At 59.2% G+C, this 115,343-nt stretch carries 86 protein-coding genes and 3 tRNA genes (1 of these 89 running past the window's edge); 23 read left to right on the top strand and 66 right to left on the bottom strand.

The genetic code is table 11. The annotated features are described in order from the left end of the window. The 3 genes in view from E7002_RS07370 to dnaE are tightly spaced (at most 19 nt apart) and all read right to left on the bottom strand, a layout consistent with a single transcriptional unit that may run on beyond the window. A protein-coding gene (locus E7002_RS07370) for a hypothetical protein (RefSeq protein WP_303728219.1) crosses the window boundary here: on the bottom strand, positions 1-2,199 show its 5' portion. It extends 1,032 nt beyond the left edge of the window; 2,199 of the gene's 3,231 nt are visible here — the first part of the coding sequence; the start codon lies at positions 2,197-2,199; its stop codon lies off the left edge, out of view. A 19-nt stretch (positions 2,200-2,218) separates the two neighbouring features. Continuing rightward, positions 2,219-3,022 (bottom strand): tRNA pseudouridine(38-40) synthase TruA, encoded by an 804-nt coding sequence (gene truA, locus E7002_RS07365; protein WP_303728217.1) that lies wholly within the window; start codon positions 3,020-3,022, stop codon positions 2,219-2,221. After that, positions 3,022-6,519: a DNA polymerase III subunit alpha gene (gene dnaE / locus E7002_RS07360; protein WP_303728216.1), complete on the bottom strand. Its 3,498-nt coding sequence runs from the start codon at positions 6,517-6,519 to the stop codon at positions 3,022-3,024. The genes truA and dnaE overlap by 1 nt, the downstream gene beginning before the upstream one ends. Before the next feature lie 1,277 nt (positions 6,520-7,796). On the opposite strand from dnaE, the gene E7002_RS07355 reads away from it, so the two are divergent. Further along, positions 7,797-8,270, top strand: a complete 474-nt coding sequence (locus tag E7002_RS07355) for a very short patch repair endonuclease (protein WP_303728215.1) — start codon at positions 7,797-7,799, stop codon at positions 8,268-8,270. Between the two features lie 212 nt (positions 8,271-8,482). On the opposite strand, the gene E7002_RS07350 is transcribed toward E7002_RS07355, so the two are convergent. From E7002_RS07350 to E7002_RS07340, 3 genes are all read right to left on the bottom strand, one after another. Next, positions 8,483-8,911, bottom strand: a complete 429-nt coding sequence (locus tag E7002_RS07350; RefSeq protein WP_303728214.1) for an ACT domain-containing protein — start codon at positions 8,909-8,911, stop codon at positions 8,483-8,485. Beyond that, positions 8,911-10,218, bottom strand: a complete 1,308-nt coding sequence (locus tag E7002_RS07345) for a phenylacetate--CoA ligase family protein (RefSeq protein WP_303728213.1) — start codon at positions 10,216-10,218, stop codon at positions 8,911-8,913. Before E7002_RS07345 ends, E7002_RS07350 begins: the two co-directional genes overlap by 1 nt. A 120-nt stretch (positions 10,219-10,338) precedes the next feature. After that, complete coding sequence (locus tag E7002_RS07340) at positions 10,339-11,265, bottom strand: putative ABC transporter permease (RefSeq protein WP_303728212.1); 927 nt, start codon at positions 11,263-11,265, stop codon at positions 10,339-10,341. Between the two features lie 52 nt (positions 11,266-11,317). On the opposite strand from E7002_RS07340, the gene E7002_RS07335 reads away from it, so the two are divergent. Next, the gene (locus E7002_RS07335; protein ID WP_303728211.1) at positions 11,318-12,121 is read left to right on the top strand and encodes an MBL fold metallo-hydrolase; all 804 of its coding nucleotides are present in this window, start codon (positions 11,318-11,320) and stop codon (positions 12,119-12,121) included. Here the strand turns inward: E7002_RS07335 and E7002_RS07330 are convergent. From E7002_RS07330 to E7002_RS07245, 18 genes are all read right to left on the bottom strand, one after another. Next, a complete protein-coding gene (locus E7002_RS07330) occupies positions 12,118-13,011 on the bottom strand; it encodes a LysR family transcriptional regulator (protein WP_303728210.1) in 894 nt (297 codons plus the stop codon). The two genes, E7002_RS07335 and E7002_RS07330, sit on opposite strands and share 4 nt — an antisense overlap. Positions 13,012-13,122: 111 nt before the next feature. Next, positions 13,123-14,718 carry an FAD-dependent oxidoreductase gene (locus E7002_RS07325; RefSeq protein ID WP_303728209.1) on the bottom strand — a complete coding sequence of 532 codons (1,596 nt, stop codon included), beginning with the start codon at positions 14,716-14,718 and terminating at the stop codon, positions 13,123-13,125. 197 nt (positions 14,719-14,915) lie between these two features. Continuing rightward, positions 14,916-15,227 carry a YbjQ family protein gene (locus E7002_RS07320; protein ID WP_303728208.1) on the bottom strand — a complete coding sequence of 104 codons (312 nt, stop codon included), beginning with the start codon at positions 15,225-15,227 and terminating at the stop codon, positions 14,916-14,918. A gap of 92 nt (positions 15,228-15,319) precedes the next feature. After that, positions 15,320-17,047, bottom strand: coding sequence for an amino acid ABC transporter ATP-binding/permease protein (locus tag E7002_RS07315; RefSeq protein WP_303728207.1), 1,728 nt, complete (start codon positions 17,045-17,047; stop codon positions 15,320-15,322). Continuing rightward, entirely contained in the window at positions 17,044-18,813 is a 1,770-nt protein-coding gene (locus E7002_RS07310; RefSeq protein WP_303728206.1) for an ABC transporter ATP-binding protein/permease, read from the bottom strand. The genes E7002_RS07315 and E7002_RS07310 overlap by 4 nt, the downstream gene beginning before the upstream one ends. A gap of 42 nt (positions 18,814-18,855) precedes the next feature. Next, the gene (locus tag E7002_RS07305; RefSeq protein ID WP_303728205.1) at positions 18,856-19,653 is read right to left on the bottom strand and encodes an ABC transporter ATP-binding protein; all 798 of its coding nucleotides are present in this window, start codon (positions 19,651-19,653) and stop codon (positions 18,856-18,858) included. Continuing rightward, positions 19,643-20,677 (bottom strand): iron ABC transporter permease, encoded by a 1,035-nt coding sequence (locus E7002_RS07300; protein WP_303728204.1) that lies wholly within the window; start codon positions 20,675-20,677, stop codon positions 19,643-19,645. The genes E7002_RS07305 and E7002_RS07300 overlap by 11 nt, the downstream gene beginning before the upstream one ends. Positions 20,678-20,698: 21 nt before the next feature. After that, entirely contained in the window at positions 20,699-21,595 is an 897-nt protein-coding gene (gene isdE, locus E7002_RS07295; protein WP_303728203.1) for a heme ABC transporter substrate-binding protein IsdE, read from the bottom strand. 2 nt (positions 21,596-21,597) lie between these two features. Beyond that, a complete protein-coding gene (locus E7002_RS07290) occupies positions 21,598-22,473 on the bottom strand; it encodes a heme-binding Shp domain-containing protein (protein ID WP_303728202.1) in 876 nt (291 codons plus the stop codon). A 42-nt stretch (positions 22,474-22,515) separates the two neighbouring features. Next, positions 22,516-23,925, bottom strand: coding sequence for an NEAT domain-containing protein (locus E7002_RS07285; protein ID WP_303728201.1), 1,410 nt, complete (start codon positions 23,923-23,925; stop codon positions 22,516-22,518). Between the two features lie 206 nt (positions 23,926-24,131). After that, positions 24,132-30,356: a leucine-rich repeat protein gene (locus tag E7002_RS07280; protein WP_303728200.1), complete on the bottom strand. Its 6,225-nt coding sequence runs from the start codon at positions 30,354-30,356 to the stop codon at positions 24,132-24,134. Positions 30,357-30,453: 97 nt separating this feature from the next. Further along, entirely contained in the window at positions 30,454-34,467 is a 4,014-nt protein-coding gene (locus tag E7002_RS07275; RefSeq protein ID WP_303728199.1) for a hypothetical protein, read from the bottom strand. A 415-nt stretch (positions 34,468-34,882) separates the two neighbouring features. After that, positions 34,883-36,388, bottom strand: coding sequence for a cell wall metabolism sensor histidine kinase WalK (locus E7002_RS07270; protein ID WP_303728198.1), 1,506 nt, complete (start codon positions 36,386-36,388; stop codon positions 34,883-34,885). Continuing rightward, entirely contained in the window at positions 36,372-37,058 is a 687-nt protein-coding gene (locus tag E7002_RS07265) for a response regulator transcription factor (RefSeq protein ID WP_303728197.1), read from the bottom strand. Before E7002_RS07265 ends, E7002_RS07270 begins: the two co-directional genes overlap by 17 nt. Before the next feature lie 120 nt (positions 37,059-37,178). Next, positions 37,179-38,117, bottom strand: coding sequence for an aldolase (locus E7002_RS07260; protein ID WP_066663673.1), 939 nt, complete (start codon positions 38,115-38,117; stop codon positions 37,179-37,181). 177 nt (positions 38,118-38,294) lie between these two features. Continuing rightward, positions 38,295-40,511 (bottom strand): carbohydrate-binding domain-containing protein, encoded by a 2,217-nt coding sequence (locus E7002_RS07255; RefSeq protein WP_303728196.1) that lies wholly within the window; start codon positions 40,509-40,511, stop codon positions 38,295-38,297. 2 nt (positions 40,512-40,513) lie between these two features. Then, positions 40,514-41,218: a DUF4956 domain-containing protein gene (locus E7002_RS07250; RefSeq protein ID WP_066663679.1), complete on the bottom strand. Its 705-nt coding sequence runs from the start codon at positions 41,216-41,218 to the stop codon at positions 40,514-40,516. Next, positions 41,211-42,110, bottom strand: a complete 900-nt coding sequence (locus E7002_RS07245; RefSeq protein ID WP_303728194.1) for a polyphosphate polymerase domain-containing protein — start codon at positions 42,108-42,110, stop codon at positions 41,211-41,213. The genes E7002_RS07250 and E7002_RS07245 overlap by 8 nt, the downstream gene beginning before the upstream one ends. A gap of 160 nt (positions 42,111-42,270) precedes the next feature. Here E7002_RS07245 and E7002_RS07240 point away from each other — a divergent pair, with 160 nt between their 5' ends. Continuing rightward, positions 42,271-46,119 (top strand): hypothetical protein, encoded by a 3,849-nt coding sequence (locus E7002_RS07240; RefSeq protein ID WP_303728193.1) that lies wholly within the window; start codon positions 42,271-42,273, stop codon positions 46,117-46,119. A 790-nt stretch (positions 46,120-46,909) separates the two neighbouring features. Here E7002_RS07240 and E7002_RS07235 read toward each other — a convergent pair. From E7002_RS07235 to E7002_RS07210, 6 genes are all read right to left on the bottom strand, one after another. After that, complete coding sequence (locus tag E7002_RS07235) at positions 46,910-48,223, bottom strand: NCS2 family permease (protein WP_303728192.1); 1,314 nt, start codon at positions 48,221-48,223, stop codon at positions 46,910-46,912. A 123-nt stretch (positions 48,224-48,346) separates the two neighbouring features. Beyond that, positions 48,347-48,622 carry a TM2 domain-containing protein gene (locus tag E7002_RS07230; RefSeq protein WP_303728190.1) on the bottom strand — a complete coding sequence of 92 codons (276 nt, stop codon included), beginning with the start codon at positions 48,620-48,622 and terminating at the stop codon, positions 48,347-48,349. Next, on the bottom strand, positions 48,615-49,394 hold the full coding sequence (locus E7002_RS07225; RefSeq protein WP_303728189.1) for a TVP38/TMEM64 family protein: 780 nt from the start codon (positions 49,392-49,394) through the stop codon (positions 48,615-48,617). Before E7002_RS07225 ends, E7002_RS07230 begins: the two co-directional genes overlap by 8 nt. Positions 49,395-49,409: 15 nt before the next feature. Then, complete coding sequence (locus tag E7002_RS07220) at positions 49,410-50,246, bottom strand: PRC-barrel domain protein (RefSeq protein ID WP_303728188.1); 837 nt, start codon at positions 50,244-50,246, stop codon at positions 49,410-49,412. Positions 50,247-50,313: 67 nt separating this feature from the next. Then, on the bottom strand, positions 50,314-50,835 hold the full coding sequence (locus tag E7002_RS07215; RefSeq protein ID WP_303728187.1) for a YtxH domain-containing protein: 522 nt from the start codon (positions 50,833-50,835) through the stop codon (positions 50,314-50,316). 166 nt (positions 50,836-51,001) lie between these two features. Beyond that, complete coding sequence (locus tag E7002_RS07210) at positions 51,002-51,538, bottom strand: hypothetical protein (protein WP_303728186.1); 537 nt, start codon at positions 51,536-51,538, stop codon at positions 51,002-51,004. 37 nt (positions 51,539-51,575) lie between these two features. On the opposite strand from E7002_RS07210, the gene E7002_RS07205 reads away from it, so the two are divergent. After that, positions 51,576-54,635, top strand: coding sequence for an amino acid permease (locus E7002_RS07205; protein WP_369692499.1), 3,060 nt, complete (start codon positions 51,576-51,578; stop codon positions 54,633-54,635). Between the two features lie 220 nt (positions 54,636-54,855). Here E7002_RS07205 and E7002_RS07200 read toward each other — a convergent pair whose 3' ends face one another. Further along, entirely contained in the window at positions 54,856-55,821 is a 966-nt protein-coding gene (locus E7002_RS07200; protein WP_303728184.1) for a helix-turn-helix transcriptional regulator, read from the bottom strand. Positions 55,822-56,182: 361 nt separating this feature from the next. On the opposite strand from E7002_RS07200, the gene E7002_RS07195 reads away from it, so the two are divergent. Beyond that, positions 56,183-56,641 (top strand): zinc-ribbon domain-containing protein, encoded by a 459-nt coding sequence (locus tag E7002_RS07195; RefSeq protein ID WP_303728183.1) that lies wholly within the window; start codon positions 56,183-56,185, stop codon positions 56,639-56,641. A gap of 76 nt (positions 56,642-56,717) precedes the next feature. Here E7002_RS07195 and E7002_RS07190 read toward each other — a convergent pair whose 3' ends face one another. From E7002_RS07190 to serS, 3 genes are read right to left on the bottom strand one after another with little or no spacing between them, the layout of a single operon-like run. Continuing rightward, entirely contained in the window at positions 56,718-57,206 is a 489-nt protein-coding gene (locus tag E7002_RS07190) for a hypothetical protein (RefSeq protein ID WP_303728182.1), read from the bottom strand. 11 nt (positions 57,207-57,217) lie between these two features. Then, the gene (locus tag E7002_RS07185; RefSeq protein ID WP_303728181.1) at positions 57,218-57,937 is read right to left on the bottom strand and encodes a hypothetical protein; all 720 of its coding nucleotides are present in this window, start codon (positions 57,935-57,937) and stop codon (positions 57,218-57,220) included. Next, on the bottom strand, positions 57,924-59,207 hold the full coding sequence (serS, locus tag E7002_RS07180; RefSeq protein ID WP_303728179.1) for a serine--tRNA ligase: 1,284 nt from the start codon (positions 59,205-59,207) through the stop codon (positions 57,924-57,926). Before serS ends, E7002_RS07185 begins: the two co-directional genes overlap by 14 nt. A 147-nt stretch (positions 59,208-59,354) precedes the next feature. Here serS and E7002_RS07175 point away from each other — a divergent pair, with 147 nt between their 5' ends. After that, positions 59,355-59,549 carry a DUF6724 family protein gene (locus E7002_RS07175; RefSeq protein WP_066663711.1) on the top strand — a complete coding sequence of 65 codons (195 nt, stop codon included), beginning with the start codon at positions 59,355-59,357 and terminating at the stop codon, positions 59,547-59,549. 224 nt (positions 59,550-59,773) lie between these two features. Continuing rightward, positions 59,774-60,670 (top strand): pyridoxamine kinase, encoded by an 897-nt coding sequence (locus tag E7002_RS07170; RefSeq protein ID WP_303728178.1) that lies wholly within the window; start codon positions 59,774-59,776, stop codon positions 60,668-60,670. 274 nt (positions 60,671-60,944) lie between these two features. Here the strand turns inward: E7002_RS07170 and E7002_RS07165 are convergent. Then, positions 60,945-61,031, bottom strand: a tRNA-Leu gene (locus E7002_RS07165). A 223-nt stretch (positions 61,032-61,254) separates the two neighbouring features. Here E7002_RS07165 and E7002_RS07160 point away from each other — a divergent pair. From E7002_RS07160 to pknB, 7 genes are all read left to right on the top strand, one after another. Next, positions 61,255-63,060 (top strand): serine/threonine-protein kinase, encoded by a 1,806-nt coding sequence (locus E7002_RS07160; protein ID WP_303728177.1) that lies wholly within the window; start codon positions 61,255-61,257, stop codon positions 63,058-63,060. A gap of 82 nt (positions 63,061-63,142) precedes the next feature. Further along, positions 63,143-65,614 (top strand): carbohydrate-binding domain-containing protein, encoded by a 2,472-nt coding sequence (locus E7002_RS07155; RefSeq protein WP_303728176.1) that lies wholly within the window; start codon positions 63,143-63,145, stop codon positions 65,612-65,614. A 153-nt stretch (positions 65,615-65,767) separates the two neighbouring features. Beyond that, on the top strand, positions 65,768-66,952 hold the full coding sequence (locus E7002_RS07150; RefSeq protein WP_303728175.1) for a DUF3662 and FHA domain-containing protein: 1,185 nt from the start codon (positions 65,768-65,770) through the stop codon (positions 66,950-66,952). Between the two features lie 15 nt (positions 66,953-66,967). After that, a complete protein-coding gene (locus E7002_RS07145) occupies positions 66,968-67,381 on the top strand; it encodes an FHA domain-containing protein (protein ID WP_066663719.1) in 414 nt (137 codons plus the stop codon). Continuing rightward, positions 67,381-68,613, top strand: coding sequence for a Stp1/IreP family PP2C-type Ser/Thr phosphatase (locus E7002_RS07140; RefSeq protein ID WP_303728174.1), 1,233 nt, complete (start codon positions 67,381-67,383; stop codon positions 68,611-68,613). The genes E7002_RS07145 and E7002_RS07140 overlap by 1 nt, the downstream gene beginning before the upstream one ends. Beyond that, complete coding sequence (locus E7002_RS07135) at positions 68,613-71,378, top strand: FtsW/RodA/SpoVE family cell cycle protein (protein ID WP_303728173.1); 2,766 nt, start codon at positions 68,613-68,615, stop codon at positions 71,376-71,378. Before E7002_RS07140 ends, E7002_RS07135 begins: the two co-directional genes overlap by 1 nt. A 60-nt stretch (positions 71,379-71,438) precedes the next feature. Continuing rightward, complete coding sequence (gene pknB, locus E7002_RS07130; RefSeq protein WP_369692498.1) at positions 71,439-73,397, top strand: Stk1 family PASTA domain-containing Ser/Thr kinase; 1,959 nt, start codon at positions 71,439-71,441, stop codon at positions 73,395-73,397. A 920-nt stretch (positions 73,398-74,317) separates the two neighbouring features. Here pknB and E7002_RS07125 read toward each other — a convergent pair. Beyond that, positions 74,318-75,226 (bottom strand): DMT family transporter, encoded by a 909-nt coding sequence (locus tag E7002_RS07125; RefSeq protein ID WP_303728172.1) that lies wholly within the window; start codon positions 75,224-75,226, stop codon positions 74,318-74,320. 217 nt (positions 75,227-75,443) lie between these two features. On the opposite strand from E7002_RS07125, the gene E7002_RS07120 reads away from it, so the two are divergent. From E7002_RS07120 to E7002_RS07100, 5 genes are all read left to right on the top strand, one after another. Next, positions 75,444-76,325, top strand: a complete 882-nt coding sequence (locus E7002_RS07120) for a LysR family transcriptional regulator (protein WP_303728171.1) — start codon at positions 75,444-75,446, stop codon at positions 76,323-76,325. Between the two features lie 156 nt (positions 76,326-76,481). Beyond that, on the top strand, positions 76,482-77,333 hold the full coding sequence (modA, locus tag E7002_RS07115) for a molybdate ABC transporter substrate-binding protein (protein WP_303728170.1): 852 nt from the start codon (positions 76,482-76,484) through the stop codon (positions 77,331-77,333). Between the two features lie 50 nt (positions 77,334-77,383). After that, entirely contained in the window at positions 77,384-78,241 is an 858-nt protein-coding gene (locus E7002_RS07110; protein ID WP_303728169.1) for an ABC transporter permease, read from the top strand. Next, entirely contained in the window at positions 78,242-78,955 is a 714-nt protein-coding gene (locus E7002_RS07105; RefSeq protein WP_303728168.1) for an ABC transporter ATP-binding protein, read from the top strand. Between the two features lie 66 nt (positions 78,956-79,021). Next, positions 79,022-80,038 (top strand): GIY-YIG nuclease family protein, encoded by a 1,017-nt coding sequence (locus E7002_RS07100; RefSeq protein ID WP_303728167.1) that lies wholly within the window; start codon positions 79,022-79,024, stop codon positions 80,036-80,038. Positions 80,039-80,131: 93 nt separating this feature from the next. Here E7002_RS07100 and aldA read toward each other — a convergent pair whose 3' ends face one another. The 4 genes from aldA to E7002_RS07080 form a co-directional block, all read right to left on the bottom strand. Continuing rightward, on the bottom strand, positions 80,132-81,565 hold the full coding sequence (gene aldA / locus E7002_RS07095) for an aldehyde dehydrogenase (RefSeq protein ID WP_066663753.1): 1,434 nt from the start codon (positions 81,563-81,565) through the stop codon (positions 80,132-80,134). A gap of 285 nt (positions 81,566-81,850) precedes the next feature. Then, positions 81,851-81,926, bottom strand: a tRNA-Arg gene (locus E7002_RS07090). 50 nt (positions 81,927-81,976) lie between these two features. Continuing rightward, positions 81,977-82,498 (bottom strand): shikimate kinase, encoded by a 522-nt coding sequence (locus tag E7002_RS07085; protein WP_303728166.1) that lies wholly within the window; start codon positions 82,496-82,498, stop codon positions 81,977-81,979. A 201-nt stretch (positions 82,499-82,699) separates the two neighbouring features. Further along, the gene (locus E7002_RS07080) at positions 82,700-84,577 is read right to left on the bottom strand and encodes a DUF2207 domain-containing protein (RefSeq protein ID WP_303728165.1); all 1,878 of its coding nucleotides are present in this window, start codon (positions 84,575-84,577) and stop codon (positions 82,700-82,702) included. A gap of 277 nt (positions 84,578-84,854) precedes the next feature. On the opposite strand from E7002_RS07080, the gene E7002_RS07075 reads away from it, so the two are divergent. Next, a tRNA-Ser gene (locus E7002_RS07075) sits at positions 84,855-84,945 on the top strand. Positions 84,946-86,338: 1,393 nt separating this feature from the next. On the opposite strand, the gene E7002_RS07070 is transcribed toward E7002_RS07075, so the two are convergent. The 13 genes from E7002_RS07070 to rpiB all read right to left on the bottom strand — a co-directional run bounded on the left by E7002_RS07070 (position 86,339) and on the right by rpiB (position 98,102). Next, on the bottom strand, positions 86,339-88,168 hold the full coding sequence (locus tag E7002_RS07070; RefSeq protein WP_303728164.1) for a hypothetical protein: 1,830 nt from the start codon (positions 88,166-88,168) through the stop codon (positions 86,339-86,341). Positions 88,169-88,404: 236 nt separating this feature from the next. Further along, positions 88,405-88,821 carry an ATP synthase F1 subunit epsilon gene (gene atpC, locus E7002_RS07065; RefSeq protein WP_303728163.1) on the bottom strand — a complete coding sequence of 139 codons (417 nt, stop codon included), beginning with the start codon at positions 88,819-88,821 and terminating at the stop codon, positions 88,405-88,407. Next, the gene (atpD, locus tag E7002_RS07060; protein ID WP_066663760.1) at positions 88,821-90,254 is read right to left on the bottom strand and encodes a F0F1 ATP synthase subunit beta; all 1,434 of its coding nucleotides are present in this window, start codon (positions 90,252-90,254) and stop codon (positions 88,821-88,823) included. The genes atpC and atpD overlap by 1 nt, the downstream gene beginning before the upstream one ends. After that, positions 90,255-91,178: an ATP synthase F1 subunit gamma gene (gene atpG / locus E7002_RS07055; RefSeq protein ID WP_303728162.1), complete on the bottom strand. Its 924-nt coding sequence runs from the start codon at positions 91,176-91,178 to the stop codon at positions 90,255-90,257. A gap of 13 nt (positions 91,179-91,191) precedes the next feature. Next, positions 91,192-92,769: a F0F1 ATP synthase subunit alpha gene (gene atpA / locus E7002_RS07050; protein ID WP_303728161.1), complete on the bottom strand. Its 1,578-nt coding sequence runs from the start codon at positions 92,767-92,769 to the stop codon at positions 91,192-91,194. Beyond that, on the bottom strand, positions 92,763-93,338 hold the full coding sequence (locus E7002_RS07045; protein WP_303728160.1) for a FoF1 ATP synthase subunit delta: 576 nt from the start codon (positions 93,336-93,338) through the stop codon (positions 92,763-92,765). Before E7002_RS07045 ends, atpA begins: the two co-directional genes overlap by 7 nt. Further along, complete coding sequence (gene atpF, locus E7002_RS07040; protein WP_240480641.1) at positions 93,328-93,885, bottom strand: F0F1 ATP synthase subunit B; 558 nt, start codon at positions 93,883-93,885, stop codon at positions 93,328-93,330. The genes E7002_RS07045 and atpF overlap by 11 nt, the downstream gene beginning before the upstream one ends. A gap of 102 nt (positions 93,886-93,987) precedes the next feature. Beyond that, positions 93,988-94,206, bottom strand: a complete 219-nt coding sequence (gene atpE / locus E7002_RS07035; protein ID WP_066663772.1) for an ATP synthase F0 subunit C — start codon at positions 94,204-94,206, stop codon at positions 93,988-93,990. A 125-nt stretch (positions 94,207-94,331) separates the two neighbouring features. Further along, positions 94,332-95,105 (bottom strand): F0F1 ATP synthase subunit A, encoded by a 774-nt coding sequence (atpB, locus tag E7002_RS07030; protein WP_303728159.1) that lies wholly within the window; start codon positions 95,103-95,105, stop codon positions 94,332-94,334. Between the two features lie 13 nt (positions 95,106-95,118). Then, positions 95,119-95,406, bottom strand: coding sequence for a hypothetical protein (locus tag E7002_RS07025; RefSeq protein WP_066663778.1), 288 nt, complete (start codon positions 95,404-95,406; stop codon positions 95,119-95,121). A gap of 249 nt (positions 95,407-95,655) precedes the next feature. Then, a complete protein-coding gene (locus E7002_RS07020) occupies positions 95,656-96,123 on the bottom strand; it encodes a cytidine/deoxycytidylate deaminase family protein (protein WP_303728158.1) in 468 nt (155 codons plus the stop codon). A 154-nt stretch (positions 96,124-96,277) separates the two neighbouring features. Next, positions 96,278-97,537 (bottom strand): serine hydroxymethyltransferase, encoded by a 1,260-nt coding sequence (gene glyA, locus E7002_RS07015; RefSeq protein WP_303728156.1) that lies wholly within the window; start codon positions 97,535-97,537, stop codon positions 96,278-96,280. A gap of 130 nt (positions 97,538-97,667) precedes the next feature. Continuing rightward, positions 97,668-98,102 (bottom strand): ribose 5-phosphate isomerase B, encoded by a 435-nt coding sequence (rpiB, locus tag E7002_RS07010; protein ID WP_303728154.1) that lies wholly within the window; start codon positions 98,100-98,102, stop codon positions 97,668-97,670. 118 nt (positions 98,103-98,220) lie between these two features. Here rpiB and upp point away from each other — a divergent pair, with 118 nt between their 5' ends. Both upp and E7002_RS07000 read left to right on the top strand, forming a co-directional pair. Beyond that, positions 98,221-98,874: a uracil phosphoribosyltransferase gene (gene upp, locus E7002_RS07005; RefSeq protein ID WP_303728153.1), complete on the top strand. Its 654-nt coding sequence runs from the start codon at positions 98,221-98,223 to the stop codon at positions 98,872-98,874. Between the two features lie 111 nt (positions 98,875-98,985). Further along, a complete protein-coding gene (locus E7002_RS07000; protein ID WP_303728152.1) occupies positions 98,986-99,939 on the top strand; it encodes a DMT family transporter in 954 nt (317 codons plus the stop codon). A 9-nt stretch (positions 99,940-99,948) separates the two neighbouring features. Here E7002_RS07000 and E7002_RS06995 read toward each other — a convergent pair whose 3' ends face one another. The 10 genes from E7002_RS06995 to E7002_RS06950 form a co-directional block, all read right to left on the bottom strand. Continuing rightward, on the bottom strand, positions 99,949-101,481 hold the full coding sequence (locus E7002_RS06995) for a putative ABC transporter permease (protein WP_303728151.1): 1,533 nt from the start codon (positions 101,479-101,481) through the stop codon (positions 99,949-99,951). A gap of 84 nt (positions 101,482-101,565) precedes the next feature. Next, positions 101,566-103,110 (bottom strand): glycerol kinase GlpK, encoded by a 1,545-nt coding sequence (gene glpK, locus E7002_RS06990; protein ID WP_303728150.1) that lies wholly within the window; start codon positions 103,108-103,110, stop codon positions 101,566-101,568. Next, positions 103,107-104,069 carry an alpha/beta hydrolase gene (locus tag E7002_RS06985; RefSeq protein ID WP_303728149.1) on the bottom strand — a complete coding sequence of 321 codons (963 nt, stop codon included), beginning with the start codon at positions 104,067-104,069 and terminating at the stop codon, positions 103,107-103,109. The genes glpK and E7002_RS06985 overlap by 4 nt, the downstream gene beginning before the upstream one ends. A 27-nt stretch (positions 104,070-104,096) precedes the next feature. Continuing rightward, positions 104,097-106,445 carry an L-threonylcarbamoyladenylate synthase gene (locus E7002_RS06980; RefSeq protein WP_303728148.1) on the bottom strand — a complete coding sequence of 783 codons (2,349 nt, stop codon included), beginning with the start codon at positions 106,443-106,445 and terminating at the stop codon, positions 104,097-104,099. Beyond that, the gene (locus tag E7002_RS06975; protein WP_303728147.1) at positions 106,442-107,698 is read right to left on the bottom strand and encodes an aminoacetone oxidase family FAD-binding enzyme; all 1,257 of its coding nucleotides are present in this window, start codon (positions 107,696-107,698) and stop codon (positions 106,442-106,444) included. The genes E7002_RS06980 and E7002_RS06975 overlap by 4 nt, the downstream gene beginning before the upstream one ends. A gap of 114 nt (positions 107,699-107,812) precedes the next feature. Continuing rightward, on the bottom strand, positions 107,813-108,193 hold the full coding sequence (locus E7002_RS06970; RefSeq protein WP_303728145.1) for a desulfoferrodoxin family protein: 381 nt from the start codon (positions 108,191-108,193) through the stop codon (positions 107,813-107,815). Positions 108,194-108,312: 119 nt separating this feature from the next. Continuing rightward, positions 108,313-109,176: a prolipoprotein diacylglyceryl transferase gene (lgt, locus tag E7002_RS06965; protein WP_303728144.1), complete on the bottom strand. Its 864-nt coding sequence runs from the start codon at positions 109,174-109,176 to the stop codon at positions 108,313-108,315. Positions 109,177-109,215: 39 nt separating this feature from the next. Next, positions 109,216-109,437, bottom strand: a complete 222-nt coding sequence (locus tag E7002_RS06960; protein WP_303728143.1) for a UDP-N-acetylmuramoylalanyl-D-glutamate--2,6-diaminopimelate ligase — start codon at positions 109,435-109,437, stop codon at positions 109,216-109,218. Positions 109,438-109,564: 127 nt separating this feature from the next. Next, complete coding sequence (locus tag E7002_RS06955; protein WP_303728142.1) at positions 109,565-110,506, bottom strand: DUF1848 domain-containing protein; 942 nt, start codon at positions 110,504-110,506, stop codon at positions 109,565-109,567. A gap of 39 nt (positions 110,507-110,545) precedes the next feature. Next, a complete protein-coding gene (locus tag E7002_RS06950; protein ID WP_303728140.1) occupies positions 110,546-110,746 on the bottom strand; it encodes a hypothetical protein in 201 nt (66 codons plus the stop codon). Positions 110,747-110,785: 39 nt separating this feature from the next. Between E7002_RS06950 and E7002_RS06945 the strand changes: the two genes are divergently transcribed. Beyond that, on the top strand, positions 110,786-111,508 hold the full coding sequence (locus E7002_RS06945; RefSeq protein WP_303728139.1) for a hypothetical protein: 723 nt from the start codon (positions 110,786-110,788) through the stop codon (positions 111,506-111,508). 548 nt (positions 111,509-112,056) lie between these two features. Here the strand turns inward: E7002_RS06945 and E7002_RS06940 are convergent. The 3 genes from E7002_RS06940 to murA form a co-directional block, all read right to left on the bottom strand. Then, positions 112,057-112,287: a NifU family protein gene (locus tag E7002_RS06940; RefSeq protein WP_066663823.1), complete on the bottom strand. Its 231-nt coding sequence runs from the start codon at positions 112,285-112,287 to the stop codon at positions 112,057-112,059. A 104-nt stretch (positions 112,288-112,391) separates the two neighbouring features. Beyond that, the gene (locus tag E7002_RS06935; protein ID WP_303728138.1) at positions 112,392-113,846 is read right to left on the bottom strand and encodes an LCP family protein; all 1,455 of its coding nucleotides are present in this window, start codon (positions 113,844-113,846) and stop codon (positions 112,392-112,394) included. 6 nt (positions 113,847-113,852) lie between these two features. Next, entirely contained in the window at positions 113,853-115,130 is a 1,278-nt protein-coding gene (murA, locus tag E7002_RS06930) for a UDP-N-acetylglucosamine 1-carboxyvinyltransferase (protein WP_303728137.1), read from the bottom strand. Positions 115,131-115,343 lie beyond the last annotated feature (213 nt).

Here is a 115,343-nt window from a genome sequence, read left to right as displayed (position 1 = left end):
AGTCGATGCAGAATCTGCAGCGAGCGACGAGGGCATAACGCGAGGCTCGGGCTCTGCGGGAGCCGGCTTTGCCGGCTGCTCCGTCGATACGGCAACTTGCTCCGCTTGAGCGGGCTCAGACGGAGCCTGTTCACCTGCACTACGTCCCAGCGCCTCGGCAACGGACTCCAATTGCAAACCCGACACCGATTCGAGCGCGATTGTCTTTTCGGCATGGGGAGCAACGGGCTCTTCCTGGGGTTCATCCGCAGGAGCGACGTTCAGCTGCTTCTTCAAGGCTTCGCCAAGCGATTCAAGCTCGACCATCTCGGACACCGAAAGGCCAATGGACTTTTCGGCCTCCAGGAAGGAAATCTCCGGCTCGGGCGTTTCCTGTTCGGCAGGCGCAGGAGCGGACGCCCCCAGCACTTCCTGAACCACCTGGTCGGGAATGGGCACCTCGGCCACCGGAACGTCCTGAATGGCCTCTTCAGCAGGAGCAGGCTCTACAGGCTTTTCGGAAAGCACCGAAGACAGCGAAGCCACTTCGGCAGAGCCCAACGACTCGAACTTAATCACGCGACCCGACGGAGCATGAGACTCGGCAGCGGGCGCGGGTTCGCTTGCCGCAGGCTGCTCGACAGCGGTCGCGACCGACTCGACTTCTGCAGGCACCTTGGCAGCAGGCTCGCTCGCCGCGGGGGCTTCGACCATGGGGCTCAACGCCTCAGCGGCCTTCGGAGCAGCATCAGGTGCTTCGGCCGCAGGGGCCTGGGGCGCCGCAAAGGGCTGCTCGGACTCCGCCGTAGGAACAAGGGTTTCCTGAACGGGAGCGCTCGGCTGGACGGCAGGCGCTTGTTCGCCGGAGGCCGCATCGGCCATGGCGCCGCGGAACACGAGAGGTTCCTGCGTCTGCACATGCTGGCCACGCGGAATGACAAACGGGCTCGTAGCATCGTCGTCGACGGGCGCATTGAAGAAACTATCGACCAATTCCTGGGCCTTGTCGTCGGAAGGAGCCCAATCGGGAAGCACGCCCTCGGAGTGCGCGGCAGACTGCGCCTCTTGCGGCGCAGATTGCTGCGCAGGCGCACTACCCTCGGAGGGCTGCTGCGCCACCGGCTCGGCCTCCGCAGGCTTTACGGCTTCCCCGGACTGATTCGCCACCGCGGCTTGCTGCGCAGGAACCTCTGCCTCTGCACCCTGCTGGGCAGACGCAACAGCCTGAACGGGAGACGCGGATTCCGCAGCGGCTTGAGCAGCCGCGGGCTGTTGCTCGGAAGCATCTGCGCTTGCGTCTTGTTTCTGCGGTTCAGCAGCCTCTTCAGCGGCAAGCGAAGGCTGCGGCGCGGGCTCTTCTGCCGCGGCTACAGGCTTGATTACCTCGGTCTGCCCCGCCACGGGCTCTTCCTGCGGATCGTCCGCATGGGCCACCTGAGCTCGATACGTAGAGCCAAGCGACTTGGCGGTTGCGGCCTGCGCCGCATACGTGGTGTCATGACCTTGCGCACGGCTCGACTGGGCCGCGTAGGTGCTTTCCGAAGGAACATTACGCGCAACGATGTGCTCGAGCTCGACGGCAAGATCAGCCAACTCGGCATTCGATGCCGGAGCGTGCTCAAGCTTCTGCGCAATGGAAGCCACGCGTTCCCACGAGGCCGCATCTACGGGTGCATCGCCCTGGGGAGCTGTGGACTGAGGCTGTTCCGGCTCCGCGGAAGCTTCGGCGGCAAGCGCCGAAGCAATACTGCCCACCACAGTTTCGCCAGGCGAAGCAAGGGGAATCACCTTCTCTCCCATGGGAACCACAACAGGCGACGTGGGTTGTACGGCATTGGCGGCTGCGGGCTGCGACGCTTGAGGAGCATCCACCGCAACGGGTTGACCACCCTGCGAGGCCGCGACCGCGGGTTGGGCCGCCTGTGCGGAAGCGGACGCAGGCACGGCTTCGACCGCTGCAGGCTGAGCCACCTGAGCGGGCTGATCCGCAACAGGCTGCGCCTGCGGCGCAGCAGCGGAAACCGGCGCCTGGGACACAGACGCAGCCGTTTCTGGCGCACTGGAATCTACGGTTTGTTGCGCGGTGGCTTGTTCCCCCGCCGACGCAGAGTTGCCATCCCCCCCATATACAACCACTGAACTGTTCGCGGAAACGACGGCACTTTCCACGACTTCGGACGCCTCTTTCGCGTCCTTCTTCTTACGCTTACGGAATAGCATAGGCGTTCCTTTGATATCTCTACCCTAGGTGCCTATTGTACCCCTCATATCCCACCTGCCAAAAGACCAAACCTTGAGCAGGAGCTTTTTCTCCGGCGGCATCGCGCGAGCGCGCTTCCAACACCTGGCCCACCCACGCGGGTTCGCGCAAACCGCGCCCCACGGCAACAAGCGTGCCAGCAATGGTGCGCACCATGGAATGCAAGAATGAACTGCCCACCACGCGAATGCAAACCAGATCCTGACCGGCAATCTGAACGGGAGCAACACTCAAGTCGAGCACGTTACGACACGTGGGCTTCCCCACCGCACTGGCAGCCAGGCAGAAGCTCTTGAAATCATGCTCGCCGATAAGGTACTGCGCAGCTTCGTTCATAGCCTGAATGTCGAGCGGCTCGCACCGCAAATGCCAGCAGAAATCGGCCATGACGAGCGGGGGCAGGGGCCCCACGGAAAGGTAGTAGCGATACTCGCGCCACTGCGCATCGAAGCGCGCCGAAAAGCCATCGGCCGCCTGCCACACATCGCGCACGCCCATATCTTCCGGCGTAAGCGCGTTCAGCGAACGCAGAAGAACGCGCGGGGTGCGCGTTTCAAGCTCTTCTTCCGAGACATCGTAGCTAATGACCTGGCCCAACGCATGCACGCCTGCATCGGTGCGGCCCGCGCACGTGGTGTCGACCGGACGACGATACAACACCTCGAGTGCGCGGTTGAGCTCACCCTGCACCGTGGCAAGGTCGCGGCCATTATGCGGCTTCTGCGTGGCGAATCCGTGGTAGCCCGCGCCGTTGTACTGCAGCAGCAGCGCCATGGTAGCCATTACGATGCAGCGCTCCAGACTTCGCGGCCGAACAGCGAATACAGCTCGCGGTACAAACCGCTATTGCGCGCGTCGACCGTGAGCGGCAATTCCGCGCGAAACTTCTGGCCGTTGTTCTGGCGCACAAACAGCACAGCGCCATCGCGACCGGGGTACTTCTTCAAAATCTGCGTGAGGAACTGCATGTTCTGCTGCGAGAAGTCGCTTTGCTGAATGGTGATGCCCAGCGTTTTCGGCGGTGCGTCCTCTTCGCTTTCGCCCAGGTCGAGCAAGGAGACCTCGAACGCCATAAGCTGGTTGCGGTCGCCGGCTTCGTACTTGCCCTTGATCTTCACGATGGCATCTTCGCGGATGGCGTCAGCATAGTCTTCGTACTTGAAGCAAACGCATTCCACGTGGCCCGTGGTGTCTTCCAGCGTGAACGTGGCCATGCGCGTGCCCTTCTTGGTGAGCTTCGTGGACGCGGCGGAAATCATGCCCACAAACGTGGAATTCTTGATGTCGCGCTCACGTTCAGCCAGATCGCCAATACGGAACTTGGAAAGCTTACGCAGCTTGCTCTCGTACGGACGCAGCGGATGGTCGCTTACGTAGATCTTCAGAATGTCCTTTTCGAACTTCAGCTTCGTGCGCTTGTCCCATTCGATGCCATCGGGCTCGGGTACTTCCTCGTGGAAACCCGAATCCTCGTCATCGGCAAACATGTCGAACATGGAAATCTGACCGGCATTGCGGTCCTTCTGACGACGCGCAGCGTTTTCCAGCAGCGGCGTATCGTCCAAAAAGTGCATGCACTGCTTGCGCGTGTAGCCCGTGCTATCGAACGCACCTGCCTTGATCAGGGCTTCGAGCGTCTTGCGGTTGTAGCTGCGCACATCCATGCGGCGCACAAAATCGTGCAGACTGGTGTACGCGCCACCCTTCTCGCGCTCGGCGATGATGTCCTCTACAACCTTTTCGCCTACGCCACGCACGCCAGCAAGGCCGAAGCGCACACCCTCGTCGACAGGGGTGAATTCCAGGTTCGACTCGTTGATGTCGGGCGGCAGCACCTTGATGCCACTGCCGTTGCAGCTGGCGATGTAATGAATGAGCTTGTCGTTGTTGCCCAGGTAACTGGAAAGCACGGCGGCCATGAATTCATTCGGGTAATGCGCCTTCAGGTATGCGGTACGCATAACCAGCACGGCGTAGCAAGCCGAGTGCGACTTGTTGAAGGCGTACTGTGCGAACTTCTCGGCGTCGGACCAGATCTTCTTCGAGACCTCCAACGAGTAGCCGTTTTCCACGGCGCCGTTGTTCCAGTCCTCTTCCAAGGCCTTCATGACCTCGAGCTTTTTCTTACCCATTGCCTTACGCAGCTTGTCGGCCTTACCCGCCGAGAAGCCACTCATAGCCATGGAGATCTGCATCAACTGTTCCTGGTACACGATGGTGCCGTACGTTTCCTCCAGAATGGGGCGCAGGCGATCGTCGTAGTACTTTACGGGCTTCTTGCCGCTTACGCGGTCGACGTAGTCGTCGACGAAGCCGTTCTGCAGAGGACCCGGGCGGTTCAGTGCAATCGATGCAACGATGTCGGAGAAGCGGCGCGGCTTCATGCGCGCGAACAGCGTAACGTACAGGTTGCCTTCCACCTGGAACAGGCCGTCCATGTTGCCGCCGCACATGAGCTTGAAGCTCTCGGGGTCATCCAGCGGAATCTTGCCGGGGTCGATTTCAATGCCATGGCGCTTCTTCACGTTGGCGCATGCACGACTGATCACGCCCAAAGTACGCAGGCCCAGGAAGTCCATCTTCAGTAGGCCCAGCTCGGGCGTGTAATGACCGTCGTACTGAGTGATGATGCCGCCACCCTTGGTGTCGCGCTTTACAGGCACGTGGTCGGAGAGCGGGTCGCGGCAAATGATGGTTGCACACGCATGCACGCCCTCGCCGCGTACCTGGCCCTCGATGGACTGGGCGGCTTCAATTACTGCCTGGCAATCAGGGTCGTGCTCGTACACATCCTTCAAGTCGGGGTTCGTATCGAGCGCCTGCTGAATGGTGATACCGATTTCGCCGCCGATGAGTTTGCAAATCTTGTCGCCCACGGCATACGGGTAGTCGAGTACGCGTGCGGCGTCACGCACGGCGTTTTTCGCCTGCAACTTACCGAACGTGATAACGCCTGAGATGTGGTCTTCGCCGTAGAACTCGCGCACGTGCTCGATAACGTCCTGGCGATGCTGATCGTCGAAGTCGACGTCGATATCGGGCATCTCGACACGTTCCACGGAAAGGAAACGTTCGAAGAGCAGGCCATACGGCAACGGGTCGAGGTCGGTAATGCCCATGGCATACGTAACAATGGAGCCCGCAGCGGAACCACGGCCCGGACCTACGCCGATGCCGTTGTTCTTGGCCCACATAATGTATTCCTGCACGATAAGGAAGTACGCGGGGAAGCCCTGCTGGATAATAACGCCGGCTTCATGCTCGTAACGCTCGATAACGTCGGGGCGCATCTTGCCGAGCTCTTCCATGTTGGTGGCCTTGCCTTCGCCGTAGCGATTGATCAGGCCCTTCTCGCATTCCTTGCGGAACCACGAGACTTCGGTTTCGCCTTCGGGCACGGGGAAGCGCGGCAGAATGGAGTCGCGCTCCAGCACGACGTTGCACTTTTCCGCCAGCTCGACGGTGTTATCGCATGCTTCGGGGAACTCGGCCATGGCGGCGCGCATTTCCTCTTCCGTCTTCATGTAGAACTGGTCGTTCGAGAAGCGCATGCGATCGACGTCGTCGACCTTGCTGCCTGTGCCGATGCAGAGCATGATGTCCTGCGCTTCGGCATCTTCGCGCGTAAGGTAGTGGAAGTCGTTCGTGGCAATGGTCTTCAGGCCCAGGTCACGCGCAATGCCGGCAAGCTGATGGTTCAATTCCGTCTGCGTTTTGCCGTGGTCGGTGGTAATGCCCTGGTTCTGCAGTTCGATGTAGAAGTCACCCGGTTCGAAGCACGCAGACAGCTTGCGAACCCATTCCACGGCGTCTTGGTACTGGTTCACATCGAGCAGACGCGGAACGATGCCTGCAATGCAGGCCGTAGTACCGATGATGCCCTTGCCGTACTTCTGCAGCATGGCATAGGTGGTACGCGGCTTGTAGTAGAAGTTGTCGACGTGCGATTCGCTGACCAGGTTCACCAGATTGTGGTAGCCCTCGTTGTTCTTGGCAAGCAACACCATGTGGTACAGCTTGGGCTTGCCTTCCTTCTTCAGTTCGTCGTCGGTGGTGAAATAGACTTCGCAGCCAAAGATGGGCTTAACCTTCTGGCCCGTTTCCTTTTCCAGGGCCATGCACGCGTCTTCGAGTTCAGGCACGCCACTCATAACGCCGTGGTCGGTAATGGCAACGGCTGGCATGCCCAGATCGGCCGCACGCTTGACCATGGCTTTTACCTTCGTGGCGCCGTCGAGCAGGGAATATTCCGTGTGATTGTGCAGGTGAACAAACGCCATAACCAAACCTCTTCGTTGCGTGCGTAGCTTCGTTTCTTGTTTCTCGTACGCCATTCTAGCAGCCGCCGCCCACGGGTGGGGAGCCGCTTTCAGGTTTCCACGCTATGTCGAGAAGCGCTGGTGCGACTCGCATGCGGAGGGCCGTAATCATCCGCGATTGCGAAATGAATTATCCCGATCGCACATCCGCCCGCGGTTGCCCCGCTGGGGTTCCGACTAGCGGGGACCATCCCGCAGCGCCACCCAATCGGGCATCCGCCCGCGGTTGCCCCGCTGGACACCCGCTCCGCTGCTCGCGTGGTTTCGGCCCCGCACGGGCCGAAACCTACGCTCGTGCGCTCGCTGGTTCATGCTTTTACTTGCGCTGCCTCGGTTGCCCTGATGATTTGCGTGAGGCTTCGCCTCCCGCTCTCCTCAGGGCAACCGAGGCATAGCGCAAATTTATGGCTTTCACAGTGTCCTACGGGGCAACTGCGAGCGGATGCACAAATGGACGAAACGCGCGTTAGCGCGTTTGCGGGGCCCTTGCGCTCGCAAGGATACGTCGCCTGTCGATGCGCCAACGACAGAACATTTGCAATCTTGTTATTCGCCAAGAACAGCTGCAGAAAGAGCAGGACAAGCGGCAGGCCAATCGTGGCCGCGTAGCGATACCTATAGCTGCACTCAGCGTACTCATCGAACAGAGCGGATGGAGCCTTAGCGCACCCGACACGTATGGGCTGATGGCATATCACCTGGGGCCGTAGCGTGACATGCCCGAAACAAACTGCTCCATCCCGGCAGAAGAGGTTTGGTTAGTGGCTACAAGCCGGAAGAGGAGTGCAAGCGAAATCCACGCGTGGGAGTTATGGAGTTCCGCATTTTATTCGGGCAAAAAAGAAGCCTCGCGAGTGTGCGTGCGCGAGGCTGAGATTCAGCAACGAGAGGAGGGGTATGAGGGGGTCTGGGGTGCCTCCCGCTGTCTGTGGTTACAGTATGCCCAAGCTACCTTAAAAGAATCTTAAAGGTTTTCTAAAACGTTCTGAGCTGGGACGATAATCCCTGGCTCTCGGAGTACGCAACGCATCACTCGATCGTCATGCAACTACCTGCGGAAATGCCTTTTCCGGAAAAATGCATCGGGAGCGGCTTGCTTTGTGTCATTGCCCCAGGTCGGAAGATTTTCGGGACGAAATGAAGGCCGAAAACGCCTCCAGAACTGTCCTTTTCCGGAAAAATGCATCGAGGGTGGGGGGCTTCGGCCTGGCACAACATGCGCAAGCCAACGTGCTATTATGGCGCGCATGGTTTCCGAAGCCGTACATAACGTCATGGTCGCGAACAAGCGCGTAAACACCAAGCCCGAGCTGCTGGTGCGCCGCATGCTGCGCGAAATGGGCTGGTCGGGATACCGTTGCGACTGGAAGAAATGCGTGGGCCACCCCGACATCGCCTATCCTGGCCGCAAGATCGCCATCTTCGTACACGGCTGCTTCTGGCACCATCACGAGGGCTGCAAGCACGCCACCACGCCCAAGTCGAACCTCGACTACTGGAACGCGAAGTTCACGCGCAACCGCGAGCGCGACGAACGCGTGCGCGCCCAGCTGGAAGAAGAGGGCTGGCACGTGGTCGTTATCTGGGAGTGCGAGCTGAAGAAGGACAAGCTGGAAGAAACCAAGCAGGCACTCCACGACGAGATCGAATACGCGTTCGTTCAGCTTCCGGAAGCGGAGTCCCCCAAGCAAGATTCAACCAACGCGGAATAGCTCAAGACGCCGAAATGCCAGCACGCTTGTCACCAGCCCTTGCCTCGCGTGGGATTTCCGGAAATCCCAAAACGAAAAGGGTGCGCCAGCCGAAGCTGACACACCCTTGCAAACGCCTCAAACCTGCACGTGCGTCGCTCATAACCAGCTAGCCCCGCGCGTGTGCCACCCAGGACCAGCGCGAACAACACTGCAGGCAATGTTCGCGCGACCTACAGCAGGTCCTCCTGGGTAAGCGGCTTGAAGCCCGCCTCTTCCAGCGCCTTAGCCGCCTGTTCGGCTTCCTTCGTACCGGCAATCTTCAGCACGTCGACGGCTTTGTCGCCATTCACGGAGAAGCAGTAGCCGTACTCGATGTTCAGGCCCATCTTCGCCAGCGTGTCGAGAAGGCTTGCCAGTCCACCGGGATGGTTCGGCACCTCGATGGCGCTCACCTTGGTGACAAGCGCGCGGAAATCGTTCTCGCGCAGCACGTTCGCCGCGCGTTCGGGCTCGTTGCAGATAATACGCACCAGACCATAGTCGGCCGTATCGGCAATGGTAAGCGCGCTCATGTTGATACCCGCGGCGCCCAGCGTGCGCACCAAAGCATCCAAGCGACCCTCGGAGTTCTCGAGGAAAACGGTAAGTTGATCGATCATTAGCGAATCCCCTCTCGTTTGTCGATGACACGCTTGGCCTTGCCCTCGCTGCGCGGAATGCTCTTCGGCTCCACGATGCGCACCTGCACGGCCACGGCCAGGGCCTTCTTCAGTTCGGACTGAATGCTACGCTGCACGCGTTCCAGCGCGGCAATCTCGTCGAAGTCGAAATCGGCTGCCGGTTCCACCTTCAACGTTACCACGTCCATGGAGCCCTTGCGCGTAAGCTCGATAACGTACCAGCTGCTTACCTGCGGGAACTCGCGCATAACGTCTTCAATCTGGCTGGGGAACACGTTCACGCCGCGAATGACGAGCATGTCGTCGGTACGACCATGCAGGCGGTCGATGCGGCGGTGCGTGCGACCGCAGGCGCACTCTCCCGGAATGATGCGCGTGATGTCGCGCGTACGATAGCGCACCACAGGCGATGCCTCGCGGTCGAGCGTGGTGATGACCAGCTCGCCCCATTCGCCATCGGGCAGAACCTCGCCCGTTTCAGGATTGATGATTTCGCAGTAGAAGTGGTCTTCCGCAATGTGCAGGCCGTTCTGCTCGAGGCATTCAACGGCCACGCCCGGGCCCATCGTCTCGGTAAGACCGTACACGTCAAGCACCTTGTAGTTCAGCTTACGCTCGAGCTCGGCGCGGAAGTTATCACTGAAGGGCTCGGCGCCATGGATGCCCGCACGCAGCGTGAATTCCTTGGCAGGGTCGATACCCATTTCAATAGCCGTATCGGCAATGTGCATGGCATAGCTGGGCGTGCACGCCAGAATGGTAGAGCCCATCTCGCGCAAAATACGAATCTGACGCTCGGTCTGCCCTGCCGACATGGGGATGGTGGTGCAGCCCGCAGCGATGCCGCCATAATGAGCGCCCAAGCCACCCGTGAACAGGCCATAGCCATAGCATACGTGGAATACGTCATCGGGCGTGCCGTCGGCATAACGAATGCCACGCGCAAAGCAATCGGCCCAAATCTGAAGGTCGTGCTCGGTATAGGCGCCTACGGTCGCCACGCCCGTGGTACCGCTGGACATGTGAATCTCGCGCACCTCGCTCTGGGGCACGGCCAGCATGCCATACGGATAGGCATCGCGCAGATCCTGCTTGGTTACAAACGGAGCCTTCTGCAAGTCCTCGAGCGACTGCACGGCATACGGATCGAAGCCTGCGTCGTCAAACGACTGCTTATAAAAGGGAATGTGCTCGTAACAGTTGATGACGGTCTGCTTGATGCCCTCGATCTGAATCTGTTCGATCTTTTCGTGGGGCATCGTCAGGATATCCTGTTGTTCGGACATGCGATTCCTTCCTTGCCCAATTCGCGCCTGCCCATGCAGGCACTCCACTCGAATAGAGCATATCCTAGCGCATTGCACTCTAGCGCGCGATAGTGAACCAGAAGAAATCGGGGAAATGGCCTAGGAAAAGTTCATGTTCTGGAAACGATCGGACATGAACTCGTCGGTATAGTTCTGATCGATCCACACGTCGAAGCCCGTTGCGGGCGGAATGCCATCATGGCGTTCGGCAACGCGGTTGAAGCACGACAGCGTCATGAAGACGTCGAGCGCCAAATAGACGCCCAGCAGCGACACGAGTATCACGCGACGGGGCGTAGTAGGCTCGCCAATAATGAACAGCAATTCGGGCATGATGCACACATACCACACCAGGCCCAACGCACCCCAGAACACTAGAAACGGCACGGCCACCCACTGCGTTATGGCACCCGGTACATTCGAGTAATCCCACGAAGAGGCGTGCATGAACGTGCTCATAGACCAACCGGTAATCTGCTCGAGCATTCCGCCCACCACCAGCGCCACCAAAAACACCTGCCATGGAGCGCAGTGCTTACGGCGCATATAGAACGTGATAACGGTAAGCAACGTGGCGCCTACGCCATACAAGGGAGAGAACGGACCCCACACCAAGCCCACGCGACTTTGCGTAAGCCCAGCCGTGACGAACATCCACGTCTCTTCCAGAAAGAGACCCAACACGCTGCCCACAAAGAACAGCAAGACTATCTGATACCAGCCAATGTGCAGCTTGTCGAGGAAGTCTTCACGACGTTCAATATGCGCAGCACGCACTTTCGCACGCTGCACGCGGGAAAGATGGGGTTTCTTCTTGCTCACGTGAGGCATAGAGAGCTTGCGCTCATCACGCCATTTCTGCGCATCGTCGATGGCCTGACGCACGTCGTCGCTCAGACGCTGCTCTTCCACCAGGTGGCGAATGGTACGGCCAAAACCCGAACGCACCACAAGCACGCGAATGCCGTAGATGACACCCCCGATGACCACAATAAGAGCAAGCAAAGTTGCGATTAAAACGAGCAAGCCGGACTCCCCTTCTTACGGTTGCACACAGGGTCATGATACCCTATGCCGCATGAGTTTATTCGCACTGCATATTCTGGCCAGCGGAAGCAAGGGCAACGCGGCCATCGTAGAGGACACTTCAACGGGCATGGGCGTGCTCATCGATTGCGGCATTAGCGGCAAGGCGCTCATCGAGCGCAGCGAACAATGTGGATTCGACCCATGCAAGCTTCAAGCGGTCCTCATTACGCACGAACATACCGACCATATCAGCGGACTAGGCGTCTGCCTGCGGAAACTCGCAAAAAGCGGCGTAAACCCCACGGTATATGCGCAACAGGCATCCATTGACGGTAGCAACACGCTGCGCGAACTTGCAAACAGCCACGACTTCCGTACGTTCAAGGCGACCGAAGATGACTTTGTCCTGGCCGGCATGCGCATCACACCCTTCCCCACCTCGCACGACGCCATGGGATCATGCGGATTCCGCTTCGAAACCGAAACGGACGTGCTGGGCTTCATGACCGATACGGGCATCGTGACGGGAGAAGCGCACGAAGCGCTGTGCGACGTTCGTCTGCTGGGGCTGGAAAGCAATCACGACCCGGCCATGTTGCGAGCCTGCGCGTATCCCGCCTACGTGAAGGCGCGTATCGCGGGCGACGGAGGACACCTTTCGAACGAGCAATCGGCCGCCGAACTTGCCGAGTTGCTAAGCGACAGGCTCGAGCATGTTGCCGCCCTGCACATCTCGCAAAATTCCAACGACTACCGCATGCCCGGCGAAACGCTGCGTGCAGCTGTGACGCGCGCCAGCCACCCCGCCAACGTACACGTGGCCTACCAAAGCAAGCCCATCACCATTCGCTAAGCATGCTGCGGCCATACCCAGCCGCGCGCGAAATCGACGAACGAGCTTCCCACCGAGGTCACGCGCGCCTTGTTCCACGCCACGCCGTAGCGCATGTGCGTCGCCAAATCGGAAAACGGAACAGATGCGATGCCCGTATACTCGCGGCAAAACGTCTGCGGCATGCACGTAATGCCACACCCCGCATGCACCAGCGAAATCGTCGCTTCATGGTGATTACCACGCACCACCTTATCGGCATGAATGCCGATGCGCTCAAATGCGGCGTTGAGATTCCTAAAAAAGCGGGGAGACGTTTCGGGGCTAAACAGCATCATGGGTTCGTGAACGATGTCCATAACCGAAATCGATTCGCGGCCCGCAAGGGGATGCGACGGCGGCATGACTACGCACACGCTCTCCTCGAACAGGGGGTCAGCTACGATAGTCGATTGACCCTCGATTTCGGAAAGCTCCATGAACGCCACGTCAAGCTTGCCGCTATCGAGACGCTTCATCAGGTTGTTCCACGTGTCAATTTCGATATCCACTTCCACGCTTGGATTCTGCCCACGGTACGCACGCACCATGTCGGGCACGCCCGCCCAGTTCACAGGCCCATGAAAGCCAATACGCAACAGGCCACCCATGTGATCGCCCTCAAGAGCGATGGCGCGTCGCGCGGCATCGTACTCATCAACGATGCGCGAAAAACGCTCAAACGCAACCTGCCCCGCAGGCGTGAGCGAGATGGTTCTCCCCCTTCGGAGCAACTGCGTACCCATTTCCGACTCCAAAGCCTTCATCTGGGCAGACATAGCCGGCTGCGTGATGAACTGTTCATGAGACGCCTTCGACAGACTTTGGGTCTGCGCGACAGACACAAAGCATCGCATGCGAAAGATATCCATGAGAGCACCTTTCTATAGCAAGACGGTGGCACTCTGCAGAAAGCACCACCGTCCCTATCACCAAGCCAACCGGGAGGGATGGTCGGCATATGATGGTATACCAAATTGGCCCTATGCGTTTGCGATGAACTCCGCAGCCAAACGGCCACCCGTGGCGCACCAACCCTGTTCAGATCCGGACATCACGTCAACGTCGTAGCAAAAACCCGTATAGCTACTTGCATCGGTACCCAGCGCGAACAAATGAGGAATGGGCTGCTTGTCGACGTCGAGCACACGTAGGTACTCATCGACATCCAAGCCACCAACGCTCGTGAAGATGGCACGCTGAATGTGAGCGCCATAGAACGGCGGCGTAGCCAACGGCGCGAAATGAGTCGTGCCGTACACGGGGTCGGCGCCTGCCGCAGCACAATCGTTGTATTCCTTCACCGTTGCGGCCAGCTGCTCGGGATCAAGCTCGAGCTTCTGGGCCAGCTCTTCGATCGTATCGGCGCGGAACACATTTCCAGCGGCAATGTTTTCCTCTACGGCCTGGCGACCGCCCTGAATAGGCTCGCCCGCGACATGACCCACAGACACAAGACCAATGGTCATGCCCACATCGCACAGCTGGTCCAGATACGCCTGGTCCATAATCGTGTAGCACTTTTCTTGAGCTACGATGGCATTCGACGCAGCGGAAAAGTCGGCGCACATTTCCTCATTGAAGAAGCGCTTGGCCTGTTCGTTCACGCGCATTGCAGGCTGCCAGGAAAACACCCAGTTAGCCGGCTCTTCAAACTCCGAGCAGCCCGGAATGCGCGTGGAGCCATACATGAGGTTGGATGGATTGCACAGTACGCCGCCCACCTGCTGAGCCATGGTGATGCCGTCGCCGTCGCGGCCGGCAGCGCCCCAATTCCAGATCTTGTCGTAATCGGTATGGCAGAATTCCTCCACCAGGTCCTTATTGTTGCTATAGCCGCCCGTGGCCAGAATGACGTTCTGCGCCTTCAACGCGTATTCCTTCTTGGCTTCCTGGAAGTACACGCCAGCGACCTCGCCATCTTCCACGATAAGCCCCGTAGCAGGAGCTTCCTTGCGCACGTCTACGCCAAGGGTCTGAGCGAGTTCAACCATAGGGTTAATGAGGCCCTTCTGCACACGCTCCACATTGCCCTGTGCGTCGGCCAGAAGATGCCAGCTAGGATACGAATTCGGAGACGTTACCGTAGCCTGATAGAAGCTGATGCCACATTCGTCGTGCAACCAATCAATCGTGGCACCCGAATTCTCGATGTAGCGACGAAGCACAGCGCTGTTGGCTGCCCAGTGATGGTATTCCTGCGTACGCAGGAACACTTCGTTCGTGTCAAACTGCAGGCCCTGCTCACGATGCATGTACGAATTCACAGCACCCAGGCCCTCGGCGTAGCCCGAAGAACCGCCATACACGGCATTCTTTTCGAGCATGACCACCTTGAGGCCCAGCTGAGCCGCGCGAACGGCAGCGCAGCAACCTGCCGTACCCGAACCAACGACGACTAGGTCGCACGTGAGGGTTTCCGAGGGATTGTGTTCGCTCTTCACAGCAGAGGACGTATCGCCACTCGAAGCGCTCTCGTCCTTCTGGGTCTTCGCAGGCGCGCAGCCCGTCATGGCAGCGGCCACAGCGCTCCCGGCAACCATAGCGCCAGCAAGAAAATTCCTGCGAGTAAGTTCCATTCTTTCCTCCATTCCAAAACCGGGCCTCCCGTATGACCCCGGATGGAACTAGCGTAGGTTCGCCCTATGCCAGAAGCAATTTGCAATGGATTATGCAGGCATAAACGAGGGTAATATAACCAGCTCAGAGGCTTATAGACAGAAAAAGGCTCCGCTGTGTGCGGAGCCTTATGCCATGCGATATGTCTGAGTTACGCCTAGGAAAGGCGCACGGCGGTGCCATACGCGAGCATTTCCTGCGTGCCCTCCATGACAGTCGAGCCAGCGTAACGCATGGCCACGATGCCATTGGCGCCCAGGGCTTCCGCCTCTTGAATCATACGCTGCTCTGCGATGGCGCGGCCCTCGTTCATCATGTCGGTGTAGCTCTTGATTTCGCCACCTGCAATGCTCTTGAAGCCAGCCATAACATCGCGACCAATGTGCTTCGAGGTGACAACATTACCGCGTACGAGGCCCAGGACCTCCATCTGACGGCCGGGAATGGAATCGCAAGTGGTGATGAACATATTGAACTCCCTTTCTCAGAACGACCAATGGCACCATTTTAGTGAAAGGACCAAACCAGAGCCGTATAACGTTCGCGGACGAGACCAAAACGTTACGAATGGTGAGCAGGATGCATCTCGTATACCTCGTCGCACAGACCCATAGTGGATTGGCGATGCGACACAAGCACCACCGCTTCGCCCGCATACTGCTCGCGAAGCGACTTCAAGATAATGGCCTCGTTCAAAGAGTCGAGATTGCTTGTAGGCTCGTCGAGCAACAGCAGCGGAGCATTATGCAAAAACGCACGCGCCAAGCCGATGCGCTGGGCTTCACCGCCCGACATGTTGTCGCCCATCTCGCCCACGTTCGTATCGTACCCATGCGGAAGCGTTTGCACGAATTCGTGCAAAGACGCCTTCTTGGCGGCTTCCACCACCTCTTCACGGGTAGCGCCAGGCTTGCCAATGGCGATGTTGTTGGCAATGGTGTCGCGGAATAGCCACGTTTGCTGCGTAACGCACGATTCGAACGAGCGAAGGTCAGCCGTATTAAGCTCGTGCACATCACGACCCGACACGTTCACCTTGCCCGCATCGACATCCCAGAAGCGCATGAGCAACTTCAAGATGGTGCTCTTACCCGAACCACTGGGGCCATGGATGCCCACCACGCGACCGCGGGGCACACGCAGCGAATAGCCTTCAAGCACGCGCTCGCCCTCGTACGAGAAGGAAACGTTTTCCAGCACCGCCGCCTCTTCGAGCAAGGCTCGCCCTTCCCCGCTTGCCGGCGCAGCGTCGCACACCTCACGCACTTCGGGCTCTTCGTCAAGCAGATCAAGCACGCGCTGGCCAGCGGCAAGCGTGGCATTCAGCGTGCTCGAAAGGTTCGAAAGGGCCGTCACCGGACCAAACGAGCTCATCATGGCCACCGTCGCCACAAGAACCTGGGCAAACGTCGCCTGTCCATTCGCGAAGGCAGCCAGCATCACGAAGAGCATCGTCCAGGAGAACAATTGAATGAACAGGCTTGTCACCGAAAGCTGCCCCGCGACAACACGGTTCATCTCCCCGCTCATGCCCGCGATTTCCCTTGAACGCTCTTCCATGCGACATGCGCGAAGGGCGCCCCCGCCGTATTGAATCGTCTCGTCGAGTCCGTAGAGCGAATCGAGCACGAAGCTATTCAGGTCGCCCAGCGCATTGCGCATACGATAGCTGCGCTGCGCACCACGACGCCCATTCCATAGTGGAATTCCCAGGCCAACGGCAAGGTAGGCCACCAGCGCGACCACAGCGGCAAGCAGATGCACCCATGCCATGAAGCCCACCATAACAAGCGACGTGAGCACGGCAATGGCGATGGGCGAAATGGTATGCGCGTAAAACACCTCGAGCAGTTCAATGTCACTCGTGATGATCGAAACCAGGTTGCCCTTATCGCGCCCCTCCAGCTTTGCCGGAGCCAGCAAGCGCAGCCGGGCAAACACCTTATGACGGATGAGCGCAAGCATCTTGAAGGCAATAAAGTGATTGCAGTATTGCTCACCGTAATGCAGGAATCCCCTGGCCACGGCGATGGCGACAATGACGGCAAACAATCGGCCGGCATCTGCGACGAACGGCCCGCCCAAGGAGGGCTGCCCCAACGCCTGCGCGGCCACATCGCCAATGCCCAACGCCGCCAGAATCGTAAGGAAGATGGCGCACAGGAAGCCCAGCACGCCCAACACGATGGCAAGCACCATTATGGGCATGAGAGGTGCAACGAGGCCGATAAGACGGCCCATGATGCTTATGCCGGAAGAACGCTTGGAAGACACTTCTTGCGTGCTCATGCAAGCACCCCCTCCTCTTCCACGACCATGCGCGCGGTAGAAACCGTCGCATACTCCTCGAGCTCTCGCTGTGCGTTGAAAAGATGCGCATATGCACCGTCGAACTGCATCAGTTGGGTATGGGTACCCTGTTCGAGAATCCGACCATCGCGCAGCAGATAAACGACTTCGGAATCGACCACATTCGCCAGGCGATGAGAAATGAGCAGGACCGTCTTGGTCTTTGCCAGTTCGTGGATAACGCTCATGATGTCCTCTTCGCTCTCCACGTCGATGCTGCTGGTAGCTTCGTCGAACACATACACAGGGGCATCGTGAAGCAGTGCGCGGGCCAAGGCCAAACGCTGGCGTTGGCCGCCAGAAAAGTTGCTGCCACCTTCCGCCACAGGCGTGGCAAGACCCTGCTGCTCTTCCAAGAATTCCAGCAGGTTCACCGAAGCAAGAGCCGCATTCATGAGTTCATCGGTTGCCTGGGGGTTCCCCAGCATGAGGTTCGAGCGAACAGTACCCTTGAACAGATGCGCATCACAGCTGACCAAGGTAATGTTCTCATGGAGACTCGTTTCATCTACCTGCGAGAGCTCTACACCATTCACGCGAATGCTGCCGGAATACCCACGGTTGCGCCCCGCCAGCAAGCCCGCAATGGTGCTCTTGCCACACCCCGACGTACCCACCAGCGACACAAATGAACCCGCGGGAAGGTCCAGCGAGACGCCGCGCAGAATGGGGCGTTCGCTTACGTAGGAAAACGAAACATCGCGGAATTCGAAGGACACGGGGCCTTGAGGTACCTGCACCCCCTTCGATTCAGGTTCGGGCAGGTCGAGCAAGGCGAAAATGTCATCGCTCGCCGTCATGCCGTTCATGGCAACGTGAAAGTAGCTCCCCAAGCGGCGCATGGGCAGGAAGAACTCAGCAGCCAAAAGCACGATGGCCGTGGCACTAGCCACGGAAATGCCCCCAGCGAACAGCTGCGACAACGCAACCACCATGCCCAGGGCAGCGCCGCCGTAGGCACCAATATCCATAACCGACGTGGAGTTGAGCTGCATCGTAAGCACGCGCATCGTTGCCTTGCGAAAATCCTCGGCCTCTTCGTCCATACGCTGGGCGGCAGCTTCGTCGGCCTGGTAAATCTTCAGCGTGGTAAGGCCCTGCAGGTTATCCAGAAAGCCATCGCCCAACTGGGTGTAGCTCCCCCAATAGCGCTTGAACAAGCGGCCCGCAATCTTTTGCACCAACACGATGGAAAGCGGAATGAACGGCACACACACCAGCAGCACACCTGCAGCCATGGGGCTTACGAAGAAGAGCACCGCAAACAGCGTAAGCGGCGCAAGCAGGGCGTAAAACAACTGAGAAAGATAGAGCCCGTAGTACGTCTCCAACTGCTCGACGCCCTCTACCGCCAGCTGCACTACCTTCGATGTGGACACATCGGCTCGATAGGAAGCGCCCAGACGCAGCAACTTTCGATAGATCTTGTCACGCAGCACGCGCTTCACGTCAACGCTAGCCAGGTACGACGCACGGGTTTCCGCACGGCCCGCAAAGATGCGCACGGCCACGCCCACAACAACCACCAACGCGCATAGCGCAACCGCCTGTGCAGAAAGTACGCCATCAAGCGTCGCCTGCAACAACGCAGCCACCTGAAAAACGATGACGATTTGCGCAATAAGCGAAATCCACTTCCAAATTACCTGGTAAACGATGTACTTCTTCGAATCTGCCAGCAATTTGAGCAGCCGGGTCTTAATCATTTCGTATCCGCCTTCGCACAACCGCGCACGCAGGACGCGGCCCTATTTACCCACATTCAAAACGAACGGCTTACCGTTCACGGACACCACGTCCAGATCGACGCCATACACTTCGCGCAACAGCTCGCCCGTGACGATTTCCTCGGGCGCACCTTGAGCGGCAATGCGCCCATGCGCCAGGGCGATGACCTCGTCACTGTAATGCAGCGCCTGGTTCATGTCGTGCAGCACCATGATGATAGTCATGCCGTATTCGCGATTCAGCGTACGCACCAGTTCCAAGATGTCCAGCTGATAGCGAATATCCAAGTATGTCGTAGGCTCATCGAGCAAGAGCACGCTGGAACCCTGGGCCAGGCTCATGGCGATCCACACGCGCTGACGCTGGCCACCCGAAAGGGCAGAAACAGCACGCTTACGCACATCTTGCAGGTTGGTTACGTCGAGAGCCCAGTTCACGCAGCACTCGTCTTCCTCGATGGCTTCGGCGCGATGTGCCGTGCACGTGCCATGACGATGCGGGAAGCGGCCAAAGGAAACCAGATCCTCGACGGTGAGGTCGGAAGGAGCGGTATTCGTCTGATGCACAATGGCCACGAGCTTGGCGAAATCGAACAAGCGCAGGTCGGCTACGTTGCCGCCACGCAGAAAGATCTGGCCGGACAGGGGCGAAAGGTTCTTCGTAAGCAAATTGAACAACGTCGACTTACCCGAGCCATTCGCGCCGATGAGTGTGGTGATGCACCCCTCGCGAATGGTGAGCGACAAATCCTCAAACAACAGGTTGTTGCGCGTGTATCCAAACGTAAGGTCCTGTACGGTGAAAACGTTATGCGCCATAGGTATCACGCGCCCTCCGCAGCAGGAAGATAAACACGGGACCGCCGACGATCGACATAATCACGGCAGCGGAAATTTCATACGGGGCAACGATAGTGCGTCCCAGTGTATCGGCAAGCAGCAGGCAAAACGCACCCAAGAGCATGGAGTACGGAATGAGCACCTTGTGGCTCGTGCCCACCAGCAAGCGCGCGCAATGAGGCACGATCAGGCCCAGGAAGCTAATGGGGCCAATGATGGCCGTGGTAATAGAGGCCAGGAGCACCGCGATAGCCGAAATGGCCAAGCGATTGAGATTAACGTTCACGCCCAGAGAACGCGCCGTCTTGTCTTCCAGGGAAAGCAGGTCGCAGCGCTTGAACACAAGCAGGGAAAGCACCAAGCCAACAACCGCGTGCCCCGCCAACGTGGCAAAATCATCCCACGTCTTCATGGTGATGCTCGACTCGACGATGCTCGTAACGCTCGAAGAAACGCCACCCGTGGAGCCGCTTAGGCAAGCAGCAATGCCGGTGAACATGGCGCTCACGGCAACGCCCACCAGAATGATGCGCAAAGGAGAGATGCGCCCCGCATGCCACGAAAGCGTATACACCATGCCGAATGCCAGAAGGCCACCGCAAAACGCCAAAATAGGCGTGAAGTAGAACAGCATGGGGAAAAACGCTGTTATAAGCACGGCGCAACATTCCGCACCTGCGGAAATGCCGATGATTCCTGGATCGGCCAGCGGGTTGCGGATAACCGCCTGCAACAACACGCCGCTGCACGCCAATGCAGCACCGCCCACCAGCGCAATGAAAATACGCGGGAAGCGCAAATCGTAGACAGTGGCTACGCTATCGTCGTACGATACGAACAGACCGTTGATAAGCTGCTCGGGCGACACTTTCAAGCTACCCGTGTTCACTGCCACGAAAAACAGCGCAATGAGCGCCACCGCCGTTACGACAAACGCCGTAACACGCCGCGCCGTGCTGGGCACCTCGGCGCGCGGGCGCCTCTTCTTCGCTAGATGATGCATACTACCTTCCGGTTTCCGCGCCTAGGCGCTTTCATAGAGATACGTGCGCAATTCATTGAGCGCATCGGGGTACGAGAACGTGGCGCTCATGCCAAAGTTCGAATACGTAAGGTCGTATACCCTACCCTCTTGCACGGCCCTGAAGTGCTTCCAGATGTCGTTCGTCTCGAATTCCTGGGCGAACATCTGACGCACGTCGTCGGGCAGAGCGTGGGCGGTACGCAGGATGATGTCGGGGTCGCGCGAAAGCATGTCCTCGGTATTGGCATCGAGGAATTCCTCGGTAGTACCGGCGTACACGTTTTCGGCGCCCGCCATCTGCACCAAGCTGCCCGCATAGCAGTTTTCCGTGGCAACCATGTACGAGCCGGGAACGCCCATGAGCACCAGCACACGCGGTGCGGTGCGATCGCTGATGGTGGCATTGTACGCACGCATGAACTGCTCATATTCCGCGCGCTGCGCTGCCGCCTGTTCTTCACGGTCGAATTTTCGACCCAGGTAATCGATGGAATCGTACAGACCGGCAACGCTGGTAAGGTCGAGGAATATGCACCCTACGTGAATACCCGCGTACTTCGGCTGCAGATCGGCCTGCAACGTATTCGGCGAGATAACGCACGTGGGATGCATACTGGCAAGAAGCTCTAGGTCGGGAGCCATAGCCGTGCCCACTTGGGTAACGTTCGCATAGCGTTCGGGGACGTCGGACGTCGTGGTGGGGATGCCGATAAGATCGAGCTCGAGCCTATCGGCAATATGCAAGCCCGCGGGGCTCGTCATAACGAGCTTGGGGCTACTACCCTCTTCGAGTTCCGGATGCTGGTTCACGCACCCACACAACGACGCCGGCAAGGCAGCCGCGGCGCATGCCGCAGCCGCCCAGCCAACGAACTTCCTACGAGAAACGCAACGCAAGATTAGTCCTGATCACCCTGATGGGGGCCACGAGCTGCCGCGGCAGCAGCAGCTGCGGCGGCATCCTGCTTGGCACGGTTCGGCTTCAGCACCGCAACGTACACAATAACGCCCGCAACGACTACCACGGCCAGGATAATGCCAATGATAAGCGGGTAGTTCAAACTGGAAGCGCCATTGTCGGCAGCGCCGTCCTTAACCTGGTTGCCATCGGCGTTGTACTCGGACACGCCCTTAACAGAATCGCCCGAGGTGGAAACGCTGCCCTCCGAAGAGGCGTTAGATTCGGAACCCGTGGAAGCGCTGGAGGAGCCCGCGGAGGCCGCATTCAGCGCGTCTACATCGATGGCCTGGGCAAAGCCAGCGGTATTGCCCTCGGTCAAGTCGGAAATCGTCACGAAGAACGTAACCGAACGGCCCATGGGCGTAACGTACATCTCAAAGCGCAGCGTAGGCGTGGTGTTAGCTGCCGTAAGCTGCAGGTCGACCATATTGGTCTCAGCATTGGTGGAAAGCTTTTCCGCCTGCTGCGACGCACCATACGAAGAGCCATCAACGCTAGCGGCAACGGTAACATCGCCAATCTGATCCGCCTCGTAGAAACGCACGGATACGAGCACTTCGCCGTTGCCCTGATCCTGCACGAACGCTTCAGGCTGCACGATGCCGGTTACCATGGTTGCGCCCAGGGTCTGGCCGCTTTCGCCGGCGCTATCCTCTACAGCGCCCGTAACGGGGTTGGTGTAACTGGGCGTGGCAGTAGCAGTGTAAACCGCAGCGTTTGCCCAAGCGGCACGGGGGCACACAACGGCAAGCGCAACCAGAGCGCATGCGAAGGCGCATGCCGCAAGAGAAGTGAGTTTCACTCGATGAGTCATAGCTTGATTCCTTTGCAACTATCTAGCAAAACGAGCACGTGCTTACTGCTCGTTCATCTTCCTACGCGCAGCAACGGCAACGGCACCAGCGCCAACCGCAAGAACGGCCGCAGCAGGCACGGCGCCCGCGGGCAGCTCGTCGCCCGTATTGGGAAGCACGCTACCGCTGGTGGACACGCCAGAGTCTTTGGCGGACGTTGCGATCTGGCCCGTGTCGCCACCCTTGTCAACGGCCTGCGAATAGTAAATATGCAGATCGGCGGAAACGGGGCCGCCACCCAGTTCCTTCATGGGGACGATGGTCATGGTCACGCCATACACGGTGTCGCTTTCCGTGGCGGGCACCGTCATGGTGTACTGACGGCTGCTGGAAGATTCGTTGGTAATGGACACCTTGCCCGCGCTGCTCGAAAGGCCCTCGATGTAGTCGGGGCGGTTGGTGGAGAAGCTCACTGTATACGTGCCATCGCTCTGCGGACGCACGAGCGCCACGTCGCCAAAGTACTGGTTCGCCATGGACGTCTGCGACGTACCCTCCTTGGCGAACATGATGGGCACTGCATACACATGGCCCACCTGGAAGCCCTCATCGTTGGTTTCCGACTGAGCGGAAAGGCCATTGCCATCGCCATTGTTGTTCTGGCTGGCATCGGTAGAAGTAGCGGCCTCGTTCGAGGGATCCTCGGAGGACTCGTCTTCACCCAGAGCCGCCTGCAGCTTGGAAAGCGCAGCATCCACCTGATCCTGCGTAGCGCTGGCATCTTCCAGCACGGCAGCCGCTTCGCTCATGGCAGCAGTAAGCTCGTCGGACGCATTACCGGCATCCACGAGCGCCTGACCCTTTTCCACGGCCGCTTCCAGAGCGGAAGCGTCCACGACAGAAGGGTCGTCAATGGAAACAACCTGCAGGCTTTCCCAGTCGATGTACAGCGCCGCATCGACATAGGTCTCGCCCATGGGGCTATCGCTGCTCTGCAGCGCGATGGGGGCATAATCGCTCTCGGGCTTCACCAGGGGAATGTCGGCCTGGCTACCGCTTATGGAAACGGAAACAGCGTTGCTACCCTTCACGGCAGAACCCGACTGGCTAAAGCTCTTGTAATACTTCAGGCCAGTAACGTGACCCGTTATGCCCATGGCAGACACCGTGCCCAGCTTCTGGGTAAGCGTGTACGAGCCGTTCTTCACCGTGAGCGTTTGCGTGCCGTTGAACGCCGCGCTTGCCATGGAATCGTTCGCGATATTGTCAGCGCTCTTCAAGACAACGTCGACCGTGTACGTGCCATTCGGCAGATCGGCGGTATCGAGCGTGCCGTACGTGCTATCGGAAACCGTAGCGGCTGAAGCAACGCTTACCGGAGCAACGCCCGCCGTACCGGCAACCAACGTTGCAGCCAAAACGGCGGAAAAGGCAACGCGACCGCCGCGCATAACCATCGACTCGTTATTCATTCGTTCATACCCTGCTTTCTATTGCACAACGGAGCGTGAACCCCGCTCTTATATACACATGACTATAGTTAGCCCAGCCTTACTAAATGGGTAATTCTACCCCAATCGGTCATGCTGTCTAGCCCGATTGGACGAACACCCCAACATCACACGCATGCTCCCCATCAAGGAAAACCGCACCCGAAAAGGAGTACCGCGCACGTACGCTATTTCACGCCATACCAGCCAACGCCCTCCTTCTGCCATCCCAGGCTCGCCAGGAAGTCGCGTTCCTCGGCGCTCGTGGTGTAGTGATGGGAACCCGTAGCAGCGTTGGGATTGTACAGGCGATACAGTGCCTGGCCATCGCTGTCTTCCGAATACCAACCGATGCCCTCGTACTTCCAGCCGAGCCCTCGCAGCCAATCGCGCTCCTCGACGCTGGAAGTGTAATGATGGTCGCCGCCATTGGGGTTGTACAGTCGGTACACGGGCGCGTCGCTCGTAGCGGGCGCCGTCCAGCCGATGCCCTCGTACTTCCAACCAAGGGTACTCAGCCAATCGCGCTCTTCCGCGCTCGCCGTGTAGAAGTGCTCGCCGCCATTGGGGTTGTACAGACGATACATAGCCTGCGTTGCCACGGGCTCTTCGCTCGGATCGTCGACAGGCTCGCTAGGAGCCTCATACGTTGCCGTGGCGGAAGCGGAATAATAGGACGCATCGCGCACTTGCGCGGAAAGCGTCGCGCCTTGCGCAACCTTCCACGAACACGTCGACGCGCTGCCCCAATCCTGAACCACCGTTTCGCTTCCATCAGAGGTAACCTGCACGAATCGGTAATCCTTCGCGCCATCCACGCCGCCCGTAGCAGTAGCCGTAACGGTTACCGTCGTACCAGCGGTGAATGCCGCATCGGAGACGGCAGAAACGGAAAGCGGCGTATACGCAACTAGGTGCGTAGCGGGGTCGATACCCGCGTTGACCATGGCCGTACGAGCGGCATTCCACCCCTTCGTGCCCTCCTGCGCATACACCGTCACGCTATCGGCATCGTAATTGCCATTCTGGCACTTCGTGAGCGTGAGGCTCGTAAGCGTCGAAGGAACCACGATCACCTGGGGCGGAACCATAGATCCGCGCGTGAGCGTGGCCTTCGTCATTCCCTCGCCCAGATACAGCGTCTGCATGGGGCGCGCAACGCTACCCGGCGTCGAGTTGGAATACTCACCGCTCTGGCCACCGCGAATGACCACATGTTCTGGATTCGCGTTGGTAAAGGCGGCACGATACACCGCGGTGATGTTCGTACCGAAGTCGGCGATCTGCAATGCCGTATTGCCGAAGCCATTCACCTCACGCAGGCTGTCGGGGAACACCACGTCGGAAAGCGCGGTACAACCGTAGAACGCATTCGAATTGATGACGAGCAGCCCCTCGGGAAGCACCAGGCGCTGCAGCGTGGTCATGCCCTTGAATGCATCGGATTCGATGGAAACCGTACCGTCAAGCACGCGGTATTCCTGCAGAGCAACGCTGGGCAGGGCCTTTTCCAGATGCATGCCATCGGAAGCCTCACGGTAGAGCACGTTTTCGTTCGCCACGTACACTTCGTTACCCGACGAAACCGTAAGCTCAGAAATGTTGCCACAGCCGCTGAACAGTTCGTCGTACGACGTGTACGAACCGTCGGCTGCATAGCTGGGAAAACCAGCGCCCAGGTGAACGCTCGTCAGCGATCCATTATTCGCAAAGGCGCCCGCGCCAACGAACGTAACGGAATCGGGCAGCACCACGCTTGCAAGCGGCGTCGCCACGCCCGGCGGGCACACGCCAAACGCGCTCTCGCCAATGGAATCCAGCGCATTCAGATCGCAACGGAAGTTCACGTTGGCAAGGTTCGGGCAGGAGGCAAACGCCGAGGCGCCCACCTGGGTTGCTCCACCCAGATCCACGCTGGGCATCTGAGCTTCCTCGAAGGCGTGATCGCCCACGGCAACGGAACCTTCGGGCAGAGCCACGCCCGCGCTGAGACGCGCGCCCTTGAACGCATAAGCGCCAATGGAGGACACGGAGCCGAAATCAACGCGCGCCAGACAGGCATCGCGGAACGACGAGGCGGCCAACGTCTTCACTCCCTGGGGAATGGTATACGCGCCCGCATCGCCATAGCGAGCGGCAGGATAGGCGATGAGCTGCGTGCCGTCGGCGCTGAAGAGCACCCCATCCACGGAATTGCACGTAGCAGAGCCATTGGCCACGGCAATCGACGCAAGCGCCGTGTCGCCCACAAATGCGCCCACGAGCGATTCCGCAGGGCACCCAGCTCCCACAACGATGCTACGCGTATGGTTCATCTGGGCAAACGCACCCTCGCCCGCCGAAGTGAACCCAAGCTCGTTCACGGAGTCGGGAACTACCAGCGCATCGATGTTCACATTGGCAAACGCCGCCCCGCCAATAGAGCCAAGACCCTCATTGAGCGTAAGAGACGTAAGCGCCGTACAACCGGCAAACGCACCCTCGCCAAGAGAGCGCATGGAGGACGGAAGGCCTTCGGAAACATGGTCGTCGGACAAGCTTGAGCCCGTCTTCACGACGGTAAGGTCCTCGCAGTTAGCAAGCGCCGAAGCGCCCATGTTCTGCACGCCCTCGCCCAGAACGAGCGTCGCGAGGCTCGAGCCCTCAAACGCACTTGCAGGGAGATCCGTAATGGATCCGGGAATGTATGCCGTGGACAAGCTTGAGGAAGCGAACACACGCGACCCAAGCTCCCGCACGCTTGCGGGCAGCTCGATCTTCTCCACCGCCGAACTTTCGAATGCCGAGGCACCCAGAGACACAAGCTCGCTTTGCGCTGCGTCGGCAAACGTCACCGACGTAAGAGAGGCGGTGTTCGCAAAAGCGGATTCGCCAATGGTCCTCACGCTTGCGGGAATGACGACCGCCTGAATGCCAGAGCCATCAAACGCATGTGCGGCAATAGCCGTTACGCCCGAGGGAATCTGGGCAACCGTACTCGTACCCGCATAGCCCGTGAGCACGCCATCCTCAATCACAAAGCCCTGATCGTCGGGCTCAACCGTGGCGGTCGACGTGGCGTAGTTCAAGCCATAATCCCATGCATATACGGGCAAGTCGGAAAGGTCCGCGGGGAAAGCGGATTCGCGCAGGCCCGCTTCAGCCCACGCAGTCTTCAGGGCATCGCGCGAAACGGTAAACGTGTAGGTGCCGCCTTCAGTCGACGTGGCATCGCTTTCCAGCACGCGATAGAAATACGTGCCATCCGTGGGATTGTGGAAGCTAATGCCCGCAAGATACGTAGAATCGCTTGCCGTAACCGTAACGGAATCGGCCGCATAGTCTACGGACAGAGCCGGCGCCGTGGTGTCATACGTAAACGTATACGTACGCGTTTGAGCGGACGACCCTTGAGCGGCAATCTGAACTGTCTGGGTAAGCGTGCACGTTCCCTCGGGGGCCACCAAGCCGTTATCCGATACGCCACTATACGCAGGCGGCTGGGAAAACGCCTCCTCGCAGAACGTATGCCCCTCATTCGTATTGCTCTTCGACACGTACGCGTACTCATAGGTCTTCGCATTCCCCGACGCATCGACATACGAATACGCCATCGACGAGGCATTACGCAGCAGCGACGTTGCCGGCATCACCTTATTGGGGGCCGAAGAGGCCGAAGACGAGGACAGTACGTACTTGCTCTCGTCGATAAGGGAAACGTTCGTGCGCGCACTCTGAATCGTCGCGCTATCAAGCAAGGGGTTTACGCCCAATGCAGTGAGCGTATTGGCATTCAGCAAGCAACCTGCCGAAAGCGAGGCGCTCGCCGTGCCGCTCTGCACATCGGAAACGGCAGCATCGAACGCACTCGCCGCAGCCCAATCACCTAGAAACGCCAGGAACGGGACCGACAGGTTCACGCCACCATCGGCAGACGTAAACATTGCGAAGCCATCGACATACGTGCCGTTTTCGGCAAGGGAAAGCAGGTGAGAACGAAGTTCGGGCGAACAAGACAGAGACACCGAAACGCTTGCCTGGCCACCTGCGGGCACCGTAACGGATCCCTCATGGGCGTCGCCACCATACGTCACGTTTATGCCATTGCCCGCGTAGTTGATCGAGGACAGAGCAAACGACGAGTCGTCGGCGCTCATCGCATCGGACAGAGCCGCCGTGGAAAGACCAAACGACCTGCTTTCGCTGCCCACGTTGTGCAGCGTAACCGTGAACGTCCACGCTCCCGCATCGCTATCGCCCAACTCGGCCTTCGGACGAGAAGCATCAGCGGCACCATCCACCGTCACGTACACGTCGGTGGAGGTAGCAGCCGCCACGTCAACCATACCCGCACCCTGTTTGCGCGGCGAATAGTAGCTGTTGTCCTGCGATTCATCTACCAACGGGCGCGCCGTGCCCATGAGCAGCTGCGTTATCAGGCTGCCCTTCTCCTCGCTCGAGAGGCTGGCAAACTTCGCGTCGGTCTCGACATACTGCTGCACCAGGGCGGAAGCACCCGCGATATAGGGCGAGGCCATGGACGTACCCGACTTGCGACCATACGCTTCGGCGCTGGAAGCAGAAGACACGGAAGAATAGATATTGCCACCCGGAGCGGAGATCTCGGGCTTGAGCGTCAGCTCGGGGGTAACGCCCCAGCTAGAATAATCGCTTGCCGTGTAGTTAGTCGAGACGGGCAGCGTAAGCCCCTGCACCAAATTCATGGAACGGCCAGCCGCGGCAGCCTCGGTAAGGGCCTGGCCACTCGTGGCGTTCACGCTGATAACCGGCACATTGTTCACTGTACCGATGCTCACAGCGGAAAGCGTGTCGCTCGACTGGCGCACGATAATGGCCGCCACGCCAAGCTGGCCGCGAATGCGCGAAACGCGTTCCTGCGTGGGCTCGAGGAACATATTGCCCTCATCAACCAGCACGCAGATCTGCGCGGGGCTCACACCCGCCTGCTGAACATCCTCCACCAATTGGGCGACATCCGACGTAGAGCCCTCGTGGGCGTCGAACAGCGCATAGGTGCCGTTGGCCAGGTCGGAGAATTCCTTCACCGTCGTGTTCGTTCCGCCCGTTGCCTGGCAATATTCAATCTGCATACCATCGTCGAGCGTGAAATACGTACCACCCACGGCGTTGTCGACGCTGGCAACGGCCAGCGACGCCGTAAGGGAAGCGGGGTCGGAAACGATGCCGTAATCGGGGTTGGAAGACGAGATGGTTCCGCCCTCGCCCATGGACGTATACGCATTGCCCTGGGAAACGCACACCGTACAACCCTTCGAGCGCAGCGTTTCCAAGCAGTCGGCATACGTGCTCGACGCCTCATCGGAAAAGCCACCGTCGGAACCCAACGACATGTTCACCACATCGGGGGCAAGCACCGCGCAATCATCAAGCGCGGCAAGGAGATTCGATTCGTAGATCGCTCCATTCGTGTCCACACCCATAGCGGCAATCTGCGCACCGGGGGCAACGCCCAGCGTCTGACCCGCATTCGCCGCGGCGATACCCGCCACGTGCGTGCCATGGCTCGACATGGGCGTAGCGTACGAGCTGGTCTTCATGCCGTAGTTGTACCAGAAGGGAATCTTCTCGCTCACGTAGCGCGCTTCCTGGCCACCCTGGGAAAGCTGACTGCGAACGGCGGCAATGCCCTCTTCCGAATATGCGAGGGAGTCATCGTCCATATCGCCAGAAAACGCAATGTGGCTATCCTGGATGGACGAGTCGATAACGGCAATGAGCTGGCCCGCACCTGACTCGGTTACGCCATCCACGTTGCCCATGGCAAGCGTAGCCTGATTGCGCACCCACGTGCTCTCCTGCGCACTCAGCGAGTCGCTCTGAGCGGCAAGGTCGACGGCGTTATCGCCTTCGGCGTCTTCCTCAACGGAAAACGACTGCTCGATGAAGGCGTTCTTTACCTCGGGAAGCGCCTGAATGTCGGAGAGCACAGAAGCGGGCGCCTTCACGGCAAAGCCATCCATGACGTTGTAGTAGTCCCACAGCTCGATGAGGGAATCGCTCGCATCAGACTGCGTCGTAAGGAACCCGAACAGGCCCGTATCCCCACCCGAAGCCAACGAACGAATGGTAGCCTTCACCGAAGCATGACGGTCGGAATCGCTCTGGGCGAACAAGCCGAAAAAGCCCGTGCTCTCCTCTTGCGGATACAGCTGCACGATTATCGTGACCAGGCCGTCTTCAGCCTGCTCTTCCGAAGAGGCTTCGGCAGCGGAATCCTCTTCGCCACCTGCGTAGGTAAGCAGCGTGTCAGCACTCACCGAAGAGAGCACCGCGCTGCCCGACGCCTGCGACTCGGCGGCATCCTGCGCCAAGGCCGCCTGCGAGGGGATGGCAAGAGAGCCAGCGAGCGCCAGAACGCACGCGAAGCGCATTCCATATCGACCAAACTTCATTCCCACGAACTTCCTCCTATTGCCTCAATTCAACGACGAAGCCGACCAGAGGCGCACTCCCCTGGTCGGCATTCGATTCATCTACCTTGCAACCTGCCTAATTAACGCCATACCAGCCAATTCCCTCGAATTGCCAGCCGAGCTTCGTCAGGCCATCGCGTTCTTCCGCGCTCATGGTGTAGTGATGCGATCCGGTATCGGCATTCGGGTTGTACAGACGGTACAGGGGAACGGATTCGTCATCGTCTGAATACCATCCGATGCCCTCGTACCTCCAGCCCAGCACAATCAGGCCATCGCGCTCTTCCTCGCTCATGGTGTAGTGATGATCGCCGCCATTGGGGTTGTAGAGGCGATACACCGGATGCTCGCTCTTCACGGGAGCTTCCCAGGCAACACCCTCGTACGTCCAGCCCACCTGCTTCAAGTGGTCGCGCTCGGAAGCCACGGCCGTGTAGAAATGCTCACCCGAATTCGGGTTGTACATGCGATACATGCTATTGGTTTCCTGAGCAGGCTCTTCCTGTGCCTTGGTGCCCGCAGCAGGGGCGTATGCCGCAACGGCCTCGGTAATGGACTGGGTCGCCGCATCGACTTCGCTCTGCGAAACGCCGGGCACGCCAATAAGCGCCTTGCCAGCAGCAACGGCATCGTCAAGCGCCTGCTGAGCCTCGGCGCTTACCCACTTCGCCGTGGGCTCGACGTCGGCGCCCGCCTGAGAGGAAACAACCACGTCAGCGGAAGCAGTCTGTGCGGAGGCGATGGCCGCCTGAAGCGCCGTCGTGTCGGCATTGGAAGCAACGCTGATCAGATAGCCGTCCTTGCCGCCCACGTTCTTATTGGCCATGTCACCATCGTTGGAATTGCTGTCCATGAGGATGTACGTCGTGCCGTTCGCGTAGGCAACCGCAGTGGCGCTATCGGTGTTCGAGCCACCCAGCGTCTTCACGTTCACGCACTCGCCCGTGTCCTTGCTGTACCAGGCAACGAAGGCATCGGCATCGCCCTTGTTCAGGCCCTTGAATACGTAGTCATTGCCCTCGGTTTCGCCCACCACGACATAGTAGTCATCGGTCTCGGCGGCGCCATTGGCAGATCCCCAACCCGTGGACTGCAGAATGTTCGACCACGCGACAGAACCTGCGGCATTGCACTTGAGAACGAAGGCATTGCTATTGCCGAGCGAGCTGTCTCCCCAGGTGCCACCCGTGGAAGCCGTATTGCCCACCAGGATGAAGCCGCCATCTTCAGTGGCCACGATACGCGAGGGGCTTTCCTGGTCGCTGCCATCGGAGGTGCCGCCGTACGTAGAAGCCCACTTCACAGCATATTCCGTGCTGCTCACATCGGCGAAGTCCATTACGAAGATATCGTACTGGCCGCCATAGTACTCGCAGCCAGCGAACGGGCAACCCTCACCCGTGGCGCTTGCATGCTCCATGCCTGTCACGGCGAAACTGCCATCGGAAAGCTGGGCAATGTCATAGCCGGCCACCAGCTGCTTTGCCAGCACCTTGCTCCAGCCCTTGGAACCGTCGGCAGCGTAACGCTGCACCACGGTGAATACCGGACCCGATGCCTCATCGGCATAATCGCCCGTGAAGCCCGCGCCCACTACCTGCATGACCACGATGCAGCCACCATCGCTCGTAGGGGCAACGGCCTTGCCGTCGGTCGTAGCCGAAGACACGGGCCCATTGACCCAAACGACCTTGTTGGAACTATCGAACTTTGCGACAAAGGCATTCGCCTGACCATCAGCCGAAGAGATGAGCGACGTCTTCGCATCGGCGAACATGCCCGTAAGGTCGCTCGTGGATTCGGAGTAGCGACCCGTAACGTAGTAGCCGCCGTCTTCGGCCACCACGATATCGGCCACGCTCACGCTCTTCGCGTTTTCCAGCATCGCAACCAACGCAGTCTTTACCAGCTCCTGCTTCTGATCGTCATACGTGAAGCTCTCAACGAAGCCACTCTGCGTGGACGTACCGCGCGTAGCGAAATCATGGTCATTCGACTGCGTGGTGCCCGCAACCAGAATGTCGCCATCTTCGTTCACCGCCATGTCGGCAGGAACGTCGCTGCTGGTACCCGCCATGGAAAGCACGGAACCCGTGGCAAAGTTATCTACTTCCACCGTGATCTCGGGGAACACCGGCGCCGAGGCGCCCTCTTCGCGAGTGGAGGGATCGAACTTCAGAGCCAGGTCCTGGCCCTCATCGGTCATCATGCCGTTCACATGCAACTTGATGCCGCCTTCACGCGTAAGGTCGCTTTCCTTGAGGGTCATGGTGTAGGAGCGCACCTGCGTGGACTCGTCGTACGAAGTGCTCGACATGGCCACCATCGTGCCGTCGCCAGCGCGATCGTACGTAGCGGTGGTCAGCGAACGGGACACAAAGCTGTACCCGTTGATAACGGCGTTCGTGAAGTAGAGCGTCACGCTCAGAGAATCGCCTGCTTCCTCGATGTAGGCATCTTCGTACAGGGAAGGTGCTGCCATGGAAAGCGACGTGGGGTCGGAAGCCTTGTACAGGCCAACACCCATCGTGTAGGTACCCGTCACGGAAGGCTGAACGCTCGTAGATTCAATGCCCATTAGGAAGCCATCGGCGCCACCTGCCAGAGGCAGGCCCAAAAATTCGCCATTGGGGCTGGTGTAGTTACCACCTACAACATAGCCATTGTCGGTAGCAAGCAGGGCAAGAGCACTATCCTTACCCGTGCCGCCAAAGCTCGAGATCTTCTGCACATTCAGAGAATTGTCCAGGTACACAACGTACACATCGCGATCACCTGCCTGGAATTCGGAGCAGCCCGCGAAATCGCCAGCAGCAGCCTTGTAAAAGCCCGCAACCAGGAAGCCGCCATTGCATGCCGTCACTTCTTCGGCAGCACTCTCGGAGCCATCGCCCAGAACGTTCGAAGCAGTCAGCTGGCCCGCAGCGGAAATCTTCGCAATGTAAGATTTGTCCTTGGTGTCATTATGCGTATCGGTAACGGATTTAGTACGACCCGACACCACATAACCTTCGTCCGAGTTAAGGCCATTAGCGTAGGCAACGGAAATGAGGCAATCGTTCTTGGCGCCGTTCATGCCCTCGCACACGGACCATTCGATCGCCAAGTCGGGATCAGCGCCGCCAACAGTGGAATTGACGTCCTTCAAGGCAAACTTGACGACGATGGAGTCGCGTGATCCATCTGCGGAAACAGGAAACGCATTACCATACTTAGTGGCCGTATCATAAGAATCATCCGTAGATGCAACCTCGCCCACCACGATGATGCCGCCATCGTCGGTGGCCATGACATCATGGAAGTCGTCATAACCCGTCTTACTCGAACCGCCAAAGGCCTTGATCCACACGAGGCTCAGGTCATCCTTGCTGTACTTCGCGATAATCGCATCGCGATCCGTAGCAGACTTGCCCAGCGTGTCGGCCAAATCACCTGCGTCCTGAACGAAACCGACCACGATGTAGCCGTCGTCCACTTCGGTGACGCTCGTGAAGCAGCCCTTATCGGCGCCTCCCAGAAGAACAACCTGCTTGTTGCCGTTCGCGTCAATGCGGCACAGCATGCCGTCCTGATGTTTTTCGCTTGCGCGAGCGGAAAAGTCACCATCAGCAGACTGCGTGGAGCCAACTGCGACAATGTTGCCATTGGCATCAACCAGGCCATCCACGAAAGAGTCAGCCTGCGAGCCACCAACGGTGTAGCGCGCAACTTCCGCATGACTGGCATCGTAGACAATGACGCCCGCGTCGCTATCCTCCGTCGTGCTCTGAGCGGCAAGCACCGATGCGGGTGCCAGCGTCGAGTCAGTTGCGGAAGTAATCGTGCCGAAGGCGACGAGGCCGCTTCCCTTCTTCGCGAGTGCGCTGATGTTATCGAGCGCAGGGGCCGTCTCCGTCGTAGACGTGAAAGACGACTTCGAGGAATCGCCCAACCCCGTCATCTGCTTAGCCCAGCTAAACGCAGTATTTCCGTTGGAGTACTCCACAGCAAACGCGGGAACGGCGCTTACCACCAACGACACAGCCACTGCGCAGACAGCTGCCGCAATAGCGGCCGCGAATCGCGCACTTCCCTTTCGCACAGCTTGCATACGCACATCAACCTTCCTTGCAACTTCACAACGCCCCCGCGACACAAAAGTGCACGGTCGCGGGGGCGTTGCAAAATCGTCCTAGACACACACAAGCTCGGTACTATAGCGAAGCTCGCGGTAATTAGGAAGCACTAACTTTTAGTGGTGAGGTATCTGACTGGCTGCACGCACAATAAGTTTTGTGGCCATTTCGTAAAGAATAATTCATTTGCCCAGGTAGAAAACGAGTTAGGAAAAAGCATGCGAATCCATGCTCCAAATGGAGAATGGATGAACGAATACAGCCCGAAAAGACGCCCTACAGGGACCAATTAACGGCCTCTCCTAAAACGGCAGATATGACCTGGGAAAACGCAACGGCGTCCCATCCCACCACACGGGACAGGACGCCTGCAACAGGTAAGCAAGACTGCTATGCAAGCGGCAATTCCACCGTGAACGTCGTGCCTTCCGCAGCGCTACTGGCCACGCGAATCGTGCCGCCATGGTCTTCGGCAATGCTCTTCGCAATGGAAAGACCCAGGCCATATCCGCCCTTGCCCGACGTGCGCGCCTTGTCGGCACGATAGAACCGGTCGAACAGATGCGGCAAGTCGTCGGGGGCAATGGGTGCACCGCTGTTATGCACCGAAAGACGGCATACCTGCGAGCGCTTTTCGAGCGTCAGGTGCACCGAGCCATGCGACTCCGTGTACTTGCATGCGTTGTCGACCAGCGTGGCAACCATGCGCATCAGGCGCATTTGATCGCCTTCGACCTCCATGTTGGGGGCGATGCTGTTTTCGATGAGCACGCCGCGCTCGAATGCCACGCTCTCGAATTGTAGGGCGACATTTTGCACCACATCGCTGAAATCCAAGCGACTGAGCACATGCTCTCGTTCCCCGTCTTCCATCTGGGCCAAATAAAGCATGTCGTTTACCAGGCCCTGCATGAGGCGCGCTTCGGTTTCCGTGCTTTCGATCCACTGCATCTGAGACGCCACCGTGGCATCGGGCTGGGAGGCAAGAATGGAATCGTTGGCGATAATCACGGTAAGCGGAGTCTTCAGCTCGTGGCTGGCATCGGCAATGAACTGCTGTTGCTGACGCCACGCACGCTCCACAGGGCGCACCGCCCACTTGGAAAGCAGCACGCTCACAACGAAGAAGGCCGCCAAGGCACCCAAGCCCGCAAGCAGGAAGGGACCCAGCAGAGAAAGCGTTCCCTGGCTTACGTACGTATCGGACGCAAAGGCAAGCATGTACCCCGATTCGGTCTTTTCGATGCGGTAGTAGTACCCCAGACCATCGGCATGCCCCTGGACCATGGATTCGCCCGACTCAGCAATGGCGTCTTGCGCAACGGAAGCAGCCGAGGCAAGCACGTCGGAATCCATGCCAAGCGTATCGGAGAGAACGGTTATCTCGCCACTATCGGCGTCAACGGAAAACGAGGACGTTGCCACCATCTGGCTGCCTATGCCGTCGCGGCCCATCTGGGCACCGTCGATACCATCCCCGCTAGGTTGCTGGGACGCATCACCCTCCGCAGCATTGGGTGCTTGTTCGCTCTGGCCCGATTCCGCTTCGGAAGAATTTGCAGCATTCGCTTCAGAGGGGGTACCCTCCCCCGCATTTCCTGCGGAAATAGATTCATCCGACCCAGAGAGTGGAGTAGTGGACGCAGGGGGTACGCTCCCCCAATTCACTTCGTCGCCACCCGCGTTCGAAGCCTTCGATTGCGCTACATCCATGCCCACGCGATGCTGCAACGAATCGTACACTTCGCTTACACGCTGCGAATAATTGGCCACGCCCACGGCAGAAAGCACCGCCACCAAAACGACGAGTACGAACGCCATGTTCGTAACGACGAACTTCCGGCGAAAGCCTTCGAACGCCGTGTTCCCCTTGCGTTTCTTATGCGTCTTCACCATTGTCGTCCCTTAGGCGATAGCCAAGCTTGCGTAGCGTTTCGATATGCACGGACGAACCTACGAAATCGAGCTTCTTGCGCAGAAAGGAAATGTACGCTTCCACATTGTTATCTTCCGCAGAGGAATCGTAGCCCCATACCTTGGTTATGAGCGTTTCCTTCGAAGTTACGCGCGAGGGATTTGCCAGCAGGATTTTCATGATGGCGAATTCCTTCTGCGACAGGCGAATGCTCTTCGCGCCACACGAAAGCTCGCACGTATCCAGATCGAGCTTCACGTTGCCGAACTCCAGCGACTCGAACACCACATCGCCCTGCCTGCGCGTAAGCGAACGAATGCGCGCAAGGAGTTCCACGGGGGCAAAGGGCTTGGTCATGTAATCGTCGGCGCCGCTGTCCAGGCCACCCACCTTATCGGCGATAGCGCTACGGGCGGTGAGCATGAGAATGGGCACGGGATTCTTCTCGCGACGCAGCTGCTGCGAGATCTCGAACCCGTCCTTATGGGGAAGCATCACGTCGAGCACGATGCAGTCGTAGATGCCGCTCTGGGCGTAATACAGGCCCTCTTCGCCATCGTTCACCACGTCGACCTGATAGTCATTGTTACGCAGGATAGTGGCAAGGGCATCAGCGAGGCGGATGTCGTCTTCTACAACCAGTATTTGCATGTCGGTCCTTTCCCCTCATACATATACATCCCTATTGTATCAACGAACCTGAAACGCCCCTGAATACAAGAAGGGGCAGCTAGCATGAGCTAGCTGCCCCCCATACGCTATGAAGCTGAACTACAGCGCGAAGTCGGCTTCGCCGTTGTAAACGGCCAGAGCGTCGTCGACCTCGTAGTCGGCCAGCGTGATGGCGCTGATGGCCTTCGTGAGGCGCACGGCCTCTTCCAGCGAACGCATGTGGATGTTGCGGCCCGTGGCGTTACCGCAGGCACCGCCCACATGAATCTGATCGTACAGGTTGGACAGGAATTCCTTGGCGTCGGCCTTGGAACCGCCAGCGCACACCAGGCCGGTGCGGCCAGCAGCCTGGGAAGCGATGGCCAGGCTCTGGGCGCTGGTAGCTTCCTCGGTGTCTTTCGGAGGGTTGACCTTCACGAAGTCGGCACCCAGGCACAGGGCGGCACCAGCAGCACCAGCGATGAGTGCGGGGGCCTTCTCGTCGGCAACGGCCTTGCCGCGAGGATAGATCCACAGGACCACGATCAGGCCGTTTGCATGTGCCTGAGCGATGAGTTCGCCAGCCTCGGCCAGCATGGTGGATTCATATTCGCTGCCCAGGTAGATGGTGTAGCCAAGGCCCACGATGTTGACGCCAGCCTCGCGCATGGCCAGAACGGCCTCGAGGTCGTGCAGCTGGGGAGAATACGGATCGTCCTGAGCCGTCTTCACCAGGTTCGTCTTGGAGTTCATCTTCACCAGGAAGTTGATTTCCGGGTAATCGGGAGCATAGCGAGCAATAAGGCCACGCTGACCAGCCAGAACGCCAATGACGCCTTCCTGGCCAATCTGGAACAGATGCTCGGGATCGTTATCGGAGGGATCGATGCCCTCGCCGTAGAAGTCGCCGTTCAGGTGCTCCATCTTCTGGTCGCAGGCGAACAGCATGAGGCGACCGGTGTTGCGGGTTGCCTTCAGATAGTTGTCGATGTAGGTTTCACGGACCTCAGGCATAACGTCGGCAGGGACTTTCACCTGATCACGAGTAATGCTTGGCATGTGGTTCCTCCTTAAGGAAAGGTCATACTGTTACCGATGTAACCAGACTATTGTACGCGATGCCAGCATATCGGGCTGGCTTTTTGCCGAAAAAGGACGCAAAAAGGCGGTTGACCCCAAGGTCAACCGCCCAAGCATGCGGGGCGCTCCTCCCCGCCCTGCATTACGCAAGAAGAGCTATACGGTGGTCGTCTGCGTCGTGCCGGACTGCTGGCTTTGCCCCGAAGAAGCATCGCCATTGGCCATGTCGCCACCACCGCGACCGCCAAATCCGCCGCCGCCATTACCGCCAGCCATGCCGCCACCAGACCCCATGGTCGTCGTAGCAGCCTCGGTACTGGCCGTTGCCGTGGTAGCTTCCTGGCCATTCACCAAGATGGTGTACTCTTGGCCATCCACCAGGCTCGCGTTGGAAACAACCACATAGCTAAATCCATTGACCGAGGTATAGCTAGCCACCACATTGCCCGAGGCATCTTCCACGGTAACCGTAGAGCCGGCCTGCCCGCTGGCGCTTACCGCAATGAAGGGCTGCGTACTATCGCTGGTGAACGCACCGTCCATGCCCGAGTTGCCCACGACGAAAGCCGTTCCGCCCGTAATCGTAGCCGTGGACTCATAGTCGATAGCGCCATTATCACCACCCGATACGCCCGAGATATACAGCTCGCCCGCGGTCATTTCGATATTGCCGTTGGAGTCCATGCTGTCGCCATCGGCAGTGCAGACAAGCGTGGTGGAGCCACCGGAAATCGTGATGTTGCAGGCGCTCGACGCGCCAGCCATGCCGCCTCCGGCATTTCCGCCAGCCATGCCGCCACCGGTAGAGCCGGAAGCGTCGGGGGGCGTACCACCCGCATCGCTGGGAAGCTCGCCACTAGGGGCTTCGCCGCTCGGCATGTCACCCGAAGGAGCCGTGCCACCCGCTGCGTCGCCGCTCGGCGCCTGGGGGGCCTCACCCGTCGTCTGGGTGCTATCCGACGTTGCGGCTGTGCTCGTTGCGTTCGTGGCGGCAACATCGGTCGTCACGGTATCGGTAGTGACAGCCGCGGCATTGATGCCGTCGTCGCTGGAGTACACCAGGTTCTCGCCGCCCGAAATTTCCACGCACTGGCCTTCCAGGCCCTCGACGCTCGTCTCAACCGTAGTCTGGCCACCCTCGATACTCAGGTTGTACTCGGCGTGCACGCCGTCGTCGCCTGCGTTGATGACCAGCTCGCCATCCGCAATCTGCACGTCGTAGTCGCCATGAATGGCATCGCCCTCGACGTCAATCTCCAGCTCGCCACCGGCAATGCGCACGAGCTTGCTCGCCTGAATACCATCGTCAACCGCGGTGATGGCAATCGTGCCGCCATCGATGGAGACATAGCCCTTGTCATCTTCGTCCGTTTCCGTGGACTTGATGCCATCGGACTGGGAATCGATAGTGATGTCGCCATCGGAAATCTGCACGCTATCCTTGCCATGCAAGCCATCGCCCACCGAGGTAACGTCAATCGTGCCACCCGTGATGGTAAGGTCGTTCTTGCTGGAGATGCCATGGTTCACCGTGGCATTCACCGTAAGCGATCCGCTGCCGTTGATCGTAAGGTCGCATTCGCTGTAAATGGTCGCGTTCGGTTCGCCATCCTCACCCGTCAGAGTCCAGCCGCTGCCATCGGAAAGCGTGTTGGTGGAACCGCTATCGAGCGTGATGAACACCTTGTCAGCGGTTTGCACGTTAATGCACGGCCCGCTGGAGCAACTCATGGTCACGCCATCAAGTACCAGCTGCACCTTTTCGTCGTCAGCCGCAGCCACCACGATCTGGGCGTCGCTTGAGCTACCCGAGATAACGTACGTACCAGCAGTGGTGATGGTTACCGTGGAGCCATCGGCCGTGGCGCCCGACCCGCTTACCGTGGCGGAAGAATCGCTCAGCGTAATGGTGGTCGCGCTGGACGCATCGTAGCTGGCATCGCTATCGCGATTGGAATACTCGAACGTCATCGACGCGGTATCGGCGGCAACGGCTCCCTTAGCATGCGTTGCCGTGCTTTCCGTCGTGGTGGTCGTGCTCGTCGAAGAATCGGAATCGCTGCTCGACGCAAGCGACGAGAGAGCGGAGCATCCCACCACGCCGACCAGTGCCAACGTGAGACCGGCCACGGCCATGGCGCGCACGGGGTGCGCAAGCGCGTTCAGACGATCGCGCACCGTGCGCTTCCGCGCAGCCGCCGTACGGTTTGCAAACCGGCGGCTTGCGCCCATCGCATGAAACTGCGGGGAATCCACCGTGGGGTACGTACCCGCCGATTCGTGCTCATGCCACGCGCCGCTCGAGCGGTCCTGCGGCTGCGCACTGGTATTCGGTATCGAATACCCAGAGCGAGCGTGTTTGGGTGTAGTCATTGTTAGAGCCTTTCCTGAAACATGGTGGGCCTACCGCATTGGACGGTCAGATTGCCGTTACGCGTGCGGATGGCATCGAGCAGCGTCTTCTCTGCGCGCGCATCCTTCAGCGTGACAAGGTATTCCAACTTGTACAGGCTGCCCATGTTGGTGGTACGGGTATTGACGAGTTCGTGCTTGGAAGTAAAGCGTTCAAACAGGTCGTCAAAGAGATTCGTATAGTCGATGTCCTCAGGGATGGTAACGGTAAGGGCGCGCTCCACGCGTTCGCCCATCTGGCTGCCCAGCGGGGAAAGCACGAATACGATGTTCGCGATGGCCACGATGACCGTGAACACGCACGCCAGCGCCAGGTAGCCCATGCCCGTAGCCAGGCCCACTGCCATGGCCAGGAACACCGAACCGATGTCCTTTGCGCTACCCGGAATACTGCGGAAGCGCACCAAATTGAACACGCCCATGACGGCAATGCCGGCACCAATGTTGCCGTTCACCAGGCTGATTACCATCTGCACGATGATGGGCAGCAGAGCGAGCGTCACAACGAAGCTCTTCGAATATGAGTGCTTGAACATGTAGATGAACGCGATCGCCACGCCAAGCACGAGCGAGACGGCCGAGCAAAGGAAGAAGTCGACGCCGGACATTGCCGCAGCCGTCGAATCGGTGCTAGCGGTTAGCACGCTGGTGAACAGGGAATCAAGCACAATGAGCTCCTTTCACGCGACGCGCGACAGGCGCGCCGTATCGGTCTTTCGTCTGAATGCGTTCAAGCGGCTGCTTCTGGTAGATGGGAACGCGCTTGCCACCCACCTGGGCCACCGGCACAAGGGCCGTATAGGCGCCCGCAATCTTCGAACAGGGCTGCGGATACATCCGCAAGTTGGACAGCGCATGCACCAGCCACAGGGGGTACGCCTTCTGGCATTTGATTTCCAGGATGATGTTGCGCTCATCTTCGCCATAGATGAGATGACCGCCTTCACCCTGGTCAAACGTCAGGTTCTGATGACGCCACCGCGCGTTGAAGTCGAAGGTGAAGCGAATGTTGCTACCGTCGATACTCTTCAGGGACAGGCGGTTCACCACTACCATGATGCGCGGACGCAGCTTCGGGTAGCGCGCAATGGTGGCGTCGATTTCGCGCACCGTCTGCAACTTGCTGGCGGACAGCGCCTCCTCGGCATCCAGCGCGCCAAAACTTGCCGCCACGCGCACGGCCTCCTGGTACGACACATCACCTTGCATATAGGCGATGGCCAAGTCGCGCGGAAGCTGCACGCGACGCTTGTACACGATGCCGTCGAACTTCTTCTTGAGCTCTACGAACACCAGGTCGCTCGCTGCTGCGGGACCGTACGACCGAATGCGCAGCTTCTCCTTGTAGAAGGGCTTTTCCATGGAACGATTGATGAGCGTGTCTTCCATCGTGTCGAAATACAGGCTCGAAATCGTGCTGCGCGCGTACTGGTCGTCACGGAGCTTATCGCCAATCGCCTGCATGAACAGGTCGAACTGACGACGCGTGATCACGTACTTCTTTTCCGTGCGCTCGAAGATGGCAATTGGCTTCGGGCTTGGTTTACTTGCGTCAGTCATCGTCATTCCTCTCGTTGACTGTACCCGACTCTACAAACCACGCCTTAAAACAGCCTGAATAACAAGCTGTCGCGAAGACGAAAACCAGCTGTTTAGTGCACCTGAACTGAGAAAATGGTAGAATTGAGATTACATTTCACGCGCGGCGATGGGGGTCGTTATGCACGTACAGTCGCACTTGGGTAGTCTGAAGTCACGGAAAACGGCACGTTCCAAAGCGGGCCTGGGCGCTCTACTCTGCGCCCTCTTCGCGGTCGCGATGATTCTCCTGCCCGCATCCGCCTTTGCGGATACCGAACCTGCTACCTCGTATGCAGGGGGCACGGGCACGGCAAGCGATCCATATCAGATTGCCAACGTGGCCCAGCTGCGCTACATGATGAGCGAGGTGAACAAGCCCGGAGAGCTCTCGGGCAGCACGTACACGCCCACTGCCGCGCAGACGGCCCACTATGCGCTTACCGCCAATATCGACGCATCAGGAGAAACCGCCTGGTCACCCATTGGCTGGGGCGAGCATACGACCATCGGCGAAGAAGGCGAACGCGTAGTCGATTACGCGTACTTCTGCGGCACCTTCGACGGCAACGGGCACTCCATCAAGCTCAACCAAATTGGCATCACCGACATGACGCTGCAATACAAGATGGCGTCGCTCTTCGGCGCCACGGCAGCGGGGTACGACGCCACATTCAGGGATTTCGACCTTTCGGGCACCACCACGGCCACAGGCGTGGGACAAATCGCCGCGGGCGTGCTGGGCGTTGCGGATGGCAACGTTACGTTCGAAGGCGTCACGTGTTCCGTTGCAGCCACAGCAAACGGCAGTAGCAGCATCGCTGGCGGCCTGGTTGGCAAGGCGACGGGGACTCTCACCATCGACGGATGCGAAACCTGCGGGCCCGTAAGCGGTATGAAGGCCGCAGGCGGCATGGTGGGATACGCGCTCGATTGCGACCTCTCGCTGCACGCATCGCGCAACTACCTGGACTTCAACGCCGCAAGCACCAACACGGGGCTCATTAGGGCGGGCAGCGTGGGCGAAAACGCTGGCAACGCCGGCGGACTCGTAGGCCTCTGCGAAGCTGAATCCGCCAGCACGCCACCCACGGTAACCATAAGCGCATGTGGCAACACGGGTAGCGTTTCCGCCTCTGCCGCAGGCGGCGGCCTCGTGGGCGCGAATAGCGGCTGCAAGCTGACCATCTCCAACTGCTTCAGCGCCGCGGAAAACGATCGCGAATACACCGTCATTGGAACCCCCGTAGGCGGAACGGCGTACCTGGGAGGCATCGTAGGACGCGCGCAAGGCGGACTATACCGCCTGGCCATCACGAACACCTATAGCGCAAGCCTCATGGGCAAGCAAAGCCAAGCCGACGGATCCACTTCCGTAGGCGGTATGGTGGGCCTGGCAGGCGTGGGCGAAGAAGGCAGCGAAATTCGCATTGGGAACTGCTACTTCCGCGGCGATGCAGCCGCAGGCTGGGCAGGCACGCGAGAAACCGATACCGGCGGACTCGTGGCACCCACCGTTAGCCAATCAAACGCCCTGCCCCTCTCGTTCGACGATTTGAAGCGACAGGGCGCAAGCAAACTGGGGGCATACTTCATCGACGGCCACGAAAGCTCAAAGCCCAACTACGGATACCCCGTGCTCTATTGGCAGCTGGGCCTGGAGGAGCCCTCGGTCAACCTGGAAGACGCCACTATCTCGTACAGCGAAACGGTAACGTATACAGGCGAAGCAATTCTGCCTTCCGACATCCGCGTCGTGCTGAACGGCACCGAGCTCAATCCCGATTCCGACTACACGGTTACGGGCAGCAACAACACCAATGTCACCACGAGCACGAGCCCCGCAACGTTCACCGTAACGGGTGCGGGCGCCTATGCGGGAACGCAAAACGGACCGCACGCTTTCACCATCGACCCAGCCAACCTGGGCACAAGCAACTGCACGTACACCGCTACCAGCACCTGGAACTTCGGCGGCAACAACCTGGTGCGCCCCACCATCACCATTACCAATGCCGCGGGCAAGCAGCTGCAGGAAAACGTCGACTACACCCTGGACTGGAACAGCGGAAATACGAAGACCGCCGCACCGCTTGGCAGCGTTGACGCGGTAGCCGTTCCCGGAGGCAACTACAGCGGCAGCATGCAAGTTCAATTTGCCGTTGCCGCAGGCCCCGATTCGTTCGCCAACGCAAGCACGGGCACCGAAAACGACCCCTACGTCATCGACTCCGTAGGCGCACTTGCCTACATGCAGTACTGCATCGAAAACGACTTCCCCGCCTATGGCTCGGCGCATTACAAGCTGACCGCCGACCTCGACCTGGTAAACACCGACACTTCGCCCCTTGTGCCCTCCATTGGCATTGCGTCGCCCTTTGCGGGAAGCTTCGATGGCGGCGGACACACCATCACCATGCATGCAGGCACCACGCAGCCCCTGTTCAATGCCATTTCCGGGTCACACGAGCAAACGGAAGTGAAAGACCTCGTGCTTGCCGGCACCATGTCGCGACCTGCCCTTGCAGAGACGGTGAACGGCGGAGAGACGACGTTCTACAACGTCAGTAGCAGCGTAGCCGTTTCCGCGTCTGCGGCCGATCTGGGAGGACTCGTGGGCGTCATGAAAGAAGGCTCGCTCACGTTCAATTCTTGCTTCACATCGGGCTCCGTCACCGACGGACTGGAAACCGAAGGCGTGGGAGGCATGTTGGGGCGCGCGCTCCCCAACGCGCACGTCGTGTTCCAAGACTGCGCCAACACCGGCAACATCCAAGCGCCCAACGCTACGCGCGTAGGCGGATTGCTGGGCTTTGCAGGCAGTGCGAATGGCGAATCCTGCGCAAGCAGCAGCGAGTTTCTGACGTCGTACAACAGTGGAAACATCACGTCACGCGGCATGGCAGGCGGCCTGGAAGGCTGCGGGTACAACGTACGCGTGGAAAGTGCATACAACACAGGATACGTTACCGTATCGGGTCTTGCCGCCGACGGACCGTATGCCGGCGGCCTGGTGGGCTGGGCGACGAGCCAGCTTACCGTAAAGCGCGCATACAACACGGGGCTCGTAACGTACAACGGAGTAGACCTTACGGGAACTGCGGCAGGCGCCATCTGCGGCGACGTTGCCAATGGGAACGCAACCTTCGAAAATACCCACTACCTGGAGCTTTCCTGCACGCAAGCGGCTGGAAGGCTGGCAGGGGACGGCATCACCAAACAAACGTCCGAAGTGATGCAGAGCGTGGACTTCGCCGACACCACGCTGGGCACGCCCTTCCATTTCGACTCGAACAACGTGAATGGCCACTTCCCCGTCTTCATCGCGAACGTTGTGGATCTAACCACCGAAACTGACGTGATCATCAACGTCGTTTCCCCGCAGGCATACACGGGCAAGGCCGTAACGCCCAACCCCTCGGTCATCGTGAAGGGCGTAACCCTGCGCAAGGACGTCGACTACACCCTGCAGTACGTCAACAATATCAACCCTGGCACCGCAACGGTATACGTCATTGCAACCGGCCACTATTACAAGGGCTCGCGCGTCGCTGCGTTCCAAATCGTAGATTCCAGCGGCACGAGTAAGCAAAGCATGTATCGCCTGTACAACCCGAACGGCGGCGAGCACTTCTACACGGCCAGCGCCGAGGAGCGCGACGGCCTGCGCAAGCTCGGGTGGAAATACGAGGGCATCGGCTGGACGGCGCCCGCAACGAGCAACACGCCCGTGTACCGCCTGTACAACCCCAACGGTGGTGACCACCACTACACCATGAGCGCCGAGGAGCGCGACTGGCTGAGGGGCCTTGGCTGGAAGTACGAGGGCATCGGCTGGTACTCCGACGACAACAAGACGACGCCGCTCTACCGCCTGTACAACCCGAACGCCAAGTCCGGCTCGCACCACTACACGACGAGCGCGAGCGAACGCGACGGGCTGCGCAAACTCGGCTGGAAGTACGAGGGCATCGGCTGGTACGGGCTGTAGCCCTTACCCCCTCGTTCTGTCCCGGGGCCGGCCCGCGTCCCCCTGCGGGGCACCGCTCCGCTGCTCGCGTGGCCTGGGCCCCTCACGGGCCCAGGCCTACGCTCGTGCGCTGCGCTGCTTCATGCTTTTACTTCGCGCTGCCCGGGGCTTCCGAGGCGTTTGCGGAAACTGCGTTTCCGCTCCGCCTCCGGAAGCCCCGGGCATAGCGCGTTTCTGGTTTGCTTTCAGAGTGCCCCCGCAGGGGGACGCGGGCCGGCCCTACAACCGGTGGTTGCGCCACAGCCCGTCCCATCCGTGCGGGACCTCTTGGGGACCTGGGACCGATCGGGAATCGCCTCACGGGCGCGGGCGCTTCGCTGCGCGCCCTGCTGCGGTTGGGTTCCACTCGCCGGGTCGTGAGGTCGCCGTACGGGCGCTCGCTTCGCTTTGCGCCCTGCTGCGGCTGGGTTCCTATTGCATAACTGCAAGGGTCGTCGGACGGGCGCGCAGCAGGGCGCCCGCGCCCGTGAGGCGATTCCCGATCGGGAAAGCGCGCCCCAAAGCGCGCGCTTCTGGGGGCACAAGCGGATTGGGTAGCGCTGCGGGGTGGGGGATGCCCTTGGGGGCACTCTGAAAGCAAACAAAAAGGCCCAGCTCAGCTGGGCCCGATTTTTCGCCTTGGGCGAAAAATCCAAGTATATGCATGAAGCAGCGAGCGCACGAGCGTAGGTTTCGGCCCGTGCGGGGCCGAAACCACGCGAGCAGCGGAGCGGGTGCCCCCAAGGGCATCCCCCACCCCGCAGCGCGGACACTAAATCATGAAGTATGCCACCAGGAACGCAGCCGACGTACCCCACATGAGCGGATGCACTTCCTTGAAGCGGCCCATGGCGAACATCACGAAGCAGTAGAAGATGAAGCCGAAACCGATACCATCGGTGATGGAGTAGGTCATGGGGATGCCAGCGATCGTCAGGAACGACGGGATGGCCATCGCAGGATCTTTCCAATCGATATCCGCAATCGAGCTCATCATCAGATAGCCAACAACCACCAGGGCACCGCAGGTAGCAGAGCTGGAAATCATGCCAATGATGGGAGCCAGGAACGCGCACAGCACGAAGCAAACGGCAACGACCACGTTGGAAAGACCCGTACGAGCACCAGCGGCGGCGCCGGCAGTGGATTCCGCGTAGCTCGTAATGGAGCTTGCGCCAATCCAGCCACCAACGGCAGCGGCGATGGAGTCAACAACCAGGATCTTGCGCAGGCCGATGATGCGGCCGTTATGCTCGGCGAAACCAGCCTTCTCGCCCACGGCGAACACGGTGCCGATGGTATCGAAGAAGTCGCTCATGATCATACTGAATACGAACATCAGCAGAACGGGCTCCAGGAACACCTGCAGAATGGCAATGGTGCCTTCAGGCGTAGTCTGAATGGGAGCGGCGAAAGCGCTGAAGTCCAGGCCGAAATTCCAATCGGTAGGCAGCACGGTAACGCCCAGCGGAATGCCCACGATCGTGGAAATGAGAATGGACCACATGAGGGCACCGCGTACCTTCAGCACGGTAAACCCAATGGCCAGAACAATCGACAAGATGGACACCACGGCCACGGGCTGGCGAATGCTGCCCATAGTAATCAGCGAAGCGCTGCTATCCACGATAAGGCCGCCGCCCTTCAGGCCAATGAAAGCGATGAACAGGCCAATACCAATGCCGATGGCATGCTGCAGGCTGGTGGGGATTGCGTTCAGGATGGCCTCGCGCAGGCCAAACGCAACCAGCAGCAGAATGACCAGGCCTTCCAACAGCACGCACGCCATAGCTACGCGCCAGTCGACGCCCGTACCCAGGCAGATGCTGTACACGACCACAGCATTCAGGCCCATGCCCGTGGCCAAAGCAACAGGACGGTTGGCAACTAGGCCCATGATCAGCGTCATGATAGCCGCACCGAAGCACGTGGCAGTGAGCGCCGCGTTAAACGACATGCCCACCAATTGCAGCATAGCCGGATTGACGGCGACCACATATGCCATGGTAAGAAACGTCGTCAGACCGGCTATAACCTCCGTTCGCACACTCGATCCACGAGCGGAAATCTTGAAGAACTCGTCCATTACCCAACCTTCCATTTCAAGACTCTAAAAACGGAGAAATTATAGCCCTATTGTTACGGAAGGGGAACAATACGAATACGCGAAAGCAACCAGAATGCACGCGCAAACAAGAAGAGGGGGAATTTAAAACCACTCGCGACGATCGCGAACGTACAGCATTTCGAAATCCTCGGGCGTGCGCGTAAGGTAGATAACGCCCTCGACAATGCCAATAACAGCCATGGCACCTGCGGAAATGCCGAAGCTCAAAATGCCAAGCACCAAAGACATGCCCATCATCATAAGGCCCGCGCCAAAATAGCCAAGGTAGAACTTATGCAAGCCAAGGCACCCGAAGAACAAGGCAAGCAGCCCCGCCACGACGCGGCTCCGATGGGGCGCATACGTTTGCTCACTCATGCGAATCTCCCCCGCCTTTCCCATGCGTCCCCAGCGCCATAATGCGCTCGCGGAAGACGAAGCCAAGAACCGCAAGCACACCCACGATGACAAACACCGCAATGCCCATGGCAAAGTTGCCCTCGGCCAGGCCCGACGCGGCAAGGGTTGACATAACGACCCCCGGAATGCGCGCAAGCGTGGTAATGGCTAAATAGCGCCCCATGGGCATCTCAGTAAGGGGCACCAGATACGTGAATACGTCTTTCGGCAGACCAGGAATAAGGAACAGGATGATCACCATGATGTCGAGCTTGCCGCTTTTCTCGAACGCCCGAAAGCGCTCGAGATGCTTCGTGGGAACCATGTCCTCCACGAATGGCTGACCCAGACGATGCACGATCAGGTAAATGATGAAGCTGGAGATAAGGCAGCCCACAAGGATGATGAGCGCGCCAAACCAAGGGCCATACAACATACCCGCAGCGATTTGCACGACTTCACCAGGAATGAACGCAACAATGACCTGCAGCAATTGCATGGCAAGCAGAATGCACACGCCAAACACACCGGCGTCCTGCACTTTGGCGATGACGCGCTCCACGCCACCCTCTTCAAAAAGCTCGCCAATGAACGGCCACACGGCCACGACCGCCGCAATAGAAACGACGAAAAACGCAATGAGCCCCAACAGCTTGAACAGGTCGGCCTTGGGAACCACATGCCCAAAGACGTTTACGGCCTCCGCATTCCGCGTGCCTTCCTGCTTCTTCTGCCCCATCTGCTCACCCACGAAAACTCCTGCACACTATTTTCCCGACTTCGGCTGGTCGTCACCCGAAACAGCCTTGTCGTACTCTTCCTTGAACGCCGAGAACATGCCCTTGGCACGCGTGAGCTGGCGCCCCGTAAGATACGCGCCCTTGTTGACGGCCTCGCCCGTGGCCTTCGCCGCCTTCTTCATGCCTGGCTTAGCGGACTCGGCAACCTCGCGGATCTTCTCCTGCGCAATCGCAGCACTCGCGCCCGCTTTTTCCGCAAGGCCGCCCTCCGACTGAAGGCTGAAGATCTCGTCGGAAACCAGAATGGCGCCCGTTTGGACGTCGTCGTCTTCCAACTGCTCGCCCACCTGCTGCTGTGTGGCAACCGCCACACCGCCAATGCCCAGGCGGAACCCCTTAATCATCTTCGAGGGAATAACCGTGCGACCCAGAAGCGCCGCGTCGAGCGAGCCCTTGTCGGGGCGAACGGCCACGATCTTGCCGCTGGACTGCAGAAACTCGATGTCGCCCACCGTACCGCATTCCTTGCCGCTTACCGTGAGGATGGGCATGTGCTCCCAGATGGTGCAACGATCCCAGTCGAGCCCCAGGCGCTTGATGGCCGGACGGCCGCACGCGTACTTGTCTTCGTCGTGAATGCGAATGCGCCCGTCTTCCATTTCGAAGCCATCGAGCGCAACGAATTCGTCCTTACGGCGGAACATGAGCGCCAAATCGGGGCGCTTTACCAGAAAGCCAACGCAACGTTTCTCGGACGGATGAAACACGAAGTAGCGCACCTTGCCAATGTGCTTGGTGCCACTCTTTCCGCCCACTACGCGCGTACCGGAAAGCGCCTTGGTACTGTATGTTCTTGCCGCCATGCGGACCCCCAGATAATCACAAAGCGGCACCCCCGTAGAGGTGCCGCCCAAAAAGAACCACTACATATTATTCTTCGGAAGCGCCTTCGGCAATTTCCTTCGGCTCTTCCGCAGCATCGGCAACCTCGGCCTCTGCCTGAATGGGCTCGGCAGGAGCCTCTGCCTCCTTCGCCTCTTCGGCGTTCTTGGCCACCTGCGCAGCGATGCGCGCACGCGCGGCATCGATCTTCTCACGCAGCTCGTCGTTACGCTCGGTGAAGACGGGCTTCACGTTGCCCGTGGCCGTACGCATGCGATCGGACACGTCGCTGATGGCGCCCTGGGCGGCTTCCGAAGCCTGGCCGTATACCGTACGAGCACTCGCGCTGGCGCTATCGTACACTTCCTGGCCCTTGACCTTCATATTGGCATAGATCTGCTGGCCGCGAGACTGAGCTTCGGCTCCGAACTGCTGAGCGCTGCCCCAAGCATCGTTGGCCTTATCTGCAACCAGCGCGCGCGTTTCCACGCCCGTGCGGGGAGCGTACAGCAGCGCGAGCGCCGCACCGATGCCTGCACCTGCTACAAACCATCCGAATTTTCCACTCATTGCTGCCTCCTATTCACCGTGTTTACGGTTGCAGTGCCAATGTAGTGCCACGAGGGCTTTCAGCCATTATAGAATACTCTTCGCAGATGAGACGTGCGGTTTACAAGTCGTAATAATAGGAATTGACGGTCAAAAGCAGGAGGTTGGGGCATTGCGCCCCAGCTGTCTACTCTTCCGACTTTTTGCTAGCCATAAACTGAATCACGAACGCAACGACGCACAAAACCGCTTCGAAGATGGTGCCCATCCAAAAATCGCCATACGCAATAAAGACAGCCACGAAGTAGAGGATGCCCGCAAAGAGAGCGAGCAACGCAATGTCGCGCTTTGCCAAAGCTGCAATGTTCATAGCAAGGGCAACCGCCGACACAATCGCCCACGGCACAAGACGCGAAAACGCGTAATCGATACTGTATTGAGCGATAGACGACAACCCGCCCAATCCCGTTGCGCTCAGCGCCGTACTGGCGCCAGCACTGATATACGCATAGTAGACTCCAAACCCTACCAAATTCAGAACCCCCAGAATCAACGAGATGATGAGAAGCGGCTTTACGGCGTTTTTCATAAGTCCCCCTTTGTTGTACGTGGTTTTCATACGCCAGTCCCAAGTTTCACCTTGCGAGACGCCAGTTTCATTAACTCGGAGTGTATAAATAGCAATTTCTACGGCATGCAATGAGCCAAGCCCCCGGCGAGCCACATTGCACTCCCCGCGCAAAATAACCTTTGCACCACAAATGCATCCGAAATGGCACAAACGCACTACACTTATTCCCATGGGAAGGGACGAATCGACAGAAACCTCTTTATCGCCCTACCTATCCAAACTTGGGGTCTGGGCGTTCTCAATAGGCTGCAGCATTGGCTGGGGCTCGTTCATCGTGACTTCCAGCAGCTACCTACGCCAAGCCGGCGCATGGGGAAGCATCCTGGGACTTCTGCTCGGAGCGCTCATCATGATCGTCATCGCGCGGAACTACCATTACATGGTGAACTGCTTTCCCGACGCAGGAGGCGCCTACACCTACGCGAAAGAAGTATTTGGCCACGACCACGGCTTCCTTACGGCCTGGTTCCTCTTCCTAACGTACATAGCCGTATTCTGGGCGAACGTGACCTCCCTGCCGTTGTTCACGCAATACTTCGCAGGCGACATACTGAAAATCGGCTTCCACTACACTCTCTTCGATTACGACATCTACCTGGGCGAAGCCGCACTCTCGATTCTGGCAATCATCCTTACCGTGCTTGCTTGCATGCGTTCGCGAAAGTGGACGATGCGAGCGATGGTTGCCATGTCGGCGCTGTTCACCATCAGCATCCTAGCGGCATTCATTGCCTGTGCGTCACGCCTGGGATCACCGGCGTTCTCCATCGACCCCGGCTTTGTTCCCAACGCTTCCGAACTATCGCAAATCGCCCTAATTGCATCCATTTCCCCCTGGGCATTTATAGGCTTCGAAAACGTATCTCACTCGGCGCCCGAGTTCAATTTTCCGCATACGCAGCTCTTCAAGATCCTCCTTGCGTCCATTGTGTTCACCACCATTCTCTACATCGCCGTAATGCTGATGTCCACGATGGTGCATCCTCCGCAATACGCAAACTGGCTGGAATACATTTCCGACCTAGGCAATCTAAGCGGCATCGAAGCACTGCCCGCGTTTTATGCCGCCTACGCCCTCCTAGGCGATGGCGGAGTCGCCTTGCTGATGCTCGCCCTGCTCGCACTCGTTCTCACAAGCCTCATCGGCAACGTCATCGCGCTCAGCCGCATGGCATACGCCCTGGCAAAAGATGACATATTGCCAGGGCGTTTAGCCTACGTAAACAAACAGGGCAGCCCGCAGAACGCATTGCTGGCAATAGGAGCTGTATCGTTCGTGGTGCCCTTCATTGGCCGAACGGCCATTGGGTGGATCGTGGATGTAACCACTATTGGTGCCATCATCATCTACGCAATCGTCTCCGCCTCCACCTTTAAAATAGCGCGTGCGCGCGGCGAGCGCACCGAGCGCACCACAGGAGTGTTGGGTGCGGCGATCATGATTGCTTTTGGCTGCTACCTGCTCATTTCGGGCCTCATTTCCTCTGACGTCATGGAACCCGAATCGTACTTCCTCTTTGCCATCTGGGGGCTATTGGGGTTTGCCGCGTTCCGCATCCTGCTCGCACACGACAAGAAAAAGCGCTTCGGGCGCTCCACCATCGTATGGGTTGGCCTTTTGTCGCTCGTCATGTTCGTGGGGTTTACCTGGATGGATCAAACGCTCATGGGATCCGAGCGAACCGCCGATTCCGCCATTTCCTCGTCGTATGACGTCAATACGGAAACGAACGAAACCGTTGCCTCGAACAAGACCATGCTGCATGAGCAAATCCAGGATCTTCAAAAGCGCAGGCTCATCACCATGCTCATGGCAGCGGGGCTCTTTACCCTTGCATCAATTCTGCTCATCACGAACTTCGCGCACGTGTCACGATGGGCCCGGGAAAGCGACGATAAGTTGGGCAAGACCTGGCTTGTCATCTACACCAACCCCATAACGGGGCTCCCCTCCATGATGCGCTTTTTGGAAACGGCGCCGGAAGTCGCCGAGCGCATCCGGGAAAACGGCGGTACGCCGGCGCTTATAGCATTCCGTTTGATGGGCTACAAAAACCACATCGAGAATTACGGCCATGAAAACGGAAACAAGATACTGCGAGCAATTGGCAAGGAGCTCGTCTCCGCTTTCGGACGGGAAAACTGCGCACATGCGTCAGACGAACATTTCTACGTAATCGCCCCACTCGAAGACGTCGAACCCAAAACGTTCAATGTCTTCGAAGCTTGCTCCGCGTATCACGAATCATTGCGCCTCCCCCTCAAAGCAGGCGTATTTCCATGCCAGCCCGACGACGACATCGCAACAACGGGAATCAATCGAGCGAGAACCGCCTGCGATAGCCATTCGAAGTCGTGGGAATCGGAATTACTCTGGTACGATGATGAACTCGGCGCTGAAGTGAAAATGCGCTCATACGTATTGGAAACGGTAGACGAAGCCATAGAGCATCGCTGGATTAGACCATATTATCAGGCCGAAGTAGATGCCCATACGCATCGCATCTGCGGCGCAGAAGCACTCGCTCGCTGGATCGACCCCAACGTTGGCTTTCTCTCTCCCGCTCAATTCATTCCCGTACTCGAAGAGGCAGGGGTTCTGCACAAGGTAGACCTCCATATGATCGACTGCGTAACAGCCGACCTCGCACGAAAAAAGAGCCAGGGTCTCCCCGTCGTTCCCATTTCCGTAAACATTTCGATGGATGACCTTGCAAAATTTGACGTTACGCACGAAATATCGAAACGAGCGGATGAAGCGGGAGTAGAGCGTTCATTGCTACATATCGAGTTCACCGAATCGGCGGCAATAAGCGATGCGGGAATGCTGCAGGAAGCCGTCGACGAACTGAAGGCAGCGGGTTTCGAAGTGTGGATGGACGACTTTGGAAGCGGATACTCATCGCTGAACTCGCTGAAGAACTTCAACTTCGATGTCGTAAAGCTAGACATGGAATTCCTGCGCGACGATAAAAACCCGCGCACGTGGGATGTAATTGCGGGCATCGTGCTCATGGTGCAAAAGCTGGGAATGCGCACGCTTGCGGAAGGCGTGGAAACCGAGGAGCAGGCAACGCGTCTAGCCGAAGCAGGCTGCGACATCCTACAAGGCTACTACTTTGCAAAACCCCTCTCACTTGAAGAGATAGATGCCAAGTACAAGGACGAGAAAACCGCGAGCAGGAAATAATGACTGTCCCCAATTTCGTACAATCGGAAGTGCGAAACGGGCTACAATATCCCAACAATGCGAAAGGCTTCGCATAAGCCCACAAGCGCCTTGGCTTTTCCTTTCTCTCTTGCTATTCGCCAGAGCGCATCGATGCAAGCTATCTTCGCATATCCAAAAAGAACCGCGCTTCCGTGGGCTAGGCGCGGTTCTTCGTTATGGCAGCTGAAAGAACGAATGGCTACTTTGCTTCAGGCCTTTTCATAGCTACGGACGCGATGGCGCACAGAATACCGCCAATCGGCCACACTGCCCAGAAGTACGAGCAGACGGCAGTGAGAGTCGCATTACCCATGTCGGAAGCAGCCATGGAGCCGAAGAGCATCAGCAGGCCAAGCGCCGTTGCGACCAGCATGATGATTCCACATGCACGCGAGATACGCGGGTCGTTGTACTCGTTCTTTTCGCCCTCGCGCTCGCGATTGTAGTTCTCGACGTCCATCAGGCCATGAATGATGCCGCCATGAACAATGAGCCATACGCCCACTGCAATAAAGGCGAGCATTACCGCACCACCAGACTCGCGCAGAAGATCGTTCGAGGAGACATCCGCAACCGCAGCAGTGGCCACCCCCAGCACGATGAGCACGATGCCAATCGTAATGGAGCGAGCGAAACTACGCTGCTCGGCAGCTTTCTGCTTCTCGGTATAGAAGTCCTCCACGAAGGGATGGGACTTGGCGAACGACGAATGAGCCATGCCCGCCGGCAAGATAAACGCCAAGCCTAGAGCAACGCACAGCAAGAACGCCGCCGGGGAGGCAGCCTCCGACACGCTGCCCAGCGCCAGCGCGTCAAACAGCGCAGCCAGGGCAAAGCCGACAATGATAATGGCGACGCCCGTCGCGACTTTCAGGGCGAACGAACGCATGTGGGCATCGTAGCCGCACACATCATCTACGGGCGTGCCCTCGGGAATGACCTCCCGCGCGTCGACCTCACGCTGCGTGAGATCGCCAGAGACCAGCTCATCGAGCGTACAATCAAACAGGTCGGCCATGCGCATGAGCTTATCGACATCGGGCGTCGACTGGCCAGCTTCCCATTTCGCCACCGACTGGCGGGAAACGCCCAGCAGCATGGCAAGCTGCTCCTGCGTCATGTTGCGCTGCTGACGGAGGTGCAACAGGTTGTCCCTAAACTTCATTTCTAACTCCTTAGCGGTTTTGCGTTGTCGTTCGTTGCGCGCACCGAGAATAATGCGGTTGCAAACGGCAAAAGGCCATACACCCTGCTTGGCAAACTGCCAAAAGCTGGCAACCAGCAGTTGCATTGCCTGGTCAAGGGCATATTATGCCGAAACATATTCATTCTTGCCACCCCAAGGGAAAAGGTCGAAAAGGGCAATCATCTACCCGTGCGCAACCGCCCGGTGCGCCATACAAGCCTTTGAAAAGAAACAGTACGCCCTTCGCAACCATCTACGTTCACAAGTTGCATTTTCCCAGGTTGTGATACCCTATCTGCTTGCGCGACAAAAGCGCATCATCGAAGCAAGGAGTGTAACTATGTTTTGTCCGAATTGCGGCAAGCAACTTGCCGAAGGCAGCTCGACCTGCGATTCCTGCGGTACGACCGTACCCAACCAGAAAAGCGCCCAGCAGGCAAACGCCACCTACGAGGCACCGCAGCAGCCCAACTACCAGCCTGCAGCCAATCAGAAGGTCTACGCCCAGACCACCGGCACCTCGCGCGCCCTGGCCATGAGCGTCTACTGGGGTCTGCTCCCCCTCATCTTTGCCGCATGCGTGGCCGACAAGGACACCGATCCCTTCATCAAGCACCATCTGAACCAGGCGCTCGTCATCTTCATCGGTTCGATTATTTCAGCTTTCCTGTCCATCATCCTCATTGGCGGCATCCTCGCCATCTTCCTGCTCGTTGTCGGCATCATGGGCACCGTTCAGGCCTACCACGGCGAGCTCACGGAACTGCCCCTCGTGGGAAAGATCAAGCTCCTGAAGTAACAGGGTCTTCCATAGCAACGAAAAGAGCCACCAGCAAAGCCGGTGGCTCTTTTTACGCTCTATCTGGACAAATGCGCTACGCACCCACAATGAGGTTATTGATGAAATTCGCGGCATCGCGGAACGCGGCAAACGACTCAATGTCGCTGAGCATGGATACCTGCACGCGCGCAACGCCACGCTCTTCGTCGAGCCATTCGGTCACGCCCGCGTATACGTAGTCGGAACGCTCCGTTCGCTGCGTAAGCAGGTCGATTGTGACATGCTCCAGCAAATGAGGCAAAGGAGTATGCTCAATGGCGCTTGCAAAGGTATCGCCATTCTCATTCACGCAAGAATGATGCGCCAGGCTGGGCATCTTCTCCAATGCGCGATGCGCCATGCCCGGCGTGGTATAACGCAGCGCAGGGCTTACGCGCACGCGGCACACCATGCGATCGGAACGCACGGTAATATGGTCGATGACAAGCGGCAAACCCGCCACGGAATGCTTTCCACGCGGGGCATTCTCCGCCTGTTTGCCTTCCTGCTCCTGCATGGGAGCCTGAGACGTCACTTCTTCCATAGGTCCTCTTTCTAGTTCACGCGGGTAAGCACCGTTGTGCCCGCCCCCGGCGTTTCCGTCAATGCGTTGTCGCTGGCAACGCCCAGGATAACCAGCCAGTCCGTCGTACCACCGTCTTCGATAACCAGTTGCTGCCGGTCGGGACTGAAATGGTAGGCTGCCTGCCCCTGCGCGTTAGCATACGTAAATGATATCGTTTTCGCCTGCGTATCAATCGTATAGGCATATGAAACGGTATCGGTAAGCTGCATCTGGCTGCCATCGATAATGAGAGCAGCGCCCTCCTGGGAAATCCATTCGCCTTGGATATCGGCGGCATCGTCGTAGCGATACCAGATATCCCACACGCAATACGCCACTGTTGCGCCTACGGCAAGCACCACCGCCAACACGCAAGCGAGCACGATCTTCGTGCGCTTCGATACCTTGGACGCTCGTTTGGGCGCGGCATCCTTGGGCGTTTGCTGAGACTTCGCCTCTGCCACCGCCTGCGCCTTTTGCTCGCGCGCTTCATGCTGCGAGCGCATCTGCGCAGCACGCTCCCGAGCGTTCACCGTTGCGCGACGCGCCTGCTGCTTGGCATCTTCGCCCACGGACTTGCGAACGCTGGGCCTAGCATGCGCACGCGCAGAAGTTTCCTCCTGCGCGCTTGCCTGAACCTTCTTCTCTTTGGCCTCGCTCGCCTTCGAACGCTTGCGGGGCGTGGGCTTTTTGGGATTACTCCGGCTCAATGACCGTAACCCCGCCCATGTAGGGCACGAGCACCTCGGGCACGGTAATGGTGCCGTCGGCGTTCTGATAGTTTTCCATGATGGCGGCCATGGTACGGCCAACAGCCAGACCCGAGCCATTCAGCGTGTTCACATAGCGCGTGCCCTTGAAGTTCTCGGGGTCGCGGTACTTGATGTGCGCGCGACGCGCCTGGAAATCGCCACAGCAACTGCAGGAGCTGATTTCCTTGTAGTCGTTGTAGCTGGGGAGCCACACTTCCAGGTCATACGTCTTGGCAGCGGAAAAGCCCAGGTCGCCCGTGCACAGCGTAATGACGCGATACGGCAGACCCAGCTGCTGCAGAATGTATTCCGCCTCTTCCGTAAGGCTTTCCAGCTCGTCGTAGGCCTCTTCGGGCTTGGCGAACTTCACCATTTCGACCTTGTCGAACTGATGCAGGCGAATGAGACCACGCGTATCGCGGCCCGCACTGCCGGCTTCCTCGCGGAAGCAATTCGTGAACGCGGTATAGTACAGCGGAAGGTCGGAGGCTTCCAACACTTCGCCGGCGTGGATGTTCGTAAGCGGAACCTCGGCCGTGGGAATGAGGTACAGGCTTTCATCCTTGGTCTTGAACAGGTCCTCTTCAAACTTGGGGAGCTGGCCCGTGCCCGTCATGGTCTCACGGTTCACCAGGCTGGGGCACCACCATTCCTTGAAGCCACGGCTGGCATGCGTGTTGGCCATGAAGTTGATGATTGCGCGCTCCAGGCGAGCGCCCATGCCACCCAGCAGCACGAAACGGCTGCCGGAAAGCTTCGTGGCACGCTCGAAGTCGATTATGCCCAGGTCGGTGCCAAGATCCCAATGGGCCTTGTATTCGAAGTCGAACTCACGCGGGGTGCCCCAGCGGCGCACCTCGGGGTTCTCCGTTTCATCCTTGCCCACGGGAGTGGACTCGTGCGGAATGTTCGGAACGCTCATGAGCAGCGTATGCATGGCCTCTTCGGCCTCGCGATGGGCAACGGCGAGCTCGTCGAGCTTCTCGTTGATGGCGCGAACCTTGGCCTTGGCCTCTTCGGCCTCGTCCTTCTTGCCCTGGCCCATGAGCGCGCCAATGCTCTTCGACATGGCGTTGCGCTCGGCCTGCAGGGCCTCTTCTTCGGTAATGACAGCGCGACGCTTTTCGTCAAGCTCACTGAAACGTGAAGAATCCCAGGGGAAGTTGCGGTTCTTCATCGCGGTTGCGACAAGTTCTGGGTTTTCTCTTACGAAACGTGCGTCGAGCATGATGCCTCCTGCTAGAGCTGATAGTTCTACATGCCCGCGGTTGTTGTGTTTTGCGGCAGAGCACCGCGAAATCCGCTGGGCTAATGCGATGGAATAGTATACTCTATTCAGCAACTATCCTTTGAAACTACAACGTAAGAGGCATGCATGGATTTCGAGGCTGTATATCATTTTCTGTTCGAATCGTACGCTGGCTTGGGCGTACTGTTCGCCGCAACCATCGTCATCTGCCTCATTGCGTGCGTCATCATGGAACGCCGTACGCGCCAGATCTACAAGAACCATGAGAAGTCAGAAGACGACTGGAGCTTCTTCGACGACGACGATGACGACGAGGAATAATCCTCCCAACGCACACTGCTGGAACTTTTGGGGCGTCCGATGGGCGCCCCATTTTTGTCGCCGGAAGGCCCCGGAGACCCGCCCGCGCATCCCCCTTCGGGACACCCGCTCCGAAGGAGAAGCGCGGACGGGCCCGCACACGCTACAGCCGAATAAAGTCATTTACGTAAATAACCGCAACCGAAGCCAATTTGGCATTGATTGCAACGTACCCTAGTCGTAGAATGTGCCGAAATCATACCAAACTGGAAGGAATTACCTTGAACAAGCCGCTCTACCAGCGCGAAGGCGCCTACATTCCTCGCATTGCCGCCATTCACGATCTGTGCGGATACGGTAAATGCTCGCTCGGCGTGGCAATCCCCGTTCTCTCGGCAGCAGGCTGCGACGTATGCCCCGTCCCCACGGGCCTGTTCAGCAGCCACACGGCCTTCCCCGGATGGTACATGCACGACACCACCGAAATCATGGAAGACTACCTGAACGCATGGAAGGGCATCGGCGTGGATATCGACGCCGTGTACTCGGGCTTTTTGGGCGCACCCGAACAGGTAGACCGCATTCGCGACGTATACGAAACGTACCCAAACGCCATTCGCGTGGTGGATCCCGTTATGGCCGACCATGGCAAGGTATACCCCACCTACACGCCGGAGTTGTGCCAGGCCATGAGCGAACTGGCCGCGGGCGCCGACATTCTTACGCCCAACCTCACCGAAGCCGCCATCATCCTGGGCATCGAATGGCCGGGTGCCGACATCTCCGAAGATACCGTCCACAGCATGATCGACGGCCTGTTGGAGAAGGGTGCCAAGAACGTCGTGTTGAAAGGCATCGACCACGGTGACGGCAAGATCCACAACTACGTGCAGGGCGAATCGGTAGACTTCACCGTCACCGAAAACGAACTGCTCCCCTACATGCTGCATGGCACGGGCGACCTGTTTGCTTCCAGCCTGATGGCCGCCGTTATGGCCGGCCGCGACGTTGCGGAGGCCACGCGCTTCGCCAGCGACTTCGTGGTACGCGCCATGAAGGTCACCAGCCACCAGCCCGATTTCCAAAACCGCGGCGTGAGCTTCGAGCCGCTGCTGGGCGAAATCGCCAAATTGCTGCAGTAGTCCGATAGCACAAAGCTAGCAACAGGGGGCGCGGAACTTCGACTTCGCGCCCCCTGTTGCATTTCGGAGAGCGCGAACGGAAGACGAGCGGAAAACGAAAGCTCGGTCACGATGGGGCCCACAAGGCCCGCGAACACGCCCCGCCCCACGCCCAGGTGACAGGGGGACGTACCTACTGTCACCTTGGAAATCACCAGGTGACAGTAGGTACGTCCCCCTGTCACCTTGCCATCCCGAAAAACAAAAACGGCGACCCGGAGGCCGCCGATCATTTTGGTGCGGGTGAAAGGACTTGAACCTTCATGGGGTTGCCCCCATACGGACCTGAACCGTACGCGTCTGCCAATTCCGCCACACCCGCATGGTGCTTCGTTCGCTTGCCGCGAACAGGCAGGAAAGAATACTAGCGTACGCCGTCGCCCTTGGCAAGCGCTAAAAACAAGTTATTATGGCCTGGTACACATTTTTCGCACGATTCGCCGCCAACGCAGCGTTTATCGGGCGAAATCGTGGACCACACCACGAAGAAAAGCCCGCATGCCTTGGCATGCACCACTAAAACGCACCGCAAACGAAGGAACCACGTGGCCGAAGGCGAACTCATACTCAACCGATACAAACCCCTGGGCGAAGCTGGCCGAGGCGGGTTCGGTACCGTGCAAGTTGCTTTCGATACGCGCATCAAGCGCCGCGTTGCCGTGAAGAGCATGCAGATCGACGAGCGCATCCTGGCAGCCACGGAAAACGGCGATGCCTCCTCCCTGCTCGACCCAGATGGATCGCCCATCTCCGCCAGCGACATTCCCGGACTCGACGAAGCCCGCACCGCAGCCATGCTTCAAGACCCCAACATCGTGGGCATCATCGATTTCGAAGCCGAAAACGGCACCGCCTACCTCATCATGGAGTACGTAGACGGCATCACGCTCACGCGCCTTCTTGACGAGTTCCCGCAAGACCTCACGCCCGACGTCATGGCGGCCATCTTCCAAGACGTTTCTCACGCGCTGCAGACGGCCCACGAAAACCAGGTGCTTCACCTGGATATCAAGCCCGACAACGTGCTCATCAACCATCAGGGGCAAGTAAAAGTGGCCGACTTCGGCCTCTCGAAACTTTCCGACGCAGAAGGCTTCTCGAAGGCAGGTGGCGGGACCATCGGCTACATGCCGCTCGAGCAAATGAGGCTGGAGCCCCTCGACGAACGCTGCGACGAATGGGCGCTTGCCGCGCTCACGTACGAAATGATCGCGGGCGAAAACCCCTTCTTTGCCCCCGACTTGAAACGCGCGCAAACGGCCATCGAGGAAGCGGAGCTGGTACTGCCATCGCTCTGCCTCGACGGACTGTCGCCTGAAGCAGACGACGTGCTCTTCTACGCGCTCGACCCCGACCGCGACGAACGTTACGACTCCGTGGAGGAATTCGCCGAGGAATTCCTCCCCCACCTGGGTTCGCCCCGCGCGGGCCACAAGCAGCTCGCAAGCATCGTAGACGCCGCTTGCGAAGATACGGGCGAAGCGAAGCAACCCGCCACACCCAGCCTGCCCCTTGCCGAGCGCCTGCAGGAACGCACGCGCCGCATCGCATATCGCGCCTGGTCGGGCATTGGCTCCGGCCTTCTTGGCTTTGCGGCATTCGCAAACATGCCAGCCATTGGCGACATGACCGCCCCGCCTTTCTGGGGCCTCGTCGCACTCACCATCGCTCTGGGGGCCGCATTGCCCAGTGTGGGCATTGCCGTTGCCGCCATCATATTCGGCTGCGCGCTCATCGCGGGCAACGCCACGGGGGCGGGCATGCTCCTCGTGGGCATCTCCATCGCATGGTGGGCCATCAGCGGACATGCTCGCTTGGGCGAGCCCCGCGAAGAGGGGCAACGCTCTCACATCCTGGAAGCAGGTGCTTCCGCAGCATGCGTACCCACAGGCGGAGCCATCGGCTGCGCCCCACTTGCTCCTCTGGTATGCGGGTTGAACCTGCGCATACGAGACGCCATCTCCACGACAATCTTCTGCTTCGCATGTGCCCTATTCCTAGGCGCGCTCGGAAGCTCGAGCCTATCATTCTGGAACCCCATTGCATTCTGGATGGGCATCGATGGTGGGTACTTGGGAAGGCTTGGGCTCATGCTCTCCAACCCCGCCACCTGGATTATCGGCGCAACCTGGCTTACGGCGGCGCTTGCCGCTTCGGGGTTCTCGCTGCGCGGGACGCGCGCCTGGTACATGGCGGGCACCATCATCGCCAGTCTTATCCTTGCCGCAGGAACCTGCCTGGCAGCATGGATGGCAAGCAGCCAATCGTCGGTCGCACCCATGTTCACCGACGTCCTCGGCCTGGTGGCAGCATGCGCCGTCGCTCTCTTCACCGCCTGGATCAAAGAATAGCGAGCGCATTTGCCATCATTTAAGTCTCATTTAAGCTTCGCATGGGACAATCTCCTCATCCATACAGGGAAAGGGGACAACCATGCGTGCAAAGACACCCATCACATTCGGAATCGCATGCGCATTAGCGCTGGGCATTGCACCTTCCTACGCTCTTGCACTCGACTCGAGCAGCACGGCCTTTACGTTTTCCGAAGAAAACTCCTCTTTGGAAATCACGGAGGACGGAACGTACACCCTATCGGGTTCGTGCAGCGAAGGCACCGTCAACATTGCCAAAGGGCTTGAGGTCACGCTCATCTTAGACGATCTCTCGCTGGCTACCAGCGCCGATGGAACCGACACCATTACGATTGGCAAAAACGCATCGGTTACCATCGTGACAGACGGAGCGAGTACTATCGCCAATAACGACACCGTTACCGGCAGTGCGGCAATCAAGGCGAAATCGGGCTCGTCCCTCACCATCGTGGGACAAAGCGAAAACGACAATACGCTTACCGCAACAAGTGCGGGTAAAAACGCCATCAAGGGAGCCACGGACGCAACGGTCACGATTGGCGGCGACACCAACGCGGAGAACAATTTCTCCCTCGCCATCGAAGCCGCAAACAACGGCATTGCGAGCGACGGCAGCGTCGTCATCAACGGCGGCACCATAAGCATAGAAGCGGGCAACGACGGTATAAAGGCGGCGCCCGACGAAACGGATACAAGCAGCCGCGGCACCATAACCATCAATGGCGGCGACATAGATATCCAGAGCGCGGGAGACGGCATTCAGGCCGACACCTACAATGGCCTGAACAGCGTAGACGGCGAATCATACGGTACCGTTACCATTAGCGGCGGCACTATTTCCATAGAAACGGGCACAGGCGACACAACCGGGGATGGCATTCAGGCCACCGGAGACCTCGTCGTCACAGGAGGAAACATCGACATAACCACGTTCGGTGGATCGAACAAAGTTGGAAACGACTTGCCCGCGGACCCCGATGACGCGTCGGACACGCAATCGGCCAAGGGCCTGAAGAGCGACCATGCGATTACCATAAACGATGGCGACATCACGCTCAATTGCGCAGACGACGCCATACACGCGAATGCCACCGAAATCACCAGCGGAACCTCCACCACCATCGCGTCCGACGGAAGCGGCATGGTAACCATTTCGGGCGGCTCCATAAACGCATCCTCCGATGATGACGGCATTCACGCCGACGTTGACCTCGTCATAGGGTCAACCAACCAGGCAACCGAAGAGCCCGCCATCACAATAGGCTATGCGCTTGAAGGGCTCGAAGGGGCCACCGTGTCCGTCTATTCGGGCGCCATCGACCTATATACCAGCGACGATGGCATTAACGCCGCCAATTCCACGCTGGGAAGCAATTCCAACGCATACCCCTTCCTGCTCACCATAGAGGGAGGAAGCATCCTCGTTAACGCCACGGCTACGGGAACCGATGACGAGGGAAACCGGGCGTCTGGCGGCGACGGGCTCGATTCCAACGGAAGCATCATCATGAGCGGAGGAACCGTCGAGGTATACGCAGGTTCGAACGACAACGGCGCAGTCGATTACGGCGACCTGAACAGCGATGGCTGGACGCAAACGGGCGGTACCCTTGCCGCATTCGGAAGCAGCATGTCCGTAACGCCCACGTCCGGGTCGCAAGCCTACGTGATGTTCGGGGGCGGAAACGGCGGCGGAACTCCCGGCGGCACCCCTGGGGGAACTCCAGGCGGAGGCTTCAGGCCCTTCACGTCGGATGATGATTCTTCCCTCAGCACCCAATCGAGCACGCTCAACGCAACGGCAACGGCGCAAACGCCCTCGGGCAGCACGCCACGAACGAGCTCGGGAAGCGTGAGTATTTCATCCGGCGACACCGTTGGCATATATGCGGCGAATGATTCGTCCACGCCATTGAGCACCTACACGGCAAAGGGCTCCGCAAGCTACCTCATCTACTCATCACCCGAGCTAGCGAGCGGCACGAACTACACGCTCGCGAGCGTCACCAGCCAAGGTACGTCCTCCGGAAGCACCGGAAATGACTCCCAGGGCCAAGACGCGACAGACGGGGAAAGCAACTCCGGCGGCACCACGGAGGAAACGAACTCCGACCAGAGCTCCGCAACGAGCACCGTTGCCATGTATCGCCTGTACAACCCCAATTCCGGCGAACATTTCTACACTGCCAGCGCAGAAGAGCAGGCACATCTCGTGAAACTGGGGTGGACGGACGAAGGAATAGGCTGGCAAGCGCCCCAAAGCGGAAACGCCGTCTATCGCCTGTACAACCCCAACGGAGGAGACCACCACTACACCGCGAGCGCATCGGAGCGGGACTGGCTCGTAAGCCTTGGCTGGAATTACGAGGGCATAGGCTGGTATTCCGACGAAAATAAGACGACGCCCCTATACCGCCTGTACAACCCTAATGCCAAAACCGGATCGCACCACTACACGACGAGCGCGGCAGAAGCCAACAACCTCGTCGAACTCGGGTGGAACTACGAGGGCATAGGCTGGTACGGCGCGTAATGGGCCAACGCTGGCGAGACGAGCGGAGGCCGTCTCGTCTCGCCAGCCGCGCGCCCGTGTAAGTTACATTGAAAATGCCCCGCTGATACCCTTTTGTGGCAATATAGACTCCGTATACTAAGTACCCAGTAACGAAGCATACAAGGAGCACTCATGGGCATATTCTCGCGATTCGAAGGCCATGTGGAAGACGGCCTGGAAGGCGCCGCGAACAAGATGTTCGACGCCCCGATCTCTCCTGTTCAGATAGCGAAAAAGGCCGAAAAGGCAATGCGCCGCGAAAAGATGGTCGGCGCAGGCCGCCAATACGCCCCCACGCTGTATACCATCCTGGTGAACCCCGACGACGACCAGCGCCTATTCGGGTACTACCCCACGCTGGCAGGCGAAACCGAAACGTACCTGGCCGCTAAGGCCAACGAGAACGGCCTGGTCATGGACGGCCAGCCGCTCGTGCGCTTCATCGTTGACGAGGAGCTGCGTCACGGCAAGTTCGACGTCATCGCCGAAATGGTCTCGGCACCCATCATCTCGCAGCTTCGCCAAGAGGAAATGGCGCGTTACGGCCTGGCAGGTGGCCCCCAGATGGGAGGCTACGCGCCGCAGCAGGCATACGCTCCCCAGCGCGGCCCGCAGATGGGCTACGACGCCCCCTACCAGCAGCAGCAAGCATACGCTCCCGCTGGTGGCGGCTATGCGGCAGAGCCGCCCATGGCGCAGCCTCCGCACAAGGAACCGCTTCCCTACGTGCCGGAAGAGGAAATCGACCGTTCCATCGACTACGGCGAGTACACCTTCAATAGCCAGGATTTCGAAAACTACGAGGAAAACGGCGCAGCCTACACGCCTTCCGCCCAGGGTCGCGAAGGATACGGCCGTCGCACCTCCCAGCCGCTCGACCCCGCATACGCAGGCGGCTTCCCCGAGGAAGACCAGTTCGCAGGCTTCGGCGCCCCAGCACGCCCCACGCCCGCTCCCGCACCTGCGCGCCAGCAGCCCATGCAGGCTCCCGCAACGCGCACGTTCAACGACGCCTCGCCCGCGGCGGCGGTCTACCCCGCACGCCTGGTGAACACGGCAACCGGCCGCGCCTATGCGCTCACCGTATCGCGCATGGTCATGGGCCGCAGCAGCGGCTGCGGCATCGTAGTCGACGACATCAACGCCAGCCGCAGCCACGCGGAATTCACCTGCGATGGCAACGGAGTATGGACCATTACCGACCTTGGCAGCACCAACGGCACCTACGTGAACGGCCAGCGCATCACCTCGCAGCCGCTCTACGAAGGCGACCGCATTTCCCTGGGCATGACCGACCTCATGTTCACGCAGAACTAAACGAAGGGATCATCCTTGATCAACGTGACTCTGCTCGTCGGGCGCCTTCTTTTCGTGGCGCTCCTGTATCTGTTCCTGTTCGCCATCATGAAAACGGGCATTGGCCTGGTGCGCGGGCAGCGCAAGAAGGAAAAATCCTGGACGATCGCCGTCGAGCGCGGCCCGAAGGAACTGCGCGGCGTGCAAATCGCCGTACACGGCCCCGTTATCGTAGGCCGCAACCCCGGAGCCGACATCGTCATTGGCGCAGGATACGTTTCCGGGCGCCACGCGCGCTTCACCCTCATGGGCCAGAACCTGTTCGTGGAAGACCTTGGCAGCACCAACGGCACCACGGTTAACGGGCACCGCATCTTCGAGCCCACCGCCCTGCGCGACAAGGACACGGTCACCATTGGCGACGTGGTAATGAGGGCGAGGTTCGCATAATGGCGGCCGCACGCACTCAGGCGCAGGTACGACGCGCCCCTTCCGCGAAATTCGGCAGCCGCACCGATATCGGCTGCGTTCGCGAGCACAACGAAGACAGCCTTATCGTGGCCCCGCCCCTCTATGCTGTGGCCGATGGAATGGGCGGCCATGCCGCTGGCGAAGTGGCGAGCGAAATCGCCGTTCGCACGCTGGCCAGGCAGGCTCCCAGCGAAGCCGACACGGAAGCGCTGGGCAACGCCGTAATCACCGCCAACTACGCTGTCATCAACGCAGCCCAAGAAAAGGGCCGCTCGGGCATGGGCACCACCATGACAGCCGCCGTACTGCGCGGGGAACGCCTTGCTATCGCCCAGGTAGGCGACAGCCGAGCATATCTGCTCCACCAGGGGCAGATGCAACAGCTCACGCGCGACCATAGCCTTATGGCCGACATGATCGAAGCTGGCGAGATCACCCCCGAGGAAGCCCGCGTCCACCCCAAGCGCTCCATCATCACGCGCGCATTGGGCAGCGACCCCTCCATGCAGCCCGACCTATACGAACTCGACGTCTGCACGGGCGATCGCCTGCTGCTATGTTCCGACGGCCTTACGGGCATGCTCGAGGATAGCGAAATCGAGACTATTCTCATGCGCACGCGCGACCCGCAACGTTGCGCCAGCATCTTGGTGAACGAAGCCATCGCCGCAGGCGGGCAAGACAACATCACTGTCGTGGTGGTCGACGTGGAAGGCAACGAAGAGCAGCGCGTAAAAAAGACGCGTCGCCGCGGGCGTGCCTGGGCGATCGTCATCGTGCTTGCCATCCTCGCCACCGTGCTGGGCATTTGCTACGGCGCATACCATTACACGCAAACATGCGCCTATCTGGCATCGCAGGACGGCAAGGTCGCCGTCTACCAAGGCGTGCCCGATTCCGTATTGGGCGTTTCCCTATCGCATCTCGACCATGTGACCAGCGTGGAAGTAAGTGACCTGGAACCCGGCGTAGCCAATCGCCTTTCCGAAGGCGTCATTCGCGTCGACAACCTCGACAAGGCAAATCAGCTGGTCGATACCTACGAGGAGTACATCGAGGAATCGAAGGCGGCATCTGCAAGCGCCTCGAGCGAGTCTTCCGAAAGCACGGAAGACACCTCGAGCGAATCGGCTGAGGGCACCTCCGAAACCGAGGAAGCTAGCAGCACTGCAAGCGCGAGCGCATCTGATTCCCAAGAGGGTGTTGCCTAATGACGCGCCGCAACACCGAACTCCTGCTGCTGCTCATTGCGGCGCCCATCGTCATTCTGCTCTACGCCATGATCGTCATGAACGAGGGCCAAACGCTCAGCATGGAAACGCTCGGCGTTCCCCTGGGCATATTCGGCTCCTTTGCCATAGCCCATCTGGCCGTGCGCAAGTGGGCGCCCGCAGCCGACCCGGCCATCCTGCCCATTGCGTTCGCGCTTTCGGGCATTGGCATCGCCTTCATTACGCGCCTGGCGCCCGATATGGCAATTCGCCAGGTCATGTGGCTGTTCCTGGGTATCGTGTGCATGATTGGCGTGCTCGTGTTCATGAAGAACATCGATCATACAGCCAATTACAAGTACACGCTCATGATCTTCGGCATACTACTGCTGCTCTCGCCTATGCTGCCGGGCGTCGGCACCGAAATCTCCGGTAGCCGCATCTGGCTCTCTCTGGGCTCGTTCAGCTTCCAGCCTGGCGAAATAGCGAAGATCCTCATCGTCTTGTTCCTTGCGGGCTACCTTGCGGCGAACCGCGAGATGCTCTCCGTCTTCACGCTGCGCCTGGGGCCGCTGCGCCTACCCGACATCCGCACGCTGCTGCCCATGCTATTGGTATGGGGCCTGGCGCTCATCGTCGTCATCTTCGAGAAGGACCTGGGTAGCGCCCTGGTCGTCTTCTTCGTGTTCCTTACCATGCTCTACGTAACAACGGGCAAGCGCGTCTACATTGCCGTAGCCATCATCCTGCTGGCCATCGGCGGCGTGTTCGCCTACAGCGCGTTCTCGCACGTGCAGATTCGCGTGAGCACGTGGCTCGATCCCTTCGCCGATGCGCAGGGCACGGGCTACCAGCTCTGCCAGGCCATCTACTCCATGGCCGACGGCGGCATCTTCGGCGTGGGCATCGGCAACGGTCTGTGCGACAAGATCCCCGTCGTGGAAAGCGACTACATCTTTGCCGCCATCTGCGAGGAAGCGGGCCTTCTGGGCGCCGCTGGCGTGCTGCTGCTATTCGTGGCGTTCGCCGTACGCGGCATCGTGACCGCCGCACGTGCCAAGAGCGACGTAAGCTCGTTCATCGCCACGGGCCTCACCGCCTCCATCGTGCTTCAGGCATTCATCATCGTCAGCGGCGTTACGCGTCTCATCCCGCTTACGGGCCTTACGCTCCCCTTCATCAGCCAGGGCGGCTCTTCGCTGCTGGCAAGCTTCATCGCCGTAGGCATGCTTCTGAAATGCGGCGACGAGGCCACGGGCGTGGGTCGCGAAATGACCGGCGCCATCGGCGGTTCTGCTCACGCGCAAACGGGCGTGCTGGGTCGCGTAGCCCTGGGCAAGCGCCTCACGGGCCTCATGATCGTCATCTGCCTCATGTTCGCCGTGCTGGTCGCCAACCTCACGCTGCTCATGGTAGTCAATGCCGACTACTATCAGAACCTTTCCACGAACAACCACACCACGGCCAAGGAAGCCACGCGCGAACGCGGCACCATTTCCACGAGCGATGGCGTGGTGCTGGCGCAGAGCATCCAGAACGAAGACGGCACGTACACGCGCATTTACCCTGCTGGCGTTCTGGCTTCGCACGTGGTGGGCTATTCCAGCACGAAATACGGCACGAGCGGCATCGAAAGCGCTTGCAACGACACGCTTTCCGGCAGCACCGACTTTGCCACCTGGACCGATGTCATCAACAACTACGCAGGCATCTCCACGAGCGGCAACGATGTGAAACTCACCATCAATTCCGAGATTCAGCAGGCCGCGCAAGACGCGCTCGATGGCTATTCGGGTGCCTGCGTCGTGCTCGACCCCGAAACGGGCGCCGTGCTGGCACTGGCCTCCTCACCCACCTACGACGCCGCGGAATTCGAGAGCCTGCTTTCCAACAGCACCGATTCGTCTTCCAGCGATGCGCTCTACAACCGTGCCACCCAGGCGTTGTACGCCCCCGGCTCCACGTTCAAGATGCTCACGCTTGCCACGGCCCTGCAAAATGGCATCGCCAGCGAGGACACCGTGTACGACGCCCCGGGCAGCATGGACATCGGCAATGCGCCCGTTACCAACTTCGATGACACCAGCTACGGCGAAATTACCCTCGCCCGCGCCACCGAAGTCTCCAGCAATACCGTATTTGGCCAGGTAGGTGTTCAGATTGGCCCCGAATTGCTGGTGCGTAGCGCCGAACAGTACGGGTTCAACAACACCACCGCCTTCGAGCTTCCGCTCTCCATGTCGCTCATGCCCGACCCCAGCGAAATGACCACGTGGGAAACCGCATGGGCCGCAGTTGGGCAGCCCGTAGGCGAGCACGAGAGCGCCGCTGGCCCGCAGGCAACCGTCCTGCAGATGGCCATGGTGGGTGCAGCCATTGCCAACGGCGGCACCATCATGCAGCCATACCTGGTAGATAGCGTGTACAACGCCGAAGGCGAGAAGGCGAGCGAAACCTCGCCCACCGTATACGCCAACGTCATGTCCACCAGCACCGCCGATCGCGTGCTGGAAGTGCTGCAGGGCGTTGTGGAAAGCGGAACCGGCAAGGGCGCCGCTATCTCGGGCGTGAACATCGCGGGCAAGACGGGCACGGCCCAAACCGACAAGGAACTCGACAACAGCTGGTTCGTCGGCATGGGCCCCACCGAGGATTGCAAAGTCGTCATCGCCATTGTTCTCGAAGAAAACGATGGCTCTACGAATGCTGCAACGCGAGCAAATAATGTGTTAAGCACTGCTTTGAAAGTACAAGGAGCACTGTAAATGGAGTATGCTAGCGTTAAGGTAATATCTCGCTAGCATGTGCCCAAAAGGAGTTTATACGTGAACGGAAACATGGTAGGCAGAGTCTTCAATAACCGCTATCAGCTCACCGACCGCATTGGCATCGGTGGCATGGCGGAAGTATACCGCGCGCAAGACCGCGTACTCGGTCGCGTCGTTGCGGTGAAGGTCATGCTCCCCCAATACGCCGCCGACGCCGATTTCACGCAGCGTTTCCGCCAGGAAGCTGCATCGGCAGCCAACCTGCAGAGTCCCTACATCGTAAATGTGTACGACTGGGGCCATGACGGCGATACGTACTTCATCGTCATGGAATACGTGCGCGGCAGCGACCTGAAGACGGCCATCACGCAGCGTGGCGCCATTAGCCAGCGCAAGGTCGCGGAAATTGGCTCCCAGGTGTGCCAGGCTCTTTCCGTGGCACACAACCAGGACATCATTCACCGCGACGTGAAGCCGCAAAACATCATGGTCCAGCCCGACGGCAACGTGAAGGTCATGGACTTCGGTATTGCACGCGCGAAGAACTCCATGAAGCAGCAGACGTCTGCCGTGCTGGGCACTGCGCATTACATTTCGCCTGAACAGGCACAGGGTAAAGACCTCACCCCCGCCAGCGACATCTACTCGCTTGGCGTGGTCATGTACGAGGCCGTTACGGGCAAGCTGCCCTTCGATGGTCCCGACAGCGTAAGCGTGGCCATGAAGCAGGTGAGCGAATATCCCGTTCCGCCGAGCGAAATCAACCCCGAGGTCGACCCTGGCCTGGAGCAGATCATCATGCGCGCCCTGGAAAAGGATCCGCTGGCGCGTTTCGCCACCGTAAGCGACATGAAGCATGCGCTGAACGACTACCTTGCCGGTCGCCCGGTGAACATGGCCGACGCAACGCATGTCATGGCAGGCGCATTCGTGCCGCCCATGGCCGACGGCACGCAGGTCATGCCTGCCGTCGACGGCGCTACGGGCGCCCCCACCCAGGCGGCGCGCACCATGAAGGCGGTCGACGAAGAGGCGCTACGCAAGAAGAAGCGCAATCGCAACATCGTGGTAGCCTTGCTGCTCATTGTTGTCGTTGCGGTCATCGCCGCAGCCGTGTTCCTCATTACCGGCAACAAGGAGGGCACGGTTCCCGACGTAACGGGCCAAAGCGCGCAGGCAGCCGCCGTAACGCTGAAGGCATCTGGCTACGAAGTGGGCACCACCACCGAGGTGTACAGCGATACCGTTGCTGCAGGTAACGTGGTCTCCACCGACCCCTCGGCTGGCACCAAGGCCGCCGAAGGCACCACGGTGAATCTGAACGTTTCCAAGGGCAAGGAGCAAATCGAAGTTCCCGACCTTTCCGGCATGACGGCCGACCAGGCAAAAGCCGCGCTTAGCAAGCTGGGGCTCACCGCCAAGGAAGGCACCTCCGAATACTCCGATAGTGCCGCCGAAGGCACGGTAGCCCGTCAGGACGTTACCGCCGGCACGAAGGTAGACACGGGCACCACCGTTACGTACTACCTGTCCAAGGGCTCTCAGAACGTTTCCGTGCCCGATCTTTCCGGCATGACGGAATCCGAAGCCAAGGAAGCACTCGAAGCCGTTGGCCTTACGGGTAGCGCAAGCGATTCCCAGTATTCCACCACGGTCGCCAAGGGTTGCATCATCTCGCAGAACCCCTCGAAGAGCACGAAGGTCGAAAAGGGCACCAAGGTCACCTACGTGGTATCGCTGGGACAGCAGTCCGTCCCCAACGTAATTGGCCTCACCCAGTCGGAAGCGCTTTCCGAGCTGAGCGACTTTGACGTACACGTGGTCGATCAGTCCAGCAGCACCGTTGCCAAGGGCGTCGTCATCGACCAGAAGAAGAACTCCGATGGGTCCATCTCCATCTACGTCAGCACGGGCCCCGCAAGCTCTTCCAGCTCCTCTTCGAGCGGTTCCAGCTCGTCGTCGAGCGACTCCAGTAGCTCCGACTCTTCCAGTTCGAGCTCATCGAGTTCCAACTAGTCTTCTGGCTTGTTCGTTTTCGGGTCAGTCCTTCGGGGCTGGCCCTTTTTCATATCTATGCGCTCCCGGGCGGACAGGCGGCGTCCCTCCCCGAGGCACCCGCTCCGCTGCTCGCGTGGCTTCGGCCCCACACGGGCCGAAGCCTACGCTCGTGCGCTCGCTGGTTCATGCTTTCACTTCGCGCTGTTCGGGATGGGGCGTAGATACGCGTGAAGCTGCGCTTCCCGCCCTCTACGGCCCCATCCCGAACGTAGCGCGTTTCTGGTTGGCTTTCACAGTGCCCTCGGGAAGGGGCGCCGCCCGGGCGCTAGCGCGGATTCGGGTGGGCCCGCCACGATTGGCTATCCCCTCAACATCACACGAAACGCCAGTCGCAACTCGAAGAGTCTTGCTGGAACGCGTATGCCCACACGAGACGGTACACACTCGTTAGCAAACCAACCCCTCGAAAGGGCCACGACCCCGCACGGAGCCCGCGCTGCCGAAGCTGAGAAGGTTTAAACCTTTAAACCCGATTGACCACAACGAAGACATGCGAGCCCAACGGGTTGCAAGCCAAATAAAGATTTACAAAGGGCCGCACTCATCGTTGCGGGACGGCGATGACGCCCTCGCACCTCGTAGCAAGCATGAGGCGCCCGCAAGAGGCTTACATCCGCTACAAGCACCCCGGAACGCTAGGCCGACCGGGATATGCCCGCAGGGGCACTGTGAAAGCAAACAAATGCGCTGCAAATGGGCCTTCCGAAGGCGGAGCGGAAACGCAGTTTCCGAAACGCCAAGGAAGGCCCGGGCAGCGCAAGTAAAAACATGAACCAGCGAGCGCACGAGCGTAGGGCAAGGCCCGTGCGGGGCCTTGCCCACGCGAGCAGCGGAGCGGGTGCCCCGAAGGGCATATGCCGGTCGGCCCCGGGACCGAACTAGGCTTCAGCGGCGGAAAGCTGCCCCTGTTCAGCGGCGGGCTTGGATTCGAGGCGCGAAGCCACAACGGTGGAGGCCACGATGAGGGCGGCACCGGCGACCCCTAGGCCAGTAAGCACCTCCCCCAGAGCCACGGCGCTGATAGCAGCGGTGAAGACGGGCTCGGCGCACAGGATGACGGAAACGGTCGCGGAAGGCACATGAGCCAACGCGAAGTTCTGCAGGAAGAACGCCAAACAGGTTCCGAACAGCCCCAAGAAGACGATGGACGCCCAGCTGGCAACAGGCACCGCGGAGAAGACGGGCATCGACTCGAAAGCGATAGCAGCGCCCAAAGCGGCAACGAACGTAACGCCTATCTGGGCAGTGGAAAGGGCAATGGGATCAACTTCGCCCAGGCCTCGTTCGCCAAACACCAGGGAAGCGGCAAACGTAGCAGAGCTGAACAGGCCGAACAGCTCGCCCCATCCGAACTGGAGCGCACCACCATTGCAGCACAGCAGATACAAACCCGCTATGACCATGCCCTGCAGAAACACCGTGCTCTTGCCGAATTTGCTTCCCGTCACGAGAAGCGACAGCACAGGCGTAAACAGCATGGGCAGAGCAATGAAGAAGCCAGCATTCGTAGCGCTCGTAAGGTTGACGGCCAAGCTGCACGCAAGATAGCTCACGGCCATGAAGGCGCTCGAAGGCAGCCAGGCGCCTAGGCGGACACCACGCAGCAGAGGGACAACCTTGCGCCCAAACACGAGCATGAACACGGCGAATGCAATACCAAAGCGCAAGGCAGCGCACCACAGGGGAGAAATACCCTCGTAGGCAATCTTCATGACGACGTTACCCATCCCGTAGATGGCCGTCTGCATGACAACGAGCCCAATGAATATCCACCTCTTGTTGAACACCGCTTTGCCTTCCTGCGCGCACGAACCTAAGCAGGGGCTACCCCGCTTGCTGCATATGCAACTGATGCTTGGCTCGCGCAACGCGCTATACGCCGACTTGCTACGCTCATACTATCGCGCTTGCATAAAAAAGTATATCGAGAGTATTCTAAGCATATACAAGAGTATCTTATATACCTCTTGACGTGCTTGTTTACCAATATGAAGTGGGCAAACAATGAACCAGAAGTATGAAGCGTTTGTAAAAGCAGCCGAAACGGGCAGCTTCAAGGCGGCCGCGGAAGAACTGGGCTACACCCAGGCTGGCATTAGCTACATCATCAACGCCCTCGAAAACGAAATGGGAACATCGCTGTTCATCCGCGACCACGCCGGAGCACGCCTTACGCCTGACGGACGCGCGCTTCTCCCTTGGGTTCAAGACGTCTGCAACGCCGAACGCGCCCTCCAGACACGCCTTGACGACGTACGCCACGTAGAGGGCGGCACGGTGCGCATCTCGGCCTTCGCCAGCATCGCAATTCACTGGCTCCCCCACATCATTCGCGAGTTTCAGCAAGACCATCCCAACGTGGAATTCGACATTGCGGTATACGAGGAGCAGGACGCGCAAGAAGCAACCCTCTGGCACGGTGAATACGACTGCGGCTTTTTGGTGCTGCCCACGTCGAAGCACTTCTTCACTATCCCCCTTGCGCAAGACCCCATGTACTTCGTGGTGGCAAAGGACCATCCGCTGGCCAACGCCGACTTCTTCCCCACCGAAGCCATGGAAAGCGAACCGTACATCAAGGTCCGCAACGACACGCACACCGAAATGGATGCGCTCTTCGAGAACCACAACGTAAAACCGCACGTGAAAATGGAGATCGACAACGACTATGCCGTTATGGCCATGGTGAACCAGGGGCTGGGCTATGGGCTATTCCCCCAGCTGCTCCTGCGCGATATGCCGTACGACCTAGCCATGCTCGAGCCGGAAATCCCCATGCAGCGCCAGGTTGCCATCGCGGTACGCAGCTACGAAAAGGCTTCCATCGCCGCAAAGGCATTCATTGAATGCACGCGCAACTGGATCGGCGCGCAGCAGTCCAAATAGAGCTACAACCAGGCACAATTCTGCGCATCCCGAAAAGGGCGCACATTCATCAATTTCGTACTGATTTTATCCTCATATTGGGATATATTTATCCATGTTTAACCTCGTATGTGAATAACCTCATACGAGTATATTTGAACATTGGGAGAGGCACACATGGAAGAATCATTCGCAAACCAGTACACACGTCGTGACATACTCAAATACTCGGGCGTCGCCGCCCTCACGCTCGCCGCAGGTGGCGTATTCATTGGCTGCGCCAAGCAGTCCACGCAAAGCGAAACGGCAAGCGCCAACACGGACAACGCTGCAACTACTGCATCGCTTGCGGGAAGCGCATTGAACATCTACTGCGGCGCCGGCATGACCGACCCGTTCCAGGAAATCGCCGATGCGTTCAAAGCCGAAACGGGCTGCGAGATGAACATCACCTTCGCGAATGCTGCGCAGATCCAAACGCAGATTACCGCCACGCAAGAGGGCGACTACTTCATCGCTGGCTCCGCCGACGAATTGAAGCCCGTGGCGGATTACGTAGAGACCAGTACCGACCTGGTAAAGCATATCCCCGTTATCGCCGTGCCAACCGCAAACCCGAAGGGCATTACCGCACTGGGCGACCTGGCGAACTGCGACACGCTGCTCATTGGCGACCCCGAATCCACGCCCATCGGCAAGATCGCCCAGAAGGCGCTCACCGACGCCGGTATCTGGGATGCCCTTCAGGAAAAGAACGCCATCACTACCACAACCACCGCTCCGCAAATCGCCACGGCACTGGCGTCGGGCGAAGGCGACGCAGGCATCGTGTGGAAGGAAAACGTGAAGGCCGACGGCGCCTCCATCCTGGAAACGAGCGACATGGACAAATACGTGAAAACCGTTCCCGCCGCACGCCTTACCAGCGTTGCTAACAAGGACGCAGCCGACGCATTTGACGCATTCCTGCAGACCAGCACGGCCAACGACATTTGGCAGAAATACGGCTACGAACTGGCCGGCAAATAGGCCTCCCCTTTGGCCGGGGCGTCCACTCGCGCCTCGGCCAAAACACAACCATGATTCAACGCAACAAACCTCCCATAAAGCATGCTGGGCGGCTGAAAGACCGCTTCAGTGCGGTGTGCATTGCCATCGCTTGCATTCCGCTCCTCTTCATCGGGTGCGCCATCCTAACCATCATCGCAGGTGGCGTAACGCACCTTTCCGAAGCCGTCTCTTCGGCGGAAGTTCTCTTCTCGCTGCAGATGAGCGTTGCAACATCGACCATTTCCACGGCGCTCTGCCTGCTCATCGCGCTGCCAACGGCGTACGCATTCACGCGCACCAACATGCCGTGCAAGCGCGCTGCCGAAACGCTCATGCAGCTCACCATGTCGCTTCCGTACATCGTGCTCGGCTTCGCCCTGCTGCTCATGTTTTCCTCCCCTGCGGGCAAAGCGCTGAAAGACTTTGGGTTCGCCGTGGTATTCCAACCCGTTGGCATTGTGTTCGCCCAGCTTATCGTGAACCTGCCCTTCTCCATTCGCATGATGCTCACGGCTTTCAAGGACGTGAACCCCCGCATGGAGTTCATCGCGAAGACGCTGGGCGCAAGCTCGTTTCAGACATTTCGCACCGTGCTGCTCCCCCTCTGCCGCAACACCGTCATCTCCACGTTCGTGCTCACCTGGGCACGCGGCATCGGCGAATTCGGCGCCACGCTCATGCTGGTGGGCGTTACGCGCATGCGCACCGAAACCCTGCCTGGCAGCGTGTACCTTTCCATTTCCACGGGCAACACCGACACGGCCATGGCCACCGCCATGATCATGCTCGTGGTATCTGCGGCAACGCTCGTCATATCGAACGTTCTTACCAAGCCCATTGGCGCCGCCCGCGTAAGCAATCGCAAACGCCCTCGAAAGGACGACTAGATGCCCGGCTTTATCGACGTGCACAACCTGATGGTCACACGCGGCGAGTTCACATTGCACGTGGACGACCTGCATATTGAACCAGGCGAGGTATTTGCCATCCTGGGAACAACGGGCTCGGGGAAAACCGTGCTCATGGAATCCATCGCGGGGGCATACCCCATCGAACGCGGCAGCATCCTGCTTGACGGCAAAGACGTTGATGGCCTGCCCATCCAGCAGCGCCATCTGGGCATCCTGTACCAAGATTACGCGCTATTCCCGCACATGACCGTGCGCGACAACATTGCATACGGCCTGAAACGCCACAAGGTGCCCCGCGAGGAAATAGCCAAACGCGCGAGCCAAATGCTCGAACTATTCGAAATTGAACACATTGCCGAACGGCTTCCTGGAATCATCAGCGGCGGCGAAGCGCAGCGATGCGCGCTTGCCCGCGCACTCGTGCTAGAGCCTGACATTCTCATCCTCGACGAGCCCTTTTCCGCGCTCGACCCCACCACGAAACAGGCCATGTATCGCATGCTCCGCTGCATTCACAGCCAGTTTGGGTGCACCATCGTATTCGTAACGCACGACTTTCACGAAGCGCAAACGCTCGCCGATCGCGTCGGCATCATCCTGAACGGGCGGCTTCAGTGCGTTGTTCCCGCAAACGAGCTGTTCGACCAGGACCACTCCCCCGAGATTCGAAAATTTCTGGGAATGGAATAAAACGGCAATTGCACGCAGGCAGCCCCTCGTCGCGGAAGCGCAAGCACGGCGGGGTACAATACCCACATGACCAAGCAGCCCCCAACATACTTTACCTACGTGCTTCGCTGCGCCGACGACACGCTGTACTGCGGTTATTCCACCGATGTTGACGCTCGCGTCGCAACGCACAACGCCGGACAAGGCGCAAAGTACACCAAATGCCGTCGCCCCGTAGAGCTTGTAACATACGCACGCTTCGCATCAAGGCATGCGGCCATGAGCGCGGAATGGCACTTCAAGCAGCTTTCGCGCGCCGAAAAGGAACGAATGCTCGAAGCGGTTACCAACGAGCAGCCCTTCGAAGCGCTGCTTGCGGAGGCATTTGACATCGACGTACGCCAGAACGACATCGCCTACGACGTCGAATCAAGCCTGCAGAGCCTGCGCGACAAGAAATATGCCCAGTTCATGGCGCCCCTCATGCCAACCGTTACCCCCGATCGGATCATCGGCGTGCGAACGCCCGATCTCAAGAAGCTCGCAAAAACGCTCGCCAAGCGCGACGACATCGAGCTGTTCCTGAACGCGCTTCCCCATCGCACCTTCGAGGAAAACCAGCTGCATGCATTCGTGCTGAACGGCCAGAAGGACTACGACGCCCTTATCGAAGCGCTCGAGGCCTTCCTGCCCCACGTCGACAACTGGGCGACCTGCGACCAAATGCGCCCGCCCGTGCTGGCAAAACGCCCCGAGCAAACGGCCGCGCTCGCCCTCTCCTGGATAGAACGCGGGCAACGCGAGGGCATGACATACATGACGCGCTTCGGCATCGGCGTGCTCATGCGCTGGTTTCTCGACGAACAGTACGACCCCGCCTTCACGGATGCCGTCGTGGGCGTTCAGCCAGGCGAATACTACATTGACATGATGCGTGCGTGGTACGTTGCCGAAGCAATCGTGAAGCAGCCCGCCGACGCACATGACGTACTGGAACGAGGAGCTCTCGACACCTGGACCCACAACAAAGCCATCCAGAAGGCTCGCGAAAGCCGTCGCGTTTCCCCGGAAATGAAAAACGAACTCGCCGCGCTGAGGCGATAGAAAGGGCCAGCCGCATACCGCAGCTGGCCCTCGCCTTCATATGCATCGCCGCTCGAGCGCTACCGCTTCGCGGGCTATGCGCAAGCTATGCCGTTACTTCCAGTCGACGTAGGCAACGTGCGTCTCGAGGAACTCCTCAAGGCCGTGCTCGCCGTCATCGCCACCCAGGCCCGACTGACGCACGCCCGCATGGAAGCCCTGGAACGCTTCGAAGTGCTCACGATTCACGTAAATCTCGCCGAAGTTGATTTCGTTCAGCGCACGCATCACCGTATCGTGGTCGGTGGTGTGAATAGAGCTGGTTAGGCCATACGTGCTGTCGTTTGCCATTTCGATAGCCTCGTCGAGCGTCTCGAACTTGGCAACGGGCAACACCGGCCCGAAGATTTCCTCGGTCATGACGCGCATTTCGTGCTTGCAGTCGACGATGAGCGTGGGCTCCATCCAATAGCCCTTCTTGTCGGTGGGGGCATTGCCGCCCACAACGATCTTCGCGCCCTCTTCCTTGGCGCTATTCACCAGGTCCATAACGATTTCCACCTGACGGCGGTTCACCATGGGGCCCATGTCGACGCTGTCATCAAGCGGGTCGCCATACGTGGCGCGCGCAATGCGCTCGGTCATCTTCGCCACGAACTCATCGTAAATGGGCGCCTGCACGTACACGCGCTCGGCAGCATTGCAAACCTGGCCGCAGTTCAGGAAGCGGCTGTTGAAGATGTTTTCGATCGTGGCATCGAGATCGCAGTCGGCCATGACGATGACCGGCGCCTTGCCGCCCAGTTCCAGCGATACGCGCGCCACATGGTCGGCGGCGTTCTTCATGATCTGCTTGCCCACGGGCGTGGAACCCGTCATGGTGACCAGGGCAACCTTTTCGTTGCCGGAAAGGGCATTGCCCACCAGGGCGCCGCCACCCGAAACCACGTTAATGACGCCCGCCGGCAGCGAGCTTTGCTCAACGAGCTTGGCAAATTCATAGCAGCCCATAGGCGAATCGCTGGAGGGTTTCAGCACCACGGTATCGCCCGCAACCAGCGCAGGGGCCACCTTGCGGCCAATGAGGAACAACGGGAAGTTCCACGGCATGATTCCCGCGCATACGCCAATGGGCTTCTTGTACAGGAAGATGTTCTCGTTCGGGCGGTCGGACGTGATGATCTCGCCCTTGATATGGCGCGCCTGACGTGCATAGAAGCGCAGATATTCCGCCAGCCAGCCAGCCTCATCGCGCGATTCGCAAATGCGCTTTCCCATTTCGGCGGTGTTCGTCTGGGCAAAGAGCTCCTGGTTATCCTCAACCAGCTGTGCAAGCTCGAACAGATAGTTCGCACGTTCCACGGCGGGAAGCTTGCCCCAGGATTTCTGGGCTTCGTAGGCGGCGTCTACGGCGGCGGCCACATCGGCTTCGGTAGCCTTCGGCACCTGGCCGATAACCTCTTCGGTGGCCGGGTTGATGACATCGGCCATCTCGCGCGAGCCATTCGGCACAAACGCGCCATTGATGAAGAGCTGGTACTGTTTCATGAAAGAACCTCCTAGAGTTTGCGAATGGAGCCTTCTATCCGAACACGCAGACCGATTTCTCTTCGGCCCACGACGTCGACCTGAAACCATCTTCATCCATTATCGTTAAACACTGCTGAACCGATTCTTACAAATTCGTATCGCTCCGTGAGAGGCTTTTGCTCGATCCTGTGTTTCATTTTCCGGAAAAACGCACGCCCTAGCGATCGAACACACTCCTCGTCGAGCATAACAGGACCACGCAACAGAAAAGGCCGGGCGCAAAGCGCTCGGCCTTTGTATTCCTGGTGCCCCCGATACGATTCGAACGTACGACACCCGCTTTAGGAGAGCGGTGCTCTATCCCCTGAGCTACGGAGGCGCACAAGGCATTCTACCACAGAGAACGCGCAGGATGCGCTACCCTGCAGGCTAAATGGCTCCCCTCATGGAAAGCGTATCAACCAGCTTGGCAGCCGCATCGCGTACCGTCGTGCCATCCATGTCGATGGTCACTTCGGCGTACTTTTCGTACAGGGGAATGCGCTCTTCGTAGATATCCGCCAGACCGCCCATGCCGTCCTTCATGACGACGCCGCGCTCGTGCAGGCCACCCAAACGGCCCATGAGCTCGTCAAGCGACACCTTCAGGTACACAACGGTGCCGATTTCGGAAAGGTGCTTCATGGCGTCTTCGGAGTACACTGCCGAACCACCCGGGGAAACCACCGTGCGATGCACGTCGATGCCGCACAGTACCTCGTTTTCCACCTGGATGAACCCGTCGGGACCCATGGCGTCGATGATCTTCTGCAGCGTCTTATCGCTCTGCTTCTGGATGAGCAGGTCGGCATCGAGGAAGTCGTACCCGATGATCTTGGCCGCAACGATACCCAGCGTGCTCTTGCCCGCGCCGGGCATGCCGATAAGAATCACGTTGTCTTTCTTTACCATGCGCGCTCCTCTCTCTATCGGTATGTTCAGCTCACTATAGCGCAATGGAGCAAAACCGAAAGACCGGCACGCAAAAGCGCGAAAGCCCTGCACAGAACTCGCCACCCGACAATCAGGCAAAACCGCTGGCCGCAATGTGCCCAACAAAAAAAGGGAACGAAGTCTCCTTCGCTCCCCATAATTGCATGCCGTTGAATGGGGCTAGCGTGCGCCGCCGCCACCGCCACCGAAGCCGCCGCCCCCGCCACCGGAGAACCCGCCGCCGAAGCCGCCGCCCGACGAGCTAGATGAAAGCGCCGAGCTGACGATGGATTCCGTATTCGACCACGTAGTATTGAACACGCTGGCAAACGAATCACCATGACGCGTGCCGTACATGGCGTACCAGGGCACGTACCAGCTGTTCTGACCCATGAGGTCGTCGTCCTCCTGGAAGATTTGGGGAACAGCCTTACGCAGCTGGGCAAGGGCTTCCTTGGCCACACCGAAGATGTAGGCGTACACCATGAACTCGCCCCACACCTTTACGTCTGTGGGCGGACGCTCGTCGAGCGCCGAGAACTCGCACAACCACCTACGAAGCGCCTTGCAGCGCATGTAGTCGTCGAGGCCCTTCTGCGTGCGTCGCGTCATAAAGTTGGACAGCGCAAACAGCGCAATACCCGTAACGATGGAAAACACGAGCGGAATGTAATTCTCCACGATGAAGAACGTGATCAGGAAGCAGATGATGGGATATCCCAGTGCCACGCAAATGATGCGGCCCTGCCACTTATTGCCATCCTCCTCGAAGTAATCGGCCTTGTTCTGGGCGGCGGTCACCTTGCCCTGCCATGCCTTCACAGCGTCGTTGAACTTCGAGGGGCTCGACTTACCGTAATCGCGAATGGACCCCAACCAGAAGGGATTCTTTCCCTTCGAAACCTTGCGAAGAAGCTTGATGGCTTCCTTGTCGATAGGATCGCTGAGCGCATCGGCCTCTTCGTCGTTGATGGTGATGTAATAATCCTCGATGACCTTCTTGTCCTTGTTATACGTTCCCTTCGCAATGGTGAGCACGCCCACATGCGACAGGTGCATGATTGTGGCCATGAAGTCGTTGGAGCTTTCCTTGCCGAAGCGCCACAAGCGCCCAATGGTGGCGGGATGAACGTCGCGATTAGGCACGTCACGCCAGTAGTCTTCGGTAAACGTGGGCTTGTGCTCCTTGCCATGTCGGAAGTACATCACGACAGCCCACACGATAAGCGCCACCGAAAGCAACGCCCAGAACAGAATGTAGAGCTGGGAGTACATGCGCTGGTAATTCGCCGCGTCGGCCCATTCCTCTTCCGACTGCAGGATGCTATCGAGAAATGCCGTGTCACCCGTGGATTCCAGGGCGTCGGAGCTGATGTTCGTAAGCCACGTGCGGGGGAACACCACGCGCGCTTCGGCGTATTCGCCCGGCTTCACCTTGTCGACCTTGTACGTTACGGCCGTGGCGGAGTCGTTGAAGGCCAGCGTGCCCGTAAGTGGGCCATGGCCCCAGGCGTACACGTCCGAGCCAATAACGGGAGCGGCGCCCGCGGGAACGGGCATCGTGATGGTGCAGGTAACGTTCTCGTTCGCAACCGCCCAATCGGTGCCGATGTACTGCCAGTACAGGTCGGCACAGTCCTTATACGGCGTAACGCCCGCCTTCACCGTGTAGTCGATTTGGATGACGACATCGCAATCGCTGGCATCGAAGAACGCGTAGACCGTGTTCTTGCCCGTATCGACCGAGTACGAGGTATAGCCAGGGCCGCCCGCATCGCGCCATGACAAATCGAAGCCCACGCTGGGCATATCGACCAGCGCAACGTCGCCGTTGCTATCCACCTGGCCAATCTGAACGCTATTTACCGTGAAACTGCCGCTGCGCATGTTCCACCAGATGCAGGAAAACGTGCCATCGAAGCTGAATGTGCGCTGCTCGACAACATGCAGCGAGCCATCGCTTTGCGCATCGGCGGTAATGTCCACCTTCGGAATGGTGTAGTCCTTGGCGTAGGCATGCGAAGGAGCGATCACGCACGCAAGGAGCACCACCGCCATGAGACATGTAGCAAGAAGAAGCGAGCGCAGCGCATGGGTTCCCATCCCCCATGTGGCCGCTGTGCGCCCCGCGCTGGCGCATACGGGCCCATCGTTGTGACGCATTTGCGACAACATAAATCGCGAAAGCATCCAATTCCCCTCTCTACGTGCGATTTTGGTTCAATTTGGCCTGATTATACCCGAAAGCGCAGACCCTATGTTTTACGCAAAGCGAATGCTTGCATGTTTGGAAATGTCACGGTATCATAGCGTACCGCGTCTAAGACGCATCCGCGGAGAGCTGACCGAGAGGCCGAAGGTGCTCGCCTGCTAAGCGAGTATGCCCCAAAAGGGTATCTGGGGTTCGAATCCCCAGCTCTCCGCCACGAAATCCTAGCAGGTTCCGAATGGGACCTGTTTTTTTATTATTCGGGATCCGTTACTGGGGATTCGAACCGATGAGGTGGAATTCCGTTAAGAAAGCCGTCCAGTGGACGGCTTTTAGGAATTCGCCCGACCGAGCCTGCGAGGGAGGGTTCGGGGTTCGCGAAGCGAACGCCGGAATCCCCAGCTCTCCGCCACGAATTTTGAGCAGGTCCCGAAAGGGGCCTGCTTTTTTATCCGATCGCGGCTGCCCTGCCGGTGATACTCTTCAGGTCACCCGCTCCGCTGCTCGCGTGGTTTCGGCCCCGCACGGGCCGAAACCTCCGCTCGTGCGCTCGCTGGTTCATGCATTTATCGGGTTGCTTGGCTAAGCCAAGCAACTTCTTTTTTTGTTTTCACAGTGACCTTGCGAGCATCACCGGCAGGGCAGCAATCGCCAGTCCAGAAGCAGGTCCCGTTGTCCCCTACCCTGATACCTGCCGGAGCGCTGGTAGGCTCTTCTTTAAGTCGAGGCCAGAACCGAGGGCATAAACACCGTTGCCTACAATTATGCATGATGCTGCGCCTCCACGCCGCATCCCAAACGTAGCGTGTTTCCAGCTTGCTCTCACAGTGCCCCTATGGGCTACCGGCTCCGACCGATTGGGCGCTATCCTTGGCCGCTCAACCTGCGGCAGCCCTAATCGCGCTCCACTCGCTTCGCATGGCAGAGCGCTGGTAGGCTCTTCGGGTGGCGCGTCCGGTCGGGAATCATCCGATTCCGCGTGAACAAGCCTCCGTCCCCCGTTCACGGGCACTGCTTGCTCCATCCCTGGTGAACTACGGAACGTTCGGCTTCGCCTGCGTTCCTTGTTCACCCCTTCCCGAGTAAATAACCAACCCGGGAAACAACCCCATCAGGCATTCAGAATAGTGCTTAACAGGTAATGAAACACCAAACAACAGTTTCGGAATTACAGGCAAGCGACTTCGTCAAACTACGCATCATCAGAGAAGTTGAGGCAGGCAACGAGATAATAATCTTCACGATAAGCGGCGCAACAACAACCCGTCCCGATTTATAGAAGTCCTACTTGGATGGGAGGCTGTCGAGGGGTAGGGGTGCGTGGGTAGAATTGACCCGATCGGAACTACGTGGAGCGCGGGGCGGGGTTGCCCATAGGGGCACTGTGAAAGCCAATAAGAAAAGCGTTGCATACGGACCTTCCGAAGGCGGGGCGGAAACGCAGTTTCCGAAACGCCAAGGAAAGTCCGGGCAGCGCCAAGTGAAAGCATGAACCAGCGAGCGCACGAGCGTAGGGCAAGGCCCGCCTGGGGCCTTGCCCACGCGAGCAGCGGAGCGGGTGCCCCGAAGGGCAACCCCGCCCCGCGCCCGCAACGATTCACAAGCGAGATCTATACAGGCTCGCCCTCAACATCGACGGCATACCAGCCAATGCCTTCGTAGTTCCAGCCTGCCGCCTTAACGAAATCGCTCTCGTCCTGGCTTGCCGTAAACATGTGGTTCCCCGCAAGAGCATTGGGATTGTAGAGGCGATGAACGGGAACGCCACTCTCATCGGCGCTGCAGAAGGCAACACCCTCGTCGTTCCAGCCAAGCTTCTTCAGCATATCGCGCTCTTCGACGCTCATCGTGAAGTGATGGTCTCCCCCGTTCGGGTTGTACAAGCGATACACTTCAGCACCCTCAAGCGGAGCCTGCCATGCAACGCCCTCATCGTTCCAGCCCGCCGCTTTCACGTTTGCGTATTCCGACTCGCTCATCGTAAAGAAGTGCTCACCAGAATTCGGATTGTACAGGCGATACACCGCCGCAGACTCTACCGCGGCCTCCGTCGTAGCAATGGCGTAATTCGAAAAACCATCCGTCTCGAACGTAGCCGTTTGCGTCGCGGAATCATACTGCGTCGGCACTGCCACGCAGGTGCCGTCATGCTCCTGATGAACCACCACGACCGAACCGTATTGATCGCCGTCAGCCAGCTTCAGGGAAACAACGGCGTTCTCCTCAAGGGGCTCATCAGATCCAAGAGAGGCCGTCCAGGCAGTCGACGCATCGTTCACTCCCTTGTAGATGACCTGGTTCAAAGAAAGGTCAACGACACTTTGCACCGTATACTCCCCAGCCCCCGTTGCAGCCGTCTGCAGCGCATTAAGCTCATCGTCGCTCACCTTGGCGCTATCAACGGACAAGATAGCCGAACCAGAATCGACGTCTTTATCGGACAGCACAATCGACCCGCCCGAAATAGCATCATCATCAGACACTACCGCATCATCGACCTCGTCAAAATGGGCCGCTAGGTGGAAATTGCCCTTGGCAACCTCGAACGAGTACTCCGACGCATTTTCGCCCGTGTCGAACGTGCCGCCGTTCACACCAAAGGAAATGAGCTGCATGCCGTGATTGGGCACAAGCCTCACAGTGAGCAGAGAGCCCGCGGGGAATACCGCTCCACCCTCGTTCTCATCGGCCACCCAATCGAATGCCGAGCCCTCTTTCAAGTCCGCTTCGGTATAGGTATCGCCATCATATTCAACGCTCACGAATTCCAGCGTTCCACGGTCGATGTAATCATCGGTACCAGCATCGACATCCATGTACGACCAGAGGAAATTGCCTACTGCAGGGTCATCATCGCGAACGGTTGACGTAGCAATCTCGTACGTATTAGATCTCGAAACGGTAACGTCGAACTCCGTATGCTGATACGTAAACGCGTCGAGCTTTTCCTGCTTCGTATCGGGAATGTAGCTACTGTAATCAACGCCATTGATGGTCAGGCTCGTCATTTTCTCGATGAACAGCACAGAGAAATGAAAAACGACTTTTCCCTGATCGGAATAGTACGTAGTTTGATAGCCTTCGAACGAGCCCTGAGGCAGATCGGTCATATTTTCGCCACCATCGCCAACCCGCATGTCAACGAATTCGCCCGTATACGAATAAGTGAAGGTAGCTATATCATTGACGACAGATTGCGTCTCAAGAGACCCCGTGGACGCGGGCGCAAGCTCGCTACCATCTCCTGCTTCATTTGATTGGGGCCCGAGCTCGTTCTGTCCCTCCGGCTGAGCGGAAGGCTCCTGAGGCTGCACGGCACTTTGATCGGGGGCATTGGCGACCTCATATTCATCCGCCACGCCAAACGCCATTGCCGGCACCCAGGCAACCGACAACACGCATGCGAGCAAAACGGAGACTAGCTTACGACTGATACCCATAACACCACGCCCCTCTCGTGCTTATGAAGATAGCGTGATTATACATTCAGAAGCATACTGCGAGGGCGCCCGCCCAGTGATTGTTACCAATTCGGGCGCATATCGCCTAGGTATGCCGTTTACACCGGGGAGCCGAGCGCCTTCGCAAAGCCAATTCCCACATCACTCGTAGGTGCACGGCGCAAAAAATGGGCACCCCGAAGGGTGCCCATTCGCTTCAAGCTATGCAGTGGAGACTACGCAGCAACGTTGCCGCTGGCAGCGTGCTCCTGCACCTTGTACCACGCCAGATCTGCCTCAGCCAGAGCCTTGGCAGCCTCGTCGGTTTCGGCCTTGATGGCCTCTTCCGTCTCGGCGATCTGTGCGCGCACAGCTTCCAGGTCGATGCTCTCGACCGGTACGGCACGGTCGGCCAGGACGATGACCTTTTCACCGGTCACCTGCACATAACCGCCCTGCAGCGCGTACGTAGAGGACACGGTGTTGGCATCGGAGTAGACGCGAACAACACCGTCGGCCAGCGTCGACATCAGCTGTGCATGTCCGGGCAGAAAGCCCATGTTGCCTTCCACGCCCGGCACGACCACCATGTAGCAGTCTTCTCCGAAGAGCTTCTTGACCGGGGTGACGATGTCGCAGGTAATGCTAGCCATTAGTCTTCCTTCTTCATCTTCTCGTACGCAGCGTACACTTCCTCGATAGCGCCCTTGTAGGTGAAGCACTGCTCGGGGATATCGTCGCACTTACCGTCGAGGATTTCCTTGAAGGAACGCACCGTGTCTTCCATCTTGACGTAGACGCCCGGGTTGCCGGTGAACTGCTCGGCAACGTGGAAGGGCTGACCCAGGTACTGCTGCACCTTACGGGCGCGGCTAACCGTGAGCTTCTGCTCTTCGGACAGTTCGTCCATACCAAGAATGGCGATGATGTCCTGCAGGTCCTTGTAGTTCTGCAGAATCTCCTGGACGCCAACAGCCACGTCGTAATGCTCCTGACCAACGACTTCGGGGTCGAGAGCGCGAGACGTGCTCTCCAGCGGGTCGACGGCGGGGTAAATACCCAGCTCGGCGATGGAACGGGAGAGAACCGTCTTGGCGTCGAGGTGCGTAAACGTGGTAGCGGGCGCCGGGTCGGTAAGGTCGTCGGCGGGTACGTATACAGCCTGTACCGAAGTAATGGAGCCCGTGGTGGTGGACGTAATGCGCTCCTGCAGGTCGCCCATTTCCGTAGCCAGCGTGGGCTGATAGCCTACAGCGGAAGGCATACGGCCGAGCAGAGCGGAAACCTCGGAACCAGCCTGCGTGAAGCGGAAGATGTTGTCAATGAACAGCAGAACGTCCTGACCCTGATCACGGAAGTACTCGGCTTCCGTCAGGCCAGCCAGACCGACGCGCAGACGCGCTCCGGGAGGCTCGTTCATCTGACCGTACACAAGGCAGGTCTTGTTGATAACGCCGGACTCGCTCATTTCCAGGTACAGGTCTGTACCCTCACGAGTACGCTCGCCTACGCCCGTGAATACGGACGTGCCGCCGTGCTCCTGAGCGAGGTTGTTGATGAGTTCCTGAATGAGAACCGTCTTGCCTACGCCAGCGCCACCGAACAGACCGGTCTTACCGCCGCGGATGAAGGGCTCGATCAGGTCGACAACCTTGATGCCCGTCTCGAACACTTCGGTGCTCGTGGTGAGCGTGTCGTATTCGGGAGCGGGATGGTGGATGGGCATCCACTTCTCGATGTTGTCAGGGAGCTCCTTGCCGTCAACAGGCTCGCCGACCACATTCCAAATGCGGCCCAGAGTTGCCTGGCCAACGGGCATCTTGATGGGAGCACCGGTGTCCTGCACGTCGAGACCGCGAACCAGGCCGTCGGTGGACGACATGGCAACGGCGCGCACAAGATCGCCGGGAAGGTGCATCTGCACCTCCATGACGACGTGAACGTCGCCCAGAGGAGTGGTTGCATCAACCGTCAGAGCGTTGTAGATTGCGGGCATGCTCTCGCGAGCGAACTCGACATCAACAACAGGACCGACGATACGGACGATGCGACCGACACCCCCTTGAGTCTTGTTTTCTTCAGCCATTTATTCCTCCAAAGCTGCTGCGCCACCGACGATCTCGTTGATCTCGGTCGTGATGGCACCTTGGCGAACTCGATTGTAGTAACGCTCGAGCGTTTCCACCATCTCGGTCGCATTATCGGTTGCTGATTTCATGGCGTTGCGGCGAGCGCCCTGCTCACCACAGGCGCTGTCAACCAGTGCGTGGTAGATCATCATCTTCACGTATGCGGGAAGCAAGCTGTCGAGTACGTCCTCGGCGCTGGGCTCGAAGTCCACATCGCCAGTGGATACGTTCTCTTCGGCCTCGGCCGCCACGCCTGCCTCGAGTGCCTTGGAGAAATCCTCCTCGCGCGCAAGCGCGCTAGCATCGATGGGCAGAATCGTTTCGGTGCGAAGCGTCTGCTCTGCCGCGTTCTTCGCGTGGTTGTACACGATGACGACCTTGTCGTAGTCGCCGTTCGTATACCCGGTGATGGCACGCTGCGCGATAGTGGCGGCTTCATCGAACGTCGGGTCTGCGGAAAGGTCCTTGAACACCATGTCCAATTCGATTCCGCGGAAGCTGAAGTACGAGATTGCCTTCTTGCCACACGCGATAACGTGAGTATCCACACCATCCGTGGAAAGCTTCTTGATCTGCTTTTCCACGGTGCGAAGGACGTTCGCGTTGAACCCGCCGGCCAGACCGCGGTCGGAAACCACGGCGATGGCCAGCACGTTCTTTACTTCATCATGTTCCTGCAACAGAGGATTTTCCGAGCCACCTGCACTTTCGGCAACATGCCCGAGCATTTCGGCCATGGAGTCGGAATACGGCGTGGTCGCGGCAACGCGTTCGGTCGCCTTGCGAATCTTGGCCGCCGACACCATTTCCATGGTACGGGTGATCTGCTTCGTCGAGTTGACGGAGTTGATGCGCCTTTGAATGTCGTGTAGGTTTGGCATCCGTTACCGCCTCTTAAGCCTGGGCCGAACCGGCGAACTGCTGCTTGAAGGCTTCAATAGCCTCGTTAGCTTCCGCCTTGATGTCATCGGTCCACTTCTTTTCCGTGCGCAGGTGCGCAAGGAGATCGCCGCGGGAAGCACGCACGAAGTCGAGCATCTCGCCACGGAAGCGAACGATGTCTTCGACCGCGATGTCGTCGAGGAAGCCATTGCCACCAGCATAGATGGCCAGAGCCTGCTCCTCGAAGGGCATCGGCACGTAACGACCCTGCTTCAGAAGCTCGGTCATACGGGCACCACGGTTCAGCTGATCCTGCGTAGCCTTGTCGAGGTCGCTACCGAACTGCGTAAATGCCTGCAGCTCGCGGTAGGAAGCAAGGTCGAGACGGAGCGAACCGGCAACCTGCTTCATGGCCTTCGTCTGAGCAGAACCGCCTACACGGGATACGGAGATACCCACGTTAATTGCAGGGCGCTGGCCCTGGAAGAACAGGTCGGTCTGCAAGAAGATCTGACCGTCGGTGATCGAAATCACGTTGGTAGGAATGTAGGCGGAAACGTCGCCAGCCTGGGTCTCGATGATCGGCAGAGCCGTGAGAGAGCCAGCACCGTTCTCGTCGTTCATCTTTACTGCACGCTCGAGCAGGCGAGAATGCAGGTAGAAAACGTCGCCAGGGTAAGCTTCGCGTCCCGGCGGGCGACGCAGCGTCAGCGACATCTGGCGGTAGGCGACAGCCTGCTTGGACAGGTCGTCGTAGATGCAGAGCACGTGGCCGCCAGGATTGTCCTTGCTGGCCGGCTTGCCGTCCTTGCCGTTGTACATGAAGTACTCGCCGATAGCAGCACCAGCCATGGGGGCGATGTACTGCAGCGGAGCGGAGTCGGAAGCGGTGGCGGAGACTACGATGGTGTAGTCCATGGCGCCATGCTTTTCCAGGGTCTCCACCAGACCCGCAACCGTGGAGGCCTTCTGGCCGATTGCCACGTAGATGCAGATCATGTCCTGACCCTTTTGGTTGATGATCGCGTCGATGGCGATAGCGGTCTTACCGGTCTGGCGGTCGCCAATGATAAGTTCGCGCTGACCGCGACCGATGGGGATCATCGAGTCGACAGCGAGGATACCCGTCTGCATGGGCTCGCACACAGGCTGACGAGCGATAACGCCGGGAGCCTTGAACTCCACGGGGCGCGTGCCCTCGGCCTCGATGGGGCCCTTGCCGTCGATGGGCATGCCCAGGGCGTTTACTACGCGCCCGAACATTCCGCGACCGACGGGGATTTCCACGATACGACCGGTGGTCTTCACCTGGTCGTTTTCCTTGATTGCGGTGACGTCACCCAGCAGAACGGCGCCTACTTCGTCCTCTTCGAGGTTCTGGGCCATACCGTAAACGGTCTGGCCGTTGGCCCCGGTGAACTCGAGCAGCTCGCCAGCCATCGCGCCCTTCAGGCCATCGATGCGGGCAATACCGTCGCCGACCTGAATGACCGTGCCAACCTCGCGAGATTCCACGCTCGTGTTCAGAGCGTCGAGCTGCTTGCGCAGTGCCTCGTCGATAGACTGTGCGGTGATTTCAGTCACTAGCATTCACCTCCATCAGTTTCTTTAAGCACACTGCGAGCGTTCGTGAGCATGGTGCGCATGCTTGCATCGATACGCTTGCCGTTTGCGTTCATGATGATGCCACCCAGGATGGAATCGTCGATGCTCTCCACGAGCACGATGGTTCCGCCCAGTTCGGCGGCAGCCTTGTCTTTGATAACCTGGCGCAGATGGTCGTCGAGGGCAACGCGCGTGGTCACGTCGATCACGTTCACGTTCAGCTTGTCGACAATCTGCTGGTTGAATGCGGCCCGGATACGGGCCAGGTCTTCCCAATCGCCACGTTCGGCCATAACGCCCAACACCGAAACCAGTTCAGGACGGCAGTCGGAAAAGACGTTCCTAATCAGCTCGCTGCGCTGCTCGACCGTGTATGCAAGATCCTGCATGGCATCGGTGAGCTCGACATGCGAACGATCGTAGGCAACGATCTGATCGAGCTGGGCACGTACGGCCATCACGGCGTCGAGACCACCGGCAGCCTGAGCGGCATCCAGAAGATTGGATGCGTAGACTTCGGCTTCGGCCTGGATGTCGTGACGATTAGTTGGCATTGAAACTACCCGCCTCGCTCACGTAGCGTTCGATCAGAGCGCGGTGCTCGTCGTCGGTCAGATCGTTGGCGATGAGCTTAGAAGCCACGGCAATCGACGTATCGGCGATAGAGCCCTGCAGTTCGGCGATGGCAGCCTTCTTTTCGGCCTCGATGGCAACCTGTGCCTTCGCGATCATTTCGGCAGCCTCGCGCTGAGCCTGAGCCGTGATGTCAGCCTTGGCGGCTTCACCAGCAGCTTTGGCATCGGCGACGATCTGCGAAGCCTGCGTCTTGGCCTGAGCAAGCTCCTGCTTGTACTCGGCCAGTACGCGCTCGCCTTCCTGACGTGCCTCTTCAGCCTGCTCAAGGTTTTCCTTGATGGTAGAGGCGCGCTTTTCCAGCATCTTATCGAACAGGGGCCAGCCGAACTTCGCCAGGATCACCCAGAGGATGACGAAGGCGATGAGCATGGGCACGAACTCGATAGGATCGGGCAGGATGGCCGCGATACCGCTCTTTTCTTCTGCGAACGCGACAGTGGGGACGCTGAGGACCGACGTAGCCAGCGCGAAAGCGCTTGCACCCGCCAGTACTTTGTTCGTCTTGAATTCCACTCTCTTGCTCCTTTCAGCCTTATTACGGCAGATGAATCCGTTATAAGGTTGAATTTACATAATGAACGTCAGCACGAAGCCGATGAGGGCCAGTGCCTCGGCCAGAGCAGCACCAATGATGAAGTTGGTGAAGATACGGCCGGCCAGTTCAGGCTGGCGGGCGGTAGCAACGCAGCAGCCGTAGGTGGCCACGCCGATGCCGATGCCAGGCCCAATGGCGCCGAGGCCATAGCCGACTACCTTAAGGGCGGCGATGGTGAAAATAGTTTCCACTTGTTCCTCCTTTGTTCGATTGCGAAACCGCTTCGCAATCAAGCTGATATGTATGATCTGCCGACTGTGTACCCGCCGACATAGATCCGGGATAGAAGGCTCGCGTGACGCCGCGAGCAGGCGGCCTAGTGAGCGCTCGTGGCAAGCGAGATGTACACCGCGGAAAGAATGGTGAACACGTACGCCTGCAGGAAGGCTACCAGAGTCTCAAGCGCATACATTGCGATGAGGAAAACGAACCACAGGGGCGAGATGACACCGGGAACGATGCCGCCACCCGCGATGGCCGACGTAAGGAAGATGCTGGATGCCAAAGCGAAGATGCCGAGCACCATGTGGCCAGCGAACATGTTGCCATAGAGTCGCACGGCCAGGGTGAGCAGACGCAGCACCAGCGAGATAAGCTCGAAGAACCAGATGATGGGAACCATCACCACGGGCAGGCCCGAAGGAGCGATGGACTTGATGTAACCCCAGCCACCCTTGGTCTTGATGCCGTAGTAGTTGAAGTAGACGAAGGCGATGAGAGACAACGCCCAGGTGTTGTTCAGCGTGCCCGTGGGGGTCTTGAAGCCCGGCACCAGGCCGATGAAGTTCGAAATGAGGATGAAGAAGAAAAGCGTGGCCAGGAAGGGAATGTGCTTCTCGTAGCCATGACCAATGGCGTTTTCGCCCATGTCGCGACGGACGAATTCGTAGCCATACTCAACCAGGTTGACGAACTTGCTGTTCGGAACGAGGGTGAGCTTCTTCGCGGCGGTGAGCACGAGAACGAGCACCAGCGCGAACACGATGACCATCCACAGCGTGAAGGTGGTCACAGGACCGAAGACGGTCTGAGATTGCAGGGATTCCTGAAGCTCAGGAACGGAATTTGCTAGCTGAGTAAGCGCGTCCACTATTTGCCTTTCCCTATTTCCCGCTTGATACGGCCTTCCAAATGCCGAAGCCGAGGGCGCAGACTACGATGCCGGCGACCTCTCCCCCGACAAAGGGAAGAACATTGCTACGACTGAGCACGATGCAGAGCACAGCCGAACCGAACAAAATGATGGATGAGCCGACAACCGCCAGCAGCAGAATGCTGGCATGAGAAAAATTAGACGTACTCGTGACCTTACGAGCGGCCGTAAGCGCGCCCCGCAGGGGCAGGAAGCCAAGGGCTCCCAGAATGACACCAAGGACGATAGGTAACGCCACGTCTACACTTTCTCGTCAGACTCAAAACAACGGTACGTATCATAACTAACTTTCGGATGTGACCCCGAAGAAAGCGTAAAAAACTGGATAAGTGAGCCGTATTTTCACAGAAATGCATAATATCGCCCGGAATGGGTTATGCATTACATGGGCCTTTCGAGAGCATGTATAAAGAAATGCATGAAAGATGCGCCCCAGCGGATGTGCTGGGGCGCATCTAGTCCATAAGGTTCACGTGCAATGAGGGCGCTAGTTCGCGCTTTCGTCATACACGCGCATCTTGATGCCCGACTCGGCAAGCAGTTCGGCGGAAAGATCGTCGGGATACGGGTTCTTGTACACGATCTCGCTAATGCCAGCGTTGATGAGCATCTTCGCGCACACCACGCACGGCTGGGTGGTGATGTAGATGCTTGCACCGGAAATGTCGATGCCATAGCGCGCCGCCTGGATGATGGCGTTCTGTTCGGCATGCAGGCCGCGGCAGATCTCGTGACGCTGTCCACTGGGAACGTTGAGCTGCTGACGCAAGCACCCCGTTTCCGAGCAATGGCGCAAGCCGCTGGGAACGCCATTGTAGCCCGTGGCCAGAATACGACGGTCCTTCACGATGAGCGCACCAACCGAACGGCGCAGGCACGTGGAACGCGTAGCCACCTCATCGGCGAGCGTCATGAAGTATTCGTCCCACGAAGGACGGTCGATACCCTGTTCCATTGCTTCCCCTGCCATTACGCCTCGGATATATTGCGAGCATTATACTCCCCCATACGACATATAGAAGAGCATTCACACTTCCGAAAACCCACCGACATAAAAAGAGATGGCCGACGTATGCCGGCCACCCCAGAACGTAACTATGCGTTTTGGCTTAGAAGTCGAGTTCTGGATAGAGCGGATGCGCATCAATGATGGCCTGCACGCGCTCGCGCGTAGCAGCCAGCGCGGCGGAATCGTCGCGCGCGAAAGCGAACACAGCGTCGGCGATGCAGGAACCGATGGTGTAGAACTCTTCCTCGTTCAGGCCACGCGTGGTGCCCGCAGCCGTGCCAACGCGGATACCGCTGGTGACGAACGGGGAACGCGTCTCGTTGGGGATGGTGTTCTTGTTCACCGTAAGGCCAACTTCCTCGAGCACGCGCTCGGCATCCTTACCCGTGACATCGGCGGGCGTAAGGTCGACCAGGCACAGATGGTTGTCGGTGCCACCGGAAACCAGGCGAAGGCCGCCATCCGTCATGCCGCGACCCATAGCCGCGCAGTTCACAACCACATTATGGATGTAGGTCTTGAATTCGGGCTTCAGAGCCTCGCCGAAGGCAACGGCCTTGCCGGCGATAACGTGCATGAGCGGGCCGCCCTGCGTACCGGGGAACACCGCGCTGTTGATCTTCTTGGCCAGGGCCTCGTCGTTGGTGAGGATCAGGCCGCCGCGAGGACCGCGCAGCGTCTTGTGCGTGGTAGAGGTAACGATGTCGGCATAGGGCACGGGGCTGGGATGCTCGCCCGCGGCAACCAGGCCGGCAATGTGAGCCATGTCGACCATGAGGTAGGCGCCCACGCCATGGGCAATCTGAGCCAGGCGCTCGAAATCGATGATGCGCGGATAGGCGCTCGCGCCAGCAACGATGACCTGGGGCTTCACCTCTTCGGCCTGAGCCTGGAGCGCGTCGTAGTCGATGCGCTCGTCTTCGCCCACGCCATAGGCTTCCACGTGATACAGCTTGCCCGAGAAATTCACGGGCGAACCATGCGTGAGGTGGCCGCCGTTATCGAGGCTCATGCCCAGAATGGTGTCACCCGGCTTGATGATGGCAGCATACGCAGCGTAGTTGGCCTGAGCGCCAGAGTGAGGCTGCACGTTGGCGAACTTGGCGCCGAAGAGCTCCTTCGCACGGTCGCGCGCCAGGTCTTCGACGATGTCGACCTTCTCGCAGCCGCCATAGTAACGCTTGCCCGGATAGCCTTCAGCGTACTTGTTGGTGAGCACGCTGCCCATGGCCTCCATTACCGCAGGTGAAACGATATTCTCGCTAGCAATGAGCTCGATGGTACCACGCTGACGCGACAGCTCTTCGCTGATGGCGGCAGCAACTTGCGGATCAGTCTTGTCAATAAACTGAAATGGCATGGCGTTCCTTTCGCTCGAAGTAGTATGCGTGCCATGCTAGCACTCCCGCGGCGATTAGGAACCCCCGATATCGGCTACTACACATAGACAGTGATGGCAGCGGGACACAAGATAAGAAGCGTGGGGCGAATTAATCGAGGCTCATGATTTTTTCCACGCGACCAGCATGGCGACCGCCGCCAAATTCCGTGGAGAGGAAAGCGTCGAGAATCTCGCAATTCGTCTCAAAGCTCACGAAGCGACCGGAAAGCGTAATGACGTTCGCATCATTATGCTCGCGACACAGGGCCGCGAACTGGGGCGTAATGATGTTGGCAGCGCGAATGCCTGCCACCTTGTCGGCAGCCAGGGCCATGCCGATGCCCGTGCCGCACACCAGGACGCCACGCGCGGCTTCGCCCGCGGCGACATCCTGGGCAACGGGAAGCGCAAAGTCGGGATAATCGACGCGATCGGCGCTATCGCAGCCCCTATCGAGCACCGTGTGGCCCTGCTGCTGCAGGTATGCCTTCAGCTGTTCCTTCTGCTCGAACCCGGCGTGATCGGAGCCCATCGAGATAACCATGTGCGCTTTCCCTTCGTTTATGCCATGCATTCGGCATGCATACATCCGTTTACGGCGCCATTATAGGCACGCGCGGTATACTACTACCAGCATTACGACAAAACAGGAAGGTATCAACATGACTGTGCTCGAAGAATTCGGCCCGCGCGTAACCGTCGTCGACCACCCCATGGTGCTCCACAAGCTTTCGATTCTGCGCAGCAAGGACACGCCCTGCAGCCAATTCCGCACGCTCGTGAAAGAGCTTTCCCTGTTCGAGGGCTACGAAGCCACGCGTGACCTCACCCTGGAAGAGGTCGAGGTGGAAACGCCCATCTGCAAGACCACCTGCTATCACGTTGATGCGGGCCACGACGTCGCCATCGTGCCCATTCTGCGCGCTGGCCTGGGCATGGTCGACGGCATGCTCGAGCTCATCCCCTCGGCCCACATTGGCCACCTGGGCATGTACCGCGACCCGGAAACGCACGTGCCGCACGTGTACTATGGCAAGCTGCCCAGCGACATCGCCAGCCGCTACGTGCTCATCGTCGACCCCATGCTCGCCACGGGCGGTTCTTCCATCGACGCCATCCGCTACCTGCGCGAACAGGGCGTCAAGCAGCTGAAGCTGATGGTGCTCGTAGCCGCACCCGAAGGCCTGCGCGCCGTGCTCGACGCCGACCCCGACGTGCAGATCTACACCTGCGCCGTAGACGAGTGCCTGAACGACGACGCCTACATCGTGCCCGGCCTGGGCGATGCCGGCGACCGCATCTTCGGCACGAAGTAAACCGCGTGCCATACGCAAGCAACGAAGGGGAAACGCGTTTGGCGCTTCCCCTTCGTTATTGAGGAGCAGCATTTGAAGGCGGAGCAAAAGAAACAGGCAAAACGAGGACGCATGGCGTGGGGCGTAGCATCCACCCTGCTCGGCGCAGCGCTATGGGGCTTCTCGGGCACGTGCTCCCAATACCTACTCGAAAACTACGCCATATCGACCCTGTTCGTCACCGCCATCCGCATGGTAGCTTCGGGCGCCCTTTTCGCCATCGCCATCGTATTGGGGCGTCGCACGAGCGCACGAGAGCTCCTCCACGACCCCAAGGCGCTCATCCACATTCTCTTCTTTGGCGTATTCGGCCTGTTTGCAAGCCAAATAACGTACATCATTGCCATCGCCTACACCAACGCGGGCACCGCAACCGTGCTCCAAAGCGCCAACATCGTCATGGTCATGCTCTACACGTGCCTCACGCGATGGCGGGCACCTCGCATACCCGAAGCCATCGGGCTCGTTTGCGCAGTGGCCGCAACAGTCATCATCGCCACGCAGGGAGATGTGGGTACCATTCACCTACCCGCTTTGGGCTTGATATGGGGTTTGGGAAGCGCCGTTGCCGCAGCCATTTGCGCCATCGCGCCGCAGCGACTCTATCCGCGCTATGGCAGCTTCACCGTAATCGGATTGGGCATGGTCACGGGCAGCTTCGCATCGCTTGCGCTCTGGATTGCAGCATTTGCCTTCCCGGAACTCGACGTCATTGCAAGTAGCGGAAACGCCATGGGAAGCGCCTTACTCCCCCAGCTTGACGTCGTTGCCATAGGCCTCATCGCCATCATAGTGATGCTGGGAACATTCGCGGCATATTTCCTGTTCCTGCACGGCATGTCGGTAGTAGGCGCCGTTCGCGGAAGCCAGCTAGGAGCCATCGAGCCCGTAAGCGCAACCGCATGCTCGGCTATCCTTACGGCGACCGCCTTCAGCGGATACGATTGGATCGGCCTTGCCCTGATGGTAGCAACCATTCTGCTCGTCGCCACGAAGGGCAAGGACAAGATGTCCCGGGAAAGCTAGCCCAAAGCGCTACGATGCGGGCTCGAGTTGCTCGGCGCCAATGTCTGCTTCGACGTCTTTCAGGTTATTCATCGCCTCATCTAGATGCGCTCGAGCCGCTTCCTTCTGCTCATCGGAAAGGTACTGCGACGAGTCAATGGTTTCCCTCAGGCTCTCGATGGAGCCTTCCTCCAAGATGACCGAGACGTCAATCGATCTCACCTCGTCACGCGCTGGGTCTTCCGCAGCCTGCTGGCTATACGCAGAGGAGTTCACGGTCTCGGGAGGATCAATGAGGTAAAGCGACCAGAGTATGCCGCCAAACAAGAGCACCACGACAAACGCGATGTTCATGATGTCACGCGGCACGCGTGCGAGCCATCGCTCCATAAGCGGATACACGAACCATGCGATGATGGAGGCGGCCACGCCAAAGGCAAGGGCATTCTGCAAGCACACCTGCCCCATGATGTTGCCGAAGTTGTCGCTGTAGTTCCACAGCTGCAGATCGGCGTTGACGATGAGGCCCATGCTGAACTCGATGAGCGAGCACACGAGCGCATTGACCACGAAGCTGATGGCATACGGAACCAGGCGGTTCTTGAACTTACCCTTCAACCAAACGAGCAGTGGATAGAGCGCCAAGGCAATGATGACCACCGCCGCGCCCTCCATGGGATACGGATACAGCCAATCACGCCAAAGCATGGTATTCGTGGGGTCGTACTCGCCTTGCACCAATCCGAGGCGAATGAACTGGCACATGCCAGCCTCCATCCAGTGTCCCAGCACCGAGAACACCACGAAGTACATGATGAGGTTGCGCACGAACGGCCAACCGCGCCGATTGATGACGAACTCCTCCTTCGGCGCTTCCGTACGATTGGGCGTGAGGTCGTTGACGAGCACTGCCTTCGCACGCTTCGACAGGGCGAAATACAAGATGAGGAAGATGTAGAAGAGCGACGAGCTAATGAGCATGGAAAGGGAGAACGTGCCCGACGCAATGCTGGCGATTGCCGGAACAATCATGGCAAGGACCGCCATGCCTATCACGAATGGACGCGCTATCTTGTAGCGGTTCACGAACAGCCAGAACGCCACGCCCTCGAGAATCACCATAATCCATTCGAGGATGGTCGCGGAACTGTAAACCACGGTATCGCGCGACGACAGAATAAGCGCCAGCAGGGTAAACACGATGTGAATGGCGAAGAGCACCTGAACCACGCGAATGAACCCGAGCTTATTCGGCGCGCTGAACTTGATGGCCTGATAAGCCTGATGCGCCGATTTGGTTGCAGCCTTGTGGTCGGCATTCGCCTTCTTGCGCGCAGCGCGCTCCCGAGCACGCGCCTCTTTAGCGGCCGCGCGATCGCCCGCGCGTTCCGCCCTGAAGCTTTCCCGCCTGGCTTCCTCCGCTTCGACATCGGATTCCATGGCCACACCAGCCATGGCAACCGCCTCGGCAGCATCGAGCTGGGCACCGCGCGTAATCCGTGCGCGGTCGGCACGACCCGTTACGTACTCGTCGTTGACGGAACTCTCGGCACCCTCGGCCATAAGGCATCCCCCTCCGATGAACCCAATTTCAACCAGAAATGATGGTTCAATGATATCAAAAGGGATTACTCAGGCCCGAACATGTCATTCAACGGTTTGATTCGTCCTGGTGCGTTCGATGCACGACTTCCAGCCACTGAGCAGCTGGGCACGCCGAGCGGCATCCATCTGGGAAGAGTACACGTTCTCGATGACGCGCTTGCTGCGAATCTCGTCCATATCCTTCCAGAAACCCGTATGCAGGCCAGCCAGGAACGCCGCACCCGCCGCCGTGGTTTCCGCATTCGCGGGACGAACGAGCCTGCAGCCCAGGATGTCGGCCTGGAACTGCATGAGGAAGTCATTGCGCGCGGCGCCACCGTCAACGGCCAACGTTTCCACGCGCACACCCGCGTCGGCAACCATGCTGGTCATGAGGTCGCTCACCTGATACGCCAGCGCCTCGAGCGCGGCGCGCACGATATGCGCGCGATTCGCACCCCGCGTAAGCCCGTAGATTGCCCCACGCGCCTGGGCATCCCAATAGGGAGCGCCCAGGCCCGTAAACGCAGGCACGATATAGACGCCCGCGGTGTCGGGCACGCTGCGCGCCAACTGCTCGCTTTCCGAGGCGGAGCCAATCATCTTCAGCTCGTCGCGCAGCCATTGGATGAGCGCACCCGCCATGAACACGCTACCCTCGAGCGCATACTCCAGGCCCGAAATGCCAGGCTCGCTGGCGGCAATCGTCGTAACCAGGTTGTTCTTCGAGCGAATGGCCTCGTTGCCCGTGTGCATGAGCAAAAAGCATCCCGTACCGTAGGTGTTCTTCGCATCGCCCGGGCGCGTGCAGCACTGCCCGAACAGGGCCGACTGCTGGTCGCCCGCCACACCGCAGATGGGAATGCCCGCAGGAATGGAGGGAAACGAAAACGAACGCGCACATGAAGCCGCAGGCACGCTACCAGCCGTAACGCCAAAATGCGACGACGAGGGACGCACCTCGGGAAGCATGGCCATGGGCACATTGAAGAGCTCGCAGAGCCAATCGCACCATTCACCTGCATGAATGTCGAAGAGCATGGTGCGGCTGGCGTTCGTGTAATCGGTTGCGTGCACGACGCCGCCCGTAAGGTTCCAAATGAGCCACGTATCGATGGTTCCGAACAGGATATCGCCGGCACAGGCCGCCTCGCGCGCGCCCGGCACATTATCGAGCAACCACGCAATCTTGCTCGCCGAAAAATACGCATCGGGAATGAGTCCCGTGGCGTCGGTGATGCGCTCGCGCAGAGCGGGGTCAGCGCAAAGCTCTTCGATGATGGGCGCCGTACGGCGGCATTGCCACACAATAGCAGGGGCAATGGGTTCGCCCGTGCGACGATCCCACAGCACCGTGGTCTCGCGCTGATTGGTAATGCCGATGGCATTCACGTCGCTCGGTTGCACGGCAAAGGCATCCATGACGTCATGCAGCACCGAAAGCTGCGTCGAAAGTATTTCGAGCGCATCGTGCTCTACCCAACCAGGCTGGGGATAATGCTGCATGAAGGTCATCTGGTACACGCCGCGCACGATGCAATCGCGGTCGACAAGGAGGGCGCGGGACGACGTGGTGCCCTGGTCCAGCGCGATAACGTACTTGCTCACAGACGCTCCTCCAGCCAATCCAGCACGTCGGCGTATACCAACTCGTGGGCGGGCTCGTTCAAGATCTCGTGGCGCATGCCCTCGTACAGGCGCACCTCCACATCGGAGTGATCGGACGCGATCAGCGCCGCAGCAGCGTTCCTCACGCCCTTGCCCATATCTCCCACGGGATCGCACGAACCCGAGACGAACAAGATGGGGAGCTCGGAGGGAATGCCATGCAGGCACCCCGAAGAAGATGCTTCAAGCACGAGAGAAAGCAGAGAGGCATAGCCACCCGCGGAAAACATCGCACCGCACGCGGGGTCGTCGGCATAGCGCTTCACGCATTCTTCCGACGTGTTAAGCCAAGCCAACGGAGAGGTAGCATCCGGAATGCGCTTCGCGTAGGACCCAACGGCAATGTTATGAAGAAACCGGCTGCGATAATCCCATCCACTTGCTCGCGCGATAAGTCGGGAAAGGCGCTCGCCGGCAAACGCAACGGGACGCGGCTGGTCGCCCGATCCGCACAGGATAAGCCCCGCCAAACCCGCACCATGGCGGCCTGCATAGCAGCGCGCGATGAAACTGCCCATGGAATGGCCAAACAGCACGTAAGGGATGCCGGGGAAGCGATCCTGCGCAATGCGACGCAGCGCATCCACGTCGGAGATCATGATGTCGTTGCCGCCAACGGGCAGTTCTCCCAGTTCGCTCACGTGCAGCACACTCTTGCCATGGCCAATATGATCGTTGCCGAACACCACGTATCCGCTCGCGGCAAGCATGCGGGCAAAATCGTCGTAACGCTCGATATGCTCTACCATGCCATGCGCAATCTGCACGATAGCGCGCGGCGCACCCGCGGGCGCCCACACAAGGGCGCGAATGCGCGTCTCGCCATCGGAGGAATCGAAGTAGAACTCCTCTCGCTTGATGGCTTCCTTAACCTGCTCCACCTGTCCCTCTTCCTGCATGGGGTCCTCCTTGCAACTACAGGTAGCCTATTGGTCGGCTTTCGCCGTTTTCACCTTAATTTCAACCGTGCCCTGACGCACGATGCGGGGGGCACCCCCCGTGCAGTCCACCACCGTGGACGCAACACCGCTTGCACGCACCGAACCGCTCACGACCACGGCAGCGCCCGATACGATAGCAGGCGAAAGGGCCGATGCGCTTGCGGGGGCATCCTCCCCCGACACATTCGCGGACGTCGTGGCAAGCGGACAGCCCACGAGGTCCATAAGCTGCCGCGAAACCGCACTATTGGGCATGCGCAATGCAATGGTGCCCTGAGCCGACTGATACGCCTGCGGCACGGCATCGCTTGCACGCACGATAAGCGTAAGCGCACCCGGCCAATGACGTTGTACCAGGTCATAAGCATATTCGGGAACGCTTTCGCCATAGACGCCTAGGTCATGCACGCCACGCACGAGCCATGCCACGGGCTTGTTCGCAGGGCGGCGCTTTATACGATAGAGCTCTTCGGGCGACGAAGCATGCTCCACCGCCACCCCCAAGCCAAAGACGGTATCGGTAGGAAACGCAACGGCCTTACCAGCACGCAATGCAGCCGCGGCCTTCGCCACGTCAGTGCTCTTGGCGCATGCCTCATCGCGGGCACCCTCCCCCGCGCTTTCCGCGGCAGAGTCCAAAGCAAACTCGTTCACAATGCATTGGGCCACGCGCATGCCGTCGGCCGCAGCAGAGACAATACCGCCGGCATATCCCGCGCCTTCGCCACAGGGATATACGCCCGTCGCCCCTGCCCGATCGCGCGACGCCTCCGTCCCTAGAAATGCCTGGCAATCGTTGCCACGACACATGCGCACGGGCGAAGACGACCTGGTTTCGGGAGCCGTCATAACGGCCTGGGACGCGGCAAACCCATGCAGGCGTGTCTCCATCTGGGGAAGCGCATCGGCAAGGGTTTCGCACACGAAAGCGGGTAGCACATTTTGCAGCTGCGCTTGCACCACGCCACGTGCGTACGTTGGCTGCACGCTTGAGCAACCCGCACCCTTCGAGGCGGGACGATGCATGCTGGCCAGGAAATCGCCCACCGTCTGAGCGGGGGCAGAATAGGGGGCACCACCCGCTTCCACGGCAACGCGAAACGCACGCTGCTCAACCTCGCGCTGCAGATACATGCCCGCAAGCGGATCGCTCGAGCCAAAATCCGCTGGATCGACGTTCACGAGCAGCGCAGCATTGGCGTTGCTCCCATCGCGCGCACGCTCGCTCATGCCGTTGGTGACAACTGAATGCTCCTCGCTTGCCGCGGGAACCACCGTGCCGCCAGGGCACATGCAAAACGTATACGCACTGCGGCGCTTATTCACGTGAATGGCCATCTTGTAATCGGCTGCGCGATTGCGCAACGCGGGGTGACTAGCCGCTGAACCCCACTGCGACTGGTTGATCAGAGCCTGAGGATGCTCGATGCGCACACCCATGGAAAAGGGCTTCTGCTCCATGAACAAACCCCATGCACGAATCGCCTCGAACGTGTCGCGCGCCGAATGGCCGCAGGCCACCACCATGCGCGTTGCGGGCACCACCGAACGCTCGCCGGTGCGCACATCTTCCAAAACGGCTTCGCACAGCCTTCCTTCTGCAAAGCGCGCGTCCACCAATTGCGTACCAAAGCGCACCTCGCCACCCAAATCGATAATGCGCTCGCGCAATGAGCGAACAACCCCGGGCAGCACATCGCTGCCGATATGGGGCTTCGCATCCCACAGGATGTCCTGGGGCGCACCCGCCTCCACGAACCACTGCAGGGCATACGGTGTGAGGGGATGCTTGGTGTTCGTGGTGAGCTTGCCATCCGAAAACGTGCCTGCACCACCTTCGCCAAACTGGATATTGGTATGTACGTCGAGCGGCGCGCCTTCATTGAACGCATTCACGATTCGCATGCGTTCTTCCACAGCATCGCCCCGCTCCACGAGCAGCGGGCGCAAGCCGGCATGCGCCAGATAGAGCGCACAGAAAAGCCCCGCAGGACCCGCGCCCACCACCAGGGGGCGCGATTCGTCCGAAACACTCAGCTGGGGGAATGCAAGTGGAGCGGGTTCGCAATACGGCTGAGCCTTCCCATCTTGCACGGCAGCAGCCTCCGCTTGCTCACTCCGCAGGCGCACGCATGCCGTCACGGTAAAGTGCACATCGGTCTTCTTGCGGGCATCGATGCTGCGCCGCAACGTGCGCACCCAAAGCACTTGGCCAGGAGAAACGCCCAGTTTCTTCGCCACGGCGCGTACGAGCGCGCCTTCCGTAAACGGGGCATCGCCCCGCGTCTGCCGCTCGTCATCGAGCGAGCATCGTACGTTGGGAACCCTGATCATCGCACACTCGCCGCCTCTCCAGCGACAATGCCGCTCACCCATGCCCAGTGCAGGTTGTAGCCACCACAAGGGGCATCCACATCGAGTGCTTCGCCGCAAACGTACAGCCCAGGCTGACCGGCAACCTCCATGGTTTCGGGGCGTACCGCCTCCACGGCAACGCCACCCCGATGCACCTGACAAAGTCGCTCGTCCCCCAACCCCTTCACCACAAGGGGAAACGCCTTCAACGTGCGAGCCAGCAGGGCAACGCCGTCCTGGCTCATGGGACCACGCCCCTTCAGGCCCGCAGCATGCAACACCGCATGCGCAACTTCGGGCAGGAGCATGCCCACGCAGAATTCCTCCGCCGTGCACGGCTCCATGACGCCAAGGCGACGCTGCAGCAGCGCTTCGGCGGAATCGCCTTCGCATGCAGGCAGGAAATCGATGGCAATGACGTCGCCCGGCCGCACGAGACGAGACAGGTTGAAGGCGGCAATGCCGGAAACACCGTACTCGCGAAACGTGACTTCCCCCTCTTCGCGCACATCGCCCGATTGAAGCGCGCACTTCACGCGCACCTTATCGAGGCCAGCGATGGGGGCAACATCGGTGGCAAGGGGCCCAAGCACGGGCACTGAGGGATGCACCTTCACCGTAGCGGGCAACACCGACGTAGGAGCGTCGCCGCCCGCGCAATACACCACACTGCGTGCCTGCAGCTGCATGGCCTGGGCATGCGCGCGGGCGGCGGCAAGATCGCGCGCCGTAACGCGCTTGCTCGTCTGCGGCAGCTGCATACGATCATAGGCGACCTGCCACGCGTCACCATACGGAAGCACGCTCGTTACGCTGCACCCTAGCTCGATGCGAACGCCCGCGCGCTGCGCCGCAAGAAGCAGCGCATCCACGACCGACGTTGCCTTGTTGGCCTGGGGATACAATCGGCCCTCGGATTCCTGTCGCAGCACCAGGCCGCAGCTTTCCAAAAACGCCAGCGCTCGTTCGGGAGAGCAGGCGCGAAATGCCTGCTCGACAAAGCATTCGTTGCGATACAAGCCCGCATGCGTATGCGCATTCGCAATGTTGCAGCGCCCATCGCCCGTACGCTTGATGGAGCGCCCGTGTTCGTAATCGCACTCCAACACAACGACGCTACGTCCCGCGCGCGCCGCCGTAATAGCGGCAGCAAGGCCCGAGGCCCCGCCACCGACAATGCATATATCAACTCGTTCAGATTTCATGGCATCGATGATACCGCATACGTACATGGACGACGCGCCTCAGCACGCCCCTTCCCCAAGGGAACACGCCTTGTCTGCATGCAATGCAAAAGCCCGCCACTCGCAGGGAGCGGCGGGCTTCAAATCCAAGAGGCGAAACGCCTAGAGCTCGGCCTTCCACAAACCATGCAGGTTGCAGTATTCGTAGACCGCGACGGGAACATCGTCGTCGGCGACGACAAACGATGCCGCAGGCTTCATGCCGGGCTTGAGCGGAGCGAACTGATACCCCTTCTGCGTTTCCAGGCAGATGAAGGTAATGTAATGCTCCTCGAGCATGGGATGCTCCACCTCGCCCACAACGACATCGATTTGCGGGCCATTCACCGTAACCATGGGAACGTGCTTTTCCTTGGCGGCGTCGACGGTATTCGCCGTGAGTTCTTCCATCTTCTGACCGCAGCAGGAAAGCGGCGCACCCGAATCGTAGGGCTTCACGGCAATATTGCCGCACTTGGCGCATTTGTAGAAAGCAAGGGCCATGGTTCCTCCTTCTCCGACACCATGTACATGGGAATCATGCTAGCGCATGCAAATTGTCGTTTGAAAGGAGGCTACGGACGCGTTACTAAACTGAGACGCACGGCTTCGCCATGCAGACGCTACGCTTCAGGGGAACCCTGCACGTCTTCCGCCTCGTCCTTGGCTTCGGGATGCCCCTGCTGAGGCAGGTGCGTTCGAGAAACCCAGATGAGCATGCAGACGCCCGCAATAATGAGCGGCAGCGAGAGCACCTGGCCCATGGTAAGCCAGTTCGTGCCCAGAAGATATCCCAGCTGCTCGTCGGGCAGGCGCACGAATTCCACCAAGAAGCGGAACACCCCGTACAGCAGCATGAACACGCCCAGGAACGTGCCACGGGAACGCGGGGGCGTCTTGCGCGAAAGGGCAAACAGGATGATGAACAGCAGCACGCCCTCCAGCAGGGCTTCGTACAGCTGCGAAGGATGACGCGGCACGGAACCAGCCGCGCCGCCAAACACGACGGCCCACGGCAGGTCGGTAGGGGCACCCCATAGCTCGCCATTGATGAAATTTGCGCAGCGACCGCAGAACAAACCAATGGGAGCAGCGATGCAACCCAGGTCGGCAAGCGTGGTATACGGAATGCCGCAGATCTTCGCCGCCACGATACCGGAAAGCAGCGCGCCAATCAGGCCGCCATGGAAGCTCATGCCGCCCTGGGAAAACGCCAGAATCTCGAAGGGATGGGTCAGGTAGTAGCCATCGCCATAGAACAGCACGTAGCCCAAACGCGCGCCGAAAAAAACGCCCACGACCACGCAGATGAGGATGGTGGACAAGTCGTCGGACGTAACGCGCACGCCCCAGCGCTTCGCCGTACGGGAAATGACCAGCGCCGCAAAGAAAAAGCCGACGACATAGGCAAGGCCATACCAGCGCACGGATAGGGGCCCCAGCGTGAAAGCCACGGGGTCGAGCATGTGATAGAGATCGTTGAGCATTGTGTTTCCCGGGGACGCAACGCGACCCGCAGGCCGCGTCTATCGATTAGACGTCTCGCAGCCGCCCATGCCCGCATTCATCTTGCGCGCAGCAGCCGCTATACCTGAACGCATGTCCTGAGGTATGGGCGAAAGCGTGGTGACCTTCGTTCCGCACTTCGGACACTTCAGCGTGAACAATGCGCGTTCGGAGCTGAGCACCATGACGGAGCAATAGTCATGCAAGTCGAAATCGGTTGAACCGCATGTTTCGCATGTCACTACCGTCGCCATACACCCTCGCCCCCGCGCATCTAAGCTTCTGGACTAACGTTCCACTCGATTGTAGCAGAACATATCCGCACATCCGCAGCTAGGTTAGGGAAGCGTCACCGAGACGGGATGCGCGCTAGATTCCAAGAGAAAGCTGGCCCGAGGAAGTTGCGAAGAGGCTGCGCTGATCGGCATCGGTTATCTCGTCGTCGGGACCAATCGTTCCGATAAGCAGCGGCGAAGCGGGGTCGTGCGCCGCATAATTTCGCGCAGCCGCAGCGTGGCTCTTGTTGGCATAGCAATAACGACAGCCATTGGGGCATGTCTCATAGGCGCCGATATCGCGGCTCGGATAGCACCCGCAGCCTTCCCTAAGCCCCGGGTGCTTCAGCTTGCGAAACGCAAGATGATTAGCTTGACCTAGGATGTCGAGGGTCGTGCACCCCGACCGGTGAATCCCATAGTGGCTCCAGCTTTCCTTGGTCGCACACGTCTGCACCCATAGTCCGCGGCGGTGGGCAATTTCCCCAATGCCACGCGCAAGCCGCTCTTTGTCGGCGTCCGACACTTCCTGCAACTCGGGCATATTCGTCTCGAGCTTCTTATAGCGCTCGACGAAACTGAAAATGCAGCGATCAACATGCCCCGCTAGCCGACCGGAAAGATACTCAAACGTCTCAAGATGGCGCTCGACCGAATACGCGGGCGTTACGAGCACCGGATCGTAGCGCCAGGCAATGCGCCGCGCACCCACGATACGCTCGAGGCGCAGCAGCGTCTCGACGCTCTCTTCTATAGAAGGAACGCCTGGTTCGATATCGCGCCCGTAGGCGGTAATGGTGTAGTGGAAATAGGTGGGATAATGCTCGGTAATCGAAGGGAGCCCCGCAAGAAGCGGGGCGTAATTCTTCGAGCAGAACATCACAAGGTCTATCTGCTTGGGATTCAGTGCATAGCGCGTCACCTTGTGCGGAAAAAGCGGGTTACGCACCATCACATAGCCTTCCGCAAAGCGATTGAGCAGCCATTGCGCATAATACTGAGGTATGTCGGTGCGCGCACCCGTGTTTAAAATCACATCTTCGCCCTTCCGCAGAGCATTGTAGCCTCTACGACCCTACAGGCTCATCACCGACTGACGGAATCGATCAAGTTTCCCAGCCCTGGCATCTTCCACAAGACGAGAGAGCTGCGCAAGCAGACGCTCGCGGTCATCGGGCAGATGCCCGCGAATCGGTTCAGGAAGCGTAACATGTTCGGCCTTGAATATGGTGGCTATTTCCAGGCAGGCAACGAAACCGCACGTTACGATGCGCATGCGATACCATGACCAGGAAAGACGAAGAAAGCGAGATTCATGGCCAAGCATACGCTGCAACATACAAACGAGCCCGCATCGCAGGAGCACGCCATTCCCGCATCGGGACACCTGCGCCTGCTCATTACGCTCGACGTACTTGTCGCGCTGCTCGCCCTTGGCGCTTGGATTTCCATGATCGCCGGCCTCGACGGAGGCGTCCTCTCGTTCGCGGGGTTCAGGAGCCTGCGCTACTTCACCGTGCCCTCTAACATACTCGCGGCGCTCTGCTGCGCTCTCTGCGCGATCTTCGAGATCCGCATGCTCTCGAAAGCCCAGGCATCCTTCCCCACCGCACTCCACGTTCTGCGTTTCATTAGCGTAAACGGGATTATGCTCACCTTTATGGTCGTTATGCTCTACCTTGGCCCAGCCCTTGGCTATTCCGCAGTCCTTACTGGTGGCAACCTGTTCCTCCATCTTGTCGTTCCACTTTGCGCCCTTGCGACCCTCTTGCTCGCGCAAAGCGGCAAAGCGCTGTCGGCACCCCAAGTGCCCCTTGGACTTATCCCAGCGCTCGCCTATGCCACCTTCTACGCAGCGAACATCCTCATGAATGGCCTAAGCTTCGGCATAGAGGGCACCGACTGGTACAACTTCACCATATACGGCACCGTTTCCCTGCCCGTGTCATACGCTATCATTACCGCATTCTGCCTCGCTCTCGCCTATGCGCTCTGGTTCGCGAGTGGCGGACCGACGCAGGCACGTTGTTCACGGTAGGGACCAACCGCCACATGGTTTTACGGCTTGCAGCGGACACCGGCTCGGCAAGGTTGCCCCTCTCGCGAACGAACCGGCGGCGCCGGTCGGGAACCATATGACCAGCCTGGCAGCAAATGCCCGTCGATTCTTTTAGTACGTTCTTCCGATCGGGCATCGATGGGACCGCACCAGGGCACAACCCGCTCGCCCATCCAAAGCCGGGTCGGGATTGCCCCTTGGGGGCACTCTGAAAGCTAATAAAGAAAAGCGCTGTACTTGGGGCTCCTTCGGCGAGGAGGAAGCGAAGCTTCCGACAAACGCCGAAGGAACCCCAAGCAGCGCCAGTAAATGCATGAAGCAGCGAGCGCACGAGCGTAGGTTTCGGCCCATGCAGGGCCGAAACCACGCGAGCAGCGAAGCGGGTGCCCCAAGGGGCAATCCCGACCCGGCCCCACGACGAGTTACAACCCAAACATGCGACTCCTAAAACCTCGCGCGCAAAGAACGAGGGCAACAAAAAAAGCCGCCGGCGATGCCAGCGGCTTTAGGTTCGCAAAGGCGATGGGTTATTCGGCAGGAACAACCTTAACGACGCCGGGAACGCGATCCTTCAGGATGCGCTCGATGCCGTTGGCAAGCGTCATCTGAGACATGGGGCAACCATGGCAGGCACCCTGCAGCTCGACAACAACGGTGCCGTCTTCCTGCACGTCCACCAGGCTCACGTCGCCACCGTCGGCCTGAAGGCTGGGGCGGATAAGCTCGAGCACTGCGGCTACATCTTCACGATTAGGCATAGGAATCTCCTTCTGTAATCTCATTATGCTAGGCGCATTCTACCATAGCGCGGTAGAAGCGCAATCAACGGTTAGCTGTCGTTGCGCCAGGATATGCGGACGGGCTAATTCGCCACCCAGTCTTTGCCGATAACGATCAAAATGTCGCTGCTGAACGAGTAATACGCGCTCGCCGAGCTCACACGACCACACCCCAGCACGTTCACGAGGTTCTTCGCGGCATCGGCCATATCATCGGACGAATAGATGATAAGCGTCTCGTCATACACGTACGTTTCGGTATTGCCCGTTTCGGAAACGGTGTACCCCGCCGCCGTAACCTCGTTGGCGGTCGTGCTAGCAGCACCCGTGATGCCCGCGCCATTGCGCACGGATACGGTAATGCCCGTGGGGTCGACATCGGCCAGCGTTTCCTCGGCATTGGGGTCACCGCCCGCGTCTACCGTCTGCATGAGCGTGGAAAGCGAGCTACTGGACACCGAGAAGGTGGAGCCATCGGAAGACGTGGAACCAGGAACGCAACCCCCATACACCGTAACGCCATTCAGTGAAACGGCTTTCGCCAAAGACGCCAGGTCGCTTGCCGACAGGTCCGTCTGGAAGTCGGAAGCGATAGTATCGAGCGTAAGGACCGATTCCAAGCTAGAACCGCCCAGAGCCTTCTGCAGCAACGCGGAAAACACGTCTTGCTGTACCTGTGCCTGAACGCTTTCGGGGTCGGAGTAATTGCGCGCACGGCATACGAACAGAGCCGTTTCGCCATCGAGCGACGTTTCGCCCGCAGGGAGCCACTTCGTTCCCACGCGCGGGTCGTCGACTTCTTCGGGAAGCGTTATGGTGACGCCGCCCAATTCGTCCACGAGCGTCTCGAACGAGCTCGCGCCAATCTTCGCGAAATGGGAAATCTTAACGCCCATCAGCGAAGACACCTGCGAGATAAGCTCGGCGTCACCGCCAATGGAAGACGCCTGGGACAGCGTATGCGTATTGCCGTCGGACATAGAAGCCGTGAAGTTGGACGGAATGGACACGAACGTGACCACGCTGCTCTGCGGATCGACGCGCATGAGCATGAGCAGGTCGGACGAATCGGATTCTTCGCCGGGCTTCGCAAACTCGCCCACGATAAGCGTGTAATACGGGTCGGTATCAGCAGACACACTGGTAAGCGCGTTCAGCGTATCGCTGTCGGAAATGCGCATCTGTCCGTCGATAGACGTGGCATACACGAACCGGGAAACGGAAACGACCGCAACGATGGCCACGACGACAACCGCCAGGAAGCCAAGCACGCGACGGCGGCGCCTGCGGCGCATGTTCGCCTCGACATAGTCACGCCTATGTGACCTGCGCGAATAATCGCGATGAGACTCGCTCGTGCGCGTATGCGGCACCACATGGCTAATCTCGCCACGCACGGCACGCTGGGCACCACGCTGGTTGCCGAAGTTCACGTTGGTGCGTGCAGCGCGGCGCGAATTCGCAGCAGCATGCGTGCCGATGACGGAACTATTCACCGCGCGGGCGCGCTTGCGCAGTCGTTTCTGCTCGCGGCTCATGGGGGCCTACAATTCCTCGATGGTGGTGCGCTCTACGCGGGCACCCAAGCTGGAAAGTTTGCCCACATAGTCCTCGTAACCGCGGTCGATGTGGGAAATCTTACGCACGATGGTCTCGCCCTCGGCAATAAGCCCCGCAAGCACCAGCGCACCGCCTGCACGCAGGTCGGTGGATACCACCGGCGCACCCTGCAGCCCCTTCACGCCATGCACGAGCGCATGATGATCGTCGATAACGACGTCGGCACCCATACGAGACAGTTCCGAAGCGAACATGAAGCGATTCTCGAACACGTTTTCCGTAATGACGGAGTTGCCTTCCGCCAACGCCGCAAGCAGCATGAACTGCGCCTGCAGGTCGGTGGGAAAACCCGGATGCGGAAGCGTCTGGATGTCGACCGAACGCAGTGGTTGCGTGCGGCTGATAGTAATGGAGTCTTCAGCGGTTTCGACCGTGCAACCCATGGCACGCAGCTTCATGATTGCCATGCGCAGGAAGGACGGGTCGACGCCCTCTACGGTAAGCGGACCACCCATGAGAGCGCCGCCCACCAGGAACGTACCAGCCTCGATGCGATCGCCCACCGTAGTGTGCTCGCAAGGATGCATGCTGGAAAGCGGCACGCCCGTGATGGTGATGACCGACGTTCCTGCACCGCTGACCTTGGCGCCCATGGCGTTGAGCATGTTTGCCAGGTCTTCGATCTCGGGTTCGCACGCAGCGTTGTCGATAGTGGTTTCGCCTTCGGCCACAACAGCGGCCATCATGGTATTCTCGGTTGCACCCACGCTGGGGAAATCGAGCACGATACTGCCACCATGCAGGCCTTCGGGCGTGGTAGCCACCAAGTAGCCATGCTCAACCTCGAAATGAACGCCAAGCTGCTCGAGCCCCACCAGGTGCATATCGATCTTGCGGGCGCCAATCTGGCAGCCGCCCGGCATGGCCACGTGGGCGCGGCCAAAGCGACCGATGAGCGGGCCAAGCACAGAAATGCTAGCGCGCATCTTGCTCACGAGCTCGTACGGCGTTTCGTACGAATTGACCGTAGAGGTATCTATGGTAAGGACATGGCCCTCACGATGAACGGAAGCGCCCAGCGTTTCGAGCACTTCGCTCATGATGACGATATCCGAAATAAGCGGGACATTATGAATGGTGCTTTCGCCCTGGCCCAGAAGCGACGCGGCGATGAGCTTGAGCGCCGAGTTCTTCGCGCCCGACACGCGCACCGTACCCGTAAGGTTTTCGCTTTCGCGAACGATGATTACTTCTTCCGACATACACCGTTCCTTCGCAGTATCTTCTTCTCTCATTATCTCTTGCCTGAGTGATTATAGCGAGATTGCACGTGGCGCAACCCACCCGTTACAGAATGCGCAGAGGTTGGGCATTGCCACAGCCGCAATGAAAGCCGCACATAAGACGATATGAGCAGGACACGACAAGGGAAGCCCCTCCTGCATGAATATCGCGCGGATTAGGCCGACAATGTG

Origin of the sequence: Denitrobacterium detoxificans, from assembly GCF_015062615.1 — a bacterium.
GTDB classification, from domain to species: domain Bacteria; phylum Actinomycetota; class Coriobacteriia; order Coriobacteriales; family Eggerthellaceae; genus Denitrobacterium; species Denitrobacterium detoxificans_A.
This window is presented reverse-complemented; position numbering and strand designations above follow the sequence as displayed.

Bases quoted from the DNA above. Each gene is read 5' to 3' on its own strand.
- truA (WP_303728217.1), bottom strand. From the start codon at position 3,022: ATGGCTACCATGGCGCTGCTGCTGCAGTACAACGGCGCGGGCTACCAC.
- dnaE (WP_303728216.1), bottom strand. From the start codon at position 6,519: ATGGCGTTTGTTCACCTGCACAATCACACGGAATATTCCCTGCTCGAC.
- E7002_RS07355 (WP_303728215.1), top strand. From the start codon at position 7,797: ATGGCGCGCATGGTTTCCGAAGCCGTACATAACGTCATGGTCGCGAAC.
- E7002_RS07350 (WP_303728214.1), bottom strand. From the start codon at position 8,911: ATGATCGATCAACTTACCGTTTTCCTCGAGAACTCCGAGGGTCGCTTG.
- E7002_RS07345 (WP_303728213.1), bottom strand. From the start codon at position 10,218: ATGTCCGAACAACAGGATATCCTGACGATGCCCCACGAAAAGATCGAA.
- E7002_RS07335 (WP_303728211.1), top strand. From the start codon at position 11,318: ATGAGTTTATTCGCACTGCATATTCTGGCCAGCGGAAGCAAGGGCAAC.
- E7002_RS07330 (WP_303728210.1), bottom strand. From the start codon at position 13,011: ATGGATATCTTTCGCATGCGATGCTTTGTGTCTGTCGCGCAGACCCAA.
- E7002_RS07325 (WP_303728209.1), bottom strand. From the start codon at position 14,718: ATGGAACTTACTCGCAGGAATTTTCTTGCTGGCGCTATGGTTGCCGGG.
- E7002_RS07320 (WP_303728208.1), bottom strand. From the start codon at position 15,227: ATGTTCATCACCACTTGCGATTCCATTCCCGGCCGTCAGATGGAGGTC.
- E7002_RS07315 (WP_303728207.1), bottom strand. From the start codon at position 17,047: ATGAGCACGCAAGAAGTGTCTTCCAAGCGTTCTTCCGGCATAAGCATC.
- E7002_RS07310 (WP_303728206.1), bottom strand. From the start codon at position 18,813: ATGATTAAGACCCGGCTGCTCAAATTGCTGGCAGATTCGAAGAAGTAC.
- E7002_RS07305 (WP_303728205.1), bottom strand. From the start codon at position 19,653: ATGGCGCATAACGTTTTCACCGTACAGGACCTTACGTTTGGATACACG.
- E7002_RS07300 (WP_303728204.1), bottom strand. From the start codon at position 20,677: ATGCATCATCTAGCGAAGAAGAGGCGCCCGCGCGCCGAGGTGCCCAGC.
- E7002_RS07290 (WP_303728202.1), bottom strand. From the start codon at position 22,473: ATGACTCATCGAGTGAAACTCACTTCTCTTGCGGCATGCGCCTTCGCA.
- E7002_RS07285 (WP_303728201.1), bottom strand. From the start codon at position 23,925: ATGAATAACGAGTCGATGGTTATGCGCGGCGGTCGCGTTGCCTTTTCC.
- E7002_RS07280 (WP_303728200.1), bottom strand. From the start codon at position 30,356: ATGAAGTTTGGTCGATATGGAATGCGCTTCGCGTGCGTTCTGGCGCTC.
- E7002_RS07275 (WP_303728199.1), bottom strand. From the start codon at position 34,467: ATGCAAGCTGTGCGAAAGGGAAGTGCGCGATTCGCGGCCGCTATTGCG.
- E7002_RS07270 (WP_303728198.1), bottom strand. From the start codon at position 36,388: ATGGTGAAGACGCATAAGAAACGCAAGGGGAACACGGCGTTCGAAGGC.
- E7002_RS07265 (WP_303728197.1), bottom strand. From the start codon at position 37,058: ATGCAAATACTGGTTGTAGAAGACGACATCCGCCTCGCTGATGCCCTT.
- E7002_RS07260 (WP_066663673.1), bottom strand. From the start codon at position 38,117: ATGCCAAGCATTACTCGTGATCAGGTGAAAGTCCCTGCCGACGTTATG.
- E7002_RS07255 (WP_303728196.1), bottom strand. From the start codon at position 40,511: ATGACTACACCCAAACACGCTCGCTCTGGGTATTCGATACCGAATACC.
- E7002_RS07245 (WP_303728194.1), bottom strand. From the start codon at position 42,110: ATGACTGACGCAAGTAAACCAAGCCCGAAGCCAATTGCCATCTTCGAG.
- E7002_RS07240 (WP_303728193.1), top strand. From the start codon at position 42,271: ATGCACGTACAGTCGCACTTGGGTAGTCTGAAGTCACGGAAAACGGCA.
- E7002_RS07235 (WP_303728192.1), bottom strand. From the start codon at position 48,223: ATGGACGAGTTCTTCAAGATTTCCGCTCGTGGATCGAGTGTGCGAACG.
- E7002_RS07230 (WP_303728190.1), bottom strand. From the start codon at position 48,622: ATGAGTGAGCAAACGTATGCGCCCCATCGGAGCCGCGTCGTGGCGGGG.
- E7002_RS07220 (WP_303728188.1), bottom strand. From the start codon at position 50,246: ATGGCGGCAAGAACATACAGTACCAAGGCGCTTTCCGGTACGCGCGTA.
- E7002_RS07215 (WP_303728187.1), bottom strand. From the start codon at position 50,835: ATGAGTGGAAAATTCGGATGGTTTGTAGCAGGTGCAGGCATCGGTGCG.
- E7002_RS07205 (WP_369692499.1), top strand. From the start codon at position 51,576: ATGCATCCGAAATGGCACAAACGCACTACACTTATTCCCATGGGAAGG.
- E7002_RS07200 (WP_303728184.1), bottom strand. From the start codon at position 55,821: ATGAAGTTTAGGGACAACCTGTTGCACCTCCGTCAGCAGCGCAACATG.
- E7002_RS07195 (WP_303728183.1), top strand. From the start codon at position 56,183: ATGTTTTGTCCGAATTGCGGCAAGCAACTTGCCGAAGGCAGCTCGACC.
- E7002_RS07190 (WP_303728182.1), bottom strand. From the start codon at position 57,206: ATGGAAGAAGTGACGTCTCAGGCTCCCATGCAGGAGCAGGAAGGCAAA.
- serS (WP_303728179.1), bottom strand. From the start codon at position 59,207: ATGCTCGACGCACGTTTCGTAAGAGAAAACCCAGAACTTGTCGCAACC.
- E7002_RS07175 (WP_066663711.1), top strand. From the start codon at position 59,355: ATGGATTTCGAGGCTGTATATCATTTTCTGTTCGAATCGTACGCTGGC.
- E7002_RS07170 (WP_303728178.1), top strand. From the start codon at position 59,774: ATGTGCCGAAATCATACCAAACTGGAAGGAATTACCTTGAACAAGCCG.
- E7002_RS07155 (WP_303728176.1), top strand. From the start codon at position 63,143: ATGCGTGCAAAGACACCCATCACATTCGGAATCGCATGCGCATTAGCG.
- E7002_RS07150 (WP_303728175.1), top strand. From the start codon at position 65,768: ATGGGCATATTCTCGCGATTCGAAGGCCATGTGGAAGACGGCCTGGAA.
- E7002_RS07140 (WP_303728174.1), top strand. From the start codon at position 67,381: ATGGCGGCCGCACGCACTCAGGCGCAGGTACGACGCGCCCCTTCCGCG.
- E7002_RS07135 (WP_303728173.1), top strand. From the start codon at position 68,613: ATGACGCGCCGCAACACCGAACTCCTGCTGCTGCTCATTGCGGCGCCC.
- E7002_RS07120 (WP_303728171.1), top strand. From the start codon at position 75,444: ATGAACCAGAAGTATGAAGCGTTTGTAAAAGCAGCCGAAACGGGCAGC.
- modA (WP_303728170.1), top strand. From the start codon at position 76,482: ATGGAAGAATCATTCGCAAACCAGTACACACGTCGTGACATACTCAAA.
- E7002_RS07110 (WP_303728169.1), top strand. From the start codon at position 77,384: ATGATTCAACGCAACAAACCTCCCATAAAGCATGCTGGGCGGCTGAAA.
- E7002_RS07105 (WP_303728168.1), top strand. From the start codon at position 78,242: ATGCCCGGCTTTATCGACGTGCACAACCTGATGGTCACACGCGGCGAG.
- E7002_RS07100 (WP_303728167.1), top strand. From the start codon at position 79,022: ATGACCAAGCAGCCCCCAACATACTTTACCTACGTGCTTCGCTGCGCC.
- aldA (WP_066663753.1), bottom strand. From the start codon at position 81,565: ATGAAACAGTACCAGCTCTTCATCAATGGCGCGTTTGTGCCGAATGGC.
- E7002_RS07085 (WP_303728166.1), bottom strand. From the start codon at position 82,498: ATGGTAAAGAAAGACAACGTGATTCTTATCGGCATGCCCGGCGCGGGC.
- E7002_RS07080 (WP_303728165.1), bottom strand. From the start codon at position 84,577: ATGGCGGTGGTGCTCCTTGCGTGCGTGATCGCTCCTTCGCATGCCTAC.
- E7002_RS07070 (WP_303728164.1), bottom strand. From the start codon at position 88,168: ATGGGTATCAGTCGTAAGCTAGTCTCCGTTTTGCTCGCATGCGTGTTG.
- atpC (WP_303728163.1), bottom strand. From the start codon at position 88,821: ATGGCTAGCATTACCTGCGACATCGTCACCCCGGTCAAGAAGCTCTTC.
- atpD (WP_066663760.1), bottom strand. From the start codon at position 90,254: ATGGCTGAAGAAAACAAGACTCAAGGGGGTGTCGGTCGCATCGTCCGT.
- atpG (WP_303728162.1), bottom strand. From the start codon at position 91,178: ATGCCAAACCTACACGACATTCAAAGGCGCATCAACTCCGTCAACTCG.
- atpA (WP_303728161.1), bottom strand. From the start codon at position 92,769: ATGCTAGTGACTGAAATCACCGCACAGTCTATCGACGAGGCACTGCGC.
- E7002_RS07045 (WP_303728160.1), bottom strand. From the start codon at position 93,338: ATGCCAACTAATCGTCACGACATCCAGGCCGAAGCCGAAGTCTACGCA.
- E7002_RS07020 (WP_303728158.1), bottom strand. From the start codon at position 96,123: ATGGAACAGGGTATCGACCGTCCTTCGTGGGACGAATACTTCATGACG.
- glyA (WP_303728156.1), bottom strand. From the start codon at position 97,537: ATGCCATTTCAGTTTATTGACAAGACTGATCCGCAAGTTGCTGCCGCC.
- rpiB (WP_303728154.1), bottom strand. From the start codon at position 98,102: ATGGTTATCTCGATGGGCTCCGATCACGCCGGGTTCGAGCAGAAGGAA.
- upp (WP_303728153.1), top strand. From the start codon at position 98,221: ATGACTGTGCTCGAAGAATTCGGCCCGCGCGTAACCGTCGTCGACCAC.
- E7002_RS07000 (WP_303728152.1), top strand. From the start codon at position 98,986: ATGGCGTGGGGCGTAGCATCCACCCTGCTCGGCGCAGCGCTATGGGGC.
- E7002_RS06995 (WP_303728151.1), bottom strand. From the start codon at position 101,481: ATGGCCGAGGGTGCCGAGAGTTCCGTCAACGACGAGTACGTAACGGGT.
- E7002_RS06985 (WP_303728149.1), bottom strand. From the start codon at position 104,069: ATGCAGGAAGAGGGACAGGTGGAGCAGGTTAAGGAAGCCATCAAGCGA.
- E7002_RS06980 (WP_303728148.1), bottom strand. From the start codon at position 106,445: ATGATCAGGGTTCCCAACGTACGATGCTCGCTCGATGACGAGCGGCAG.
- E7002_RS06975 (WP_303728147.1), bottom strand. From the start codon at position 107,698: ATGTACGTATGCGGTATCATCGATGCCATGAAATCTGAACGAGTTGAT.
- E7002_RS06970 (WP_303728145.1), bottom strand. From the start codon at position 108,193: ATGGCCCTTGCTTTCTACAAATGCGCCAAGTGCGGCAATATTGCCGTG.
- lgt (WP_303728144.1), bottom strand. From the start codon at position 109,176: ATGCTCAACGATCTCTATCACATGCTCGACCCCGTGGCTTTCACGCTG.
- E7002_RS06950 (WP_303728140.1), bottom strand. From the start codon at position 110,746: ATGCGCATCGTAACGTGCGGTTTCGTTGCCTGCCTGGAAATAGCCACC.
- E7002_RS06945 (WP_303728139.1), top strand. From the start codon at position 110,786: ATGGCCAAGCATACGCTGCAACATACAAACGAGCCCGCATCGCAGGAG.
- E7002_RS06940 (WP_066663823.1), bottom strand. From the start codon at position 112,287: ATGCCTAATCGTGAAGATGTAGCCGCAGTGCTCGAGCTTATCCGCCCC.
- E7002_RS06935 (WP_303728138.1), bottom strand. From the start codon at position 113,846: ATGAGCCGCGAGCAGAAACGACTGCGCAAGCGCGCCCGCGCGGTGAAT.
- murA (WP_303728137.1), bottom strand. From the start codon at position 115,130: ATGTCGGAAGAAGTAATCATCGTTCGCGAAAGCGAAAACCTTACGGGT.